This is a genomic window from Natronocella acetinitrilica, from assembly GCF_024170285.1.
Classification (GTDB): Bacteria; Pseudomonadota; Gammaproteobacteria; order Nitrococcales; family Aquisalimonadaceae; genus Natronocella; species Natronocella acetinitrilica.
This window is the reverse complement of the sequence record NZ_JALJXV010000003.1, coordinates 166780-274972: the sequence shown is the minus strand read 5'-3', so window position 1 is coordinate 274972 and position 108193 is coordinate 166780. Positions and strand designations below refer to the sequence as shown.

The following is a 108193-nucleotide window of genomic DNA, read 5'->3' as shown; positions in this document are numbered from 1 at the left end:
GCGCCGGTGATAAAGAGCGTCTGGCCGATGGTGAGAAGCTGGAGATTTGCCACCATCACGTTCTCGCCGAGTGTTGGATCGCCAAGCAGCACGCCACCGGCAATCATCTGAATGATGCCCAGGACACCCAGGAGCACGCCGCCGCGCTCACGCGGGGCGGGGGCGAGCCGTCGCCGCGGCCCGCCACCTGCGATCGGCGCAATGGGTTCGTCGCCAAACTCCATCTCCGGCTCCATGCGTGCGCGCAGGTCGGCCTCGCTCGCCGGCTCAACCCCAAGCACCTGGTCGTCATCGACCCCGGCCACCTTCAGATGAAAGGCCTTCAGCGCCTTCTCGCGGTTGTTGGCAACCACGAAGGCCGTGTCAATCCCGTCCCCATTGCTGTACTCGACCTTGTACTGCCTCATGCGCGCGCTCCTCGTTGCTGGTAGGGTCGAGCACAGCATAGCGCAGGACAGCAGCAGGCGTCATGGCACGCCCCGCGAAGCAGTGTCGCCATCGCGCCACCCCCATACAACTCATCACTTCTGATAAGTTATCTGCGAAGGCCTCGTCGCAACACTGTCACCTAACAAAAAACGATAACCAGACCCTCAAGGGCTATGATATATTTTATAAAAATAAAAATAATATGGAGTCGTACATGGCAAGCCTCCTTGAGCCGAATTTGAAGGTCATTAGCAACTCGCTTGATAAGGCGCGCATGGGGATTGACAGCTTTCAGCGCGAATATACATGGCAGCGCAAGCACATGGTCGACCTCATCAATGATCTGACCTCCTATTTTCTTGACGCATTCAGCCCATCCCATGCCCCGCGGGATGTCGAGAATTACCCGTTCTATCCCCTGGGTGATATCTACACCTACAAAAAGGGGTCTGTCAGCATGATCGTTGACGGACAGCAGCGACTGACGAGCCTCACGCTGCTCCTGACGTACCTGCACCACCGCCAGCAGGCGCTTGCGCGTCCGGACTACGAGGTCGTCGACCTCCTGCCCTATGTCTACTCACCGAAATTCGGCGAGAAGATGCTCAACATTGACTGCCCGGATCGCAACGACACCGTCCTCGATCTCCTTGAGAATGGCCGCGGCACGCGTGCGCCGCGCAATCCCTGCTCGAAGAACCTGCTGGATCGCTACGCAGACATCGAGGACGTTTTCCCGGACGAGATCACGGGCGACGCCCTGTTCTACTTCTGCACCTGGCTGGTCGAGCGGGTGGGATACATCGAGGTCAGCGTCGACTCCCCCCAGGCTGCCTACATGGTCTTCGAGATGAAGAACGACCGTGGACAAAGCCTCGACATGAGCGATCTGCTGAAAGCCGCGATCATCCCCCAGATCAGCTCGGAGGAAGAGCAGCGGCGCGTGGATGCGACCTGGAAGGGCATTTCCCGCAGCCTGCGAGAGAGCGCGCGCGACGGGTTTACCGCCTTCTGCAAGGACTGGTTCCGCGGCTGCTATGCACAGACCATCAAGAACGGCGGCGGGACGCGTACGGCCGACTACGAGCGGGTCGCCATGGAGTGTCATCGCTGGCTCAAGGACAACCACGCGCTCCTGGGCCTTCGCTCCTCGCATGACTACGCCCGCTTCGTCACCCGCGACATGCGCTTTTATGCCAGCGCCATGATCAGGATCCAGAACGCCGCAGAACTGCCGCGCAAGGGACTCGAGTCAATCTACTACCTCCACGACCGCAAATTCTCGCTCTACCCCCAGGCGCTGCTCGCCCCCCTTGTCCCTGGCGACAGCGATGAGACCGTCACCCAGAAGCTCGCACTGGTGGCCGACTACCTGGACATCTGGCATGCGCGGCGCACCTGGTGCGGGCAGAAGATGACCGAGAACGCCAACCGGGCAGCGATCTTTACGCTCGTGCGCGATATTCGCGGCCTTGCCGTCGAGCCCCTCTCGCTTGCGCTCAGAAAGCGCCTCGACAGCATGACCGAGTCCTTCGCGAGAAACCCCCGCCTGCGCCTGCGCGCGCCGACCAACTACCGCTGCATCAAGCACATTCTCGCGCGCCTCGCGCACTGGGTTGACCAGGAGAGCGGACAGCCCTCGTCCTTCCCGGACCTGGTGCTCAGCCGTCGCGGCACCGGCAAGACCCGGGCCTTCGAGATCGAGCATGTGTGGCACAATGACCACGGCGCGTTTGCGAACCACTTCGAGCATGAGCATGATTTCGATGACATGCGCAACCGCATCGGCGGACTCGTCCTGCTCCAGCGTGGCGTCAACCAGAGCCTTGGCGACAAGACCTATGAAGAGAAGCGTGCCGGCTACCTGGTGCACAGCCAGAACCTCTTGACCCAGAGCCTTCACCCGCACGCCTACGACAGCAACCCCGGCTTCATGCGCCTGATCCGCGAGACCGGCCTCCCCTTCCGGGCGATGCCATCCATCGGGCCCGAGGAGATCGCCGAGCGTACCGCGCTCTACGTGCGCATTGCCGAATGGGTCTGGAACCCCTCGCGCCTTGACCTCGATGGTCTCAAGGCGCCTGCGCCGATGCCGCTCGCAGAGCTCTCCGGGCAAGTCGATGACGTGCCGCGCGATGACGAACGCGGGGCGCTTCGCCTGCAGTTCTGGGGCGCGCTGCTTGAGTCCGCCGCGCGCATCTCGCCGCTCCACGCAGCGGCGAGCCCCGGCCGCCTGGGCTCCGTGCAGGTTAATCGCGATGGGCTTTGCTGGCGCTACTCCGTCAGCAATGACGAGACCAAGGCGGCGCTTAGCCTTGAGGCGCTCGAGGCATCCATTGGCGCGGAGATTTTCGATGCGCTGCTCGCAGAGCGCGCGGTGATCGAAGCCGAGTTCGGCGGGGCGCTGGCGTGGTTGCGCCCTGGCGACAAGGGCGGCCCGCGCATCGAGCACTCAACCCCCGGTGGGCTCGCTGATGGCACGACATGGACGGGCGCCATCAGTGGCTCCGTCGCGGCCATGACCCGGCTGCACGCAATCTTGCTCCAGCGGATCGAGGCTCTCCCCATCGCACGGCGAGCGTCGCAGAGTCGTCTGGCCGCGGGCGACCCCGGGCCCTGGTGCCTGTCAACACGCTCAGGTATTCGCGCAACCGGACACCTCAGCGAAGACGGGTTCGTTGTTAAGTCAGGCTCCCGCGCCCGGGCCGTGGCAAGCCCATCGCTGGCCGAGGCCTACCAGACTCTGCGCTCGAGGCTCCTCGAGAGTGGTGTTCTCGAGGCGTCACCAGGGGGGCTGGTCTTTCGAAGCGACCATGAGTTCTCGTCCCCGAGCGCGGCCGCCTCTGTGCTCTCCGGCAACAACGTCAATGGGCTCAATGTCTGGCGGCGCAACGACGGCAGCGCTCTGCGCGACCACCTGATCGAGGCGTGAGCCGATTACCACGCCTATTCGGCTCACGCCATGAGCCGAATAGGGGCGCCTTCGAGACCACCCGGGCAATGATCAGCAAAGCTTCCAGCGCGCGCTTGCACCTGCACTAGATCGCACGTACGGTGCGATTGATCTGCCCGTCGCCGCCAAGGGATCTGTCGCCACGTGGTGCAACTTGTCCTCTACGATCGCGATGTCGCCCGCGCCGAGCGCACCGCTGCGGTGCTGCGCTTTACCGGCCACGAGGTGGCCTGTGCCCATGCCCCTGACACCGCGCTGCCCCTGATCACCGGCACCACCCCCGCGCTCGCCCTGGTGACCCTGGAGGCGGCCAACGACCCGGCCACCTCCGTGATCCACGCCTGCGATACGGCAAGCCCCGCGATCCCGGCACTGGCACTCGCCCCACCGGGCGGGACGCCGCCGCCCAGGGCCTCCATGCCAGCCTGCTACCTCGGCACCCTCGAGCTGCCCTTGCGCCAGGCGGAGCTCGAAGCCGCCCTCACCCAGGCGCTCGCCCGCAACGCCCGCTCGCGGGCGCGCAAGCAGGCGAGGGACTCAGGCGCCGTGCGCCTCGCCGGCCAGAGCACATCGATGCGCGCGGTGCGCCAGCTGATCGGCCAGGTCGCGGCCTCCGGGGCGAGCGTGCTGATCCTCGGCGAGTCGGGCACCGGCAAGGAGGTCGTCGCCCGCGCCATCCACGCGGCAAGCCCCCGGTCCGAGGGGGCGTTCGTGCCGATCAACTGTGGCGCGATCCCCGCCGAACTCCTCGAAAGCGAGCTCTTCGGCCACGAGAAGGGGGCGTTTACCGGCGCGCTCAATGCCCGCCAGGGGCGCTTTGAGCTCGCCCAGGGCGGCACGATCTTCCTCGATGAGATCGGCGACATGAGCCTCAACATGCAGGTCAAGCTCCTGCGCGTGCTCCAGGAGCGGGTGTTCGAGCGCGTTGGCAGCAACCGCTCCATCCGCGCCGATGTGCGCATCCTCGCCGCCACCCATCGCGATCTCGAGGCGCGCATCCGTGAGGGGCTCTTCCGCGAGGACCTCTTCTACCGCCTGAATGTCTTCCCGATCCACATGCCGGCGCTGCGCGAGCGCACGGGCGACATTCCCGAGCTCGTCGATGAGCTTGGCGCGCGCCTTGAGGCGGCCGGCCGCGCCTCCGTGCACTTCACCCCCCAGGCGCTCTCCGCCCTCGCCGCCCACGCCTGGCCAGGCAACGTGCGCGAGCTTGCCAACCTGATCGAGCGCATGGCGATCATCAAGCCATTCGGGCGCATCACCCTGGAAGACCTTCCCGCCCGCTACCAGGGCGCAAAACCTGGCAATCCCGAGGAGGTCCAGCGCGAGCTGCCAGCGCACACACCCGTTGCGCCACTTGAGCGCGCACCGGTCCCCGGACAGATCGCCGTCAACTGGTCGGATGGCGGCGTCGATCTCAGGGAGTTGATCGCCGGGCTCGAGGAGTCGCTGATCCGCCAGGCGCTTGAGAGCGCCGATGGGGTCGTTGCCCGCGCCGCCGAGCGCCTCGGCCTTCGCCGCACCACCCTGGTGGAGAAGCTCAGGAAGTACGGTATCGAGCGCGACTAGAGCGCGTCAGGGTGCCTCGTGGCCACGCCGATGTGCAATAGGCGACTCCCGCTCGCCCGGGTCCACCACGGAGTCCTGAAGCCAGCCGCCGAGCCCGCTGCGGGATCGGCGCGGCTGGCTCAGTCCGACTGGTCGCCTAGCGAGCCGGGATCGGCGCCGATCTCGCCTGGGCGCAAAAGCTCACTGTCCCGCCGCACAGATCGAGCGCTGCCCGCCACCGATCAAACCGGGCAGCGCGGCCCCGGTCGGGTATGCCATGATTGACTTTTACATTATTTTAATGTATATTAATTAAACAGTCGCCACACCCGCCCCCCTCGGCTATACTGCCGCGACGCATGACAGGAGATCACCCCATGAGCACGATGAAACCCCTCTTCTTCCGCGTCGGTGTCGTCCGCGCACTGGTCGAGCACGCCCAGTCCGCATCGCTCCACTCGCCGACCTTCGCGCAGTCCTATGAGGGCGAGTACCTGAAGCCAGGCGTTGATCTCATGCAGGCCGATGGCACGCGGCGCTTCCCCAAGGCCGATGACATTGACCTCGGCCGCGTCCCCGCCGGGCTCCACCTGGTGGGTGACTCCGGCGTCTACCTCATGAGTAATGGCGAGCCGCGCCAGCTGGTCGCGCCGGGCTCCAAGGAGTCGCTCTGCGCCTACGCGGTGGGGATCGACCCGGAGGCCTTCGACTTCGACGGCTGGTGGGAGCGCAAGCGCGAAGTCTTCGGCGGCGATGATGGTGTTGAGTTTCTGCCGCTCGATAACCTGGAGGCGCTCCTCAAAGGGGCCTCCGATGACGACTACATCACCATCATGATGAACCCGGAGTCGTTCCGGCTGCACAGCGAGACGCTGCCCCGCGGCGCCGTGGTCGCCGCGCTTGCCGAGTTCTACCCGGATCTCCACGCGCAGCTAAAGCCCCAGCGTTTCCGCGTGCTTGAGCGCTCGGATCGCGAGGCGGGCGCTTCACCCGACCCGGGGCTCCACTAGCCGGTGTAGCGCCGCGCCTCCGCGCGCAGCCGCTCCTCCAGCGACACCGGGTCGAAATCATCGCGCGCACCCGCGTCCAGGCGCCGCTCCAGTTCCGCGCCGACCCGGACACTCAGCCACTCCAGCCAGTCAGTCGGGTAGGCGCGGCGATTGGCAAAGGGTGGCCCCTTTGGGAGCGCCTTTCTGGGAATGGCCTCGCCAGCCGCCACGCGCTCCTCGCGCGCCACCTCGAAGACCTCGGGCCCGGGCATGCGCTCTGCGATCTCCTCGGCGCACGGCGCGCGACCAAGCGCCACCAGGTGCTCGGCCGCCGCGCGCCAGGCCGCCTCGTAGTCCTGCCGTTCACCGATGTAGTGGTGGCGCCCCGGCGTCTGGAAGGCCGGGTAGTGGTAGACGCGGCCATTGCGCTTGCGGGTCACCGCAAAGCCTGCCGAAATCCCCCGCACGCCCGTCACGGAGCGCTCAGAGGCGACCTGATCGGCGCCTGTGCGCTCGGCCATCGACGCATTGAGCCGCTTCACCCGCGCATCAAGGCGCTCCACGTAGGCCTCCAGACGCGCCTGCGCCTCCCGGGTGGGCGCGTATCTGGCAAACGCGTAGTAGCGCTGCCGCTGGCCTCTTTCAAGTGAGCGGTAGGACAGGCGAATGCCCTTGAAGCCCCCGGGATGGGGGTTGTTGTCATCGTAGACGGTAACCGACATGCGACCTCTCCCGCGCCTCCCCGCGCCTGACAAGCCTTTGTGCGGCAGTTTAGCCAAAAACCGGTGCCTGCGGCCAATGCGGTCGTTGACCCGGGGAGAGGCGGGCGCGAGGGATCAGGGGGCGGCGCGGTCCTCGCCGTGCGTGTCTCGACCGAGGTGGCGGTCGTGCACTTACCCCCCAAATGGGGGTGTCGGGTCAGCGCCAGCGCCCCTACGATCGAGTGCACGGACAGACAAAAGGGTGGGGTCTTGTGAGCGGACTGGAAAGAGGGCTGAAGGGTGTTGCCGGGGTGACCCTGTCGCTTGCACTTGCCGGGTGTATTGGCGGTGGCGGTGGCGGTAGCAGCGGCGGTGGCAGCGGCGGTGGCAGCGGCGGCAATACGGGCGGGCCTGGCAGCGAAACCGTGATGCTCCAGCTCACCGAGCGGCAGCGCTTCGATGATGGTGGGCTACTCGACCAGGAGCCGGATTTGTCCGGCGACAATGCGCTCCTTGCGGGCGAGCTCCTGCTCCATGGTCGGTTTGGCAACCCCTACAGTTTCCTGGCGTATTACCCCATCGTCGGCATCGAGCATTGCGCACGACTGTGTGTCCGTGCTCGGCGTCGGCGAGCCCGCGCTCACGGGCCGCACCGACGCAACACGCATCGAGGACTTCCACGTCCGTCTTGAGGACTGCGGACCCGGCATCCTACCCTGGATCGATCAGCCGGGGGCGTCGCTCAACGGTGAAGCCTCCACCCGCATCGTCGAATACACGGGTTTGCACAGCGGAGTACCTCGAACCGGGATGCGGTTTATTTATGACGCCTCCCTCATTGCACGTGTCAATGACGAGGTGGTCTTTTATTTCGATGCGCGCTTCACCGATGATACAGGCGAGGGGGGCGTGAATTTCGGTCCCTTTGCCAACTCCGAGCACCGCGACATCACGGACCTGACCTACTTTTTCAACGGCGAGCTGCGCCGCTACTCGTTCATTGCTCAGGAAGTCATCTACCGTGACGATGGGCGCATCGACCTGGTGAGCTTCGGGCGTGCCGCATCAAGCAGAATCGGCGGCTCGCTGTATCTCATCGACAGCAGGATCATTGTCGATCTCGTGCCGGATTCGGAGCGCGACTTCCCCTGCGGGGGAGACGGCTTTCTTGAGGCAACGACGCCTGGCGGCAACCTGTACGGGCTCTACTTCGGTCCGCAGACACTGATCGGCGGTGTTGCGGTTTCAACCGAGGTCGCAAGCAGCGTCCAGCAGACCTATGCCAGCTGCGAGGACTTCCGCGACGCGATGCGTGCCGCCGCCAACACGCAGTAGCCGCAAGCCCCCGCTCACCCCAGGGCGGACGAAGGCGTGCGGCGTACCGATCCGGGGCTAGCCCGGCCCCGGCACCCCGCGCTCGGCGCCTGCCCGGCAGGCAGCGTCGTTGCCAAGCGGACCCGCCCGCCCGGCCATGGGCTTGAGCTCCTCCGGCGGCAGGTCGATCATCTGCGGCGCGATCTCCTCGATGCGACCCCGGGCGAGCAGCGCCTCGAAGATGGCGGTATCGAGCTGCCGGTGGGATGCCCCCAGCGCCGCATTCAGTTCCGCCAGACGCCCCTTCTGCGCCTGCTCCGACTGATCATCATCGAAGCCCCAGGTGGGCTCCGGCGCGGCCCCTGAGAAGGGAACGATCCGCTCGGCTGCGAGCAGCAGGGGCGCCTCGCCAAGGTCCCCCGAGTAGCCAACACTGATCGCCCCGCCCGGCATGCGCCTGATCAGCGCGGCGGACAGCAGCGAGAGTCCCTCGCGGCCACTGAAATCGCAGATATGGGCCCACTCCTCATCGTCCAGGATCAGTCTGGCGAGCTCGGGCGGGAGTGTCACCTGCCGATCGGCGACTGCAAAGCCCGCCTCGGCGATCCGCTGCGCCGCAGCGCCGCTGCCACCCATCAGCTGCTCCCGCTCGGCGTCGGCGAAGACCGCGAGCAGGCTGCGATCGAAACGATACGGGCGCGCCAGGTAATCGCGCGCGAACTCCTCCATCGGGTCATAGTCCGGGTGGCAGCTCCAGTGCCCACAGGCCTCGGCCACCAGGCCCGTGATGCGGCGCAGATACCGGTGCGCCTCGCCGAGGCCTTCACGCGGCCCCTGCGGCTGTCTTGGCAGTGAGCGCGGCTGATCGACCCGGACCCCGTCCAGGCCACCAAGCACGGCGCGCACCCGGCTCTCCAAGGCGCCCCGCGCGCAGAGGACGATCGGCGCGTTGCCCGCATCGACGCTGACATCCCCAGCCTGGATTTCGGCAGCAAGACGCTCGGCGATGTGCTCGCTGATCGACTGCCGGTGTTGCTCGATCAGAGCCGAGTGCTCAAGGCGCTTGAGGAGCCCCAGGTGCACCGTGTCCACATGGAACACCGCGCACTCCCCCTCAGGGGCGTGGCTTGCCGGGCCGTCCTTTGCAAGCGCACGGCCGAGCGCGGCGGTGCGCGTCATCAGCATCCGGTCGAGCTGCCGGCTGATGCGCCTGGCATGGCGCTCGGCGGCCGGATCGTGCGCCTTGCCATCATCGCCGAGCCAGCCCGCTCGGGGAAGCGGCGAGGGCAGGATCACGCCCAGATACCAGGCGGTGATCGCCTGGCTGAATGCGATCCGGATGTCCTGGGTCATTTCGTCAAAACGCATCGATACCCCCTGCCTGGCACTGGCGTCCCAGGATGATTAATTTCACAATATTATATCATGCAGGCGCCGAGCCGCGGCCCGCGGCAGGCCCGCGACGCTCACGCAGATGCTCGATCGCCCGGTCCGGGTCGGCCTCTCGCCAGTCCGGCCAGTCGCGCGCCTCGTTGCGGGCAAGCTTCCAGTTCAGCGCTCCAGCCACCGCACCCGGTTTGTGCCCGGCGGCAAGCGCACCACAGAGCGCGTGCCGCGCGCCGGAGACCCAGGCCGGGCGGTCGCCTGCGGCCGCCGCCTCCAGGCGCTGGGCGATCTCCTCAAGACGACGGCGTGCACCGGGCTCTTCAAGCTCCGCCGCGTCGACGCCTGCAACCGTGAGGTAGGTGACCAGATCCCGGGAGGCGGCCATGCCGCCCGCGCCGAGGAGCAGTAGAACCTCGGCTGCGCTTAGTCCGGCGCGCCAGGCGCCATCCAGAAACAGCAGCGCGAGGTCGATCCACTCCACCAGGTCATCGGGCGCATCCGCCACCTCGATGATCTCCTTTCGGATGTGATCGACAAGCCCCCGGGTTCTCGCCCCGGGACCGAAGGTCTCCTCGGAGAACGCCCGCTGGCGCTCAAGGTGTGCTGCAAAATCGTAGGTGCGAAGTGTCGGCATCGTTGCTGACTCACTCATGCGCGCCCTGCCCTCCCGGCCCTTCCACTCTGGCCCACCACCCGGCAGGTGGTAGGCCCATCCACTGGCCTGCGACTCAGGCCACCACGCTCGCGTCGACCAGGCTCCAGCGCTCGTCATCAAAGTCACCGCTGCCATCGGCACAGACGCTCAGGCACTCCCCGAACTCGTTGCCAAGCACGCCCGCCACCTCGTCGCGCAGCGCCTCAGCAGTCCGTTCGGTCTCCGCAGAGACCTCGATCACGATACGCACGGTCCGTCTGGTCATGCTCACCTCACCGCCGCCCACCTGCGCCGCCGGGTGGCGGTGGTGGGCTGGCTCAATCTTTATTTAATTATACACTAATGAATACCTAAGTCAATCTTCTAATTTGTTGAATAATAAATAATACGGGTCGCCATTCTGACCGTAAGGCACCTTGCTATCGCAGGCGGATGAGATCCTCACGTACCCAGCCCGCGCGGGCGCCGGCGCGCACCGCATGCCAGCGATAGCCATCATTGGCGAGGCGGGTCTCCTGCACGAGCAGCTCCTCGCCGCGCTCGGCACTGCCTGCCACCGGATGATCGCTACCCGCAAGCACCCTTGCTCGCTGCGCGCTCCAGGAGCACGAACCCGACCCCGGCAATGCGCCTGCCTTTGGCATTCCCACTCTCAATCTCCTCCGGCGAGGCCATCGCCTGGCCTGCGAGTGCGAGCAGAAAACCGTTCAGCGACAGCTCGGCCAGCCAGACGAGGGCACATCACCGGCTCACAGGGTAAGCCACGCCTGCGGGTCCCGGCCGCTGCCCCGGGGTGCTTCGTAACAGCCGCTCAATCGCTTTTGCGTCTCGATGTAGTCCCGCGCCGCCCTGTGATCATCGCCAAAGCGCGGCCGGGTCAGCTGGCGGCACTCGGTGGCAAGCGCCGCGCCGAGGCGATCGCGCTTTCTGGTGTAGAGCACGTAGAGCAGCAGCCCGGCGGCGGAGAGGACCAGGCTCTCAGGGCCTGCCTCACTCGCGATCACCGCAAGCACCAGCATGCCGACGCCAAAGAGCGTCCAGGAGATGGTGTGCTGGGTGCGCAGCCTGTCGGCGTATTCGACATGGCGCCCGATCAGCGCTCGCATGGCGGGATCTGGCCGTGACTCGGTCGTCTCGGACATGTCCGTCTGCCTCCTCTCTTCAACTCACTGGCGCTCCACAGGCTAACGCGCAGCGGCGCCCAGCGCCAAGCCTGCCCGCGCCAGTCGTCGCCGTGCGCGGCGCTCAGTCGCCGATGTTCAGCCCGATGAAATACAGCACGGCAAGCGCGCAAAGGCAGGTGAAGACGACGATCTCCACTGAGCGCGGACTGAGCGGCCCGTCCTCCTCGCCGTACCAGAGCCTGAACGCGCCAGCCACCACCAGTCCGATCAGCATGAGCCGCACCATGGCGAGGAACACCAGTCCCCAGAACGCCGCCATGCTCTCAGCGGGCGTCTCTGCAGTCCAAAAGTAGGCGCCCATGAACAGGATGGGGCTCAGATACAGGCCGAACCATGGCGTCCAGAGGCTCACTCTGCCCAGACGACGTTGCTGCCAGTCCGCGATGGCAAAGAGTGGCGCCCAGATCATCGCATGGATCAGCACCGGCGGCAGGTAGCGCGAGGCGAGCGACGGACTGGTCAACTCGACCACGCGTGCGGGAGCAATGGCGAGCAAAAGCCAGGTGGTCACAAGCAGGGCGAGCAGCGCGAGCGCCTGGCCGGGCCACGACATCATGAACTGCGCGAACGAAGTGCGGGTCGAACCTGCACCGGCGGCGCCCTCACCGCCAGCCGCACCATCCCCTGCCGAGGGACGGTCGGGTACCGGGATCTCGCTCAGCAGCACGCTGAAGCGCCTCGCGGCCCCGCCGGTCAGCGCATAGGACGCGGCCCCGGCGAGTGTAGAGCGCGAGACGCCATTGGCGAGCGCCTCGCGCAGCCGGTGGCGCACCCACACCCGCGAGCGCCCCGCCGCGACCCCATCCATGAGCTCGCGCAGACACTCCTCAAGAAACGCCTGCCTGGCTGCCTCCTGATCACGCTCCTGGCCCATCCTCTCTCCCCCCTGGTTCGTTGAGGACCACGCGCGGCGCCCCCCGGCGTGCTCTCACAGTAAAGCATTTCGTGCGCGCAGGCTGATCACGCTGCCGCCCACACCGGCCTCTGCGTGTGTCACGCCAGAGCCTAGCCGATCGGCGTGATGCCGAGGCGGACGAGATAATTGACGGCCAGCGCGCCCACCCCGGTGCCAGCCACGACCAGGAGCCCCCGCGCCTCGCGAAGCTTCGGGTGCAGGCTCACCAGGAAGGCCGGCAGGCCCCCGATGAGCCCCCCCAAGGGCGGCCAGACCAAGCGCGCCGCCCACGACAGCGCCCCAGGTCTCGGCGAAGCTATTGTGCGGCACTTCCGCGAGTGTCGCATAGGCAACCGCAAGCAACACCGGGCTTAGCAGCAGGCCAAGCGCCCCTGGCCAGTCGCTCGCCTCGCCGTGCCTGTTGCGCTGCCAGGCCGCAATGCCAAGCAGCGGGGCCCAGAGCAGGACATGGTAGACGATCGGAATCACATAACGCTCGAAGAACGTCGGGTCCGTGTAGAAGGTGATTGCCGGCGGGCGGTGTGCCGGCAGCATGTGAATCAGGGCCAGGACAGCCAGCAGCATGACAGCCTGCCCGGGCAGAGAGATCAGCCAGCCGCTCAGGACCGGCTCATCAATGCTCGGCTTCGTGGTGGCGGGCTCATCGACAGCGCCCACCGGTGCGTCAGGGGCCTCGCGGGTGGCTGGCGAGGGCTCTGGCGTCGCGGTCCTGCGCATGGAAACAGACTCCTGGAGCAGCGCCCGCAGGCGCGCCACTGCCTTGTCCTCAAGGGCATAGCTCGCCGCACCGAGGACGCCGTCCGCACTCATGCCAAGTGACAGGATCTCATCGATCCTGCGCCGCGCCCAGGTCTCCGAGCGTCCCGCGCGCACCCCGTCGAGGAGCTCCCGCAGGCACTCCTGGCGGAGCGCCTCATCCGTTGCTGCCTGCCCCTGTCGATCGCCCATTCACACCCCCCTGATGTCTTGTCCGGGCACGATAGCCGCTTTTGGGCTGCCCCGTCACCCGCGCGTCTCGTCCGGATTGCCCCGCGCCCGGGGTCAGTCACCCACCCCGGGCGGTCGCACCGGCAGGATGCTTTGATGGCGGATGGGGTCTCCGTTTTTCATGTCGGCCAGCACATCGAGCACCCGCTCTGGCATGTCGTAGGCACCTGCCGCCTGGTAGAGCTCTGCGGCCATGTGGCGGAGATCCGCCTGCGCGCCGGGGCCAACCCCGCGGCCCGTGATTTCGCCATTGCCGGGCGCCTCGGCAAGCAACCCATTAAGGCTCTCGGCAGCCGCCTGGCAGGCGCGCCCACGCACCTGGCTGTCGAGTGCACGCATCGCGCAAAGCGCCACGCCCTCACCCCGCAGTGCCTCGGCACAGGCGCGGATCGAGCGCCCTGGCAACCTGCCCCCGCGATCCTGGCACGCAAGCCCCACGGCCTCGTCGATGAGCGCCTGGAGCACCGGGGAGCCCCGATGGCGTGCCACGCCCGGCGTGCCGCCCACGCGATCACGCAGGGCGAGCAGGTGCGCCATCAACTCTTGTGTCACCACGATCCCGCTCATGCCCCCTCCACTGAGAATCCCCACTGTGCCGGGCAGAAGTCGGCCACGGTGCCGTTTGAGAGGTGCAGCAGCAGGCTCTCGCCGTCGCCGCTATTGTCGACATCGAGCACGCTGAGGTACTCCGCCTGCGCGTGCGCTTTAATGACGCGCACCTCGCGGAGGATCGCCTCAAGCGTCGCCTGGCGCTGCTCGGCCTGCCGCGCCCAGTCTTCACCGCCGGTCTCCCCCACCTCGCGCTCGTTGGCGTCGAGCTGCATGCACTCAAGAAGGTGGGTGAGCTGCGCGTGGGCGTCCTCGTTCATGGTCATGGTCATGGGGTTCTCCCGAATTCCCAGGGGTGGTAGATAACGTCGACGCCGTAGTGGGCGTAAAGCCGGTGGAAGTCCGCATCCCAGCGCACGGCTGGCAGGCTGCTGTCCAGAAGCACCGCGTAGCTCCGGCGGCAGCGCGTGCAGTGAAGGCGCTGTGCCTGGTCGGTGAGCGCCTGGGCAAGGCGAAAGCGGTGGCCGACAACCGCACAAGTGATCTCCCTTAACATGCCGGGGGCTCCCTGGTCGCGACAACCGCCTGCGCTGCCCGCAGGGCAAGGGCGGCGGCCTCAGAGCCTGGTACCAGGTGATGCTCGATCATCTCCCGCAGCGCATCGGCCACCTCGACTGTCGCCGCGCGCAGCCGCACGAGCTCCTCAAGCGCCGCCTCACCGGCCTGCACCCGGCTTGCCGCCCACTGCGGCTCCCGGGCGACCATCTGGCTGATGCTGCAATCCCGGCCCGCACTATCCTGGTAGACTTTCGCGGTATTCATGGCGTGACTCCCGTATTGGGTTCAAACAGGTCGCGGCGGCGGTACTCGCGGGTGCCAATGGCACTGCCGCTCCCGGAGCTGCTCCGGAATTGCCGCACGCCGACTGCATCAAGGACAATCTCCAGGGCCGCGAGCGGCGGCACCGCGCCGGCGGCGCTCACCTGACGCCACTCCGGTCTTTTTGTCGGCAGAGCACCTTGCCGTCACAATCGAGCTCGTAGCGATAGCCATCGCCGGCCCTGGCGTCGATGAACCGCGAGCGCGCCTGCGCCTGCTGAGCCTCGGGCAAATCGGCAAAGCGCAGCCTTCGCGCCATCGGACACCCCCTGGGGTCAGCAATTCTGGGCATGACTGCTTTTCAGATATAATTATTATACAGTTTATATATTAAACGTCAAGTGGCCTGACCCGCCACGAACAGGGCCCGTCCTCCGCCGCGCGGCACGCCTCGCGCAAGTCACCCCCATTTGGGGGTGGTCGCGCGCGCCGGACCGTGCCTAGTATCTAGAGACACGGCAAACAACAACAAGACTGACGGGTGGGTGATGGACAGAGACGAGGCGGGCTATCGGCGAGCAGGGGGCGGCAGCGGTCGCCTGCGAGCCATTCAGACACTGAACACCCAGAGGACGAGCCAATGAGATCCGCCTTTCGCCTGCCAATACGCATCGCGCCCCTTCTCCTCGCGGCGACACTCATCGCCCCGGCGAGCCATTCGGCTGCAAATCAGGGCTTTGCCTATTGCAAGATGAGCTACTCCGGCGTTGCTTATTACTCTGCCATCTTCGAGCACGATCGCTCTACCTACCGCGCCCCCTCCATGATACTCCACTTCGGCGACCACGTCCGGGCGCGCTATGACAACGCCGGCCGCTCTCTGGTGTCGGGGCCAGACTGCTATCAGACCTTCCGCTCGTACGGAGAAGCCGAGTCAAACAAGAACAGCAGCATGACCCACGACCGGCGATTGCGCTGGGATTCGGTTCTCACCGGATGGCGATGGCAGGGGCGCTGACCGCGCCGCACGCCGACGCCCCAGCCACCACCTCGAGGTGACCCATGTCCGCACGACACCGATTCAAAACTCTGATCGGATCTGCCGCCGCCGCGCTTCTGCTCGCCGGCTGCCTGGACGAGGGGGGTGGTGGCGGCAGTGGGGATGGCTCATCGTCTTTCGTTGACGACATACTCGACGTTGTCGATGACGTCACCGAGTCGCTCCCCGAGTGCCGCAGGGCGGGCACAGGGACCGTCACCTTCTACGTCTCCTACCGCACGAGCGCTGTTGTCCAGATGAACCTGGACGGGGTCGGCCCCAACTTCACCAACCACGTCTTCCCATCGCCCAACCCCGGGCCGAGCTGTGGCTCGAACGCGCTTGGCGCGATGACCTATGCGGACATCCCGGCCCAGCGCCACACCTACACCGCGCGCACGCAGCAGCTGATGAACAACATCAACTGGGAGGGGAGCGTTCGGGTACGGGCCTGCGAGTGCGTGCGCGTGGAACTGGAAGGCCCCAACTAGCATGGCCATACGCTCTCGGCGCCTGCTTCCCGCGATCGCCCTGGTCGCGGCCATCGCCAGCACCGCACCCTGGCTGTGGCAGTCCGCCCCGCTCACGCAGAACACGACAGGTGCCGAGCGCCCGCACGCCGCCCCGCTCGCCATCGCCGACGACCCCCCTGCCGCGCCTGCGCCTCGGCTGCCTGTGGACGCGCGGTCGCAAGCCGGCCACCCGTCACACGCGGCTGCGACAGACCACGAGCGCTTCGCCTCACGCCTGCGCGAGACGCTCGCCGACCGGGATGTCTCGCTCGGGCGCGCGCACTTCCTGGCGCTACGATCGCCTCAGGCGTTCATCACACGCCTGGGGGAGCTGCGCGCATTCACCCCGGAGCCCGCGCTTTCGATTGCGCAAATCGAGCGCACGCAGCCCCACCGAGCGCCCTCGCCCTACACGCTTAGAGAGGCCGCACCGCAGGAGCTGCCGGGCGAGCAGGGCGCGGGCGGGCAGCGCGAGGCCGCGCACTTCGTGCTCGAACTCCCCGATCACGCCTACACCCCGGTCCTGGTGGTGCGCTGGATCGATCTCAACGAAGGCCGCGTTGCCCGCATCGAGATCATCGAGACCGATGGGCTTGGCGGCCCGCAGGCTTTCGTCAGCGCGCCAGGCGCCGGCGCTCCCGAGAGCCTCTACCACGTCGAGGTGCGCGATGGCGCGCGCGAGACACTGCCGCGCCTGGCAGGCCTTGCAGTGAGCGTTGGTGAGCACTTTCGCGTCGATGTGGTGGCCGGGCAGGCGCGCCCCTCCCACTAGCTTGCGATATCCGGCGGCAGGCGCTCGCCGCCCAGGCGTCGACGCCCCCCAACGCAGCGCCCTGTGAACGCGCGCTTCGCTGCGAATGGGCGCCCTACCAGCCCCTGTCTCTCGCAACCGGGTGCGAGGTATCCGCACCGGCGCCACGCGCCGATGGGGCACTGCCGCTCGACAACCATGGGGACGCGCTACCCGGCCAGGATCGCGCAACAAACTGATTGACTTTTATTTTGTTTTCCTTATAATAATAACGTGAACCCAGCAAGGAAATCAGCCATTATGTCGAATCAAGTCGATGTCCGCCGTTACCGCGTCTGCTGCCACTGGGCTAGCCCTAACACTGACGCAGGCACCTACGCGACGAGCGTCTATGCCGCCTCGCCCGAGGCCGCCATGCGGGAGGTCTTTGCCGAGATGACCGCCATCTGCGCCGAAGACGGCGTCGAGAGGCAGTTCGACGAGGGCGATCTCATCCACTGCCTCCCCGATGGCGACGCCGAGGGCATGGTCAGGGCCGTTCGCAAGGCCCTCGACGGGGCGCTGCCCCCCGAGACCCGTGCGCTGCTTGAGCAGGCGATTCGCACCGGCGAGGGCCATCTCACCGAGCACTCCTCATTCTGAGCCTGCGCATCACGGCGGGCTGACACGGCCCGCCCGCGCGCCCTTCCATCGCCGCAAGTCACCCCCATTTGGGGGTGGTCGCGCGCCCCTTGCCGTGTCTAGTATCAGAGACACAGCAACCAACAACAAGACTGACGGGTGGGTGATGGGCAGAGGCGAGGCGGGCCATTGGCGAGCAGAGAGCGGCAACGCCCACCCCGGTGCAGAGCAGACCTGGCGCCCGCTTCCGCGACAACTGCTCGCCTGGTGCGTGCCCCTGATTCTCCTCGCCTCTCTTGGGCTCGCGCCCTTGCCGACGACGGCGGGCTGGGAGGCCTGCAACGTCACGCCCTACCGGATGCATGTCACGGCGGGACGGGAGACGCATGCCGGCGCCCGTCGGGAGGTACTCGCGCGCGATTCCCAGATCAACCCCGGCCACTGCGTGACTCTCGATGATCAGCCGATCGACCACAATACCTACTCCTATGCCATGGCTGTCGAGTGGCGGTCCTATTCCAAGCAGCTCCATAGGGGCGAGGAGGGTGATCGCTATGCCTGGACCGGCGGGGAAATCCCGTACTGCCGCTACGGTCGTCCGACATCTCTGCCCAGCCTCGATACGTCAAGAATTCTGGAAAGGTGCCTCGCGAGCATGATTGTTTCTGGTTTTGGCGCGGAGATCGCCAGGGACCTTAATGGCATCGAATGGCTGACCCCCGCTGCATTTCAATTGGGCCCAAACCGGAGCACCTGGTACCTGCTGGACTATCCTTCCGAGGGGACCCAGCAGGATGTTGATCGTGCACCGGTCCTGGCGGTGCAGGCTGGCCTGCGCAATCTCGGCTATGACCCGGGGCCACTCGATGGCCTCATGGGCGCCCAGACGCGCGCTGCAATGCGTAACTTCGAGCGTGATCATGGAGCGCAATTTCCCCAGCAGATCACACGCTCGAGTGTTGCCGGCGCCATCGCGATGATCGAGAACGCTGCCTACCGTGTCCTCGCACAGCGCGCTGAGACTGCGAAGCGGCAGTCCGCCGCGCAAACAGAGCAGTTCCTGCGCGAAATCAGCGCCTGGTTCTCCGGGGGATTAACGAGTGGTCAATGCGCGACAGAGACCAATCGCTCCAACCAGAGGATGACCAGGTGCACGGGCCACTTTGAGCACGCTGACTCGGCCCTCGCATCCAGCTACACGCAACGCATCGACGCCAGACTCACCGGCTCATTTGGGATGACGCACACCCCCGAACGTGACCCCCGTAGAGCCGACGGCGCAGCTGGGATTTGGCACCTCGGGAGAAGCTATCGCGGTGGGGCTTCTTTTCAATGGTGCCATCTCATCCATTCCGCGAGATCCGGCGGACGCGCTCACCACAGAATAGACCTCATCTGCGAGCGCTAACACAACACGCACCAACCTGTCGGCCAACATCGCGCCACCACCCGGGTGGTGGCGAGCGGCGTGCCCGCCGTGCGTGTCCCCGGTCCCGGGACAGCGAAGATCACCGGGTGCTGCCCCTGTCAACCCCGGTATTACTGCCAGCCATCGAAGATCGACGGATTCATGATCGCCCGCTCCCAGAGCGCACGGCGATCGGCCTGGCTCAGCGCGGACTCGTCCGCGATCGCCTGCCAATGGCTCTCTATGGCCGCCAGCTGCGCCTCGATGATCTGCCGTGCCGCCTGCTCGCCCAGATGAAAAGCGGGGGCCGCAGCCAGGCAGGTGGCAAGGCGGCTTCTCCGATCCGCGCCATCGATCGCCATCGCCTGGCTCGCGGCGTTGCCGGTGCGCGCCTGCGGGCAGATGTCATAGGCGGGGGTGAGCGTCAGCGCCTGCCCGTCCCAGAACGCGGCGTGATTGCGCGCATGATCATCGGTGTTGCCACAGATGACGTTGAAGCTCATCCGCGCAAAAAGCTCGTGCAGCGTCTCCCGTGGGTGCGTGAAGCGAAGGCGGATCTGGTCAGCGAGATCCCCGTAGCTCGCATAGCGCGCCTGCATCTCATCGAGACCGAGGATGGTCAGTGCCGAGACCATGGCGCGCCGCGACCAGGTGACGCCGGCCGGCTCGCGGTCAAAGCGCTTGACCAGCAGCACGTCGCGCCCGGCCGACGCCACCAGTCGCACCGGTGCGACCGCAAGCCCGGCAGCGCTCGCGAGGCGCATGGCGACATGCTCCGCCTTCACCACGTTGGTGATGTCACTGCTCGATGCGAACTTCGCAATCCACTGTCCCTCGCCGTCGACCACCAGCGCCTTCGGTCGCGCACCGCCAATCGAGGTGCCGTGGTGCAGCGCCCGGCCAAGCTCAGGCGGCAGATCCCGCCCCTCCTCGATATGCCGCGCGGCATCAAGGAGATCTTCAAGGCTTGCCGGTGCCTCGATGCGCGGCACGTACTCGCTCGCCGACGCCTGGAAGTCGAGCGCGCCGATCCGATCCGATCCTGATTCGAGCAGATAGGTCAGCTCATCGACGTCACCGGTATCCTGCTCCGCCCCCACCGCGCCGAAGCGGCGGTGGAGAATCGCCCGGCGACCCCAGGCGTCGGGAGCAGCATCGCGCAGGCTACCGGCCATCACCATGCCCGCCGGCGGGTCGATCACCCCCGGGGCCAGTGGCAGCTCCGGCAGGTAGAGCGCGATTGCATCAGGCCGCGCCAGGTAGCTCTGGCCGTAGTTAAAGCGGTAGACGCCATCATCGACGGCAATGCGCCCCGCCACCACGGGCTCGCTTGCCCCTGGCAGGTACACCCACACATAGGCCTCCTGCGGCGCCCTAGAAATCATCCTTCGGCTCCACTGGCTTTTTCCTGCGGGCACGGCGCGGCAGCACCGGCACCGGTGCCGCCACCCACCCGGACGGGCTTGGCAGCGCCTCGCGCCTGGCCGCCACGGGGTCGGCCTCGAACAGCGGCACGCCAGCGATGGCGGCAAGCTCGAAGACCGCGCCAATCGTGCAGCCCATCTCCCCGCGCTCAGCACGCTGCACCAGGCCACGCGAGACGCCGGCACGCTCGGCAAGCTCCTCGGCAGTCATTCGCCGGGCGATCCGCCCCTGACGAATAGCCTCGCCAAGCAGGCGAACCGCCTCCTCGCTGTAATGGGTGTAGCCCCTGCTGGCGCGCTTTGCCATGATGCCCCGGTGACGTGTTGAGATGCGTTCAAGTCGCCCCCGAGTCTAGGCCGGACGCCCGTCGCAAGCAAGTACAATGATCCTTTTATAGACCATTGTTCCAGTTATGACCTATTGATGAATCATGATCTGTTCATCATGCCGAGAAGCCGGGTTCCAGTCCGGGTCCAGGATCTCGATTGCGGTCGGCTCGAACACGACGACGGCATCGCCCGCCAGTCGCCCTTCGTAGGCGTTTTCGTAGACGAGCGCATCGATGCCCGCCGCCCGGGCCTCCCTAATTGCCGCCTGCCAGGCCGCCGCCGTGCCTGCATCAGCCACGCGCTCCATGCACCGGATCGACAGCCGCACCTGAAGAATTCGCCCGGGCCAGCCAACCCGGCCCGCAGTCAGGCGCTCGAACTGCGCAATGGGAAGCTTGCCAAGTCGGATGGTGCAGGCGTGGACAGCCTGCTCGACACTGCCAAAGTGGATGCCCGAGGCAGCAGCGCGGAAGCGGGAGAACCGGTACGGTGTGCCGTGATACGCCGTGATAAGCATACGCGCCCTGTTTATTTATAAACATTTAATTATATCGTGTTCCGCCACGATGTCAACCGCCTCCCGGTAACGCGCCCATTGACTTTATTTTATTTTCTTGTATAATATTTAAAGTTGGCCAATGGGAGCGCCCATGAATACCGTCACCCCCTTGTCTGCCCGCGTGCCTGGCGAGACGCAGTACGCCCCCGAGGACCTCTCCCCGGCCGACCGGGCCTTTCTCGCGCTTCGCGAGTGGATCGCTGATGATGCCTGGCTGTTTGACACCATCGCGCCGGTTGCGATCTACCACTACGCTGATTGCAGTGCGCACTTCACTCGGGCCGCGGATCGCGCCCGCGGTCGGCTTCGCGCGCGCCTCTCGCGCCTGGATCGCTCGCCCGACTCAAGCGCCGCGACACGCTGGCGCCTTGCGCGGCGTCGCCACGGCGTCGATCAGGACTTCCCGGTCATCGACCTGCTCTCGCGGGACAGCGACTACGTTGAGCTAAGCCGCGCGCACTACAATTGGGCCTTCCACTGGGTCGCCACAGCGCACCTGGCGCGCCGCGCCATCCCCCACACCCCGGTGGTGGACTTCTACGGGGCGAAGGGGCTTCGCATCGGCATGCTCGGCAAGGACGAGCGGACCGATCAGGACGCCGGAACGCTCCTTGGCGACGACAGCGGGATGCACGCCTGGTTTGAGACCAGCGCGCTTCTCACCGCCCGGCTCGATCAGCTCGTCCTGGAGGCTCCGTGCCGGTTCGCCCGCGCGCCCGGACCTGCCCCGGAGGTGCAGCCATGAGGGGTCTCGGCGCCTTCCTGCTGCACCTGGTGAGAGCCTCCCTGCCCCGGTCACGGCGCTCGCTCACCGCGCGCATCACGGCTCTTGAGTCGGAGTGCGAGCGCCTGCGCGCGGCCTTTGTCGACCAGGAGGTTCGCGAACTCCTGCTCCACGAGATGACCCTGGATGCCCGGGGGATCAACATGCGGCTCGAGGGCGGCGCCTGCCGGCTTCTCGCCGAAGCGTTCGCCCAGCAGTTCGTTGACGCGGCGACGCCGAACTACATCGAGATGTCGCTTGAGTTCCGCTCCAAATCGGTCATGCCAGGCGAGCGCCTGGTGGTCACGCTCCAGCGGCTTGCCGGGAAGACACCGCACCAGCTCCGGGCCGAGGCCGAAGCGCGCCTGGCGGATCTGGAGACGGCGCAGCGATCCCCACAAGGCTAGGCAGGCCCCGGCGGGGCACCATGGGCATGGCTGGAGGTGAAACACGCCCTCTCCACTGCGATCACCCCGCGCATCGCACCGCGGCTCAAAGGACGGCAGGACGCCCAGGAGGTCAACATGGCTAAGTCTCCCCCGCCCCGGCGGTTCAAGAGCGAGCGCGCTCGCCAGGCCTATCTCATCGCGCGCGACATGCACGAGATCCTCATTCGCGAGGCGAGCGGGCGCGGCATGGCCTACCGGCGCGGCTGGCTGGGACAGCCCTACGACCGCAGCTGGGTGAGCTACCCGGTCTATCTTGCCGGCAAGGACAACCGCCGCCTCCACGACGAGGCGGCGGGCGAGCAGGACGCTTGAGCCGGCAGGCGCTATGGGCGCCTGAAGACGACCTTCCCGTTGGTTCCCTCAAGACTGGATTCCGGCTTCTCGAACACAAGCTCGTCGGCCGAGATGACGGTGACGGGCGTCCCCTTATCCGAGAAGAGGACACGATCCCCACGAATGTCGCTGTAGCGCATCACCGAGCCCTCGAAATGCACTGTCGCCGAGGCGCTAAGCAGGTGGCGGCCGAGGAGCATCGCCTCCTTGTGGAGGGTGCTGCCATCGTCAGAGAAAAGCAACCGGATGGAAACGGACCTTCCGTGCCACTTCCCCTTATAGGCATAGAGGCCCTGGGGCTGTATCGACGGGGTGGCCTTTTCTGCGTACTCCTGCGCAAGGAGAACTTCATCAATCGTGACTGTCGCCGGGTTGCCACGCATACTTTCGATGACCTTGCTGTTGTAGTGCGGGACGAAAACGCTGTTGTAGCCATAGAAGGCGATGAAGGCCAGTGTCGCGACAAGGAGCAGATTGACACTGCCACGCTGGAGGCGGGGAGTCGGGGCGCTGATTGCCATGCTTGTGATTCCGTGTGGCCAATAGGGTCCTGCCGCCCTGGGCGCAGACGTCATGATTATATATCAAGCGAATTAAAAATCAACACTCTCAGCTGCCCGAGCCCCATGTCCGCTGCGTTCGGCCATGAATTGTCCGCAGCACGCGTCTCGCGGCGCACTGGCGCATGCCCGCGCCCGGCTCTCGCACCTGCCAGTCGTCGGAAGGAATCCCCTGGCATGCCGACCGCCTTGCCCGAGTCCTGCACACAGCCACTTCTTGCTCGTCTTTTTCATTAAACCAGGCCGAATTATTGACATTATTTAAACGCTAATTATAATGAAGGAACGACAAAAGGGGTGTGTCATCATGCGCGATCAGTACATGAGTCTTCGCTATGAAACGCCGGGTGGCGCTTGGCGAAGCGCGTTCGGAGAAGGGCCTTCTGCCGGTGTCCTGATCGGCCTTGGCGCCGAGTGGCAGGTGGTGATCGAGGCGCTGGACGAGGCTGCGATGCCCTGTCGCTGCGCGCTCTTTCTGCCCACTGACGCCGCACTGCTGGGCGCGCTTGGCCGCGTGCTCTGCACCGTCCACAACCGCATTGCAGCCGGTGCGGGCATCGCGAGAATGACGCTCGCAATCGCGCCCCCCGGCGCCCACTACGCCGCGGGCGATCAGGATCACCCCTTTGCCGCGCTCCAGGTGGAGGCCGACGCGCAGACCCTTCGCCTCGGCGCGCTCGACCGCGACAGCGGTGAGGTAGCTGCTGTCATCGCCTTTCCCCGCGCGCCCATGGACCGCCTCCAGGTAATGCGCGCAATCAGCTGTCTCATCCGCCCGTTACAGGGGCTTGCCAATGTCGGCATGCTCCCGGGCGAGCTTGTCGGCGACGGCGTCGATGCGAGACGCGGGTCGGCGAGCGTTGACAGGAGCGCCCTGGCATGAAGATGGACATGACCCAGCTCTTCTACGCAAGCATCGCGGTCGTCGCGATGCTCAGCTTTGTGGCGAGTGGCGTCAACGCCCTGATCGGTGCCAGTGCAGTGGCTGGTGCTGAGAGCACGGAGAGTGCCCCCGTGACCGGGCCAAGCGATCTCAGTCTGTGCTTCCTGGTCAGCGCCCGCGCGGCACCGGGGATTGAGGCCGCGCTGATCGCCAAGGCGCGCGAGCAGGTGCACGCCAGGGCGGCGGCGGTGGCCGACGGGCGCACGGCCCACCTCGTGCGACTCGAGATCCATGACCTCGGGGGTGCGCGCCCGATGTCAGCCCAGGGGCTGATGGAAAGCGCCCAGAGTGCCCCAGGCCTCGCGCCAGGCGTGCAGACGCAAACGATCGGTGTCACTGCCACGCTGCGCCTGCAATGATCGGGCGGCCTGCGCGAAGCGAGCGCAGGCCTGGTTCGGCGCCACCGCCTCGGCAATCAGCCCTGCTCCCTGCTGCATCGCTCGATCGGTGTTGCCCTCGCCTGCCCCATGCCCTTGCCCCCACCGCCCGGCGCCTGCGCCCGGACAGCGTGGACGCCCGCTGGCGCACGCCGCTGCCTCAGCTTTGGCGCCGCACCTCCCGCAGGACATCCCGCAGTTCGCCGACCCCCACCTGCGGGTCAGGCGGCGGCCGGCAGGCAGCGCTCCCGATAGAGGGCCATGACCCCCTCGGCATCGAGTGCGACGGCGCCCTCGATGCCGAAATGCGCACAGAGCGTTTGGCGGGTCGAGGCGACAAGCGCCGCCTCCTCGCGACTTGGCAGCCGCTCGGCGACGCCCTTGCGGAAGCGAAGGTCTGCGGGGATCATCGCCTCCAGGCGCTGTCGCTCGGCGGCAATCGCCTTGCCCCGGGCAACCGCCTGTGTGAGCGCGTCGTCGAGGAGCTGCGGGGCGAGATCGGCAAGCCAGCGCGTGCCCTGGAAGCCAAAGCTGCTCGCCGCCTCGAGCGCCACCATGCGCCGGTAGATGGCATGGTTATCCGGTGCACTCACCGCGATCTCCATGTCGCGGCCGTTACTCATGATGCAAAAGCAGCAGGAGACCCGGGACATGCCAAGACCGTAGGCCATGTGTCCAGTGACCCCCGAGCGCTCGATGGCGTCAAAGACCGACGCCTCGCCCCACGTGACCACCGGGTTCCAGGAGAGGATCGGCGTGTGCGAGCCCCGGAACTTCGGCAGCTCGGCTGCGACCGGCGCCTTGGCGCGTGCGCTACTCTCCTCGCGGCGCACCCCCGTGACGTTGACCACCACCTCGCCCCGGTAGCGGCGGCGCAGTGCGGGCAGGATCACGTTGGTCTTCAGCTCGCTGGTGCAAAAGCGCATTGCCGGCGTGCTCCAGGGCAGCACCAGGGTGAGTGTCTCAAGCGCGGCGTAGCGCCGCAGGCTCGACGCCCAGCGACTCTCCCAGCGCTCCATCATGTCACCGGCGGCGCGGCGCACCACCACAAGCTCCCAGCCAAGATGCGCCGCCAGGCGCTCGCAGGCGGGCAGCGAGTCCGCCCACTCCACCGTGCCGAGATCGGCGTGGATGAGAAGCCGGGGGCCGGTGTGACCGATCGCCTCAAGGTGAGCGTGGGTTGCGATGGCTGCCGCAAACGAGTCCTTGCCACCGGAGACCGACACGGCACAGGGGGCGTTCGCGCCCAGGGCGCGGTCGACAGCCGCATCCCGTGCAACCGCGAGCCCGCCCGTCTCGACGACCTGCGCCGCTGTCTTTTCGCAGAAGAGTTCAAGCTGATTCAGCATGGCGATCGCCCCCACTGTCCCAGGTTGCCCTGATCAGTCACCGAGACTGATCAGCTCACCCGTGTCGGTCAGCGCCTCGATGAACTCAGAGGTGCCATCAACGTAGTCCGGGGCACTCGACCCCCACAGCCTCTGAATGAGCACCCGTCGCTCCTCATCGTCCGCCGCCTTGATCTTGCGCGCGTCCGCCTCGGAGACCTCAAGGGCGTAGTGCGCGGTATGGGTTTCACGGACACTGACAATCATGCGCATGGCGTCGACTCCGGTTGGGCGGGCGCACCTGATGGTGCGCCCAGTCATCGGTTGGCTTGGCAGAAAGACGGGCGCGCGCAACGGCGCCTGGGCAGGGCGCTAGGACGCGAGCCACTCCTCATAGGTCTTCAGCGGCCAGCCGAGTGATTCCGCGGCTTCCCTGTAGATCTCATACTCCTGGTCATTACTGCCCCGGCCCTGGGTCTGCCAGTCGTCCCGGGGGGTGAGGCGCGGATCGTCCTGCTGGCTCATGGCGTGTCCTCGGTAGCTGGCTTTAATTATACTCTTTATATTAAAGTTGTCAAGCGCCCTGGCCCCGCCAGAACTGCAGGATGATATAATTGTCTGTAAATAATCTGTGCGGACTCCAGTCCGGCACGGCATCGACACCAGGGCATTGCGATGGCACGCTTCCAGTACTTCGACGGATCAACCCGACTCGACACGGCCGAAGCGGCTGCGCTCCAGGCGCTTCGCGCTGATGCGTCCGCCCTGTCGCTCACGGACTTCGACGCCGCCGTGGACACAAGCGGGCTGCTCGAGGAGGGTGAGTGCCTGGCGGATTACCTCCGTGCCGATGACACAACCACCTTCTACGTGGTCGAGGGGCCGCGCGGGCGCCTCTATGGCGTGCGCACCATGGGCTTTGACTTTCTTTTCACGCGGGGCGGACGTGCACCGGTACTCTGCGATGGGCTAGAGGAAGCGGCACTGGTCGGGGAGCTCGCACGCGATCCCATGGCGTGGCTGCTCCTGCCGGTGAACGCACCCGACGCCACCAGCCGCGTGGGCCTTGAGCGGCTGGTCGCCTCATCAGGGGAGTACCGTCGCATCACGGGAGCGCACGGTGGCGAGCGCTACCAGCTGCTCATCAATGGCGAGCCGGTCTGCGGGGCGCAGATCGTCGATAGCGTCATCAGCACGCTCTACACGCGCTCGGACTACCGCCGCCAGGGCCTGGCCCGGCGGCTGATCGGCCGCGTCCTGCTCGACCACCCCGGGCTTCGCCACTCGGACGATCGCACAAAGGATGGCGAGCGTTTCGTTGCCAACACCCCGCTCCGCCGGGCGGGCGAGGCCCGGGAGGGTCTTGCGCCAGCACCCTGACGGCGCGGCGCGGCCCTGGTAGGCCCTTGTGGTTCCTGGCGGCGCCCTCGCGAGGCGGCTACAGGCAAGGGGCGTGGTCGCCCCCGATTTCAGCAGACGGTGCTGTCTTTATGGCATCCAGCACCTCTCTCACCGCCGCTTGGCGGCGCATCAGGTCATTCTTCGTCTGCGGGACCGAGTAATCCATGACGCCGTGGCGGCGCAGCATGGTGCGCTGATAGTGCCGGAACTCCCCATCTCGCTGCATCCGCTCGTCCTCAAGAAAGGCCGTAATGGCCGCGATTTCAAGCGCGACCTCCCGGCCCACCGACGCACCTCGCTCCATCGCCTCGAGCATCAGCTGCGATCGACGAACGCTGGCGTCATGGACATCAAGGCGGCGTGTCGAGAGTAGCGCATACTGCTCGTCTTCTCCGCCAACATGCCAGATTGGCCGATCAAAGAGCTGCCCGATCTCATCGCCGAGCGCCGATACCGCACGCCTTTCGACAAGCCGCCCCGCGTCATCGAAGCTGTAGAGCAGCCCATCCTCGAGATGCCCCACGGGGAAAACCGCCGCCGCGCAGAACGCATAGACGCGGCCCCCCTCGCCCTTCGGACTGATCCGTGTCTCGCGCAGGAAGAGGTCGATTCGCCCGTTCGCCGCCAGGGCGCCTGACCAGATCTTGCGGCGCAGGGCCCCGGCGACATCCGCAAGCCTGGTCTCATCGTCCTCGATGACAGCGTGGCGTGACCCTCCAGGGACAATCCGGAAGCCCTGTCCGCCGGGCACCACCTCCGCCCTTCCGAGCGACTCCGGCTGCACGGCATCCGGTGAGGACTCGATCAGCCCCACCAGGGCGAACGTATCAAACGCCCATGCAGTATCCCGGATGACCCGACGGGCGTAGAACTGTGCGGCGTACATGGCCACCTCCGGTGGATTATTTTAATCCTTATTCTAGCACCCCTGGGGCGACTTGAGGGCGCAGGAGAGACCGGCGCCCAGCGTGTGCGTCGCAAAAGCCGCCCGGGCAGGCTACGGTTCGGGCGTTGACGGATCCGCGCTCACAGCCCGGCGGGCCTTGATCTGCTCGGCAAAGGCCGCGGAGCGCCGCTCACGGGTCTCCCTGGCGTTGGCAATGAGCTGCTCGCGCGTCAGGTGGCCGAGTGTCGCCTCGGCAGCCTCTACGCTTTCCTGCCTGATGTAGCGCGGCAGCGCCTGCGCGAGACGCGGGTTTCGCTGCGCGCGTCGCCGCAACGCCTCGACAACATGCTCGCCGTCATTCATCTCGAAGCAGTTGCTGAAGTTGCGCGTCGTCTCGCGCCCGGAGGCGATGACGCGCGCAGCAAAATCCACCCGGCTCTCGAAACTGCCTGTCGTCGATGTGCTCATGTGTCCGCTCCCGCCGTTATTGATCGTCATCGCCCACGCTTCGGCGCCTTCCGGCCCAGCCTGGCCATGGTTCGATGCTAATTATTATACAGTTTTTAAATTCCATGTCAATCGCTTCCTGCCCCATGACACGCTCCGCAAGCAGCCCATCCTGCCCCTGCCCGGTCGTCCGAATCATATTGACTTTTTTAATTTCTCTAATATAATTTCCATGACAGACTTCACCGCAATGAGGACGGCGCCGTGCGCAAGACCCGCCTGCTCCGCTGCTGCACCCTGACGGGCATCGACCCGGCCACTGGCCCCGGCGCGCTTCGCGATCTCGCCGCCGAGTTCCCCTTTGTTGAGTTTGGCGTGCTCTACAGCGTAAGCCAGGCAGGCAGCGGGCGCTATCCCGCGATGGACTGGATCGAGCGCCTGGTATCCGATCTCGGGGGGCCGGGCGGCCCCGCACTGGCCCTGCATGTCTGCGGCAAGGCGGTTTTCCAGTTCCTTGATGTGGAGAGGCGCAGTCACGTGCGTGAGGTGGCGGCGCACTTCGGCCGTGTCCAGCTTAACCTGCGGGCGACCGTGCGCACGCCAGGGCAGATCCGCGAGGCGCTCGCTCTCGCGCCAGCGCACCAGCGGATCATCACCCAGCACAACACCTGCAATGCCGGGCTCACCACGGCACTCCTTGATGCTGATCGCCACGAGGTGCTCTTCGACGCCTCCGGCGGCCTCGGCCGCCTGCCTGACGCCTGGCCCGATCCCATCACCGGCAAGCCCTGCGGGTACGCCGGAGGCCTTGGCCCGGACACGCTGCCGCTCGAGTTGCCGCGGATCGCGGCCGCCGCCGGTGGGCAGCCCTACTGGATCGACATGGAGGGCCGGATCCGCGATGCGCACGACCGCTTTGATCTCGTCGCCGCGCGACGCGCCCTGGCCGTCGTCAGCGCCCGTCTCACGCCCCAGCCATGAGCCCGCCCGGGCGCCTTCCAAGCGGCAGGATTGTCGGCCTCCCGCCGCCTGGTGGCCGGCCCGTTTCGGGGGTGCTGGCCCACCAGGACCCGCTAGACGGCGTCATCGTGGCCCTGAATGAACAACGCGATCCCCCTGCCCTCATTCTCCCGCAGCCAATCCAGAACCTGCTCGGATGTCAAAATTCCTAACCGTGCCGGTACAGTCAATGTATTCATGCCGCCTTGGAAAGCTGCCCTCCATCTCTTTCCTGTTCGCACCGTCGTCCGTCATGACCCCTCGCTCCCATGCTGTGTCTAGGTGGACTACGGCCCCTCCTGCCGCCTCTGGTATCCTAGTCTGACCGACTGGAGCCTGTCGAGGTGTACCCGTGGATCCTGAGAGCATCAGACAACAACTGGAGTGGCTGCGGGCCAGACGCGAGGTGACCGAGGAACTCGGCGTGCCCGCCCTGCAGCGCCTCGTTGGCGTCGCCCAAAAGGGTAGCGGGCAGTCGCGCACCGTGCGGCAGTTCCTGCTTGGCCTCTACAACGGCCCGCAATGGCCCATGGACCTGACCGCGCTGCGCGGTCTTGACCCCGACCTCCAGCAGGACGTCGTGCGCGTGCTGCTAATGGACATGGCCGGGCCGCGCCTCGAGGTGCACGAGCACATAGCGCAGGGCGAGCAGGTGTTCCGTGCGCTCTGGGAGCGCGAGGTCCGGGCGCGCGGCGAGTGACTGCGGTGCCAGTGCGACGCACTAGTGCTCCAACGTGTGGAGGATGACCCCAGGCTCCATGAACACCCGGCCGATCTCCCCGCGCACCGTTACCACACAGCCATTCGCGCAGCGCTCAATCAGAAAGTGCCGGTCCTCTCGCGCAAGGCGTCCGGGGGTGGCGAAAATTGGGGAAGAGTCCCCGAATCGCTGAGATGGATCGCCGAGCGTGATGACTTCCCCAAACGACACCACCTCGGTGCGGAACTCGACCTGCGCGCCATACATCTCGCGGATGTCGAGTTTTAGATCCCCAATCCCCATGCGCTGGTAGTCACCGGACTCCGGCTGCGCTTGCCCAACCTCTTCATAGGTTCCATCGCCGTGCAGAATCAGCACACGGCCATCGGTGGTCTCGACGCGCTCCTGCGTCTGTGCCCATCCGATGGACGCCAGTGCCAGCGCCAGCGTCAGCGCACGTCCCATCCAGCGCCCTCGTCCCATCGCTCCCCCTTCACGGTCTGATTGCCTTCAACCAACACGGAGGCTAGCGCGATACGCACAGGCTCACCAGTGCAACGGCATGCCCAATCTCCCCGGATCTCCGCCGCCCCCCGCCTGCGCGGCCCCGCTAGACTTCTGCACAGACACGGACTGAATGGAGTGGCGCGAATGATAAACCAGGCGGACGGCTTTGATCGGGAGGCAGTGCTTGCGCGCGTCGAGGCGCTCATTGCCAGGCACGGCCAGGCGGTCATTAGTGTGTTGGGAGTCGAGGCTGTCGGTGGCGGGAGCGCGGATCTCAGCTACACCGTGGGGCTCAGCCGGGCGGGACTGCCGGAGCTTTGCATCAGCGGCGTCGGTGAGCCCTCGCTGCACCGCTCGCTGCTGAATCTCGCCGCCGATGAGGCGCGCGGCGGCCGGGTGCCGCAGGACGGCGGCACGTCCCGTCGGGTCGTCAGGGGCCTGCCCGTTGGCTTTGTCGCCCTCGATGCCGCACTCGCCACCCGCGAGCTCCGCGTTGCCGCGGCGATGACCGGGCGCACGGTGCAGGCACTCCAGATGCTGCTGCCAGACCCCGCCGGACTCCTGCCCTGGGAGCCTGGCTGCGATCCGGACTACGCCGCCGAGCAGTCACGGCTTTTCGGCCATGACCTCTCGCGCCTCCGGCCGCGCTACCAGTAGACCATCGGTGCCAGTTGCCCTTGCCGAGGCGCTGGCAGCCTCGCGCCGGGGCAAGGCCGTCTCGAGCAACCGTCGGAAGTCTTCAGAGACCCTGCGCAGCCGCTACCCCCTCTCACCAGCGCTGCGGATCCCAGGCGGTGCAGCGCGAGACCAGGTAGTCCACGCGCAGCGCCTCACGCTGGACCCACTCGCAGTGCGCCTCGCTCATGAAAAGCCCCACCCTGCTGAATGTCTCCTCGGTCGCCTCGGCCGCGCGCAGATGGAAAAACCACAGCCCCTCTGGCACCTCGCCGAGTGCGATGATCCAGTCGAACGCCTCGGCCGTCTCCTCGATCAGGTCACGTGAGAAGTCGCAGCGCGCGGTCCTGAGCCGGGCGCGTGCGGCGATCGCCGGATTCGGATCACTGGTCGAGAACACGCCGGACAAAAAGCACGGCGAGGGCACACCAGTGTAGCCACCAAGCAGCCCCGAGCTTGCCAGCGAGCCTGTCCGTGTATCGATCTCGCGCACCGCACGGGCGCGCGCGATCACCGCCAGGTCCGCATCCGGGTGCACCCGCGGCTCTCCGGGCGGCGTGCGCTCAGGCGCCGCGCCCCTGGGGAGAAACATGGGCCCGAAGAGTATCGCCATCACCAGGGCGAAAACGGCATAGCCTGACGCCTTCTCGCGGAACACCTGCAGCACCCGTCCCATCGCCCCACCTCGCTCGCCGAGCCCGTGGCGCCAGCCCCTGCCGGCACACTGAATCGTATCGACGATATTATATTTAAACCATTCTAATGTCAAGCGTCCTTCGAGCCCATCCTGTCCCGCGGCCTTCGACAGTCATGCCCTGGTGGCGGGATGGCTCAACGCTCGCGTTGCGTGCCATCCGAGCAGGCGGTCGCGCATTGACTTTAGTTTATTTTCGTGTATAATAAAAACACACTCGGCGGAGGCATCACCATGGCGAACAGCGAGCGCACTGCAACGGGCTTTCTTTACGTTGTCCCTGCTTCCAGCGAGCGCGGGTCGGTCTATGCGGGCAACCAGTGCCCCGTACTCCATTTTTCGACGGTGCGCGCGCTATCGCGCTACCGTGATGGCCTCGATCTGACCCCCCGGCGGGATGTCGGACTGCTCAATGCGCGGCTCGAGCTGGTCCACCTCGAGCCCTGCTTCTCCCACGTCGCCGCTGATCTCGACGGCGCCATGGGCGGCACTGTCATTGCCCTCGCACGCTCCTGAGGCGCCGTGGGTGGAGCCCCTCGCCTTCGCGAATTGATCAGGGGCCTTGTCGCCTGACTGCGCCGCTCCCTCGAGCGCGGACTCTCCGAGGCGACCCAACGCGCCACGCCGGTGTCGTCCCTGCCTCGGCGGAGATGTGTGCTCGGTCCCGTGACGTGGCGCAGGGGTGTCCGCCTTCTTGTCGCCTTGGCTCGCCCGCCCTCCCTTGTGCTGGTGCCTGCGCCGCCTTCGCCCTATACTGTACCGTCACTGCTGGAGGTGAATGATGAAACCCTCAATCGCACTCGCCGCGAACCGCAGCACGATCAGGCAGGTGGTTGCCTCCCACCGAGCATCGAACGCGCGCGTCTTCGGCTCGGTGCTTCGCGGCGAGGACAAGGATGGTAGCGACCTCGACCTTCTGATCGATACGACCCCGGAAACCACCCTGTTCGACCTCGGCGCCATTCGCCACGAGCTGATCGAATTGCTGGGCGTGCCTGTGGATGTTCTCACGCCGAATGCGCTGCCGGATGACGTGCGCGCTCGCGTGATCTCTGAGGCTCGACCGGTATGACTCGGGATGGCCAGCGCCTGGCTGACTATCTGGCGCACATTCTCGAGGCAATCGATCGCATCGATCGCTACACCGACGACATGGACGAGGAGGCGTTTCTGGATAGCCAGTTGGTCCAGGACGCCGTCATCCGCAATATTGAGATCATTGGCGAGGCCAGCAATAACATCCAGAAGCGCTACCCCCAGTTTGCCGCAAGACACCCACGGCTCCCTCTCTCCTCAGCGTACCAGATGCGCAACATCGTCGCTCACGGCTACTTCAAGGTCGATTTCGCAATCGTGTGGCGAACGATTCAGCACGAGCTGCCGGACCTCTACCGCCAGATCCAGGATCTTCCGGGGCAGGTTCCGGGGGGAGATCACGACGCCGAACACAAGCCCTGATCGTTGCCCCTTCGACCTCCCGTAGGGCAGGAACTCAGGGCCGGGGGCCTGGCCCTGGGGAGTCTGCGCCGCCAGCTGACAGTGGCCCGGCAGGCGTGGTATCTTTTGGGGACAATAAAAACAAGGAGGTGCTTATGTCGAGAACCTACCGCAGTCCCGCTGCCGCCCAGGAGTCGCACCGGCGCATGCGCCATCTGCCGGTCCACCGCAGTGCGGAGGACCTCGCCAGGGGCGTGGAGGAGGCCATGGCCGAGCCCGCGCTGCCGGTCGGGCGAACCCGCCCGCACCGGGTGGTGGGCGTCAATCGCGAGCGTGCCCGCGCCAACCCCGACAACCAGCCAAACACCTGGTCCGACCTGCCAATCGCGGCCGCCCGGGAGGCGCTGCGAAACCCCCGGGTGCCTGGCGCTGTCCGGCGGCGCGAGCGCATCAGGGTCGACGACGAGCCCGCACCCGGGCTCTAGCAACAAGCCTCTCCCGCACCCGCACGGCCGGACAGCCACCGGCCGTCGCGGGCGGCTGCCTGCTTGACGTTTTTATTTATTTTTGATATATTATGTAAGCAAATCTGCTTCAGAGGCACCCTGATGGCCAACGAGATCGGCCTGTCCCGTCCGGGCGATGAGCGCGTCTCGCGCCAGGCGCGCACACAGATGCTCGAGCCGGGCAGCTACTGGCGCAGCAAGGTGGCACTCGCCCCGATAGATCCCGGCCACCGGGAGATCGCCGCTGGCACGGTGCTGCTGCTTGCGCGCATCGACTACTTCGAGGGGCTGCCCCATACCATCACCCTGGCAGCGCACCCGCTCTGGGGCAAGGCGCCGGACCTGCCCTTCCTCACCGACGCCTTTCTCGATTGCTTCGAGCCAGCGCCGGACGGCGAGGCCGTGCGCGCCCGCGAGATGGCAAGCCTCCAGGAGGAGATCACCGCACTCCAGCAGGAGATGCTGCGCGGTCAGCACGACCCCGCGGTGATGGCGCCCGCCATCGCCGCGGCGCTCAGGACCGAGGCCGCTGCCAAGGGTGCCTCGCCCGAGGATGGGAAGGGTGCCTCGCCCGAGGATGGGAAGGGTGCCTCGCCCGAGGATGGGAAGGGTGCCTCGCCCGAGGATGGCAAGGCTCCCGCGCAGGCGACCCTCCCGGCGCAGGCCCACGACCACGCAGTGCGCCAGGTCCGCGGTGCCGCCCACCGCGACCTCGGCGGGCTGCTCGCCAGTCGCCCCGACGATGGCGATCTCGCGGCCCTGCGGGAGGCCGTCAACCACCAGGCGGTGATCGCACGTGCGAAGGCCGACTGGATCAAGGCGCGCACCGAGGCCATCGCCGAGAAGCTTGCCACCATGTCGGGCTTTTTCTCCGAGCAGGCCGCCGCCGCACTCGCCCGCACCAGCGATGCCCGCGCGAGCGCCGAGTCGCTCCTTGAGGGGCTCGCCTCGCTCGATCTCTACACCGGCAAGTGCGTGCACACCACGCGCCTTGCAAGCGGCGCGGCCGCGGGTGCCGATGAGCCGCTCACCCTCATGCAGCGCAAGCTCTTCATCGACGAGGAGCTCGCCGCCTGGATGGATGTCGCCGAGGACTTCGACGCGGGCTCAATCGCGGCCTTCGATCAGCGCCTTGCCGAGGAGCCCGGGCTTCGCGATCAGCTGCTGCCGGCGCCACGCTGCGTTGTCTCCTGCGCTATTCGCCGCCGCGATCTCGACTACGGCGACCCGTTCGCCAGTGTCGCGCGCAACGCCGCCAACGCCCGCGTCTTCCTGCTGGTGCGTAACGGCGAGAACCTCTACCGGGTGACAAGCGAGTCGCCAAGCCATGAGGCGGCCGCGCGGCTTTTCCCCACCCATGACGAGCATGCGCGGATCTTCCGCGGCATCGACGGCTCACGCATTGGCCTCAATGACGTGCGCTTCACCCGCGCCAACCGCCGCTCGGCAAGCCTCTCGCTCCACTACCAGCGCTTTCTGATCCTGCTCTGCGGGCTCGATCACCGCGAGCACCTCTTCGGGCGCTTCTACCCCGAGGCCGAGGCCGGGCAGTTCCTGCGCCTTGACTTCCAGGCGCGCTACTTCCGCTTTGTCGCCGATGACGAGTCCGATCGGCTGCTGGGCGACGCCCACCCGAGCGTCGAGGAGTACATCGCGGGCTGCAACGCGGGCGTGCAAAGCGGCTCGCGCGTCTTCTGCTACTACCCCGATCTGCTGACGCCGGAGAACGCGCCCGCCTGCGCGCGCTACGTGAGCGGCGAGCGCTCGGTTGCACTCGATGTCCTGGCCTCACCCGCGCGCACGGTGGGACTCCACGTGGTTTCGCGCCACCAGGGGCGCTTCTGCATCAAGGTGCCCGTTGTCCGCACGCGCTGGCGCGAGGAGGGCGCGCAGACGACGTTCAACGCCCGGGTGAGCCTGCCAGAGCCCCCCGGTGCGGGGCTTGGCGCGGGCTATCTCGGCCTCGATCAGGCGAGTGCGCCGATGCTCCGCCACTACATCGAAAACCGCAGCGCGCGCACGGCGCACACGGCCTACATCCGCCTTTTCAAGCACGCCCTCGCCGCCCTCGAGGCCGATGCGCGCGCCGAGGCCGACAGCCGCGCCTGCCTTGCCCGGGCTGCGCGTGAGGCAGGCCTTGGCACGGAGGCAGCACTTGTCGAGCACGTCGATGCAGCGATCCGCGCCTGGCGCGTTGCCAACCGCGGCGCTCCGCTGCCCGATGCCTGCGCGCTGCGCGCACTCGCCCCGATTCTCGACCAGGTGTATACGCTCTCCCATGCCGCCTCGCTCGCCGAGCGCATCGAGACGGCGGCAGACGGCGCCGGGCTGACGGTGCTTCGCCTGGCGGTCACCGGCAAGGGGCAGATTGCGCTCTACCACACGCTTGAGCCGGATCCCCGGGTCGCCGCCCTCTACCCCTGGCGCTGGGTCGGGCGCAGCCTGGTGCGCCCTGGCAAGCGCACGATCGCCTTCGCGCCGCCGACCACGGCGTGGCTCAACGAAACGGGAGATCCCGCCGAGACCACGCTCAAGGACTACCCGGCGATCGACGCCTGGGCACAGGCCGGGCGCGCACCGGCCGACCCCCGCGTGATTGCAAGACTCGCAGCCGACGCCGACGACCAGGTGGCGCGCTTCGATGAGCGCTTCGCCGCAGAAGGCATCGAGTCGACCTGCTTCGAGTCACTCTACCGTGCCTTCCACAGCTGCCTCTACAACGGCAAGGGCCGCTACGTGCCGAGCACCCACATTCGCCTTGCGCTCGGCCTTGTCGCCGAGCGCGGCCGGGGGATGCGAAGCCTGGTCCTCCGTGCCCGCGCCGAGCAGTGGCTGATGCACTTTGGCAGTGCGGCGCAGCGCGCTCGCACCCGCAACGCCTTCCTCGGGATCTACCGCGATGAGGCGCATGCCGAGGAGCTCCTCGACGCCCCGCTCCAGGTCGGCCTGTGGCTCCATCCGCTTGCCACCGATGCCCCGATCACGATCACCGATCAGCACCTTGGCCTGGCCATCGCACAGCGCCACAACGCCCTGCCCGCCGATACCCTCGAGGCGCTTCGGGCACGCGTCGGCGAGGCCGAAGGGCTCCTCATCCCCGAGGCGCTGCCCGCCCTGCTGACCCGGCTCGGTGAGGCGATGCAGGCCGCGCGCGCTCAGCACCTCGCTCCGGGCAACCGGTAAGGATCGCTTACCAGTTGCCGCCCAGGCGCGGTGACGAGCGCCGAGCGCATTGACTTTCTATTTATTTTCGTTATAATAAATCAACTGCTGAAATCGCCCGGAGCGCTGGCCATGACCGAGACACCGCTCGACCCGCGCATCGGCCTGCTCGCAAGCGGCCGCCATTACGCCTACCCCCAGGGGCATGCGGCGGAGCCCGTCATTGGCACCCGCGAGGAGGTCGAGGCGGCGCTTGGGCTTCGCATCGCGGCTCCTGCCAGCAAGCCCGCTCGCTCGCCAGGCGGTCGCGCGAAAGACGCGCCCGCGCCGCTTCGCCGCTTTCGCGTGGTGGTGCGCTTTGAGTATCCCGCCTGGGATCTGCACGAGGGCATTGCCTATGAGGGCATCGAGGCGGTGAGCCGCGCCGAGGCCAATGCCATCGTCCGGCGCCGTGCCCGGGATGACGGCCACCTTGGCGTCGGACAGGGCCGGGCGTGGCTGACGGCGACGGAGGAGGAGTGATTCGCGCCGCGCGAGCGCACGGCCGCACCGTGCGCCGTCGCCCGAGCGTCTCGACACGCGCGCCCGGAGATGCTACATCCTCCCCTTGAGCGCGTTGCACCGCAGGCGCAACACCCGATGGCCCGCGAGACAAACAGGCAGATCGATGCATGAGCACGCAGCGCCGATGGTTCCAGCAAGACCGCCTCGCGGTGGCCACCATGGCTGATCCCGACAAGACCGCCCCAGTCACGCCCTGGCGCGCGCTCCCGGCAGCCGCGGCATTCACCGCGGCCCTCCTGCTGACCCCCGCCAGTGCCATGGCCGAGTGGAGCAGTGGCGTCGCGCGCGACCGCATGGACGACACCGAGACCCCCTATGCCCGGGTGCGCTCAGCCCCTGGCGAGCCGCCTGCGCGTCTCACCGTCGTCTGCGCCTCCGGCATCCTCGGCGTGACGGTGGAGAGCGCCACGTTCGCCTTCGAGCAGACGCTCGACGTGCGCTACCGCTTCGATGATCTGCCAGCGCAGCAGGCCGCCTGGTTTACCGGGCGTTCGCCGCACATCGCTCACTCGGGCGGCGACCGCGCGCTCGTGGCCGGGCTCGCCCGCCACAACCGCTTTCTCCTTGAGCTTCGCCCCCGCCACGGCGCGCGCCAGGTGATTGAATTCTCGCTCGCAGGCTCCGCACGTGCCATCGCCCCGGTGGCAGACGCCTGCCCGGCGGCTGAGAGGCCACCGGCAGCCGACTACGCCGACTCCGCCGAGGCGAGCGCCTACTTGGAGTGGCTCGGGGGCTATTTTCAGCGCCACCGGGAGTACCCCCGGCAGGCCGAGCGCAGACGTGAGGAGGGCACCGTGGTGGTTCGCTTCACGGTCACCGAGCGCGGCGACATTACCGATATCGAGCTCCTCGAGTCCTCGGGCCACCCGAGGCTCGACAACGGCGCCCTCAAACTCCTGGAGCGCCTCTCCCCCCTGCCGGAGGCGCCGGCGCACACGCTGCATAATCTACGCATGCCGGTCGAATACCGGCTGCGCTAGTAGTTTACCGAATGCAGATGGATCGAGAACGAATCGCCACGCTCCTCGTAGTTGAGTATCACATAGAGCTGCTCAGAGCGCATGTAAGACTCCATCTCCCGAAACTCGACGGCATCATAAAATTCCTCCCTCGCAATCGAATACCTGCTTCGCTCGCGAAAGAACCACCAGGCCGCCTCCATTCTCTGATCCAGTATCTCCTCGCGAGAGCGGTACGGCGGGGAACGGGGAGGGGGCTCCCCGACAAGCACCGCCGCCGGGTGGATGCTCGTGCAGGCGTAGAGCCCGCGGATCAACGCCTCATAGTCCTGCATCGGCCGATCGCCGGGCACGCCTCGATAGGACCACGTACAGCTATAGCTGCCGCCGTCTGCGTCATGCAGCACGGAGCAGCGCGTCGCGTTGCCAAGGACGAAGTCTGCCCTGTCATCCCGATCGGCGCGGATCGTGCGAAAGTTCTGTCGCTTGGCCTCGAGCAGCGCGTCCACATCGCTGCAAAGGCCGCTCGCAGAAACTGGCGTGCCCGCCAGCAGCGTGGCCGCGGTCACTGCCGCCGCCGCAAGCCCACCTGTCCAACCCGCTCGACCCCTCATGCGATCCGCCTCCGCACCTCACCCACCCCAGGGGCCACGATAGCGGGCATTCAACCAGCACGACCACCCCCATTTGGGGGGTAGGTGCGCGGCCTGGCGCAGGCGCCTAGTGGCGGGTGGGGGGCTTGATCAAGCCGTTGATCAACGCGCGGCCCAGTGCCTGGGGCGTGTAGCGCGCGGGGTCGACACCGAGCAGCGAGGCGTGGAAGTCGTGGGCAAGGGCAAGCGCCTCACGGTCGGCAAAGAGCGCCTGGGGCGGTCCGGCCAGCACCGCGAGCTCGGCAAGGGAGTGCTCAGCGTAGGCGGCCGCGCGCTGATCCAGTGACTGCAAGTCCTCCTGGCGGCTCTGGGCATAGAGCGCCTCGAGCAGCCTGCCGAGGAGTTCTGTCGCGCGCAGCACCCGAGCCTCATCGCCACCCACCGCCCGCACCACCACCTCCTCGGCCGGCACGCCCTGGAGGGCTGCTTCCGTGAGCGGCAGCGCGACGACCAGTGCGGCCACCGCCTCACCACCCTCGCGCAGCACCAGCACGCCGCGGCGCGCGGCGATGCACGCCTCAATCTCCTCAAGGAGCCCCTCATCGAGCGCCGCTGCGACCTCGAGCAGCGCCTCGAGGCTCTGCACCGGCTCAAGTGTTGCGCCACGGACCGAGAGGCTCCCGGCCTGGTCGGTCCACGTCCAGCGCGGCTCGTAGTCGAGCAGCCCACTCTCCGAGAGTTTTGAGAGGAAGCGCCCACGCGCCCGCCGCCAGGCCTCGGCAAGCCCCAGCATCCCGGCAAAGCCGCGCGAGGCGGCGAGCGCCGGGCCAATGACCGCGGCGACATCGTCCGGCTCGTAGTAACCCCAATCCGTCTCGAGCGCCGGTGCGACAAGCTCCCGCGACAGCGCCCCGACATAGGCCGAGACCGCATCGGGGTCGACGCGCTGGGGGCGGAAGTCGAGGAAGTCGCCCAGTCCGGCGCCGGCGCCAAGGAGCATTCGCAGGATGAGATCCTCCTCGCCTGCGCCGGCGGCCGCCTCGTCGCGAGCGGCGAAGGCAGCAGCGATGCGCCGGCAGCGTGCGAGAATGGAGAGGAAGAGCTCGGCGCCCTCGGCGTCCCCTGGCTCCGGTAGCCAGGCGGGCGGCAGGCGCACGCCCAGGCGATAGGCAAGTGGTGAGAGGCCGAGCGAGCTCGCCCGCCAGCCAAGGCCGAGCAGGCGTCGCAGGCATTCGGGGTCAGCACCCTCGGCCGCCTCGCCGGCGAAGTGGCGGACGATCACCTCGGCGGGCACACCGGCTGCGAGCAGATCGAAGGCCTCGCTGTCGACGAGCGCATCACCCACCACCCCCGGGTGCTCGGCGAGGCGCCGCCAGATGGCGTCCTGGGCCTGCTGGGGCATGATCAGCGCGAGGTTCGCATCGGCCACCTCAAGCCCATGGTCATCGAGCATGGCCGCAAGCCCCGGCGGCTCGGCGGCATGACGCGCCTCGGCAATCACCGCGCGCACAAGCCCCCGGGCGTGGTCGGCGACAATGAGCGCGGCAAGCCCGCGGACAGCCACCGGATCGGGAAACCTGCCCTCGAGCCGGTCGAGGAGATCGTGCACGCCGTCCGGCTCCAGGCTTGCCGGTGTCAGCGTCGAGGCCGCGGCGCTCGCAAGCGCATGGAGCCTGCCATGGATCGCCTCGAGCGTTGCCGACTCGTCAATACTGATCTCAAGGCGCAGGCACGCCCCGGACGTCAGGACAACCAGTGCCTCGCGCAGGTCGCTCCCGGCCCCGCTCTCTGGCTCGCCCTCCCCTGGCAAGGCTGCCCGCACCGCGATCACGCGGTAGTTGCTGTCAGCCGGCGCGCTGAGCGCGAAGCTCTCGCGAAGCGCAATGGCGCGCGCGGCATCGGACGCGATACCGTGATCGCCTGCGAGAACCTCTATCGTCTTGACGAGTGTACTTTCCACGACTCCCTCCGCCTTGCCGTCCTGCCCGCCGCCTAGTCTCGCCGAGCTGGCCGCCGCGGTAAAGGCGCAATCACGATCACCCCGGGGAGCGCTCTTGCTCGCCACGGGGTGGGAGGAGTTTCGTGCAGCACGCTGTTTTTGTGTCATGCTGCCATATTATATACTTCTTATATTAATTGTCAAGCGCCGATGAGGCCCCGGCGCGCACGCCACGCCGGGGCACGGGTCGGTTACTGGCAGGCGAACTGCTCGACATGCACCAGGTGGCCGCCGCCATGTCCGAAATAGACCCCGCCCTGGGGGCCGATACGGATGCCATTGACGTTGCCGCCACTGGTGAGGTCCGCCTGCCAGACGAGCGCGCCGGCGGGATCGAACTTCGCTGCCCAGGCACCGGCGGCGGCGTAGACATTGCCGTGCGCGTCGATGCTCGCGTCCTCGGCCCGTGCGGGCGTACCTTCGGCGAGGTGCGCGGAGAGGAGCGCCCCGTCGGCCGCGGCATGGCGGCGCACCCAGAGCGCGGTGTCGCTCTCGCGGCCAACGGTGAGGAGATCGCCATTGGGCATCACGCGAAGATAGTGGGCGTTAGCGACAGCCGCCGTTCGCCAGAGCTCATCGATGCCGGTTCCATTCTGGCGGAGCTTCACCAGCCCGCCGCTCGCACCACTGCCGAGCACGTAGAGATCCCCCGCGTCATCAAAGGCCATGGCCGCCTGGTTTGCGATTGTGCCGCTATACGCCGCAATCACCGTGCCGCCTGGGTCACGCAGCTGCACCCGCGTGGCGTTGGTGAACGAGGAATGGGCAATGCGCCCATCGGCGCTCGCCGCGAGCGCGTAGGAGTCGCCGCTGATGCTGAGGCGATAGTGCTGGACGCCGGTCTGCGGGTCGAGCTTGCGAAGCCGCGCATCCCACTCGATCGCATAGAGCATGCCGTCCGGCCCAAGCGCGGTATCGACGACGCGCGAGTTCCCCTGGGAGTTGTGCCAGAGCCTTGAGCCGTCCGGGCCGACCGCATAGATATCGCCCGTGGCGGTGCCATAATAGGCGACACCGCCTGCGTCGATCACCGGTCGATAGCCGCGCGTCCCGTTGCCGACATGACGCCAGATCTCCTCGGCCTCAAGCCCATCGCAGACCTCGGCGAGCGAGTCGTCGACCGCCGCCTCCTCCTCGCCAGTGGTCGGCGCGCCGGAGGAAAGCCCCTTGACGGTGGAGACAAGCCGATACTCTCCCGCCTGTGCACTCGCCGAGAGTGCAATGAGGGAGGCAAGCAGTAGAGCTGAGAGTTGTTTGTGCTGCATACGTCACCTTTCTTGTTGTTGTTTCGTTAAGCCTGCAACCAGGCGAAACGCCCGCTCTTCTCTTTCCTGGGCGGAGCCAGGCCGGCCTCGCTAGTCCTCGAGGCGCTCGATCACGACATAGCCATGGCCGGCGTTCATCTCCGGGGCAACCACGCCGACCTCACCGGTATAGGCCGGGTGCACAGCACCCGTGGCATCAAAGAAGCCGCCGTGGGTGGCCGCGCTGATGAAGAGATCCGAGATGAAGCTCCCGCCGCCGCCAGAGGAATAGCCCCGACGATTGGCCCCGCTAACACCGCCTCCGCCACCACCCGAGTAGCCCCCGCCGCCACCACCATGGTTGGTTGCGCTCCCCGAGCCGCCGCCACCGAACCCACCACGATGCACGCCGTTGATCGCGCCCCCTCTTGCGCCATCCATAAAGGATTCGCCGCCGCCGATGAATTCAGAAACGCCGCCACCAAGCAGCCCGCCCCCACCCCGGGCGCTGCTGGACGCGCCGCCCCCGAGAGCGTTCTCGCCGCCGGCGCCGCGCCGCATCAGGGACCCGGAAGCCTCGCCTCGCGCGCCCGACGTGGTCAGCCGACCGTTGAAGTTCTGATTGAATTCCGCTCGCTGGCTATTGCCTCCACCTGCACCGCCGGCAACAAGCAGCGGCTCGGCGCCATCAATGACCACAAACGTGCCGCCACCACCGTTCATATTGCTGGAGCCGATCTGGCCAACCGCCATGTGCAGCTCGGTGCCTGCGGCAAGGAAGACCTCCCCGGCCAGCACAGCACCCCTGCGATTGGTGGTGGCTGCGGCAGCAGCGCCTGCTGCCTCCAGCCGGTAGAGCCCGGACTCGGGAACCACCCAGCGCTGGATGCCGCCATCAACGCTGTAGAGCGCGGCGTCCTGCGCCCAGTCGGCCTGATAGGCTGCCTGGCAGAACTCAAGACTCGGCCCAAGCCCGCCGGTCTGGCCGCAGTTCGTGAAGGTGTGCGAAGTGAAGCTGTAAAGTGCAGGGCCTGTCGGGGGCGAGGGGTCATCGCCTGGCGGCGCCTGTGGCGCACCCTCCTCGACGGACGTCGGGGCCTTGAGTCCCGGCTGGCTCACCACCAGGCGGAAGTCTGCCGCCGTTGCGATTGACACCCCCAGCGCGAGGGCAAGGCCAAGCAATGCCACTGTTGCGATGCGGCGCGCGCGCGAGTCTTCCATGCCAACCCCTCCATGGGTGCACTATTATTTTTCTATAAATTAAGTGTGCCACCAGGCTTGCGCAATCGCAAGCCCCCATCCCGGGTCAGGGCGCGAAGCCCGCCTCCACTTCTCCGGGGCGGCGAGCAAGCGCCTCGGCATGGGCCAGGTGCGCACGGGTGATCGCCATCAGCGCCGGGTCGGCGCGATCCATCACCGCGAGCAGCGCCGCCTTCTCCTTCAGGTAGACGCGGGCAAAGTCTGGATCGTGGGTCGCGATCGAGCTGGTGTTCGAGATGAGATCGGCGAGCTTCACCGTCTGCGCATCCGCCGGCGCCCTCGCGATGTGCGCCCGGTCAAGCGCCTTTCGCGCCGCGCGGTTGCCATCCGCCGGCCGGGAGACGTCGGTGAGCCAGCCAACCAGTTCGGCCACCTCGCCGCCGAAGTGCGCCTCGATCTGGTCGATGCCGACCTCGGTATCCTCCACCACATCGTGGAGCCAGGCGGCCGCCACCATGGCCTCGCTGCCACCGGCGGCTGCCACGATCCCAGCCACCTCGGCGAGATGCTTCCAGTAGGGCTCGCCGGTGTACTTGCGCACCTGCGCGCCATGCGCGGCCACAGCGAACTGCATGGCCGAGAGTGTCGGGGGTGTGCGTGTGGTCATGATGGCCTCCAGATTATTTAATAATTGTACAATTAAATAATCCGTTTGTCAAGGCGCGCCGCCCGCCGGGGCCGGCGGCCCCGTGCTGTGCGCCGACAGCTGGGCGGGTGCCGGTCTCCTAGACCCGCATCTCCCGGGCAATGCAGTCGGCATCAATGCCACCGCGCGATGTCAGGCGCAGCGAGCGCGAGCGCCCGAAGCAATTGATATCAAGCCCGCAGGTGACCGGTGGTGAGAAGCTCACGTAGCCCGCGCCAAGCAAGCTTCCCGGCTCAAGCTCGAGCGCCTGGCAGAGGCGCTTGTGGGAGAGCGCCGCAGGGAAGATGACAGCCTCGCCGCTTGGCGTGATGAGGTATTTCTGGTGTTCGCGAAGCGCCATGATGCGCCCTCCTGGTCGTGTGGCGAGTGAGCGCATCCGGCTCGCCCGTCGTCTGTTGTCTGTTGTCTGTTGTCTGTTGTCTGCTACAGCCTGTCGGACTGCCCTGCAGCGGACAGCACCTCTTCGATCAACACCTGCGCAAGCGCCGCCACATCAAAGGCCGCGGCAAAGCGCCCCTCGTCCGCGGCCGGCTCAAGACAGGCAAAGCGCTCGGCGTAGACGCTGCCAGGCAAATGTAGCAGCGCGCCGTGGCGCGGGACCTCCGGGCGCGCCACGATGTGTACAACCGCCTCGCCGCGCTCCGCCTCCACCACGCGGCGTCTGATCACCCGCCCGAGGAGATCCGCCTCGGCGCTCGCAACACGGCAGCGCTCGGTGAGGATCAGCCCCCAGGCATCGGGCCGCACCTGGCCGTTGGCAACCTGCCGTGGCCGCGCAAAGGTGAATATCCCCTGGAGGCCATCGCCCTCGCCCGCGACACGCCGCACCTCGCCTGCACCGATGCGCTCAGCAACCGCCGCGCGCCCGATTTCGTAGCGCGGCGCGGCGAGATCGGCATAGAGCACGGCCGCACGCGCCTGCCCTGGTGCATTCGGCAGTGGCTCGCGCAGCAGCGGCAGGCCGATCAGCGCCTCGCGATCGCGGGGGTGCGCGAGGAGATAGACTGCCGGGTCCGGCAGGTAGAGTGCGACACTGCGTGTTGAGCGCAGCACCTCGCCTTCAGTCATGAGCTTTGTTGCGGTGGTCATGGGAGACCCTCCGGTGGCGCGGTCGATGCCGCGCGCGTCACATGGCGTGACTCTACGGCTTTTTTTATTAGTTGTCTATTATTTAAATCAGCAGGCCCGATACCCCGATCAGGCTTGACTTTTTATTTATTCTCGCTATACTATATCGACACGTTGCAGCCGCGTGCCACGCTGGTGCCGGCGGCTTTTGATCAGGCAACTCCGGAGCGCTCACCCCATGGCCACATCCGCTGACGTCCTGCAGTTCTACCCGACGCCCGCAGCACTCGCCCGCCACGCCTGGTCGCTCTTCGAGTCCCGGGAGTTCATCCGGGTGCTCGAGCCGTCGGCCGGCACGGGCGATCTGGCCGATCCGGGGCGCGCTGAGCTTGCCGGCATGCGGCAGGCGGCGATCGACTGCGTCGAGTACGACATCGAGCGCCACGCGGTGCTGCGCGAGAAGGGCTATCGGGTGGTGGGCCATGACTTTCTCGCGCTTCGCGATGGGGCCATCTACTCGCACATCATCATGAACCCGCCCTTTGCCTCCGGGGCCGCCCACGTGCTCCACGCCTGGAAGATCCTCTACCACGGCGAGATCGTTGCGGTCATCAACGCCGAGACGCTCGATAACCCCTGCACCCGTGAGCGCCAGCAGCTCGCCCGCCTGGTGGCCGATCATGGCCGGGTCGAGTACCACGATGCAGCCTTTCTCTCCCCGGAGACGCAGCGCAAGAGTGCCGTTCGCATCGCGCTGGTCTGGCTGAACAAGCAGGCTGCGAGCGCCACCGACGTGCTCGGCGATCTCCTCGCCGATCTTCGCCGCGACAGGGCAAGCGCCGAGGACTGGGCGCAGGCGGGCGACACCGGCGAGGCGCAGGCGCTCATGCTCCCGGAGCGCTTCATCGAGAACGTGGTGCTCGCCTTTGATGCCTCCGTCGAGGCGGCGAAGACCATGATCCTCGCCGAGGCGCGATTCAAGAACTACCGCGCGCTGGTCGGCAAGACCATGGCCGAGGCCAATGGCGAGGCCGGCAGAGGGGTCGATCAGCGGGACAGCGCCTATGTGATCAACCGCCTGAACGAGGCCTACGGCGAGCTGAAGGACCGCGCCTGGACCGCGATCCTGCGCTCGACCGATGTCACAAGCCGCCTCTCCTCGGCCGCCCAGAAGCGCCTTGAGGCGCAGTTCGAGGACATCAAGCAGATGGCCTTCACCGAGTCGAATATCCGCGGCTTTATCTGCGGCCTGGTGGCGAAGCAGGGCGAGATCCAGGTCGACATGGCCTGCGATGTCTTCGATGAGATCATGCGCTATCACTCCGATAACCGCGCCTACTACATGGGCTGGCGCTCGAACGACCGCCACCGCACGCTTGCCATGCGCATCAAGACCACGCGCTTTGTGCTGCCAGGCTTTCAGTACTGGCCCTTCGGCAGCGGGCTTGCCTGGGAGAGCCGCCGACGCCTGGCCGACATCGACAAGGTCTTCGCCATGCTCGACGGCAAGCTCACCCCGGAGGTGGGGCTTGCTGATCTCTTCGAGCACCATCAGCGCGCCCTTGCCAATGGCGAGCGGCTCCAGGCGAGCTACTTCGACGTCCGCTACTACAAGGGCCGGGGTACGATTCACTTCTTCCCGCGCTCAAAGACGCTGGTCGATCGCCTAAACCGCCTGGTTGGCCGCGAGCGCGCCTGGCTGCCCGAGGATGCCGAGCAGGCCCACCCCGATTTCTGGGCGCAGTACGAGGCGGCCGAGAAGATGACCAAGACCGTGAATGCGGCCATCGTCGAGCGCCAGCGCGGGCACTACCACAACCTGCTCTGGATGGCAGAGCATGGCCAGGACGACGACCGGGCGCGCGCCATGGAGCTGCTCGGCGAGGCCATCACCGAGGCCGTCGGTGCCCACGGCTTTGAGCCAGAGACGCTGCTCGAGGCCAATCCGGCTCGCCCGCGGCTCACCGCCAGCCGCTAGACAAGCCCCGACGCCACCCCGGGTGGGAGACTGCCCGGGGTATTGACTTTTATTTTAAAACCCTTATAATAATTAGAATCAGTCACGACGAGGTGTCCATGTCACAGGGTCTCCCGCAGGAAACACGTCAGTACATCCAGGAGCTTGAGCGCCTCTGGGATTTCGTCTCCGACATGGTCGAGGGCGGCCGACTGAGCGAAGAGCTGGTCCCTGATGATTACCAGGCGCTCGTCTCACAGATGAGCGAGCGCTGCGAGCCGGCCCGCCTTGCCCACCAGGGGGTGCCCCATGGCGAATGAGGGCACCGCGCTTGAGGGTGTCACGTCCAGCGCCGGCGCGCTGGTGGTGATGCGCGTGCCCTGGTTTACGGCGGATGAACACAAGGCGTTCCAGGAGTGGGTGTCCGGCCGCGTCGGGCACGGCCTTGCCTCGTGGATCCCGGCCGGCTATCGCTGCACGCAGACCGAGTTCCCGGACATCTTCGTCGGCGTCGACCCCGGCCTCTCGGGCGAGGGCACCGACGCGGAGATGCCAGAACACTACTGGTCAGCCGTGGTCGAAGCCGCCCGGGCGCACGGCCAGGGCCACAACGGCCACCACATCATCGTCTGGATCGGCCCGGCGGAGTGAGTGCCAGGCCGAGCGAGCCACCCCGACACTGACGACCCCCGGGCCGCACGCCCGGGATGCAACAGGAGCAGGCAACCATGAATACCACGTTCACCCCGACCCATATCCACCGCAAGGGCGGCAAGTACCGCGTCCTGCATCGCGGGCTGCTCGAGGCAACGCTTGACCCGGTTGTTGTCTACCAGGCGGCCGATGGCCTTGTCTGGGTGCGCCCGGCCGCCGAGTTCGACGACGGGCGCTTCACGCCGATCGACAGCCTCGAGGATGACGCCGACGACTGAAGCGCCGCAAGGCCTTCTCGCGGCTGCCGATTGACTTCTATTATATTTTATGTATAATAAAGTTATCGGTGACGGGAGAAGGCCATGCTGGTGAGCATTGATGGTGTGCAGTGGAGAGTCCTCGGCGTGGGTGCCGAGGTCGATGATCAGGTGTATCTCCACCTGGCGAGCACCACCGAGTTCCGCGAGCAACGAAACGGCCGCGTCCCGCTCCAGCACGCCGACTTCTACCCGATCAGCGCTGTCGGCGACCGCGCGACACTCCTCGCCGCCCTGGCCGCCGACCCAGGGTGCTGAGGCTCGATCCGGGATGGTGCTGGCAGGGCGATGTCAGGAGAGGCCAGGCTCGCTGCTCTCACCACCACCTGGCGCTCGCCGCCCTCTCCCATGGTCACGTGCCACCAGCGCGAGGAGCTGCTCGGGTGCGTAGACGGTATAGCCGCCTGGCACCGCCGTGCTGCTGATGATGCGATGGCACCCCTCGCCGCGCGGGATCATGCCGATGTAGGGGCCGGCCAGATAGCTCAAGGGTGCTTTGGCAGCCGCACGCTGATCGGCGATCACCGCCATCAGGAGGCCCTTGTCCCGGAAGTAGGCCCCGCCGAGCGCACCTGCCATGACCTCGAGCAGCGCGCTCACCTCGCGGTTGCTGCGCTCTCGCACATTGATGAGAAACGGGATCCTGATCGGACCCTCGTGCGGGACCGATGCTGGCTGCTCTGCTGACATGGCGTGCCCTTCCCTTGCCCTGGCGGTGTTCGGCCATTGTTTGTGGGTTTATTTTATCACGAACGCCGGGGCGCAAGTCACGCTGGAGTGATTGACTTCTTTATTTATTTATGTATAATTAAATGAATCCAACCGAGGAGCCCTACCCGTGATCCAGACTCTCGCCACTGCCCAGCGCCTGATCGATGTCTTCCGCTCGGTCGACCCCGAGTTCTCTCCTGGGATGATCGCCTGCTTTCTCACCATCGCCCGGTTTGATGGAATCTCCCAGCACCAGATTGCCGAGCGCATCGGCCATCGGCCGGCGTCTGTATCGCGCTTCTGCGCGATGCTCGCAGAGTACGGCCGCGGCGGCAAGGCAGGGCTTCGCCTGATCACGATCCACGAGTGCCCTTCTGACCGCCGCCTGCGGGAGATGCGGCTGACCCCGAAAGGGCAGGCCGTCATCGAGAACATCAACCATGCACTTGCGCCGCAGACACTGAGTGCCGCCTGATCTGACAACCACGGAGGAGTGTCCAACGCATGAGCGCACAAGCAACCCTGCACGAGCAAGTCATCGATGCCCTGGTGAATGACCTGGTCGACACGCTCACCAATGACCGCGGCATGCGCTATGCGATCGCCAGGCAGGGCCATGGCGGCTTCAATGAGATGGGGCCGGAGGGCCTTGCCCGAGCGTTTCTTGACGCAGGCCTTAATGAGCGGGCGCAGGACGCGCCGCTTGGCCGGGTGCTTGAGCACCTGCCCTCAGAGGCCCCCGTCGAGGCGCTTGGCGTCGCACTGAAGACATCCCTGCTGACGGAGGCGCGTCGCGAGACTCTGCTCCGGGAGATCGCCGATCGGCTGATCAGCGCCTGGGATCTGCCCGATGGCGTCAGCATCAAGGAGCGCGGCCCGGCCCTGCTCGAAGGCGGCACGGATGAGCCGACGCTTGTCGCAACAGCCTACCTGGAGGATGCCACGCGCGTGGAGGGTGAGAGCCGCCGCGCCACCTTCCGCGTTCGCTTCGCTGGCCCGACGGGCCTGGTCGTGGATGCGGTCCTCCTTGCCACGGACACCGGGGAGGAGGTCGGCAGCGCGCCCTGAGCCACCTGACCCTGGCCCGACACCCCGCCGGGCCAGGGAGGGCCACAAGGCTTTTGGCAGACGCCGGCCGCGCGATGATGCACCTGCGCGCCCCTTCCCATGTAATTCACCCCCATTTGGGGGGTGCCCCCGGCACCGCGCCTCGGTACGCTGTTCCATGGAGTCTCGGGCGGGAGGGGTCATGGCAGGGATCAGGTGGAGACAGCATGCACTGGCAGTAGCCCTCCTGGCCGCGCCGCTTGGCGCATCGGCCATCACCTGGGATATCAACCGCACGGAGGCCGACACCATCGTGCGCAATACCACCGACCACCCCTTTGGCAGCATCGTGCGGGTGCTCACGGAAGCCATCACCCTGCCCAACGGGGATCGCGTAGTATACGCATGCACCGGCACACCGATCGGTGACCGGCTGATCCTCTACGCCGCCCACTGCCCGAAGCCGGGGATGAGGCGCAGCACCATGGAGCTCCCGCTTGAGGGCAAAGAGCGGCTGGTCATCCATGGCAACGTCTATCCCGCACCCGGGTACGATCTCTCCGTCAACCCCTGGGAGCAGCGCCATGTTCCCGACATTGCGTTGCTTCACCTCGATCAGCCCCTGCCACCGGAGATCAAGCGCTTTACCATCGGCGACATCTCGTTCAACCCCCACGGGCTCATGATCGATCAGGTCGGGTATGGGCGCTCTGGCACCGGGCAAACCGGTGCAGCGCGCGATGCCAGCAGTACCGTCAAGCGGCATGCGCGAAACGAGATCGATCGTGTTGAGGCCGAGGGCAACTACCTGGCCAGCGATTTCGACGGGGGGCGCCTCCTCCCCTATCAGTACTGCCTGCGCACCTGCGGTGACCCGGGCGACCCCGGGCCGGGCAGTACGCTTGGAACCAATGTGCTTGGCTCCCCAGGACTTGGCCCCTGGGAGGGGACCGTCGGACGGGGAGACTCCGGAGGGCCCGCACTCTTTAACCCCAGTACCGCCCTCGCCTACGGGCTTCAGCACTGGGAGGAAGACGTCCCGATTTATGTGAAGCTCGTGCCGAACGAATACGTGATCGTTGGCGTCACCTCGTATGCGTACCGGCCGGTGAGCGGCCCCTGGTCCTCCTATGGGTCACTGACCTATCATGCCAACCCCTACGTGCTCCTGGACTGGATCCGCACATTCGATGGGGGAGTCCAGGCTTCCGCCGTCATCAACACCGTTGAGCGTGCACAGGCGCCGCCCCCGGAGGGCGACTTCATGCCGGTAAACCTCCCGGAGCCGGTTGCGCCAACGGAGGACGCGGCGCCCGACCCCGTTCTTGCCAGCAGCGTGCAGGAGCTCGCCGCCCCGCGCCTCTCCCATCCGCTGCAGGACCAGGCCGTTGCGGTCGGCGAGACGCTGGAATGGCACCTCCCGAAGGACCGCTTCGAGAGTCCATCCGCGCTCACGTTCCGGGCAAGTCTCTACCCCGATGAACCGCTGCCTCACTGGATGGCCTTCGATCCGCAGAGCGCAACCCTCCATGGCGTCCCCGGCCACGACAGCGACGAGCGCTACTGGGTGCGGATCACTGCCACCGACAGCAATGAAGCCGAGGGCATCGCGGTCTTTGCTCTCAATGTCTCCGGCCAGGATCCCTCGCTGATCGGTCCACCGGACAACGGCGCTCCAGCCGGCCCGTCTCCCCCTGACAGCGAGGCAGACGACAGCGTGGCCGGTGGTGATGGGGATGGCGGTGCCTCGGGGAGCGCTGGCAGTGGCTCCAGCAGCTCCGGGGGCAGCTCCGGTGGCGGCTGCTCGGGAAGTATCGCATCCCGGCATGACCCCCTCGCCCCGGTGGTGGCACTCCTCCTCGGGCTTGCCCTGGTGCGCCAGCGCGCCGCACGAAAGTCCGACTAGGCTAAGCAGCACCAACGCAAACGGCCCGGGCGTTGCCGCCCGGTCCGATCAATGATGATCAGGCGCTCGCGCCTTCACCGCGCCTGACCAACTCGAACATGGCGTAGTTCGGCGCATGGAAACCCGCCAGCGGAATGAACTGGAACCCGTAGCCCATGGAGCCCAGTTCGCGCTGGTACTTGGCGACGATGGTGTCGCCCAGGTTTTTCTTCCAGTTGAACGACGGCGAGCAGTTGCAAGCGAGCATCTTGTCCGGGTAGTCCCGCTTGATGGCCTCCGCGGACTTGCGGGCTAATTCCAGGTCAGGTTTGCCGGGCAGCCACAGCCGGACTCTTGCTGCTCCCGGAACTGCACCCCATGGCCCGGTGATCAGCGGGGCGAACGCCCCCCCATACCCTGGTCGCAAGGCGCTGCGTGCCGATGGGGAACGGATCAACTGCTTGCCGCTATGCCCGTAGGGATGCGCGAATCATGCCTCGCGCCTTCATTCGTCTGCGCCTTGCGCACGAACGCGATAATTTGTATTCTTGAAATTAAACAAAGTGGATCGATGCGCAGGGCGCAGGAGGCGGTATGGGTGGGGCTCGGGTTTTCCGTGTGGCGGGGCGGCTTTCCGTGCGCACCGGTGTTGGTGTTCTTCTCTGCGCGCTGCCGCTCCTGGCCGCTGCCTCCTACACGTTTCTGATTCCGATGAAGGGGCTCACCGCGCCCGGCGGCGCTGAAGGCGAGGGGCAGGAGCCAGGCGACGAGGGTCCTGGGGACGACGGCAGCCTTGCCTGCGCGGAGATCGACATTGGTGAGACCTGCGTGCTTGATGGCGCCGAGGTCTTCTATGCCGGCGACAGTCAGGGGCGTCGCCTCTTCTTCGCTACCGCTGGAGAGGGCACCCTTGCCTGGCGCACCACCAACAACAACACCCCTGGGACCGACGGCACGGCCGATGGCCTACTCAACACCGAGGCAATGCTGTTCCATTCCCTGACCGCGGGCACCATACACCCCGCGGCGCAAGCCTGCCGGGCCCGCGGCGAGGAGTGGTTCCTGCCGGCAAGAGAGCAAATCCAATTGCTCGCAGCGCCTGTTTTTGGCGAGGATTCCCTGGCACGCGCAGACGCCCTGTCTGCCTTCGGCCTTGGCAGCACGCTAATCTGGTCATCGGTTCAGGCGAATAGCGGCAATAGCCTGCGCATCAGCCCTACGAGTGGCGGCCAAAGCACGACCAGCAAGAATACGCAAGCGCCGGTCCACTGCGCCCGCCATATTGAGGCGCCTCGCCACCTAGTGAGCACGATCTCCGGCCCTGGCGGCAGCATCACACCGATGAGCATCAGCGCCTACACAGGTGCCCGTTACGCTGTTGCCGTGACGCCAGAGCCAGGCTTTATCGTCGACACGGCTGAAGGCTGCGGCGGGTCGCTGAACCAGGGTCTTTTCTCCACCGCGCCGATCACGGCTGCCTGCACGGTGAGCGCCACCTTCCGCCCGGCGCATGTCGCCGCCTGCACTGACGCCGACCCCGGCCAGACCTGCACGCTTGACGGCGAGACCGTCATTGCCGCAGGCGAGCTCGACGGCCGAGGCATCTTCTTCGCCTCAAGCGATGAGGGAGTGCATCAATGGAAGACACACAACAGCAATACTCCCGACACCGATGATGCGCGTGACGGGATGCTGAACACCGAGGCGATGCTCTTCGACATCCTCCAATCAAGCGGCCGCCCGCACCCCGCAGCCGAAGTCTGCCGGGCACGAGGCGAAGAGTGGTTCCTGCCAGCACAAGATCAACTTGCCCTGCTCTCAAGCGACGCCTTCGGCGCAACCGCCGCTGATCGGGCAGACCGCCTCTCGGACATCGGATTGAGCGGGCCAGCCGACATGCACTGGTCCTCCTTGCAAGTCACAAATCAGGTCGCCAGGGTGGTTCGTCCGCACTCCGGTAGCACTCTGAACCGGGATAAGAACGGAGACGAGCGCGTGCTCTGCGCCCGCCACCTCGAGACTCCCCGGCACCCGATCAGCACCGAGGCGGGCCCTGGCGGGAGCATCGCGCCGGAGAGCATCAGCGCCTACACAGGTGCCCGTTACGCTGTTGCCGTGACGCCAGAGCCAGGCTTTATCGTCGACACGGCTGAAGGCTGCGGCGGGTCGCTGAACCAGGGTCTTTTCTCCACCGCGCCGATCACGGCTGCCTGCACGGTGAGCGCCACCTTCCGCCCGGCGCATGTCGCCGCCTGCACTGACGCCGACCCCGGCCAGACCTGCACGCTTGACGGCGAGACCGTCATTGCCGCAGGCGCGCTCGACGGCCGCGGCGTCTTCTTCGCCGCGAACGATGAGGGCGCCCACCGCTGGAAGTCACAGAACACCAATACTCCCGACACCGATGATGCGCGTGACGGGATGCTGAACACCGAGGCGATGCTCTTCGACATCCTCCAATCAAGCGGCCGCCCGCACCCCGCAGCCGAAGTCTGCCGGGCACGAGGCGAAGAGTGGTTCCTGCCAGCACAAGATCAACTTGCCCTGCTCTCAAGCGACGCCTTCGGCGCAACCGCCGCTGATCGAGTAGGCCGCCTCTCGGACATCGGATTGAGCGGGCCAGCCGACATGCACTGGTCCTCCTTGCAAGTCACAAATCAGGTCGCCAGGGTGGTTCGTCCGCACTCCGGTAGCACTCTGAACCGGGATAAGAACGGAGACGAGCGCGTGCTCTGCGCACGCCACCTCGAGACCCCCCGGCACCCGATCAGCACCGATGCCGGCCCCGGTGGCAGCATCGCGCCGGAGAGCATCAGCGCCTACACAGGTGCCCGTTACGCTGTTGCCGTGACGCCAGAGCCAGGCTTTATCGTCGACACGGCTGAAGGCTGCGGCGGATCGCTCTCCCAAGGGGTCTTCTCCACCGCGCCGATCGCTGGTGCCTGCACGGTGAGCGCCACCTTCCGCCCGGCCCACGTCGCCGCCTGCACTGACGCCGAACCCGGCCAGACCTGCACACTCGAGGGGGAGACCGTCATTGCCGCAGGCGCCCTCATCGGCCGCGGTGTGTTCTTCGCCGCGACCGATGAGGGCGTGCACCGATGGAGAACGGTGAACAGCGGCACGGCAGGGGATTATGATACCCGTGATGGCGAGGCGAACACCGCCACCATTCTCGCCGCGACAGGCACCCACCCAGCGGCGCTCGCCTGCGAGGCCCGTGGCTCCGCCTGGTTCCTGCCGGCCAGAGAGCAGCTTCAACTGCTCGCGACGGACTCCTTCGGGACAACCACCGCCGATCGCGCCGATCGCCTCCAGACCATTGGGATCAGCAATCCGAGCACCGTGCACTGGTCGTCGGAACAGGCAACGAACACCGGCCGTGGGATTCGCGTAAACCCGGTGACGGGCAGCGTCACCACGGCCCCAAAGGCGGACTTCCACTCGGTCCTCTGCGCGCGCCACCCGTAGGCGTTATGAGCGAAAACCAGAGGGGCGGCACCAGCCGCCCCTCGCTCCTTCTGCCAGTCGCCCGTGCTCCCGCCTAGCCAGGCAGCACCACCACGGTGACCGCATTGCGCTGTCCATCGACACCCGCAAGCTGCTCTTCGACCACGGGCTCGATCCGTGACCAGTCACCCCTGGCAAGCCCTGCCCCGATCATCGGCAGGCCGATGCGAACACCCTGGTACGCCTGGCCAATCTCACGCATCACCGACGCGATCGCCCCATAGTCGACATAGACCCGATTCGGGTCACGACCATAGTCGAACTGCGTGTAGGCGTTGACCACCAGAAGCTCGCCGCCGCAGGCGGTTCTGACCGTCGCAAGACTGTAGCTGCCGAGTTTCTCACGTGCCCCGCGCGCCGTGCGGCAATCGGCCGCATAGACCGCAGGCCAGCGCGCTCTTAGCGCCCCGGCAACCCCCGAACCCATGGTGTGAAAGCAGTTGCAGCCATGGATGATCAGATCAAAGGCACCGCCATCGGCGAGTGCCACCAGATCCCCTTCGCGATACGAAAGCCCCTTGACGACCTCGGATTCTCCCATTCACCCCTCCCGGTTTGCAGAATCGGCCCGCGCCAGCACGCGGGCCGCGTGCCCCGCCTAGTCCTCCAGGCGCCCCAGCACGTAATCCCAATAGCCTACCCGCGTGTCCTCGTTTCTGACCTCATAGGCCCAGTCGCTGACCGGCACCTCGGGGTGCTCGCCCCAGACGCCACCGAACTGCTCCGCCAACGTGCGTGCTTCTTCAGACATCGTACGCTCTCCCGTGACCTTCTACTTATTATAGTGTTTATTATTTACATGTCAAGCACTCATGCTGCCAGGCGGCCGATCGCGAGCCGCCTCATGCCGGCTCGACCGGCAGCACCAGCGCCTCGCCCTCCGACACCTCGAGCCCCTCCAGGGTGACCGTGGCGGGTCCATCATAGAGCTCGCTGAATGCCGCGGCGAGAAGGCCCGTGACCCTGGCCATCTCACCGCGCACCTCGTCCTCATCAGCGGGCTCATCGCCAAAGCCGAACACCCCGAGATCAAGCAGGCTCGGCGCGTCGATTGCGAAGCGCACCGTGCTGATCCCCACCGACTCGTCGCCCGCGATCGAGACCAGGGCGCGATCGCAGCAAAATTCCGTATCCAGCCACAGCGCAACCTCGGGTCGGCAGGAGGCTGCGTCAAGGCGCGCATCCCAGCGGGCGTCGATCACGGCCGCGCGCGCCCTGGTGGCGTCCGCTGCAATCACGACCAGCCGCTCGGCGGCGGGCGTGCGCTCGCCAGTCCCGGTGTCGACGGCGAATAACTCGGCAAAGTATCGCATGCGTGTCATCCTCGTTACCTGGGGCGCGGCAGGGGCCGCGCCTCTTCGGTGCTCAAGATCGGGGGCTCGGCGCCGCCAGTCAAGATCGACCAGCCTGCCGGGTCCTGCGAGCCCCCTGCCCGGACTCAGCCGCTGACGCCTGGCCCCTCGGCGGCGTCATCGATCCGGCGGTGGCGCGCCGGGTCGATCACGAAGCCATGGCGGCTTCTCGTCTCGTACTCCTCGCGTGCCACCAGGAAGGTGCGCTCCTCGACATCACCGCGCACACCACCGCGGGTCGCGATGCAGTGCACGCCATCGGCCTCCCCCAGTGCGGCGATCACCACCCAGTCCTCGCGGTGGCGCTCATGAAACTGCTCGCCATCCCGCTCGACCGACTCGCCAGGCGCCAGCGTGCGACCGGTTGCCACCTCATAGCCCGCCGGGAAGTAGTTTCTCACCACCCCCCAGGCTTGCTCGCGCAGCGCATCAATGGCCTCGGCACTTGCCTCGCCCCGCTCGCTTTGCGCGGCGGCAAACTCCGGCGCAAAGTGCGCAACGACAATCGCCGCCTCGCAGTCCTCCTCATACCAGCCAGACGCCCTGCGAAGCGCCTCCGGTATCAGGCGGTTTCTTGCCGCATCGAGCTTCATGCCGCCATGGCTTGCGGTCGACACGACCCGTATGCCATCGGCGATGGCCCGCACCGTCTGTGCCTTGCCCCAGGGTGTCCGCATGATGATTCTCTCCCGCCTGATTGATTTATTTATTATACTGTTTATCAATTAAAAGTCAATCCCCAGCGCTCGCGCCATGCGGTTGACATGCCTTTATTATTTTGTATACTAATACAATCTGTTACAGGAGGCCGCATGGCATACACCACCCTGCATTACGCGAGCGCCCGCGGGCACTGGCAGCGCGCTGGCGCGATGGGCGAGTCGGCAGGACTGCTGCTTGGTCGCACGCAGACCGGCGGCGTTGCGCTCGAGGCCCTTAATGAGCACGCCATGCCGGCGCGCTGCCGCGTCCATCTGCCCGATGACAGGCCAGGGCTGAGTACGCTCCTGCACGCGCTGTGCCTGGTCAGCAACCGCATGACGGCAGGTGCCGCGCAGGCCGAGGTCGAGCTCTGCCACCCCTCGCCGGCGGGCGGCAGCGCCCACCATCGGCTTCGCATCGAGGCGAGCCCGTCACTGCTCGCACTCTGCCCGATCGCGCCGCAGTCGGGCGCCGTCAGTCAGCGCATCGTGATCCCCCGCGGCGAGGCCGAGATGGGCTGGCTCCTGCGCGCGATCGAGGGCCTCCTGCGCCCCAAGGGCGTGCGCCGCAGTGATATGATTAAAGCTAAACTAACAGGAGAATTCCATGAGTCAGACACCGGACGTCAAGAAGATACTCGACGTGGCAGAGCTTCTTCGCGCCTCCCTCACCCTCCCCGCCGGCTTCCAGGAGCCCGTCTCCGCCGAGCCCAATGGGCCACTGGCAGCGCTGAACGGGACCTCGCCTGATGTCACGCTTCGCATCGAGGGCATCAACTACCTCAGCTCCCTGCGCAAGGGCTATGCGAGCTATGACTCGGGTGAGGATGATGGGATTGAGCCCTACGCCGAGCAGGCCGTCGACGAGAGCGATGCCAGGGTCACCGCGCTCATCCATGCAGAGGGCGCTGGCGCGCCGATCGAGTACACGGTCGACCCGGACGTCCTGTTCCGTGACGAGGCGATCGAGTTCACGCTCTCGGACAGCGATGTCGGCACCCTTGAGATCAGTGGCCGGGACCTGGTCGCCCAGGTGCACGACCTCCTCGCCGCGCGCTCTCTGACGCGCGCTGCGACGGTGCGCGCGGTCGGCCCAACGGTGCTGCTTCGCGGTCACGCCATCGATGATGCCCGCTCCGTCCATGCGGCCGTCGACACGCAGCCGGCAAGCCCCGCCGGGGATGACAGCAGCCCCCTTGAACTGCGCCAGGACTTCATCCGCTTCCTGGTCGATCGCCTGAACGGCCCGCGCGCACCAGGCTCGCACCTGCCGATCCTCCTCGATGAGGCCGAGACGTTCCTGATCGAAACCGGACGGGTCCCCGCATCGAAGGTCGAGGAGACGGCCCGCTCGCTTGGGCGTGATCTTGCCGACGGCCAGGATCCGGCTGCCGTCGCTGTACACTTCGGCACAGCCAACGGCTATGGCGTTCGGGTCGAGGCTGACGTCCTGAAGCGAGAGCGCCTCGCGATCGACCGCGCCGACGTACTCTCGATCCTCGCCACCCAGGCGGCCATTGAGCAGCATGAGGCAGAGCGATCGTCTGACGCGACCCCTGGCATCTAAGCCATCGCGCGCCCCTCATCTTCGAGGGGTGCGCCCATTACCGCACTTCCGCCGCCTTCTCGGCACGCATCCGCCTAAACCAGACGGGGCCCGCATCGCCCTGGTCATCCCCGCGCAGGAGAATCTCCCGCAGAAGCCCGATGCCAAGCGCGGCGCAGTCCTGCGGGCGTGCGCCTGACTGCTCCCGGCCAAGCAGCCAGCCGACCACCAGATGGCGCTCCTGGACGCTGAGCGGCGCAAGCAGCGCCTCATCCTCGGAAAGCGCGCCATGGGCAGCAAAGAAGTCGCGCTCCGCGAGCCACACGAGCATTGCGCGGGCGACGCGATCCGCCTGCCTGCAGAGCACCCTGGCAAGGATAACCGCACCCCCGGCCAGGAGCAGCGCGAATCCGGGCGAGTACAGCGCGGCAAGCATCACGGCCGGTGATGCGAGCACGAACTGATTGCGCCACAGACGCTCGCGCGCCTTCGGCAACCCCACGGTGAGGACAAGCTCTGCGATTGGCGTAGCGGCGAGCTTGTCGATCGCCTCAAGCCCTGGTGGGCAGCGCGTCGTCATCAGACACCCTCCCGATGACTCTCTGGCGGGCAGCGTCCCCCCGCGCGGGACAACCCGCCCGCAGGCGCTGCCCCCTGTCTCTGTCTGCTCATCATCCAACCGCCCCCAGAACGCCGCCAGACAGCGCTTGCGCTGCCGGCCACTGTGTGTTTTTTAGTATATCAATAATTAAATGAATCACAACGGCAATGCCCGGCGTCGCAGCCGGGCATTTTCCCTTGCCTATTCGACCTCAAACATGCGGTTCAGGATATCGGCGCGCTCCATCGAACTCTCGATGCGCTGGTTCTCAAGCTCACCGAGGGTGTTGAACCACGCCTCGGCGAGGTCGATCAGCGCGAGCAGGCTCTCGGTTCTGCGACCCTCGGTGAGAAACGCCTCGACACCCCGCAGCGTCTCAAGCTCGATTGCAATGCCACGCTCTGCCGCCACCAGCATCTCATCAACAAGGCGGCGTGTGGCCGCCGGATTGCGTGCCTGATCCGCCATCGCTCGAAGCTCCGGGCCGAAGTCGCCAAGCGCCTGGCGCCCGCGGGCGACATCGCGGTAGCCGCCGCGAAGCGCCTCCTCCATCGCGTCTGTCACGGCAAGGGCACTTTCGCCATCCTCCAGGCGATCAGCGATGCCATCAATGATGTGCGCGAGCGCCTCGCCCGAGTGCGACCCCGCACTGAGCAGGTAGCGGGAGACGCTCCCAGGCTCATGGATGCGCGCCTGGCGCCCAAAGCCCCGCGCCTGCTCCTCGATCATCACCCCGATGCGCCGAAAGCGCATCTCGGCAAACACCTCGCGCTCGATCTCCCGCCCGCTGAGATAGAGTGTCGTCTCGTGTGCCGTGTCCTCGATCATCTCCTCGACCATGGCAATGTGGCGCTCCATGTCCACAAGGAGCTCTTCGGCGAGCCCCGCCCAGCGGCCCTGCATGCGGCTGCGGTCCAAAAACTGCCGCAGGTGGTCGTCGAGTATCCTGTCGCGCGCGAAGCTGACGTATTGGCGGGCATCAACAAGACGACGCTCCACCAGGCGGCGCAGCTCCTCGTCACTCAGCTCGCCATCAGCGTGACGTTCAATGGCGAGCTCCACCTCATCGAGCGCCTCAAGCGCCGCGGTCGTCACCGGGGCGACGCGCGCCGACTCCATGGCAAGACTGGTGTACTGCTGCCCGCCCGGTGAGCCGTAGGCGCCCGCCACTTGCGAGACAAGCAGGCAGAGCCCTGCCAGACACACACCCAGGGCCTGCCGCATCCGCCCATGCCATTGCACTCCCATCCTGCCCACCCCGCCTTGTCTTGTGCTTTGACATCTATTTCTACCCGTTCGCCGCACGCACGTCCAGACCGGGCGGCCTGGCGCACCCGGCACAACGGTCAGGCGGTGCAGGGCTCTCTCGCCTCACCAGGGGTGTATTCGCATCAGCGGAATCGAACGGTCCCTTCAGGGGGATCCATGGACTGGCCCCGCTCCGCGGCGCCGTCAATCCGGTACCTGGCAAGCGCGAGGTGGCTACCCCCGAAGGGGCGGCTGGCTGCCTGCGGATGCGCGATTGCAACCGCAGGCAATCGACTACTGACCGGGGAGCACTGCCGCGCGTGCCGCGATCTCCGGCAGCAGGCAGTCGGCGACACCATCGCCCACCAGGCGGCCTCCCATGCAGCGGGTCTGGATACGGCGGCAGAGCGCGCGCAGCGACTCCTCGCGCAGCCGTCCGGCGAGCACCGCATCGGCAAAGCCCTTGACCAGGCCCTCGTCCGACCAGCTCTCCGGGTCCCGGCCCAGGGTCTGCTCGAACGCGTCACCCGTGTAGTGCAGGAGTGCGGCGTGGCGCGGCAGCGCCGCTTGCCCCGACACGGCAACCAGCACGTCACCGGTGGCGGCAGCCACCACCTTGCGCGTGCAGAGCCGGCCATCCAGATCGCGCCGGTAGGTCTCAACACGGCAGGGTGCGGTCAGGCGTAGCGCCCAGGCGTCAGGCAGCACCTGTCCATCAACCTTCTCGCAGCGCCCATGGAACACCACCGTCCCCGTCATGCCAAGGGTGCTCTCCTGCAGGCGGTGCGCCGAGCCCTGACGGATGCGGTTTGCCACCGCACCCATATCGAGCTGGTAGCGCGGAGCCTCGAGATCGGCGTAAAGACCGACCTGGCGCGCAGCACGCCCCCCATCGGCGACAAGGCGCAGCGGCTCACGGCTAAGCGGCAATCCGATCAGCTTGCCCTCAAGCACCGGGCAGGGTGTGACAAAGACAGCCGGATCCGGCAGGTATAGGGCAATGCGGCGCGGTGTGGCCAGCACATCCTCAATGGTTACAACGGCATCATGGGCAGTCACTGTGGCTCTCCGGGGTGGCAGCCGGCAGCAGCCGGTTGCGTTCACATGAGGCAAATCCTAACAGTGATTTAATTTGTTGTCTATTATTTATATGCCGAATGGGTGGACGCTGGCACAACGTGTTAGACTGGAGTTTCAGGATGCGGGAGGAAGGATGAGTCGCGAACCACTGCTGGTTGTCCTCGACATCGATGAGACGCTAATCCACACAACCTCGGCACTGGCGCAGCCCGGCATCAAGGCGCTCTCGCTTGCCAGACTCGGCATGGGAGAGCACTCACTGTTGCGGCCTGGCCTTGACGACTTTCTGCACCACGTCCACCGCCACTACCCGGTTGGCTATTACACCGCGGCCTCGCGCGACTATGCCGAGCATATCCTTGACGCCATCCTGCCGCGCCATGCCCGCCCCGCCTTTCTCCTCACGCGACGCAACTGCACGCTGCGCCATCGCCTTGAGGGTGGCTTTTTTGCCGCCGGCGGGCAGAGCGCCTTCCATGAGAAGAACCTTGCCAAGGTCAAGCGCTACGGCTTTCGGCTTGAGCGCACGGTGATGGTCGATGATCTGCCGATCGGGCTTCGCGGCAACTATGGCAACCTGGTGCCGATTCGCCCGTTTACCGGCGAGTCGGACGACGATCGCCTGCCGCGGCTTGCGCGCTTTCTCGATGCGCTCGCAGCGAAGCGCAACATGCGCTTTATCGAGAAGCGTGGCTGGGAGTCGGTCGATCCAGATGACTACCCGGAATGGATCATCGAGCGTCCCGCCTCGCTGCGCGCCCTGCGGGTGCGTGCAGCGCAGTCCGCCGCTGATTCGGCGCCGGAGCGCTAGCGCCCCTACCAGTAGCCGCGCAGCGGTCGCACGCCCCAGGCGAGCTCGCGCAGCGCCTCGATTGCCTGCTCCGGCGTCGCCCGCCGCGTCACCGCCATGTGGAAATCGAGACGCTCGCCACTGATCTCGATCACCGCCATAGCGGTCGCATAGCGCATACCGTTCACCGTGAAACCACTGGCAAGCGCGCCCTCGACCGCGGGCGGCCAGCGGAATCCTCCGCGTTCGTCGGCGTAGCGCCCGTCCGACACCTGCCCGGCCTCAAGGCTCAGCGGAAGGACGCAATCGTCCCGGTCCTCGGCAAGCGCCCCGCGCTCGATCAGGGCAAGCATCACCTCGACGCCATCGCGCATCCGCCTTGCCACGACGCCACAACCGAGGCGCTCGACTAGGAAGTCCTCCCAGTCAATGATTCGCACCCCAAGGGCCTCGAAGCGCTCCTCGGGCGGCACCCACTGCGGCGCATCCTCCGCCGCCGCGGCAGACCATAGCGGCAGCACAAGCACCGCTGTCACAAGCATTCCAATCACCGGTCGCATCACACCCCCATATCCCCTCGGCCAGCGCCTGCGCGCACTCCACGCCCAGACTACCCGATCGCCCCGCACAGCACGACATCGGCCGGGCTCGCCCACCCTGCCCGCAGCACGTCGTATACGCGGGGAGTGACTATCACATCGTCCCCCTGCGTCGCATGGCACGCGAAAACCCCGGCGTGCGACCGGCCCTGCTTGGCCCTGCCAGCTTCGAGCGATGGGACGCGCTGCGCGGTTTCCGCCACCGTGCGCGCCACCAGTACACCAACACACTCGACATGGAGCGCCTGCTCGAGTTGAGCGATCTTGCTTCACAGGCAGTCCGATCCCTTCACCGCGAGACGACGGCGCTTGCATCAGCGCTCGACTGGCTGGGGGAGGCTGACCCTGATGATCCGGACAATGTGCCTGGCGGATGATCAGGCGCCTTCCCGCTGACATCAAGCTGGGTTCGCCATCTGACATCGGCAGGCTGCGCGGCAGACACCGGACCGATGCCGGGTGCCGTCCGCGCAGCCCCAGGGCCTACGACTCGCGTCGGGCGAGGACCTCAAGCCAGGCGTCGACCTGCGCCTCGTTGGCCACGCAGTAGTAGCCCGCCTCATCGGGCGCGGAGACGGCGAGCAACATACAGCGCGCCAGCAGATCGGCAAAGCGCTGCGGCTCGGCACTGGTGAGCTGCGGGTGACCGGCGAGGAACTCGACCAGCGGCTCCATCGCCTCGCCACGGAACCCGCCAGCGCGCATGCGCTCGATCGCCTGTTCGAGCTCGCCTGTCAGGTGCAGGTGCTCGAAGTAGATGGTGGCATCGGCGAGGAACTCATCATGACCCGCGTCATCGCTGACGCGAACCATGATGGCCGGGGGCTCGTAGCCCGCCATGCTCAGCGCCCGGTGGATGATCTCGCGGAGCATAAGGCGCGGTGCCCACTCGCCGCCGATCGCCTTGATGATCTCCTCGAACACCCCCGGGCCGCTCGCCTCAAGCAGCGCCCGAATCTGCGCGACCGGACCCTGGTTGTTGATCTCGCGCGACACCGCTTCGGATGTGCCGATGTGGTCAAACACCAGGTCATCAAAGGCGAGGCAGAAGACATCCAGCCTGTCCTGATTGGTGGCATCGCGCAGATCGCCCACAAAGGCTTCAGCGGCAATGGCCGCGCGCCGGTCAGCCACCGGCTCATGCTCCCGCTTGCTGACGACGCCAACGGCGGTATTCCAGTCCCGCGCACCAAGGAGTGCCGCGGTCACCTCGTTCAGCCTCCCCTGGCGGAGATTGAGCGAGAGGCGATCACGCAACACCATGGCGATGCGATCCTTTGCGGCCAACAGTTCGGATTTGGATTCGATACGATCGATGAGCTTCATGGGTGTGGAGATCCTCTGGTCAGGGCGCGAAGGGGGAGTCCGTCCATTGCTCATGCGCCATACAGGGAGTCCGTGGGCATGGGCCGATCAGTGTCCTGCGCGTTTCACCAGACCCTCTCGGGCGGACGGGGCGGCCTCGCCAGGCCAGCAGGCGTCCTTCTGTCCACCTGTTATCTTTAATTATACAGTTATTAAACATGAAGTCAATGGGCGGCATGCGCATGCCTGACAGCATGCCGGGACGACGCGACAGCCAGCCCTCTGGCGCCATGCCAATGCCAGTCCGCTGCCTGCAGGGCGCTGGCGGCGACACCTGGCAAGTCAAAAGACAGCATGGCACTGACGCAACCAACCTGAGATCGTGCGGAGAGACCCCCGGCCATTTATAGATTGACATCATTATTTAATAATGCTAGTATTAAATCTCTCCCAACGACACGAGGCTCGACCCCATGGCGAAGACCATCCTGCGTACCGCCGCCTTCATTCGCCGCGAGGCGATGACGATCCTTGTCCTCATCGTTCTCGCTGGTATCGTGCACACCAGCTACGCGCGGGTCATCCCCGTGGAGGAGATCACCCGCTTTTGCATCGGGGCCTGCTAGCCGCGCGGGGCGGCCTTCGGGCCGCCCTTGCTGTTGCGCCCGCCCCCGCCAGAGCGGCCCCGCATCGCCACCGCCACACATGGCAGGCGCGCGCCTTGGGTGCCCCTGCAACCATCGGATGGGGACAGCGACACGCTGGCGCGCTAGGCCCTCCAGATCGTGGCAGCGTCCCCACAGTTCCCGCAGGTAGCGATGAATGCGGCACCGCTCTTGCTGACCCGTCCGTTGTGCGATCCACAGGCCCGACAGGCGCTTCGCATTGGCGTGTTGGTCGGGCACATCTGGCAGCGAAGGAAATACCCGTAGCGGCCCGACTGGGCGCTCAGACGGCGCCCTTCGCCACACTTCCTGCAGCGCAGAGCAGGCTCGGCACCCACCGAGAGGCGCTCGGCCGCGCCCGCCCCGGACGCCCCAGGGGCTTGCTCGCCGGCAGGCGCGCGGCCAGCCCCCGCCTTGCCCGCCGTGTAGCGAAGGAAGGCGATCAGTGTCGGCCACTCGTCCTCGGTAAACCGTGGCCAGGTAGTCAGCACGGCGCGCCGATCGATCACTCCGCGCAGTCGCTCACCCACAAACTCGGATTTCACGATTCGCTCCGAGATCTCCGCTGGCATCGTCTCACGGTGGATGATGGCACTACTTGAGACCGCGCAGAACGCATCCCACATCCGCCCGCCGAAGTAGCTCTGGAAGAGTCCGAATGCGATCTTGTCGAGCACGTGCGCCGCATGCGCATTCAGGTACTGCTCGAGCAGGCGCCTCTGCAGCTCGACCTGTCGCACCGGGGAGGGCATGCCGGACCAGCTGCCCCGATAACTCCTCGACCACTCGCCCTCCTTGTTGACCCGCACCTCGCCGTGAATGCTCTTCGACTCGACCAGGACAAAGCCCCTCGCATGCACGACCAGATGATCAATCTGCGCATGCTCTCCCTCGTGCGCGATGCGAAGATCATTAAAGACCGCAACATCGTCCCGCGCCGCAAACTCCCGCCTCAGATAAAAGGCAACATCGCGCTCCTGGCGCGCGCCGAATTCCTCGCGCACGTCGCGCGCAGGCCGCTCCTCCCGATCTTTCTCGATCATCCCCTGCCACCACCCTGATTTTTTATTTCCCCCATAATAGCCTGCTCCTGGCAGGCAGACAATCCACCAGGGATGCGGGTCGTCCGGTCCGCTGAAGCAGCCATCCCAGTTGAGCCGTGGATCGCCCTTCCGCGCGCGCCCCACGAAAAAGGGCGCGCCGCAGCGCACCCTTTCTGTGCCGGGAGACCCGGATGGACTACCAGCCGACGGTTCTGACCCACGCGACCTTCTCCTCCTTGCGCCCCGGGCCGAACGCCTTGGTGACATAGCCACCACCGCCGCCCTCGATCCCTGCGCCAGCGTCGATGTTGTACTCATCGTTGCCGATGATCTTCCCGCCGCTGCCGCGCGTCCACTTCACCGCTGCCAGCGCCTTGAATACGGCAGCCCCCAGGGTGCTCTCCCGCGCCCGCCGGCAGGCGTGGTTATTCCGGTCAACCCGCCAGGTCAGCGTGCGCTGCTCGTCATCGAGGCTGACGTAAAGGTCACCACTTGAGAACGCGAGGGTCTTGTTGGTCGCCGCAGGGATCAGCCGATCCAGCGTCTTTCTCTGCGGCTTGGGCGGGCGGCGAAACGCAATCATCTCGCACTCCTCGCGACTCAGGCCCGATTCATGGATGCCTGCCTGGTAGCTCACCAGGTAGCCTGCCATGAACACCCGCTCGATTTGCGCCTCGGTGCGCGCGGCCTGAAACTTTGGCTTCACCTCGGCTTCGAGTGCTGAGCCGTAATCGCCCAGATAACGGACGTTCCGCCTGCCCTTGTAGCGCGGGCCATGGAGTGCGCCATGGAGCTCAAGCGCGAGACTGTAGACGTCCTCGCGATAGCGGTTGTGCGCATCGCGGATCGCCTTTTTCACCCCGGCCCACTCGGCACTCGGGATGATGATCGTGCCAAACTCCGACTCATTTCTGCTCATGGGGCCTCCCGTTAGTCTTTTTTATTTTAATGTTTATTTATAATAATGTCAATCGCTGGCGGCACTTCGCCAGCGTACGCGAGCGCCGGTGCGCGCGGCAAGGCGTGAACTGGCGCGTTGTCCTCTCCCATCATAGCATGCGGCGACAGGCCAATAATCCGCCGCGCGTGCGTGCGCGGCGGCCGGTCAGTCGAAGCGTGTGCGCGTCAGCAGTGCGGTGAGCTTTGCCTGGGCGTCAGCAACGCCACCCTCGTCTATGACGAAGGCCATGACCACCGCGCGGCTCTCGACCAGCCAGATCGCCTGGAAGGCGATGCCAAAGGACTGCCCCGCCTCGCTAAAGCTCGTCGAGGCCCGGACGCCTTCATGGCCACGCATCGGCATGGGAATGGTCTCGCAGCCCGCACCGACCATCGAGAACATCCCCCTGCAGCCCTCGCGCATACCCGCGCGCCCATCAAAGGCGACCCCAGCCTCGTAGCGAATGATTGAGAAGCCCTCCTCCACACCCCAGCCGCGCCGATCGGCGGTGAAACCCTCGGTCCGCTCGTGGCCGGGCGTGTCCTCCATCCGCTCAACCACGAAGCGCGTGGGCGTCAGCACCCGCACCAGCCCCGGCAGGATGATCTGCTCGGAGAGCGCACCGTCCCAATCCCGGTCAAGGAGCTTCGCCAGCCGATCGCCCGTGGCATCAAGACCGCTCACCACCCGCGCGATCGAATCGGTATCGATGTAACCAACGCTCCCGGACCCCCCGCGCACGACCTCGCCGAACGCCGCCCCGCGCAGCAATGACTCGGTGGAGGCGAGCGCATCACCGACCACAGCCTCTCCGAACTGCGCGATCAGCGCCTCGGTTGCCCGCTCGAGCCCGGGTGTGCGCACCACCGCGCCCGCCTCGTTCGAGCGCTGCACACTCTCCCAGACTGCCCGCTGAAAGGCCACGTTCGCCTCCTGCCCCTCGCCGAGGTATCTGGCGAGTGCATCAAGACTGTCCGGGTCACCGCCAACCACCTTGCGCAATTGGCTCCAGAAATATGCGTGGATCTCCTGGTCAAGCCCGCCATCCACCGAGGCTACCCAGAGCAGCGTCTCCAGCGCCTCGCGCTCGGCCCGCTCATCGGCGCTCGCCGTCAGTGTCGCAACCAGTAGCACGCTGGCCGCTGCCAGCGTCAATGCCAAAAGCCTGATCCGTTGCCCCATCATGCCCACCCCCTTTCTTCTCTCAAGCGCCCAGTATAGCCGCGGGTCACGCAGCGATACGGGACTGGGTCACACTGACAGTGCCTCGCCGCGGTTGCGGCTACATCGGCACCGTGATCTGGACGTGGAGCATGCCGTTGAAGCTATCCCCGACATCCGGCAGGCCGGTGATGTTGAGCCCAATGCCCCGGTGGGCCTCGATGGTCAGTGTCGGTAGCGCCATCGGCAGGAAGATGTTGCCGCCGTCGACCGACATGGCGCGGTAGGCGGCACCGACGAACGCCCCGCCGCTGATATGCCCGAAGCCGTTCTTCGCGAAGATATACTGCCGCGTGTAGCCCGCGTACCCGCCCCAGCTGTAGAAACTGTCCTCAAGCACCCCGATGACGATGCTCTCGCGCCAGTTGCCGCCATTGAGCGTGAGCTGCACCCCCGCCCCCTCATTCATCTCGTTCCACTGGAAGTCCCGGTTGTGGTGGCGCGACCAGTGGTTGGTAAAGGCGGGGAGTTGCATGCGGTACTCGCCACGCTCCAGGTAGCTGCCAATGGCCAGGCCGTGCATATTGGCGACCGCCACACCCGGCAGGCCAACCAGCATGAGCATGAGCGTGACAATTGTCTTTTTCAGCATGGCAGTCTCTCCTGTTCAACTGCCATTTATTATACGCTTTATTATTATAATGTCAATTAAATAGCTGCTAATTAATTAACACACAATGATCTGCCTCCAGTCGGGGATTCGTCTCTCAGGTGACAGCTTGCCTCGGCCTGTCGCGGGTGGCGACGAGCGACTCGGCTCAAGCGGGTTTGCTGGCGTTGCGACAGCGTGTTGCCATGCGGATACCGACAGTGGTCAGTAGCATGGCGGTCCTGCTGCACCGCCAGGAATGGGACGGCCCTGAGCCAGCCCGGTGGCTGCTCTCAGGGCCGCTGGCGGCGTTTTGCCTGGGGCACCAGGGCCTCAGGCGGGCTTTGCTCACCGGCTCTCCAGCATCTGCATGGCGTCGGTGTGCCCCTGGGCCGCCGCGCGCTCATACCAGTGCCGGGCCTGCCCGCTGAGCCACTCACTGTGGCCCCTGCCATAGAACCGGACGAGCCCCCCTCGCCTGTCACCGAGCAACTGCTCCCAGGCTTGCTGATACCAGTACTCAGCCTGCAGGTAATCCCCTCCAAGCGAGTAGAGTCTTGCGAGAGTGTCCTGCGCCTGCGGCAGCCCCCTCTCGGCGGCCTGGCGCAGGCGGACCTTTGCCGCGCGGAGTGCGTCGGCATCCCCCCCATGCTCCCGAAGTTTCCGTCCGTCGTCGGTGTACTGCGTTATGACATCGACCTGCTCCAAATGAATCAGCGCACGGGTGTACTGTGCCAGGGCATCGTCGAGCTCAGCGGCTCGATCCACCCAGAAAAGGAGCCGCTCTCGCTCTTGCTGCATGAGCGAGAGATATCTCATCGCCGGCGTATAGGATCGCTCCGCTGCGGCGAGGAGCCACCGCCTTGCCTCATTCTCGTCATGCTCAAGGCCCAGGCCATAGAGATACATCCATCCGACGTGCTCCTGCGCCCATACCTCTCCAGCCTCCGCCGCGGCAAGCGGTTCGCTCACCAGGCGCTCGTAGTCATCTCCCCCGCCCCTGACCGCGTTAGCGTACCGCCATTCAACCGCATCGCCACCAAGCAACTGGTACCAAGCGGCCCGCTCAAAGAGCGCGGCGACAAGCGGATCCCCCCCGTCGCTGATCATTCCCGACGTCCGCCAGATCGCTGCGGCAAAACCTGCGCCGGGGCGCTCAAGGAGCCAGAGCGCCACCTCCTTGTCGCTCACCTCCATATTGATCGCGCGCTGATACCACGCCTCGTCAGTCTCGCGCTGCCAGGTCGGCGTGAGACTCAGCAAGGCCCGGCGCAGCCAGTAGCGCGCGCGCTCCTCATCCTCATCAACCCCCCGACCACTGGCGTAGGCTTGGCCGAGGGCTGTCTGCGCCCCGGCATGACCCTGTTCAGCGGCCGCCCGGAAGAGCTCCGCCGCCAGCACATCATCCTGCTCCACACCGTCCCCCCGCTGGTGGAGGTCGCCAAGCTCCCACTGCGCCCCAGCGTGGCCCTGATCGGCTGCCCGGCGCATCCAGTTGAGCCCCCGGGCAGCGTCCACGCGTGATCGTCCCACCAGCAGGTAGACCAGGCCGAGTGCGTACTGGGCATCCGCATCCCCGCGTGACGCCGCCACGCCATGGCGCTCAAGCGCTGGCAGATCGGCCGGCAGCGCAACACCCCAGCCATCATCGTAAAGGCGCCCAAGACGATACTGCGCCTCGGCATGCCCTTGCTCGGCCGCGCGGCTGTACCAGCGCAATGCGCGCTCAACGTCCTCCTCGACACCTCCGCCCGTCTCGTAGCCAAAGGCGAGGTTCAGCTGTGCGGCGGCGAGTCCCTGGTTCGCTGCGCGCCGCCACCAGCGCATGGCCTCCTCGTCGTTGCGGGTGACGCCGATGGCGTTATGAAAGGCGTTCCCGAGCCCAAACTCCCCGGCTGCACTGCCTGCCGCGGCCGAGCGCTCACACCAGGCAAGCGCCTCGTCGACGCGCTCCGCACGCACGAGCGCACGGCAGAGGTGCGCCTGCAGATCGGCGTCCTCCGGATCAGCGGCGACCGCGCGCTCGCAAAGCGGAACCGCACGCGCCGGGTCAATGTCCGCAAACGCGACACTCCCGACCGCCGCCTGCGCCGCACAGTCTTCGGCCACCGCCTGTGTCGTCGCCTGTACTGCGCCTGCAAACAAGGCGGCGCCCAAAAGCCCCACAACTCCCGCGACCCGTCCTTGCATGCAGCCCCCAGCGTCTCGGGGCCACTCGCCCCACGGGGCACCACCATTGACGCCCACCCCGACACTAGTGCGACTCAGGCCATCCTGACCACCCCCATTTGGGGGGTAGATGCGAGCACGCGCCCGGATCGCTTGCGCTTCGCGGCGCCTGTCGAGCGTGAGCTTGCCTGCGAAGCCCTCAGCGGGCGAGCGACGGGTGCTGCTCGATGAGCGCCTCGACCACATCCTCGGTCATGATCGGATTCGCCGCGAGTTCCTCGGCCGACCGTCCCCTGGCGCTCGCGAGGATCACGTCTGCGACCTGCCGTGGCGTTGGCTTTCGAATCCCGAGATCCTCGCGGACGTCACGGTCCTCAAGATCCCCCCAGGCGCCTTCGAACGCTTCCAGCAGCAGCCTCTCCAGGCCCTCGTCATCGGCATCGAGCAGGAACGCATCCAGTTGCTTGCGCCCCTCGCGCTCGGTGAGGCCCTTCGCTGCCTTGTGGCCAATCAGCCGCAGGGACTCGCGCAGGACCTTGCTCGCTGGCCGCGCCTCCCACTGCTCCCGGCGATTAGCGTCGGCGAGGAGCTCGACAGCAGCAATGCGCGCCGTGGTCTGTGTTGCTCCCGCCGTCGACTGACGGAAAAAGCGCAGCACCTCGAGATTCTCCTCCTCCGCAGGATAGTCCATGCCGATCACCTCGGAGGCCATGCCCTTGGTGAGCCCCCTTGGGTCAAGTGGCCAGCCCGCCTCCCTGATCACCGCGAGTTGCTTGTCCGTGGGTGCGTCAAAATACCAGGAGGCAAGCTCGCCGCTGCGCACCCCCGCCTCGCGCTCCTCCCGAAGCTGACGCCAGCGATGACGAAGCGGCGCGAGCTTCTCAGAAAGCGCAGCCTGGCGACGCGTCTCGCGCGCCCCGTCACCTGCTGCCGTCGTGCCCGCACGCCGTCCGCCTTGGCCCCCACCGCGGGTGGCCTCGCCAGCCGATCGCTTCCTGGTCGACCAGCCCACGAGCCCCACCGCAGCGATGACCATCAGCAGAATCCAGAATCCTTCCATCCACCTGCCCTCTTTCTCACCCGCCTGTCTCATGCACAAGCCTAGCGCCTTTTGACTGCCTGCACGAGTGGACACGCCCTCTCATGCCGAGACCGACAATGCGCACCCGACTGCCAATCGGGCCGTTGCCGGAAAACTAGCCCATACGGCTTGACTTTATTATTTAATTGTATTAATATTAAATCTCCCCAACGACAAAAGGCTTGCCTCCATGAGCAATCTCATCCAGCGTATCGCCGGCAGCATCCGTAACGAAGCCAACATCATCGTGCTGGTCCTCGCCGTGGCCGCCTACTACCATTTCGCCGGTGCGGGCACCCGCGTGGTGGAGGTGGTGAGTGCACCGCAGATCACCCCGGCCGCGGGTGTTGCACTCGTCACCGCGGGCGTCGCCGCGATGGTGCTCGCGCGCATCGTTCACCTGATCAGGCGCTAAAAGACGCGGGGCGGCCCCTGGCCGCCCCTGCTCACTCTCTCATTACAGCGCTTCATGTCTCCTGCTCGCGCCCGTCTTTTACAGCAGTCATCGACCACGCATCGGCAGGCAGCGTGCTGCGCGCGCACTCAACGATCGCGCCGAGCTCCCCGGCAACAAGCTCTCGGCCGACAAGTGCTTTGGCGTAGCGCGATGCCGCCGAGCACTCATCGATCACCAGTGCCGCTTGATAGGCGAGAAGCGCGCTGCGAGCCGGCCTGAGCGCTGCCCGCAAACACTCGACCCTGCGGCGTGCCCTGTACTCGCAGCCAAGCCGATAGCAGATCCCGGCCGCCATGCCCAGTGCGGCATGGCGTGAGATAAGCACGCCGACCAACAAGGTTAGCGCGCTCATGCTCGCAATGGTGTAGAGGATGACGCGACGCTCCCGCGCGCCTCGACGCTCGATCCTCGCCTGCAGGCGCGCCAGGGCTGCCGCCGTCGGCGGCGCCTCCTCGCGCAGGACGCGCCGCTCGAAGTCAACACCCTGGCAGCGCTTAGCCACCCTGCCCCTCGCAGCCATCGTCTGCCACCTCCTCTGCCGCGGGCACCGCGATCACGCCGCGGACCTCGCCGTTTCGGATCATCTGCGCACCGGTGGTGCTGCGCCCGGCAAGCGGGATGTCGCTGCCCTTGATGCGGTTCGCCCCGCCCTTGGTGTTGAACACCAGTGCGTCCTCGCCCTCGGCGAGAATCGTAGCCGCAGAAAGCGGCCCCGAGCGCTTAATCGCAGCGAAGCAGCGCGTGCCCTGCCCGCCCCGGCCCTGCAGCGGATAGGCGTCAACGGCGGTGCGCTTGCCCACACCGTTTAGTCCCACGCAGACAAGCTCCGCAGAGGACTTTGCCGCAATCACTTCGGCGGCGATGACCTTCGCTGGCTGGCCACTCACCGGCAACTTGATGCCGCGCACGCCGCGTGCAGAGCGGCCCATCGGGCGCACGTCGCAGACCGGGAAGTAGATGGCCTTGCCGTGGTCGCCGACAATGACGATGCGGTCCTCCTCGCTCGATGAGATCCGCGCGGCGATGATGCTGTCCCCTTCATCCAGGGTCACGCCCCGCACCCCGCCCTGGCGACCGGCGTTGCGGAACTCGGTAAGCGGCACCCGCTTGATGTAGCCACTCTCCATCACCACCACAAGGTGCAGGCTCTCGTCTTCGATATCAGGGGCTGAGAGCATCGCAACCACATGCCCCTGCTCCAGTCCGTTGAACACGTTCCGGTAGTGCCTGCCCTTCGCACCCGGTGGGCTCTCGGGGATCGCGTGCGCCTTCACGGTGTAGACCTGCCCCACCTCGGTGATGGCAAGCAGATAATCGTGCGTGCTCGCGCTGTGGATTGCCGTCACCACGTCGTCCTCGCCAACATCCATCACCGAGCGGCCCTTGGTGCCGCGGTTCTGGCGGTTGAATGAGGTGACGGGGAGGCGCTTCACGTAACCCTCGAGTGTTGCGAAGAGGATGACCTCCTCCTTCTTCACCAGGTCCTCACTTGTCACCCGGCTCAGTTCATGGCTGATTTCGGTCCGCCGGGCAATGCTATGCGCGGAGACGGCCTCATTGAGCTCCTCGACCAGGATCTCTGCCTGGCGGACGTCGCTTGCGAGGATCTCCCGCAGGTCCGCGACATCGAGTGTCACCCGCTCGTGCTCGTTGCGGATATCAACAATCTGAAGCCCCGTGAGGCGCTGCAGGCGCATCTCCAGAATGGCTGCCGCCTGCACCTCGGTGATCCCAAGCAGTGTGCGAAGCCCGGTGCTCGCCTCCTCGGCATCAGCGGACTCGCGAATCGTTGTGATCGTCTCATCCAGGCGATCCAGTGCGCGGATCAGTCCCTCGAGCACATGGAGGCGTGCGAGCAGGCGGTCCAGATCGTGCTGGGTGCGGCGGCGGATGACCTCGATGCGGTGATCACGAAACACCTCGAACACCCGGCGGATGCCAAGCTGCTCCGGCTGCCCCTGCACCAGGGCCATGACGTTATAGCTAACACTCACCTCGAGATTGGTGAGGGCCAGCAAGTGCATCATGATGAGCTCCGGCTCGTAGCCGCGCTTGATGTCGAGCACCACGCGCATGCCGTCCTTGTTGGACTCATCGCGAAGATCCACAATGCCCTCGACCTTGCGCTCGCGCACCAGGTCGGCGATCCGCTCAACGAGCACGGCCTTCTTCACCTGGTAGGGAATCTCGGTGATGGCCACACGCTGGCCGCTCTTGCGCTCCTCCACGGACCAGCACGCGCGCAGCTTCACCACACCCCGTCCGGTCTCGAGCGCCCGCACGTAGCCATCAAGACCGTGCACCGTGCCGCCGGTCGGGAAGTCGGGCGCGGGCATCTGCCCGATCAGCTCGGCCGTGCTGATCTCCCTGTTGTCCATCCACGCGAGAAACGCGCTTGCCGTCTCGGCGAGGTTGTGCGGCGGGATGCTGCAGGCCATGCCAACCGCGATCCCCTCCACACCGTTGGTCCAGAGCAGCGGGAAGCTCACCGGCAGCACGCTTGGCTCGCGCTCCGAGCCATCGAAGTTGTCGCGGAAGTCCACGGTCGACTTCTGGATGTCAGCAAAAAGGCGCGCGCCAGCGCGCGAGAGGCGCATTTCGGTGTATCGCATCGCGGCTGGAGAGTCGCCGTCAACGCTGCCAAAGTTCCCCTGGCCGTCGATCAGCGGAATGCCGAGCGCCCAGGGCTGCGCCATGCGCACCGCGGTCTCGTAGGCTGCCGAATCACCATGCGGATGGTACTTGCCGAGCACCTCACCGACCACGCGGGCGGACTTCTTGTGGGCGCCCCCTGGCGTGATGCCCATGTCGTGCATCGCGTAGAGGATGCGACGGTGCACGGGCTTTAGGCCATCACGGGCGTCGGGCAGGGCCCGGTGGGTGATGACGGACATCGCGTAGTCGAGATAGCTCGACTCCATCAGGGACTTGACGGGCAGATGGATGATCTCGGCCAACGTATTCTCAGACATTTTCCTACCTCGCTAGAATGGGTTGTGGGCAGGGCCGATCACAGATCGACCGTTGCCTCCTGTGCATTGGCTTCGATGAAGGCTCGCCGCGGCGGCACGTCCTTGCCCATGAGCACCTGAAACACGGGGTCGTCGGCATCGCGGCCACCCTCGCTGTAGCTCACCTGGCCGATCCGGCGGGTCGCGGGGTCGAGCACCGACTCCCAGAGCTCATCGGCATTCATCTCCCCAAGACCCTTGAAGCGCGAGACCTTCCAGCTCTCCGGCTTTGCTTGCTCGGCAAGGAAGGCGTCAAGCTCAGCCTGGTCCTTCAGGTAGCGGTTCTGCTTCCCCTTCTGGACGCGGAAGAGCGGTGGCATCGCCACATAGATGTAGCCGCTTGCGATCAGATCGGGCAGGTAGACGTGGAACAGGGTCAGCAGCAGCGTTGTGATGTGCGCCCCGTCGACATCGGCATCAGAGGTGATAATGATCTTGTGGTAGCGGAGCTTGCTGATGTCGAAGTTGCTCTTGCTGCCAACACCCAGGGCGGTAACGACGTTCTTCACCTCATCACTCTTCAGGATGTCGGCGACGTCGGACTGGTAGGTGTTCAGGATCTTGCCCTTCAGCGGCAGGATTGCCTGGTGGCGACGGTCACGGCCGGTCTTTGCAGAGCCGCCGGCGGAGTCGCCCTCGACGATGAAGAGCTCACACGCCGTCGGGTCCTTGGACTGACAGTCTGCGAGCTTGCCGGGCAGCGAGGTGCTCGAGAGAACCGACTTGCGGTTGACCTCGATCTCGCTTGCCCGCTCCGAGGCCTCGCGCGCACGCTGCGCGAGCTTGCAGCGCTCGACAACCACCTTCGCCTCGGACGGGTTTTCCTCGAAGTGCCGTGAGATGGCGGCGGCGACCGCGCGACTGACCACGCCCTGGACGCCGGCGTTCATTAAGCGGTCCTTGGTCTGACCGAAGAACTTCGGCTCGCCCAGGCGCACGGCAACGGCCGCCACCAGGGCGCCGAGGGTGTCGTCGGGGGTCAGCTTCTGGCCGCCCTTCAGCAGATTGTTATCCTGGGCGTACTGGTTGATGATGCGGGTTACCGCAGCGCGCAGCCCGGTCATGTGCTGCCCATCGGAGGTCGGGATAACGTTCGCGAAGCCGCGCACGCCGCCCTTGTCCCGGTGCCAACGCAGTACGGCGCTCACCTCGATCTCGCCCTCATCCTCGACGCTCTCGACCCCCTCGGCGATGATCGCGCCGTGCAGCGCCTCGCCAGACTGCTCTGCGATGCCATCAATGATCTCGGCGAAGCTCGCGGCGGAGAAGCTGCTCTCCACCACCTCGCCAGCCGTCTCGTCGCGCAGCACAAGCTCAAGCCCGGGCACGAGGTAGGCGGTCTGCTGGAGGCGCCGTGCGACGGCGGCCGGGTCGATCCCTGAGCCAGGCTCGAAGATCGTCATGTCCGGCCAGAACCGCACCTGCGTGCCGGTCGCTTTTGATGCGCCAGTGCGCTTCAGTGCCTCAACGGGGCGACCGCCCTCGGTGAACGCCTGCTCCCAGACACCCCCCTCACGCTCGATCCGCACCTCAAGCCGGGAGGAGAGCGCATTCGCGACAGAGGCGCCCACGCCGTGCAGCCCGCCAGAGACCTTGTAGGAGTCGGCCTTGAACTTCCCGCCCGCGTGCAGCACCGTGAACACCACGGTGGCCGCAGAGACCCCGGCCTTCTCATGCATGCCAACCGGGATGCCCCGGCCATTGTCCTTCACCGTTGCCGAGCCATCGGCGTGCAGGGTGACGATGATGCGCTGGCAGTGCCCGGCAATCCCCTCATCCACTGCATTGTCGAACACCTCCCAGAGGCAGTGCATCAGCCCCTGGCTGTCGGTGCTGCCGACATACATCCCGGGACGAAGGCGCACCGGCTCGAGTCCCTCCAGGATATCAATGTCGCTACTGTCATAGACGTGCTCGGAAGATGTCATGCGGGATCTCTCTCCACTGGTATGCGTAACCCGGGCAGTCGCCCGGGTTCTTCCTTTAATTATGCTTATATTAATTGATACCGTCAATTTTTTACTGCGCCCTCCCTGCGTAGGCATCCCGCACCAGTGACTCCACCTCCGCCGCGCCGGCCCCCCGGGCGAGTATGGACTCAATGGCCGCAAAGCACGCCACTCCCGGCACGGGCATCGCCTCAAGCTCGTAGGCGGAAACTGCAACGGATCCACTGATGCAGCGAAATACCAGGTCGACCACACGGGTATTGAGAAAAGCCGCGAGTGCCCGCGGTGTCGCCGGCATCTCGCCACCGGTCGGTCGGATCACATTGACGTGGTTCTCGACGACTACGGCCCCGCCAAGCGACGCCAGGCGCTCCGCGGACAGCGGCTCGGCGACGATGCGCCGCGCCTGCTCCCTCGCGGTGGTGCGTTTGACGAGCACACAGGGCGCGCGATCAAGCAACCACGCCTGTGCCGCCTCGTTGATCACAATGTGTGTGGCCGCATGCCTCGACGGAGCGCCTTGCGAGCCGATCGTATCGGCCCAGATGATCGGCCGCGCACCGCTCTCCGTGCCGGCGCGAAGCGCTACCCGATGCCGGTTCCAGACCAGCGGACCGGTGCTGACCCGGTAGCCGATATCGGCGAGCCTGCCCGGGAGGCACGTAGCGCCTGCCAGGATCTCCGCCTGCTCAAGTGTCCGCGGGAGAAGCCAGGGGGATGCCCCATCTGCGGGCAGCGCTGCGCTCGCAATTGGTCGCGGTGTCGTCTCTCCTGCATCCAGCACGCCAATCGCAATGCCCTCAGTGGTCTTTCTTCTCGAGAACACCGAGAGTGTGACCTCCTGCAGAACGTCGTCAAACACGCCGCGGCGGGCATCGACGAGCTCGAATGCCGCGGGTCGCGCCACCTCGGCCATGTGGCGTCTCAGCGCCGAGAAGTAGCGCCCACCCATGAACCCGGTCGGGGTGATGAAGCCAATGATCCCCTTCTCGGCAAGCACCTCGGTTGCCTGGTGGAGGAAGAGCCCATAGAGATTCGCGTGGCCGTGTATGGACGCTCGATAGCGATCTCTCATCTCGCCATCGAGCGCCACCCGGCCGTAGGGTGGGTTGCCAATCACGACATCATGGCGGCCCCGATCAGCACAGCGCAGTGTATCCAGGCAGTGGACGATCCGCGGCGCCCTGACTCCGGATGAACAGACCTCCCCGGAGAGCTCGAGATCAACGAATGCCTGCGACAGCCAGGCCGAGAATGGGTCGATCTCCTGGCCACGCACGTGTCCGGCGATATGCTCGAGCAGGTCCTCTGCAGCGAGGCTCGGCAGGGCCCTTCGCACCGCGCGGATAGCCGGAATCAGAAAAGCCCCTCCGCCGCACGCAGGATCAAGCACCCTGTCGCCTGCCCAGTCGACCCCCTCGCGCTCAAGGAGTGAGACCAGGCGGTCGATCAGGACAGGGGGCGTGAAATAGACGCCAAAGCGCGCCCGGTGCTCCCGCGGCAGGCAGGCGGTATACAGCCGTCCGATCTCAAGCGATGCCTGCAGCGCATCCAACCCTTCCAGTGACGCAACGAATGCGCCGAGATCGTCCCCGGCCCTTGCGTCTGGCACGAATGGCAGAAACTCATCGACTGGCGTCAGGCGCTTCCCCGACGCATATCGCGTAAGCGCCACGTGACAGATCTGCCGAGCTGACTCGACAGAGCCGCCGCCCACGCCTCGCGGCAGAACAGGCTGCCCCCGCCCCCTCTGGGCATCCCCCATGGTCGCACCCCTTTCTTTTTCTTGTTCGTGTTGTGCTTGCTATATCTTAAAAGGTTTATTATTAATTCACCACTGGCCCGACCCTTCGACCCTAGCTAATGAAGATCCTCGTCCCCACCGAGACCAGCTTCCCGATTCGGTCAATGCTCGGATCATCAACGGCCAGGCATCCTCGCGTCCAGTTCCGCTGCCCATGGATCTGGCGGCTGCGCCCGCCGAGTCCGTGAAGTCCGATGTAGCCGCCAAGCCGGGTCGTCTGCGGCGGCGTTTTCCCGCCCTCGTGTGCGGCCATGATGGACCGGTACTCATCGGACGAGATGATCCCCTCCCGGCGCCCGCGCTCGGCATGGGCCGGCAGCGGGTAGTTGAAGCCGAAGAAGAGGCGGAAGCGGCTCTGCGGATTCACCCAGGAGAGGGTGAATGACCCCATCGGCGTCACATTGCCACCGCGGACACGATGCTCCGCGAAGCCGCCGGATCCGACAGCCATGGGCTCGATGATCCACTCTGCGCGGCCATCCTTGATGTAGGCGAGCGCGCGCTGTGCTGAGAATGCCGCCAGATAGGGCCTGCCCTGCGCGAGCGCATCAAGGGGTAGGAGCCAGGACGGGATCGCCGCTGCTGCTGCGGCAATGAACTCTCGGCGCTTCATCGGACCTCCGTACGCGTGCTGCTGCATCTGCTGTGATGCATATTTTATATACTTTAAACTAATAATCAATCTCGCTGCTGTCCTGCCACCAGCGGCAGCAGCGCAGCCCGCAAGGAAGTATCTATTTTATTTTTTGCTTTTTATTGTTGACGATCATGGGCAGGCCTGTATAATGGCACTGTTGACGCGGAAAGCATAAAAAGAAGACATGCGTCGGCGGCGCCAAAAGCGCATCGCGCGCCCTCCGTGGCAGCGCCTCGGCCCGGTCAGCCCTCCCTGACCGGGTCTTTTTCTACCTGGCAGTCACGGATTGACGCAACAGACAACAACAACGCGAACAAGGAGATGTTCCATGGAAATCAATATCGATCACGCCTCAGAACTAGAGGAATTCCACCGCAACGAGGCATTGAAGTTTCGCATGCCAGAAGGCCCTGCAGCCACGGGGCTTTGCCTCTACTGCGAGGATGATCTCGAGGAGGGTCGCCGCTGGTGCGACGCCATCTGCAGGGATCGCTGGGAGCGGAGCACCGGCCATGGGCAGTTGCCAGCCGCACGCTAGCACTTGCCTTTTCTTAATTTCCCTGTTATATTTGTGAGCATTGGATCTGGATTGCAGCCAGGCCAATGTTGGGAGCGAGGCGGACAGTGGAGAGACTGTCCGCCTTTTTCATTCTCCCTGTCCGATCAGCACCAGGCTCTCAACGACCCATCCATCGGCGCAGCGGATCTCCTCCGCCAGATCATCCAGGCGTGCCACACCCGAGACGTCGATCCAGGCATAGCACCGAATCGGCCCGTCCGCGCTCATGCGGCGCACGCGTACGCGCGCGTCCTGGATCAGCATCTCCGGGTGCTCCGCATACGCCTGGGAATGGAGGTAGGGCGAGAGCACGATCCAGCAGGGGATCCAGATACCTTGCGCCCCGACTGACTGTGGTTGTTCTGCTGGGTGTCCGAGGTCTGGCCCCGGCCCCGCGGTTAGCTTCAACTCAGCTGCCTCGCTTAGTAGGCCGCGGTCAGCATCATCAGCGCCGTAGATGTCCGTGTAGCTTCGAAGCCGCGCAGCAAGCCGACTGGCAAGCGACACGAGCCTGTCACCTCCCTCTGCGTGCGCACCACCACAACCAGGCGCCAACCCCTTGCCGTCAGCCTCGCTCACTGTGACGCCTCCATGCATCCGGATAATCCACGCCCCAGCGCCCCTTCATTCCGCATCAGTCCCGCTACGAGCGGGACGTCGGCATTCCCGATCCTCTCCAGCCAATGCCCCGTCGGGAGGCCCTCTGGCGCGGCGGCCTCCAGCACTTCACGCACCGATGCCGTCAGGCTACCCGCATCCATGCCGGCGACCACCCCTGCATCGATCCCCTGGCTTCTCAGTGCCGCCGCCGCCGCGCACCGCCTGGCGGCAGCCGCGGTCCTGGCCCGCGCCTGGTCGCGCAGCGCCTGGCAGGACGCAAAGGCATCCTCACGCACCGTGTCCGCGCTCAGGTCCGGGCTGAGGCGCATGCGCTCCTCCCCGTAGGTGACTCCCGCCTCTGCTAGCAGGCGCAGGGCGGCCCCATGCGCGTCCTCCAACTCCCTCACCTGCGGGAGCCCCTCAAGCGCCAGCATGCTCGCAATCCCAACGCTCTCTCGCTGCTCTTCGCTCGCCATGGCGACAGCCTCGGCATACGCGGCATAGACCTCACAGGCATCCTTGCCGCTCGCCCCTGCAGGCGCACTCGCCAGCACAAGGCCAAGCAGCAGCCATTGCCAGAGCAATCCTCTCACACTCCCCACCTCTCGCGGTCACACGACCTGATGATTTTATATACTCGAAATTTTATTGCAAGCTCCAGACGCTCTGGCGTTGCCAGGAAAAAAGTTTGCGCCAGCCCTTGTGAAACCGGAAAACATGTCCACTCCCTACAGGGTAAGGAAAGACCTAGCAGAACCGGATTTAATGCCGAAGGCATTGGCAAGACAACCTCTTTCCTTGTACTGCCTATCTAGTATTTTTTGTAAACAATAACTTAGCCGCCATGCCGTTTTTTGGGCTGCGCGCCATTGCGCCCTGTCTGTGCGCGCAGGCAGGTCAGCATCCGCCCTCTGCCCTGCGCCCTGGTCGTGCTCCTCCCGCCTCTGCAGTCCTGCCGACCATCTTCCACCACTTGCCTCCCCCACTGTCAGCAGCGCTTGCCGGGCTTCCCTCGCTTTATTTTCTGTGGTATAATCTTTATAACTATTATAACTTTTATAAAGTTATATGACTCATACAAGGTTGACCTCGAGCGCGGCCCCCGCCCGGCTGGATAAGGCGTCAACATCGCACTCCCGCTGCTGCCATCGAGGGCAGTGCCGGTGACGGAGCGGGCAATCCAGCTGCCCTCCCCGGCAATCGTGCTGCCTGCCCCTGCTTGCGGCCCTCCATCTGCCGTAACGGCCCCGCTGACAGGCCAAGCGTGCCGTCGGCGCGCGTTGTCCGTCCGCAATCCATGGCTGTGGCCGGCCGAAAGTCCGGCGCCGGTCACTCTTGCGCATGCGCGCGCCGCCTTTGAGCTTCCATGTTTTTAATATCTGGTTTATTATTCGCCCATGAATCATGGAGGCCCTATGGGAACACGGCAGGAGTTCGAGCGGCGCTACGAGGAGCTGACCAGGCTCGGAGAGGCCAACATGCGCAAGGCGCAGAGCGATGAGGGCGATTTTCTGGGCGCGCTCCGCGCCCTGCACTCGCGCATGACGCTCTGCCAGGCCGCCGCGATCGTGCTGCTGCTCTCGCTGCTCATCATCGGCGGCGCCGAGATCCTGCGCTCCCCAGCGGAAATCTATGCAACGACACAGGACGGACGCGTGGTGCCAGTGGAGCCCGTGGGCGTCGACTACCGAGGTGGCAGATGAGCGAATCAGGTAAGAGCACGACCCGGGGCGAGCGCAAGCCGGCTTCCCGAGCGGCCACGAGCACTCGGGCCCGGCCCGCGACGGGCGCCCAGGCCCATCAGGGCCAACAGAATCAGCGCGGCGGTGATGTTGTTACCCTGCGTCGGGACTTCACCCAGGACGTCGCCCGGGCGGCGAAGCGCACGCTACTGATCAGCGTCGGCTGCCTCCTGGCGGCGTCCGCTCTCGCGACCTTCGCGGTGATGAAAAAGGAACGCACTGTCTACATCGCCGCTGATGAGGGCGGGCGGATCATCAACCTGATTCCGCTCTCAAGCCCCAACCACAGCGACCCGGTCGTCGCCAACTGGGTCACCCGGGCACTGGTCGGCACCTTCCAGTTCAACTTCGACAACTATCAGTACAGCCTGAACGAGTCCGTCCAGGAGTTCTTCACCTCGGAAGGTGGCTCGCGGCTCATCCAGGAGCTTGATCGCAACGGGACGATCTCAACGATCCGCGACCGCGAGCTGCTCCTGAGCCTCGTTGTCGACCAGGTGCCCATCATCACCGACAAGGGGCCAATCGAGGGCGGTCGGTTTTTCGCCTGGCAATTCCAGGTGCCCGCGACGCTGACGTTCCGCAATACCCGGAACCAGAGCTTCACCAACCGCGTTGTCTTTACCGTCACCGTCGCGCGGCGTAGCGTGCTCGAGGACCCGAACGGGCTTGGCATCACCCGCATCGTGATGACCCAGCGCGACTAACGCCGCCTTGTCATGCGGGCGTCAGGATGATATTTTATTTTAACTATATAAATTCAAGATGGATGGCCCCTAGATGAAGATGAGCGGACACATGGCCCGGGGTGGCTCACTGCTCTGCGCAGCCGTCGTGCTTGGCGCGTTCAGCGTGCCGGCGTTTGCGCAGTCAGAGGCAGAGCGTATCGCGCAGCGGCTGAACCAGTCCTCGCCTAGTGCGGTGGCTGTTCGTGACACCACGCCCGGTCGCGATCAGGTGCTTGGCGAGTACCGGCCGGGCAGCGACGCGGATACGATCGAGGTCGAGCGCTTCGGGCTCGAGGCCGAGCTGACCCCGCAGGAGCGGCGGCTGATCGAGCAGCGTCGGGATGCTCTCATCAAGTACCTCTACGAGCAGCAGGAGCTTGAGCGGGCGCGCCGGGCGCTTGAATCAACCACCCGCGATGAGCGTCTGGAGGATCTGATCCGATCCGAACTGCCGCTCACGCCCGAGGAGATCACCGACATCCGGCGCCGGCGCCAGGATGCCATCCAGGCAGAGAATGCCCCCCTGATCCGGCCAGATATCAAGATCCAGTCGGTGCGCTACAGCGTCGATGATCCTGAGCCTCTGGTGGTTCGCGTCGCAAAGGGCTATGCGAGCTCGCTCGTGTTCTTTGACGAGACCGGCAGTCCCTGGCCGATCGCAAATGACGGAATCCTGGGTGACCGGAGCTCCTTCTCCTCGCACGTTGTCTCCGAGAAGCGCAACGTCGCGGTGTTCGAGATTACTGCCGAGTTCCGGGAGAGCAATGCGCTGATCGACCTCGACGGACTGTCCTCGCCGGTTGTGGTCAAGCTGGTCGGCGACCAGGCCAACGTCGATGCGCGCACCTCGGTGCGGATCCCGCAGTTCGGGCCAATGGCGCGCGCCGCCGGCGGCACCTCGACCCAGTTCGAGGAAGTGCCAACCGCGGTGATCGACATTCTCAATGGCACCATTCCCGATGGCGCGGTCGAGTACACCCTCAGTGGCGCACCCGGGCGGGTCATTTTCTACAACGACTGGCTCTACGTGCGCACGCGGGCGACCCTGATGTCCCCGCCGCCGAAGGCCGCCGTCTCCTCCCCGACAGGCTTCACGGTCTACCAGATCTCTCCGGTGACACACCTGCTCTTCAGCCATGAGGGCGATGTGCGCGAGGCCCAGATCGAGGAGCGGTTCCAGGTCAATATCGACAACCAGCGATCGATCTTCGGTCGATAACAAGAACAAGGGTGCGCCAATGAGCTTCTTCGGAAAAATGAATAACGCTGTCTCCCCGCGAGCGCGCGTCATGATGATCATGTCGATCGCCATCTCGATGGGTGCCGCCCTGCTTGGCATCTATCTCTTCTCCGGCAGCTCGTCGGCGCCCGAGCCCGCGGGGGGCGCATCCGTACGCCTCGCGCCCGATGAGCGCCAGATCGCTCGCGCCCAACCCGGGGACGAGGACCTCTTCCCGGAGGGCTCCCCTGCGCGGCAGGAGATTGATGAGATTCGTGAGCGGCGGATCGAGGAGGCGCAGCGTGACTCCTCGGCGACCTTCATCGACACCATCCGTATCCGCAACGAGGCCCTTGCCGATGAGCGGCGCATTGCCCAACAGATCAACGAGCAGCGCCGCCCGTCCACCGGGATTGACGATGTCCGTGCCAACGAGCAGGCCCGCGCCGCCCAGGCGAATCCACGGGCGCCAGCGGCCGTTCCTGTCCAGCAGCCCCACCCTGCAGATCGCGCGGCGCCGGGCGCTGCCGGCGCCGCGCAGTCCTATGGTGTTGTCAGCATGGTGGACCCCATGTTCATCCGCTCGGAGCTCGAGCGGGCCAACAGTCGCAACAACGCGCTTGGCAGCGCCGTCTCGCGTGCCGCCGGCATCGAGGATCGTGCCCGCCCGCTCGACGCCTCCGGTGCCTCCAGCGGCGGCGGCTCCCGCCCGGGTGGCAGTGCCCGGCAGTCCGGCAGCAGCCAGCCGGGTGGCAGCGGCTACTACGATCAGTACTCCTTCAGCGCCCAGCACGGGGTCCAGGTTCCCCAGGACAGTGACATGGATCGCTTCCGGGTCAACCTGGTTGACTCCGAGGGCAATCCGATCGAGCAGTTCGGTCCGGGTGGCAGCCGCCCGCCAGCGACCGCGCGGTCAGGCTCGGCGCAGCAGGGTGGTAGCGCACGCTCCACAGGCGAGTACCCCAGTGATCGCGCCGCCGCCGCACACCGTGCCGGGCAGCAGAGCAAGCTCATCAATGTGGGCACCCAGGTCTATGCCTACCTCCATAATGAGGCCAACTCCGATGAGCCCTCGCCGCTCTTCGCGACCGTGCTTCAGGAAGGCCCGCTCAAGGGCGCTATTCTGACATCCACGGGGCCCCAGCGTGTGGGAGAGAAGCTGATCCTCCAGTTCAATACGCTTGCCATTGGTGATCAGACTTACAGTGTCGATGCCCTCGCCACAGAGGTGGATGACTGGCAGACCCGGCTTGCCGATGGCGTCAATCGCCACACCTTCGAGCGCTACTTCAAGCTCGGCGCGGCCGCCTTTGCGAGCGGCTATGTGCGGGCATTGAGCGGGACGACCACGACGTCGGGCACCACCGGCACCACGACTGTGCAGGAGCGTCTGCCCGATAGTCGCGACCAGGCCGCGGTTGCGGTTGGGACGATTGGCGAGCGCCTGCTCCCGAAGTACGAGGCCTATTTCGATCGCCCGCCCACCATCACGGTGCGCGGCCGTCGCCCGATCGGCATCGTCTTCATGTCGCCGCTCGAGCTGGAATAATTAATATAGTCTAAATAATTGACCAAACGCCCCTGAGGCAGTAATGTTTCAGGGTAACCGGGCCGGCGAGAAAGCGCCTGTCGACATCACATGGGGTAAAGTAATGGCTTCCAAAGACGATGATCTGGATCTTGATGGACTCGATGAGCTTGATTCGAGCGGGCTCGGCGAGCTTGATGAGCTCGATGGCCTCGATGAACTCGGCCTTGGCGACGACTCGGATCTGGACTCCGCCGAGGGTGACGATCCACTGGATGCCTCCGACAACGACTTCGCCGACGATGAACTGGACGCTGGCGACGATGCGTCGGATGACACCGATGATGATTTCGATGCCGAAGACGACACCGACCTCGACGAGGTGGACTTCGATTCGCCGGGCGAGGGTGGTGACGACATCGAGGACCTGGAGCTCGAGGAGTCGGTCGCCGACAGTGACGGCGCCGCCAAGTCCGGTTCGCATACCGGCAAGATTCTCGCAGCCGGTGGCGCCTTCATGCTTGCCATGCTCGGTGGCGCGGGCTACGTGCTCTTTGGTGGCGGCCAAGTGCCGGCACCCGCTGCCCCTTACGCCCCGACGCCGCCGCCGATCGGCGCCGCGCCGTCCATGCCAAGCTTTGACGATGAGGGCATGCGGACACCCGATGAGGGCGAGCGCTCTGCCACGACCCAGTCTTCCGAGGTGGCCCGGGCTGAGCCGCCCATGGCGATTGATGCCCCGGTCAGCCAGAGCCAGTCCATCGCCGATCAGCTGAACGCCGGTATCGCGCCAACGGCGCGCTCTAACGATCCGGGCGCGCCCGCAGCGCCTGCTGCCGATTCGTGGTCCGCGGAGGCGGACCTCACCCCGGTGAGCGCCCCCGCGCCTGCTGGCGTGACGCTGGAGCAGGTCAAGTCCGTGGTCTCCGAGGCCGTGTCCTCCGAGATTGACCGGATCATCGAGGCAGGTAACCGCAACGCGGCGGCCCGCCCCGAGGACTCGGCTGTGCTCGATGAGATCCGCACGGTCCTGCGCCGCGTGGATGGCTCGGTATCCGGGATTGAGCGCGAGATGGAGCGCATGGACACCCGCCTGACCGGTCAGTTCGACGCCCTGGCCGACCGGATCACCGCACTTGAGGAAGCGGAGCAGCATCGCCAGAACCAGGTGGCCGAAGCGGCCGAGCCGACAGCGGACGAGATGAACGGCAGCTCCCGTGAGGAGTCCTCCGCCAATGAGCTCGTCTCCTCTGTGCCCGCGGCCTACTACGAGCACCTGGTCGGCCGCCGGCGACTGGAAGGATTCAAGGTCATCAACAAGACCGGAGATGGCACCATGACCGTGGTGCGCACCCCCTCGGCACGGGTCAATGTCTACTTCGTGGGCGAGGTCTTCCGGATCGCCGGCGACACGGTGACGGTGACCGACATTCTCGCCGATGGCAAGCTTGTCCTCGGCCGGGACACCCGGGGCAATCGCTGGTTCATCGACGGCATCCTGGAAGAGCCGCGCCGCCAGGCCCAGCGCCAGGCGACATCAGCACCGGCCCAGAACCAGGCGCGTAGCGAAAGCGAGTCCTCCCGGTCGAGCGATTCGAGCGCCCGCACCGAGGGCTGGAGCCTGAATGCGGTCATGAGCAGCGGCTACCTGGTCAAGGACCCGAGCGGCCAGTTCATCGCCGTCTCCCGGGGGGATCGCATTGCCGACCTCGGCGAGGTCATCGGCCTCACCGACAGTGGCGGTCTTCGTGTCGGGCGCCACGTGATTGGCAAGGCGCGGTAACGCCCCGCCTATCAATAGGGTGTCCAGAGGGGCTTCGGCCCCTCTTTTAATTGTTGCTTTATTATATATAGTAATGGTATCTTATCCCGAGCATAACAATAACAAACTGGGAGACCTCACCATGCTTCGTTCCATCAAGGGCAGCTGCCTGTCGTACCTGGCTCTGGCCGCCGTGGCCGGCGTTGCATTTCTGTTTTCGGGTGATGCGCTTGCGCAGCAGGACATCGCCCAGATGACCGGGACCGTCCGTACCCAGGTCGATGCACTGAAGAACCTGGCCGTGGCCGTGTTCTTCCTGATTGGCTTTGTGCTCTTCGGCGTCGGCCTGTGGCTCTTCTGGAAGGACAGCAAGGAGTCCGGCCGAGGCCATGCCAAGAACGGCCTGATCGCAGTCTGCGTAGGCGCGGCACTTCTGCTTATCACCACGCTGGTTGGGGTTGCTGCCAACAGCATGCTCGGCGGCGGTGGTGCTGACCAGATCCAGCAGGGCTTCGGCAACGGGAACTTCTGATTGCCCGCATCCCGATGCTTGCCGCAGGGCCCGCTTTGCGGGCCCTTTTTTTGCCAAGCCCGACAACTTCCGCCAAGGAGGCGGCCATGACGACCGTACTGCGACCGATTGAGCTTTCCGTGAAGCGCGGGCAGTTCCGCGCCGATGACGCCATGTCACCGGTGGCCGATGCCGCCTTCAAGCAGGCCCGCTCCGAGCGCCTGCGGATGGACAACCACACCTGCCAGTTCTGCGGCTTTGCCGCCGGCAAGTACCAGGAGGTCCACCACGTCAACGATGATCATGCAGACAACCGTGCCGAGGAGAATCTCGTCACCGCCTGTCCGCTCTGCCACCTCTGCCATCACGTCGGCTTTGCCGGCGCGCAGGACAAGGCGGTGCTGGTCTACTTCGGAAAGGCGCCCGGCATCACCCAAGCCGACTTGAACCAGATCGTGCGCGCCCTGTGGATCGGGCGATCTAGCCAGGATCGCGACGTCAGCCTGCTGTCGATCAACCTCATGTCACGGCTGCTGAAGGGCACGGTCGGGGCCCGTCGCCTGACAGGCACCAGCGACCCGACGGTGCTTGGCGACTTCCTGCTGCACATGGACCAGGCATCCTACGCCCGGCGCGGAGAGTACCTGGACGGGCTCTTCCTGCTGCCCCTCGACACCGGCTTCCAGAAGCAGATCGAGTACTGGCGCACCGAGACCTTCAAGGGCCTGCCCGTCTCCAAGTGGGTTGATGTCGCACGCCAGTACGCCGAGCGTTGGGCGAAGGCCTCGACCGGCAAGGACGGCATCGCTGGCGTTCGCGCACTTCTCGGCGCATAATATATTCTCTATATTAATTACAAGGCGGGTAGAGAGCTTGAACCAGGTCGGCGTCTGTCTTTTCGATGATCCTCGCACAGCGACTGGCGGGTGGGCGTCCGTCGCCGGGCGGGAGGCCGAGCGCGTCAGTGGCACCGGCCGGCTTTCGAGTGACGTGCTCTGGGTCACCAACCTTGGCTACAGGGACTATCAGCGCCTGAATCTCATCCGGACACCGCATATCTTTGATGAACAGTACTTCCGCACCTCCATCAAGGCCATGTGCTCGGAGCTCGGCCTCGAGGGTGACCCCGCGCGTGCCGCGTGCCACCTCTCGACGATCCTCGATCGTGTCGCACAGAGCGGAGCCGAGATCCTGGGGGTCAATATCGCGCAGCCCGGCTATCGCTACAGTTCGCTGGTCTCGACAGCGCTGCATCTTCCCTCCATGCGCCAGCAGCCGCACGGGGCCCATGCGAGCGAGATTCGCGCAGCCCTCACCCAGGCAACGCAGTCGAACCAGGCCATGGCGGGTGTTCAGCGACCTTACGGCGCGAGCTGCAAGGGATTCAATTATCCGCGTGGCGCGCTCGCAAAGTGGCTGCTCTCACAGCCCTACCCGATCAGCAATGACTGGAAGGAGCTCAAGCAGGCGTCCGGTCAAACCGTATTCGGCGTCGAGGACGGGCAGCTGATCCGCGGCACCAAGGCCGTTCGCCAGACCCTCAGCGAGCTCGGCGAGAAGGCCGCTGTCTTCCTGCGCGTGCGCGTACTCGACACGGACACCTTCTATCGCCCGTTTGCCACCTTTGGTGCCGGCGCGAATGCGCCGCGTGGCTGGGCTGCGCTGCCAGAGGTGCTCTATCTCTCGAAGTTCTGCAAGCTCTCGGTCTCCGGCGGCTTTCGTTGCAGCGCTGGCCGCCTGGAGCTGCCCCCGGGGGTCGACCTTGCCAACGCCGAGTACTCCTACTCCCGTGCGCTGATGCTCGAGAACCTCTGGGTGGGTCTGGCAACCCCGCTCCAGGGGGCGGGTCAACCGACGGCGGTCGGGGCCTACATGCGCGCCTATGACCGGGTTGTCTGCGGCAAGGCCGCGGAGCAGTTCGCTCGCAACAGTTTCGTGGTCGGCTCCTACGGGACCGGTCGGGTCATGGTCTATGTGCGCAAGGGCGAGGAGGCGGCCGCCGCGCGCATCTCCCTCGATGCGGGGCTCTCTCCGCCAATGGACATCGCGCAGCTCGCCTCGGGAGGGCAATAGGCCCATGGACTACCTCTACGGTGACGCGCTGCCGACGGACCTCCAGGAGCTCCTTCGCGCGGACTTTCTGCTCAATTTCTACAGCCTGGTGGGCGCCTCCTCGATGAGTGCGGAGTACATCATGGCTTTCGATGAGGTGATCCTGCTGCCGGAGGCCGAGCGCAAGGCGGCGGTGCGCAACATCATCATGAAGCTCAATGCCTCCGGGGGCGCCGGGCAGTCCGGTGACGCCCCCGAGGTCATCAATATCTAAGGGGATCCCGACATGTATGTACTGAACAGGCTCTTCTCAAAGTCACTCAAGATGGGGCTCTATGACTACTGCCAGCTTGAGACCTCGGATGACGACTACACGCTCGTCACCCGGGACGGCGGCCTGGTCACGATGCTCGAGCTCCATGGCGCCTTTCAGATCATCGGTCGACACAGCTTCGAGGACAAGCTGATCGAGCTGGTCGAGCACCTTGCCGGCGCAATGAAAAAGCCGGGCTACCGCTTGCAGTTCGTGTTCTCGCGGGACCCTGAGGATTCACTCCGGGTGGTGCGCCGCTCTACGGACGCTGCGCGGCGTGCGATCAAGAGCAAGCACCTCGACCTGATGGGCCTGATCGATGAACGCGAGCAGGTGCTGTCCTCGAAGACCGCCGCCGAGTGCTGCTACCTGGTCATCACCACCACGCCGGCCGTGCTGGCCACCCCGGCGGTTGCCAAGCAAGCCCTGAAGAAGCGCAACGAGAAGGCGCGTGAGGTCCGAAGCGGCCTCAAGCCCGGAGAGTTCGGGCAGTCGCCCTTTGTTGTCATCGATGAGCTGCGCCAGCGGCACGCGAGCTTCACCAAGAGCATCTACAAAAAGCTCTCAGCCACCTGCCAGACCGACGTCATGAAGGCGGCCTGCGCCCTGCGCGCAATCAAGGCGCAGATCCATGGGCCGAGTGTGAGCGACAAGTGGGTGCCGGCGCTGCCGGGAACACGGATCCCCAGCCGCCTGCTGAAGGAATCCGGCTACACCGGTGATGCGAGCAGCGTCATGTACCCGGACATCGGCTTCCAGCTCTTCAACCGAAGCCCCGAGGTCGCCGACGAGGATCGCACGCTGGTGCGCATCGGCAAGGAATACCATGCGCCGCTGCTGGTCGACATGCCACCGGCCGACCCGGGCGCTTTCAGCGGCCTTTTCGAGAATATCGACAGTGATATCCCCTGGCGCTTTTCGCTCACGATTGACACTGGCCATGACAAGATCCGAAGCCGCATCGGCAACAAGCACACGCTGGCCTCGCTGCTCGCCTTCACGAGCTCGGATAACCGGGCGATCCGTGACGCCGCAGACGAGCTCATGTCGCTTGCCACCGACGGGATCCTGGTGACGGCCTACATGGCCTTCGACACCTGGGGGCCGAGCGCCGATGAGGCCACGCGGCGGAAGAACCTGCTGACCCAGGCCATCCAGAGCTGGGGGCAGGCGGACGTGGTGGAGGAGGTGGGTGACGCCATCGATGCCTGGTGCGATACCCTGCCGGCCGTGAAAAAGACGCTGGTGGCAACGCCCTTCCCCGATGAGCTCCATCGGGTCTTCCGCATGGCCCCGTTTAGCCGCCCGGCCTCGCCGTGGGAGAGCGGCTCGCTGCTCTTTCGCACCGTCGACAACAAGCTCTGGCCCTATCTGCCAGGCAGCTCCCGGCAGACCTCCTGGGTTGACCTGGTGTTCGCGCCGCCTGGCTTTGGCAAGAGCTTCTTTCTCTCAGCCTCCAACATGGCGCTTCTCACCGCCGGTGCGCAGACGGAGCTGCCGATGATCGCGATCATCGATATCGGCTTCTCCTCGGCCGCCTTTGTGGACCTGGTGCGCGAATCGCTGCCGCGGGAGAAGCGCCACCTGGCGAAGAGCTTCAAGCTCCGGATGACCCCCGACATGGCGATCAACCCCTTCGACACGCCGCTTGGCTGTCGCAGGCCGCTTGCCGTCGACCGGGACTTCCTGGTGAACTTCCTCGAGCTTGTGCTGACCCCGGCCGGTCACAAGGGTGCGCTGCCCCGTCTCGCGGACATCTGCTCGCGACTGGTTGATGCGATGTACGAGTATTTCAGTGACAACAACCAGCCGAAGCGCTACACCCGGTATGTTGACGATGCAGTGGATCAGGCCATCGCGGACCACAACATCACGGCTGCCCGCAACGATGAGGTGACCTGGTGGGAGATTGTTGACGCGCTCTTCCAGGCCGGGCTCACCCACGAGGCAGGTCTTGCCCAGCGCCATGCCGTGCCGAACCTCCAGGATGCGACCACGGTCCTCACCCAGGATCAGACCATTCGCGATCTTTTCGGCAAGGCGACCTTCGAGGGTGGCGAGAACATGATCTCCTTCATCAACACGGGGATCAGCGTTGCCATCGAGAACTACAAGATCCTGAGCGGGCCGAGCATGTTCGATACCGGCAGCGCGCGGATTGTCTCCATGGACCTCTCCGAGGTCGCCATGTCGGGCAGTGCGGCCGCGGACAAGATGACCGGCGTGGTCTACATGCTGGCGCGCAATATCCTCTGCCGCGATTTCTACCGCAGCGAGGACTCCCTTCGGGAGATCGAGAGCCCGCGCTACAAGCGCTACCACAAGGCGATCATCGAGGCGAACTCCCAGGTCGAGCGCAAGCTCTGCATGGATGAGTTTCACCGCACCGAGTCCTGTGAGCCGGTTCGAAACCAGGCTCTGGTGGATATCCGCGAGGGGCGCAAGTTCAATGTCCAGGTCGCGCTCCTCTCCCAGCGCCTCCAGGACTTCAGCCCGGCCATGGTGGAGTTCGCGAGCAATGTCTATGTCTTCTCCAAGGGCATTACCGAGGACAGCATCAGCGAGATCCGCAGGCGCTTTAGCCCCGAACCCGATGCGATGCGCGGCCTGCGCACCTACGTGAACGGCCCGGACCCCGAGGAGGGTTCGGCCTTTCTGTATATTGGCTCCGTCAAGGGCGGCAGTGGCAAGGTCGAGCAGGTGCTTCGCCTGACCCTCGGGTCGACTGAGCGCTGGGCCTACTCCACGACCCACGAGGACGTCGCCCTTCGCCGGCGCCTTTCAGCGCAGCTTGGGCTGAACAACGCCCTTCGCATCCTGGCGACCGAGCACCCGAGTGGCAGCGCCAAGGGCTACGTGCAGTCGCGACTGATGGACGCAGGCCTCGCCGCTGACGACAGCAACATTTACGAAACCATCGTCAACGAACTGGTGGTCCGGCACAAGACGCTGGTGCGATGAGCGTTGTATTTGGCGACGATTCGATTTAATATACCTAAAACTAATAAATGGAGCGAACATGAAAGCCCATTCAAAACTGCTGGTACTGGCGATCGCATCGCTGCTTGCCACGGGCTGTGCAACGACACAGCCCGTGGAGCCCGATGGGCTGCTTGAGGAGCAGCGCCGCGCAGAGAACGAGGCGTGGGAGCAGCTGCGCATGATCAGCGTTGAGGCGCGAGATGAGCTGCGGCTGCTTGCCAAGGCCCAGCAGAGTCTGTCCGCTGACTCCATGACGCCTGAGCAGCACGCCCAGAAGTCCTTCCAGAGCACGTATGTGCCTGAGGGCTTCAAGGACGTTGTCTCTTTCCGCCATATCGGTCCGGCCACCCGTGCCGCAGAGGCGCTTGCAAAGATCGCCGGCTACGAGTTCGAGACCTACGGCGTGCGCCCGGCACACGAGCCGGTTGTCAGCATCGAGGTCACTGCCCGTCCGCTGATCGAGGCGCTCCATGAGCTTGGCATGCAGACAGGCGACGCGATTCACGTTGAGGTCTTTGAGGCCTCCAAGCTGATGCGCGTCATCTACCGCTAACCAGGCATCGAGGCGGCTCACATGAAAAAGACGATTGCAGCACTCCTTCTGGCCGGGCTTTTCTCTGGCGCCGCGATGGCGGGGTCCGAGGCCCGCTCGATCAGCGACCTGCGCTCGCTGAACTTCAATGCCAGTGTCTTTGGTAGCGCCGGGGGCGAGGAGGAGTTTGATCTTCGCCGTCGCGCCCTGCGCGATGCCGCACTCGCCACCGGTGCCCAGCACGGCTACGTGGACCAGATGGAGCGCCTCAAGCGCCAGCTGCGCGCCAACGCCGATTACATGGACCAGACCTGGGACTTCTCGACGGTCATGCGCCTTGCAACCCACGGCGAGGAGGAACTCTACCTGCTGCCGCCCGTGATCCGCGAACTCAGAAACTCGATGATCGCAACCGAGGGCCACCAGCGTCTGCGCGTCTCCGACACGACCTACCTGATCGAGAAGCGCGAGCGCCTGGTGCTCGCACCGCCGAACTGGCGTGATTACCTGCTCTTCGACCAGCCCGTGCGCGTGACAACACCGCCAAAGCCGCTCCTGCCGAATACGCCGGAGGAGATGACAGCCTGGGTCGAGGGGGTTGAGCGCGGCTGGGTGGCCGGCGCCCGCCAGGCCTCCCAGGAAATGGGCCGGCGCCTTGAGCAGCTCGGCGGTGACTACACCGGCATGCTGCGCTACATGCGCCTTTTGACCGAGGGCAAGATCGAGTCGCCCTTCGTTGCCAGCAGCCAGGAGTGGGTGACCGGCGGTGGTGCGGAGATGCGCATCAACGAGCGCGTCTACCAGATCTCGCGCCCCTCCTCGCTCAACGCCAACATGGACGACTGGAAGACGCTTGAGCTTGATACCCGGGGCGGCTATCGCTACCCGGTGGAGCTCGACCGCCTGCGCGCGTTGCCGGGATACGCGGAGGACTGATGGAGAGCAATCCCTTCGCCCATGCCATCAATATCCCCCCGAGCATTGGCATCGAGGATCTCAACGCCATGCTCCGCCACATGGTGGAGCTTGGCGGGAGCGACCTGTTCCTGATGGGCGGCTCGCAGGCCTGGATCCAGCTTAATTCACGCATGGTGCGCATCACCCGCCGGGAGCTCAGCGACCAGGAGATCTTCCAGGTGCTGATGCATAACGATATTTATGGCGCCAACGCACCCTCGCGCCTTGGCGGCAAGGATCCGATCAACACGAGCCACGAGTTCGTGGTGAAGGACGGCGCCGAGCGCACGCGCTATCGTTTTCGCGTGAATGCGGTCGGCTGCCTTCGCCGTGGCCGCCAGTCCGTGACGATGACCCTTCGCACCATCCCGACCGTGCCCCCGACCGCGGCAGCGCTCGGGATCGAGGCCGACATCCTGCGCGTCGCCCGCGGCGCCGACCAGGGGCTCATCCTCGTGACTGGTGCCACCGGCAACGGCAAGTCGACCCTGCTTGGGAGTCTCATCCGTGACCAGCTCGAGGCGGTCGATGGCAACCGCAACGTGGTCACCATCGAAGCACCGATCGAGTTCGTCTACGACGACGTCGAGAAGGCCTCCTCCTTCATCACGCAGATGGAGGTGGACAAGCACATCAATGACTTCCATGAGGGCGTCAAGAACGCGATGCGCATGGCCCCGACCACGATCCTGATCGGCGAGGCGCGGGACTACGAGACGGTCAGCTCGGCGCTCGAGGCAAGTGTCACGGGGCATGTCGTGTACTCGACCGTCCACACCAACAGTGTGCCGGAAACCTTCCAGCGCCTGGTCGGGGTCTACCCCGAGTCACTCCAGCTCCAGGCCCGGCTCGACATTCTCCAGGCGCTGAAGATGGTGATCACCCAGCGCCTCATCCCGACCGTTGACGGCAAGCGAACCGCCATCCGCGAGTACCTGGTGCTCGATCAGGCGATCAAGGACAGGCTCGCCGCTGCAAGCAACCTGACGCGGGAGTCGTTCGCCATTCTCCGCGAGTTCGGCCGCCCGATGGCGGAGGACGCGAGGGAGAAGTTCGCAGCCGGCGTGATCAGCCAGGAGACGCTCGACCGCCAGCTCCTCAACTACGATGCCGGAGGCGATCATGGCGCGTCGTGACTACGTGCGCAGGCCGAAGATCTTTATCTGGGATGCGATCCTGGTGCTGCCGCTGATGGCGCTCCTGCTCTACCCGCGGCTTGTCACACTACTGGCACTCCTCGCCGTCGGGACGCTGCTCTTCATTCTTGATCGCCGCGGCATGGCGATTCCGATGACCCTCCGCTGGCTGCGGACGTTCCTTGTTGGCAGGCGGCGCTATATCCGCCCACCGCGACGCCTTTAATTTATGCTTTTTATATTTGAAACATGCCCGGTCAGTAATATATAATCCGAATAACAATACAGGAGCAGGGCAATGGCACCTCGAAAAACAGCAATCATCCTGGGGGCGGTAATCGCCGGCGTATTCCTTGCGCCGCTCGCGGCAACGGCCTCCCTGTACATCTCCCCCGCGGTCCGGGGCACCGTGACCTATCACCCTGCTGACGCCGATCGCGCGGGTAGCGATGAGCGCTCCGTGCGCGGTGAGTCGAGTGTCCATGGCGAGTTCGTGATGGGCGCGCAGCCGCGCGAGGACGTGAAGCGTTTCGGGCGCAATGTGCCGCTTTTCGTCGCCATCGAGAGCCTGGTGCCGATGGCCGATGGCTGGAAGGCCAACATCGACGAGGGGCTTGAGAATCGCAGTGTGAGCTGGGATGGCGGTGATGACTGGCAGAGCGTGCTTGCTGTGATTGCGCGCCAGAACAGTCTTGCCATTGTCGTCAACGAGGATGCCCGTGCCGTTGGTGTCTCCTCAAGCGCCTCGCTGGCGCCGCACCTCGCGAAGCCGACCCCCCAGGTCTGGCGCATGCGCCCCGGCAAGTCGCTCATCGAGAACCTCGCCGACTGGGCGTCTGACGCCGGCTGGTATCTCGACAGCAGTGCGATCGACTACGACTACGCGATCCCTCAGGGCGCGACCTTCACCGGGCCGTTCCTGCAAGTGATCGGCGAGGCGCTTGACGCCTTCGAGCGCGCCGAGCGGCCGATCCGCGCCCAGGCGCACACCGGCAACCGCGTTATCCAGCTGCTTAGCGGCGGCTACAAGCAAGAGGTGACCCGCTAATGACTATCCGATGCAAGGCCGTAACCAGCGCGCTTGCGCTCGCCGCGATTGCCGCAAGTGGCTGCAGCACAACCGGCATGGACCGCGCCGATCGCGAGATTGCGTCGCGCTCCGCCGAGGTCTCCCGTGACATGGCGCAAGGTCGCGAACTGCGACGCAGCTCCGTCGAGGTCTCCGACAGCGTCTTTTTCTCGGCGACCCCCTTCAAGATCGAGGAGCGCGATCGCCTGCCGGGGTTCTTCTCTGAGGCCGCCCCCTTCCGTCAGGTGGAGCCGGTCTCCTTCCAGGAGATCATCGGCGAGATCGGCGATGCCAAGGGCATCCGCATCGAGCTCTCCGAGGATGCCATTGCCACGCTGCGCGGCATGACGCCCGAGCAGATCGAGGCCGTCAATCCGGCCGGCACCGACGGCATCGGCAGCGCGATGAATGATCTGGAGCGGAGCATGGGCGACAACTTCCTCGCACCGCCTGTCTCCGAGATCCCGCGCTTGCCGGGCGAGCGCGGCCTTGCCGGCTCCGAGGTCAAGATGACCATCGATCACCGCGGCAACCTGGCCGGGCTGCTCGATCGCATCACCTCGCGGGCCAACCTCTACTGGCGCTGGAATCATGACCACGTCACGATCTTCCGCCACGATCATCGTGTCTACACCGTCGATATCCTGCCTGGAACCTCGTCGTTCACGTCCCAGGTGCAGGCCGCCGTCGGCCCGGGCGCAAGTGGCGGGACCTCCCAGCTTGGGAACCAGGCGTCTGTTGTTACCATCAATCCGCCGAACCAGTACGAGAGCATTCGCGAGGCCATCGAGTCACTGCTCTCCGAGACCGGCTCCTTCAGCCTGTCGGAGAAGACCGGGATGCTGACGGTCAACGATACGCCGATGGTGCAGGCAAAGGTCGAGCGCTACATCAAGCAGACCAATGCCGAGGCGACGCAGCGGATTGCCGTTCGCACCGAAATCTACGACATCGTCCTGAATGATCAGGGCTCAGCGGGACTTGACTGGGATGCCCTCTACCGGGGTTCCTCGCGCGTGAGCGGCAACATCGCCTCCTCATTCACCTCACCCGCCGAGGCGCTGCTTGGGCTTGAACTCACCCGAGCCGGTTCCGGCTGGGAGGGCTCCCAGGCGTTTATCTCGATGCTTCGTGAGTATGCCGACGTATCGCTGGTGACCACCTCCACCTCCTATACCACCAATGGAGAGGCCGTCCCCGTGCAGGTCGTCGACAGCCAGGCGTACCTCGCCTCGGTGTCCTCCTCGGTGGATGAAGGCGGCACGCGCAGCTACACCCTTGAGACCGGCGTCACGAGCTCCGGTATCACCATGAATGTTCTGCCGCGGCGGCTTTCGACCGGCAAGATCATGATGCAGATGGCCATGGACATGCGCCAGCTGAACAACCTGGCGACGTTCCAGGCCGGCGACACGCAGATCCAGCTGCCCGAGGAGTCCAACAAGAACTTCCTCCAGCGCGTGGTGCTCGACTCCGGTCAGCCGCTCATGATCTCAGGCTTCGAGCGGACCGAGAACACCTCGAACACCCGCTCGTTTGGCGCGCGCACGATCTGGCCCTTTGGTGGCAGTCGCAGCGGTGGTGAGCGTCGGATCATGACCATGATCGTGATCACCCCTTACGTGATCTCCGACTAATCAAGGATCTGTCATGTGGAATACTGCGCAAGTCACATTCGCAAGCCGCACCTACGCACTGGGCCTTGCCTGGTATCATCTCGCCGGCGAGCGCCCACTGAAGGAGGCGCTCGCGCAGGTCGATGAGGTGGGCGTGCCCGTCGGTGTCGGCCTGCTCCGCAAGGTCGAGCGCAGTAGCGCTGATGGCGTCAAGGACATCCACTACCAGCTTGGCCTGTCCTCGACATCCGATGATGCGGGCAGCCATTCCGCCGCCGCCTTGATCGCCGATGTGCTCGATGACGTGGTCGTCATCGAGCCGCTGGATGACGGCCGCTACTGGCTCTGTGCGGTGCTCGGCGGCGAGGTGCTACCGGGTTGCGACCTGGTTGTTGATGGCGGTGACGTCGATGAGCGCGTCTCTGATCTTTTCGGAGAGCTCGGCGAGCAGCTCGACACCGCCGTGGTCTGTGCACAGGCCGAGCGTGCCGCACAGTTCGGCCTGCAGGCCACCCACAGCGCTGGCGTTGAGCGGATGCTGGAGGATCTCGGCGCGGCACCGAAGCGCCGCCACCGGGTTGCCAAGCTGACCGGCATCTCGGTGCCGGTCGTGGCCGCAGCCGCACTCGTTGTTGTCCTCGGCCTTGGCTACTTCGGCTACAGCCAGTGGCAGGCCTCGCTCGCCGCGGAGACCGAGAGCTTCAACCATCTCGAGCTCTCCCTGCCCGACGATTCAGTGGTTGGCGTGGGGGAGGCGGCGCGGCGCTCGGCGTCGGCACCGAGCCAGGCAGAGCTCCTTGAGCGCGCTCGCGAGCAGGAGATCGAATGGCTTGCCAATGACTTCCAGACGCGTGATCCGGCCGCCGTACTCGGACTGGTCGAGTCCGCTGTCGCCGCGCTTCCCCGCGAGGCGGGTGGCTGGCGCATGGCGCTGGTTGAGTATGACGTGGCCTACCCCGATGAGATCATGGTGCTCTGGGAGAAGGACTCCCGGCATGCCCGCGCCTCAACGCTTCGCTGGGGCATTGGGGTCGACGTGCCGCTCAGCTTTGCCCTCGACGGCAGCAGCGCGAGCAGCTACCACGCTGTCGGCGCGCCGGCGTTCCGGGCAGTTGGCGATGTCCTCGAGCATCTCGCGGGCTCTGACTTCGACCATGTCAGCCTGATGGACGCACTCGATGGCTATGCGCTTGACTGGACGATGACAGAAGCAGCGTCCTCTGCGCGACCTGCACCGATTGAGGGTGTGCAGGGTGATCTCGCCACCCGCCGACAGCTCAATCTGGCGAGGAAGGACTTCACCGTCGTGACCGAGCGTGATCTCCACCGCCATGCGCTCTCGCGGGTGCTCGCGTCGGCGGACACCGCTTTGCTATCCCGGGTCTCGGCCCGCCTTGGATCATCCAACACCTGGACCGTTTACGGAGAACTCTATGAACACTAAGACGACCAAGACCGTCGCGCTCGCGCTTGCCCTCGCCGGCGCCCTCAGCATCCAGGCACAGGCCTCCGAGCCCGCCGGTGCGCTCTCGCAGATCCAGAGCGCCTCCAAAAGCGAGCGGCAGAGCCTTGAGCTTCGCTCGGAGCTCTCCCGCGAGGTCGAGCTCCTGGAGATGCGCCTTCAGTTGCGCGCCATGCAGGAGGAGTTCGACAAGATCGAGCGCGAGGCAGCCACGGCACGTGCCGGCGATCGCGAAAAGGCGCTTGTTGAGCACTTCGAGGGCTACATCGCCGAGCTCGACGCCCACTACCAGGGGGTCATCGCCGATCTCGAGCATCGCGTGCAGCTTGCGCGCGCCGAACAGTCGCGCTCACCGGTGGCCATCGCCGAGCGCATCGCAACGACCAGGATCTCTGGCATTGGCAGTGCGGCGATCGCGCGCTTTTACTACGAGGGCGATGTTTTCACCGCTGCGGTGGGTGACGAGATCGCCCAGGGTGTGCGCGTTGCAGATATCGGCCCGCGCGGCGCCACCCTGCGCGCCGGCGATCGCCATGTGCTCTCCACCCTGCGCCCGCTTGAGCAGGCTCGCGCCGAGCATCAGGCACGTGAGGCCGCTGACGCCTATCAGCGCCGCCTCGAGGCCGAGGAGTCGCTTGCGCGCATGCGACCACCGGAGCCAGGCCCGCTGCCAGGAGAGGCGTCGGCTGATGACTTCCCCTACCGCGCGGTCTACCCGATGGGCGGCATGCAGTAGGACGCGCTGTGGCCGCACGCTCATGTGCGGCCCATCACTGGAGTGCTGGCATGTTTGGTCTGCTGAAGAACAAGAACAAGACGGCAGTGCCGACGCCGACCCGTGCGGAGTCGACGGCTGCGGCCGTGCGGCCAAAGGCGCCACGCGCAACCTCGGGCGAGCGCGCGGCGAAGGGCGCCAGGGTCGGCAGCGCGGCGAAAAAGCGCGCGGCTCCGGAGCCCGTGGTCATTCGCCGTCGCGAGGCGATCCCGGGCCATGAGGCCGTGCTCTCGGCAGACGACGGGCCCTTCGCCCTGCCGGACAAGCTCAAGGCCGACTACGCGATCCTCCTTGGCGACAGGAAGTCGCAGCGCGTGGACCTTGTCATCTCCGAGGAGAGCCGCCAGACAAGCCGTGCCGACCCCATCGCCATGACGCTCTCGCAGCGCTGCAAGGAGAAGGGCTACCAGGTCGAGCGCCGGATTGCGACGCGCGACATGCTGAACATCATCTACGAGGCGGCGCGCAGGCGCCACAGCGATGAGGCGGCACTGCGCTCGGCCGGGCAGCTCGAGGAGAAGTTCGACCGCCTCATCCAGGAGGCGCTGCGCCTGAAGGCGAGCGATATCCATATCGAGGTCCGCCGCGAGACCGCAACGCTTCGCTTCCGGCGCAATGGCAAGCTCGCCGCAGGCAGTCACACCGCTGAGTGGCCAGTCGATGTCGCCCGCTCGATGGCAACGGTGATCTATCAGGTCATCTCGGATGAGAAGGACGTGGTCTTCAAGGAAAACGAGCCGCAGGACTCGATTATCGACCGCACGGTCGGCGGTGAGCGTATTCGCCTTCGCCTGGCAACAATGCCGGCCTACCCCTCCGGCTTTGATTTCGTCATGCGCCTGCTGCCGATGGGTCAGTCGCAGGTCGCGATCGAGCTGTCCGACCTCGGCTACACGGCAGAGCAGTGCGCGCTGATTGAGTCGGCCATGGCAAAGCCTGTCGGTGTCGTGGTGCTCGCCGGTACCACGGGCTCTGGCAAGAGCACATCCCTGGTGGCGATGCTCGAGTCACGGATCCGCGGTTTCAGTGGCGAGATCAAGGTGATCACCGTGGAGGACCCGCCGGAGTACGTGATTCGCGGCGCAACGCAGGTGCCGGTGATTCGCGGGCGCAGTGGCGAGGGCAGCGAGAAGAAGGAGTTTGCCCGCGCGATCCGCGCGGCCATGCGCTGCGATCCGGATATCCTGATGATCGGCGAGGTGCGCGATGAGATCAGCGGCTCACTGCTGCGAAGTGCCGTGCAGTCAGGCCACCAGTGCTTTACCACCATCCATGCCTCAAGCCCGTTTGGCATCGTCGGGCGTCTTCGTCATAACGGCATTGGCAACGATGTGCTTGGCAGTGCTGATTTTCTCTCCGGCCTGGTCTATCAGACCCTCGTGCCGGTCCTCTGTCCGCACTGCGCGATTCCGGCGCCTGCCTTTGAGGCGGCCGCGGGGGATGATCAGAGAACTGCCGCCCTCTTCACCCGCCTGCGCGCCGAAATCCCCGGCGAGGCGCTTGCCGGCGTTCGCTTCCGAAACCCCGAGGGGTGCGACGCCGAGGACTGTCGGCAGGGGATCGCCGGGCGCAGCGTGGTGGCCGAGGTCATGGTACCGGATCTCCATGTCCTGCGCCTGATCGGCGAGGGGCGTGACATCGACGCCGAGGCCTATCATCGCACCCGCGGCCAGCTGACGCTGCATGATCACGGCCTCGAGAAGCTTCGCGCCGGGCTCTGTGACCCGCGGGACATGGAAGCGAAGATCGGTCCGATCGACAGCGACCGAAAGAAGGCAGCGGCAATCAGTCTTGGCAGCGGTGATGCGTAGCCGTTCCCAAGCGCGCCTCGCTGGTTTACACTATTAAAAAACAATTTATTAATTTGGTGGCCCCATGACCCTGAAGACACTCAAGCGCTGGTATGCCCGACAGATGAGCTTCGGCGTCGACGTGCGTCTTGATCTCTATCGCACGCTCTCCTCTTTTCTGAAGGGCGGGCTGCCGATCAATGACGTCATCGAGAAGATGGCCTCCGAGTTCCGCCGCTACGGCGATCTTCGCCATGTCATCCTGGCCGACTGGGCGGCGGAGATGCGCGATGGGAGGTCCTTCTCGCAGACGCTCTCGTCCTGGTCGCCACCCGGTGAGGTCTCGATGATCCGCTCCGGCGAGGAGGCCGGCGAGATTGCCGAGGGGCTCGACAATGCGGTGCTTGCCACCGAGGCCGTGCTTGAAATGCGCCGGACGATTCGTCGCAACCTGGCCTACCCCTGCGTGCTGATGCTGGTCGCCTTCGTGTTGATCTATGTCTTTTCCGTCGAAGGTATTCCGGCGATGGTCGACATGATCCCCGTGAGCGACTGGCCGGCGGCCTCCCAGGCGCTCTACGGCCTGGCACTCTTCGTCCAGCAGAGCTGGTATCTCGCACTCGCCGGGCTCTTCGGTGCCGGTGCGCTCATTGGCTACTCGCTTGGCAACCTGACTGGCCCAGTGCGCGAGGCGCTCGACCGCCTGCCGCCCTGGTCGATCTACCGCTCCGTGCAGTCATCCGTCTTTTTGATCTCGCTCTCCTCGATGATGAAGACCGGCACGCCGGTCGCCGACGGGCTTGCGACCATCCACAGCCTGTCGGGCCGCTACGTGCGCTGGCAGGTGCGCAAGCTCCAGGTGCGCATCAATAGCGGCAAGAGCATCGGTGCCGCGCTCGATACGGGATTCTTCCCGCGCGAGGTCCGCATCGCGATCAACACCTACGCCGCCCTTGCCGATATCCAGCAGGAGTTCGAGCGTCTCGGTCGCGGCTCGATCAAGACGAGCCTTGAGATCATCGGCGCTGGCACCAAGGTGCTCAACACCGCCGTTCTGCTCGGCATTGCCGGCTATGTCGGCTGGGTCTACTACACCTTCTTCGTGCTGAACCAGGAGATCGCGCGCATGACGAGCGCCTTCTGAGAAAAAGGTTTGAGGTAGTGATTTTTTCGGATAGAATTAATTAACTGAAAATTATTTGTCCACGGACATCGGGAGAAGCAACAATGACCATGAGCAACGTGCGCCGCCAGGGCGGCATGACCCTGATCGAGCTGATGCTCGTGCTGGGCCTGGGGATGGCCATCGTGATTGGCGGGCTCATCTGGTACAACAGCGTGAAGGAAGCGCAGCGCCTGGGTGATGGCGTGCGAAACCTCCAGTCCATGACCTCGGCGGTGCGCGCCATGTTTGCCCCGCAGGGCAACTATGACGGCCTGACCGAGGCGGTGGCCATGCGCGCCTCCGGCTTCCCGGCACAGATGCGCACCGGCACTGACGGCCAGATGGGCCACCCCTGGGACGAGTCGACGAACGCCGTCGTGATCGCGGTCGACAGCATGAACGCTCCGAACGACGCCTTCCTGGTCACCTGGAACAACCTGCCGGAGGCTGCCTGCACCAACCTCGCCGCGCAGACGTATACCAGCTACGAGCGGCTGACCATCGGTGGCGGCAACAACCGCGTGACCGGAATCGCCCAGATCGCAACCGGCTGCTCGGGTGATAGCAACAGCCTGACCTGGCGGGTGCGCTAAGCCGCTCGCTCTCCGGGCGGCCAGTTCGGCCGCCCTTCGCTCGCGCTGGTGAGGTAACTGCATGGTCCTGCTCCCCGAGGAAGACGCCGTCGAGGCACCAACCGTCGCACCCGATGCCGCCGGCAGCGAGATGCCTGGGGTTTTGCCGTCCTTTACCGACCTTTATCTGCCAGAGGATCGGCCGCTCGACGGCTACCTGTTCCCGGGGCAGTTGCCGATCCCGCCCTCGATGCATGGCTTTGTCGAGGCGATCGGCACGGCCATAGAGCGCCAGGGGCTTGCCGAGTTCACCGACTTCGCGCTTGAGGTGGGTGGCGTGAAGCTTCGCGGCTGCCGCATGCCAACGATGGCCGGTGACTTCCTCATCTTCCGGCGGATGCCGGAGCGCATCTGGACGCTGCGCGAGTGCGGCTTCTCGAGTCGCATGCGTGATGAAATGCTCTCCGAGCGGCTGCGCCAGGGCGGGCTCGTCGTCGTCTCGGGGCTGCCCGGCAACGGCAAGTCGACCTCCTGTGCGGCCCTGCTGGTTGGCCGCCTGGAGGCCTTCGGTGGCATCTGCCTCACGATCGAGGACCCCGTTGAGATGCCGCTCCAGGGGCGGCATGGAGATGGTCTTTGTCTCCAGCGCAATGTCCGCCAGCAGGAGGACTTCGCGCTTGCCGTGCGCGACACGATGCGCGGCTATCCCGCGAAAAGCGACTCGATCATGCTGATCGGCGAGGTGCGTGATCCGCGCACCGCGGCGCTCGCGCTTCGCGCCTCGGTCGACGGCCGCCTGGTAATCCTGACCCTCCATGCCGGTGATCTCGTCCAGGCCGTGCAGCGCATGCTTGTGCTTGCCGGCAAGGAGCTTGGCGTTGGTGAGGCGCGAAACCTGATGGCAAGCAGCATCCGGATGGTGCTCCACCAGCGGATCACGACCCCCGGCGAGGGCGCCCAGGCGGAGCAGGCGGCGGAGGCCGACATTTCCCCGCCAGCACGGCCACGGCTTCGTTACGCAGCACTGCTGGACACCGACAAGGCGGCCTCGACGATCCGCTCGAAGAGTGCGCCGCTTGAACTCCTGCGCGACGAGATCCGCCTCCAGCAGTCGGCCTTCCGGCGCCAGGCGCCGCTCGCCTTGCGGAAGATCGGCTGAGCTTGCCATGGCGGCACGGTTCGTATAAATTGACACGATAATAATAAGAGAGGTGCGCGATGCGCCGGCAAACCCGATCCTTGACCTTCCGCCACCAACGGGGCTTCACACTGCTTGAGCTTATGCTCGTCATTGGCATTGCCTCGGCAGTCATGATCATGACCTTCCAGGAGAAGGAGCGGGAGATGACCTACGCCCGCGCCCAGCAACTGGGGGTCGAGCTCTATCAGTACAACAACGCGGTGCGCTCCTGGCTTGCCGTCAACGCCAATGACGCTTCTGCCCACGGCACCTACACCGGCACGGCCTGGCTCAAGTCGACGGCCTGTGGTGGGCTCATTGATGACAGCGCACCCGGCGACTCGGCGTTCCTTGCCTGCCAGTTCCCCGACCAGACGCGCTTTGGCGCGCTGACCTACACCACGGTTGTTGGCAGCGATGCTGATGATTTCGAGACCGATGCCGGCCGGGAGTGTGCGGCCATGGGTGGTGTCGTCTGTGCCGAGACGCACATGCCGCCGGTACTCTCCCGCGGCGAGCCAGCACCCGACCTGGCAGGCCTTGCCGCCATTACGGCGGCCGGCGGCACCGCAAGCAACCTCATTCCGACCTTCGCTGCGACCGATGGGCTGTTCAACTCCGACCCGGCGACGGCGCGGGTGACCATGCTCTCGAGCACCAACGGCGGCAATGATGCCTGGCTCCGAATTGACGGCTCGAACCGGATGGCAGGCGGTATCAGCTGGATCAATGATGACCGCAGCGAGGCCGGCCGTGCCGATGGCAGCGTCAGCGCACCGGACTGGCAGCGCGAGATCCGCGGTGCCAGTCGCATCTACAACGTCAGTGGTGCCGCCCTTCGCCTCGGCCGCTTCTCCCTCGACGCGGGTGGCTCACCGGCCGACGGGCTCTGGAATCCCGGCGTCATCGTCGATACTGACCTGGAAGTGCTGGGGGATCTTGAGGTTCGGGGCTATGCGCGCATTGATGAGGATCTCGATGTTGGCGGCATTGCAGATGTCCTCGATTCGGTCACCTCGCCGCGTTACTACGGCCGTAACAGCGCCGGGCGCGTCAACAGTCGCTATCTCGAGCCAACCGGCGAGAGCGTGATCGATGCGATCACCGCTCATGGCGTGATCCGCGGCAACGACATCGCCGCGCGCACAGCGGCCGGGCTCACCATTGATGGCCGCAACAACCTGAACCTTGGCAGTCGCGACATGCGCTTTGAGGCGGCCCGCGACCTCCTGGTCGATGCAGGCCGTAACGCCACGGTCTCGGCCGACAACGATCTCACGATCGAGGGCGATCGCGTCCTCGCCGATGGCAACCAGGGCTGGATGCGCTTCAACGAGCTCGCCTTCAGCCGCACCGGTGACCTGCGCACTTCAACGGCGCTTCGCGGCACCGTCGATGTCTCGCGCCTGCACGTCACAACGCGTAATGGTCGCACGGTGCCGATGTCCATGCTCTTCCCCTCGTATGTCCATATTGCCACCTTCCGCGTCTCGAACGGGA

Annotated in this window: 122 protein-coding genes (2 of these 122 running past the window's edge); 64 read left to right on the top strand and 58 right to left on the bottom strand. The window is 65.7% G+C overall.

Translation table 11 applies throughout. From position 1 onward, the window contains the following. Positions 1–407, bottom strand: partial view of a hypothetical protein gene (locus J2T57_RS07335; protein WP_253476339.1) — the 5' portion only. It extends 34 nt beyond the left edge of the window; the window shows 407 of its 441 coding nt (coding positions 1–407); its start codon is at positions 405–407; the stop codon falls past the left edge of the window. 236 nt (positions 408–643) lie between these two features. Here J2T57_RS07335 and J2T57_RS07330 point away from each other — a divergent pair, with 236 nt between their 5' ends. From J2T57_RS07330 to J2T57_RS07320, 3 genes are all read left to right on the top strand, one after another. Continuing rightward, positions 644–3361, top strand: a complete 2718-nt coding sequence (locus J2T57_RS07330; protein ID WP_253476338.1) for a DUF4357 domain-containing protein — start codon at positions 644–646, stop codon at positions 3359–3361. Between the two features lie 165 nt (positions 3362–3526). Beyond that, a complete protein-coding gene (locus tag J2T57_RS07325) occupies positions 3527–4951 on the top strand; it encodes a sigma-54 dependent transcriptional regulator (RefSeq protein ID WP_253476337.1) in 1425 nt (474 codons plus the stop codon). Positions 4952–5307: 356 nt separating this feature from the next. Continuing rightward, complete coding sequence (locus tag J2T57_RS07320; RefSeq protein WP_253476336.1) at positions 5308–5940, top strand: DUF3085 domain-containing protein; 633 nt, start codon at positions 5308–5310, stop codon at positions 5938–5940. On the opposite strand, the gene J2T57_RS07315 is transcribed toward J2T57_RS07320, so the two are convergent. Then, entirely contained in the window at positions 5937–6641 is a 705-nt protein-coding gene (locus J2T57_RS07315; protein ID WP_253476335.1) for a hypothetical protein, read from the bottom strand. The two genes, J2T57_RS07320 and J2T57_RS07315, sit on opposite strands and share 4 nt — an antisense overlap. A 251-nt stretch (positions 6642–6892) precedes the next feature. Here J2T57_RS07315 and J2T57_RS07310 point away from each other — a divergent pair, with 251 nt between their 5' ends. Further along, positions 6893–7312, top strand: a complete 420-nt coding sequence (locus J2T57_RS07310; protein ID WP_253476334.1) for a hypothetical protein — start codon at positions 6893–6895, stop codon at positions 7310–7312. Continuing rightward, positions 7236–7955: a hypothetical protein gene (locus J2T57_RS07305; protein ID WP_253476333.1), complete on the top strand. Its 720-nt coding sequence runs from the start codon at positions 7236–7238 to the stop codon at positions 7953–7955. The genes J2T57_RS07310 and J2T57_RS07305 overlap by 77 nt, the downstream gene beginning before the upstream one ends. Before the next feature lie 57 nt (positions 7956–8012). On the opposite strand, the gene J2T57_RS07300 is transcribed toward J2T57_RS07305, so the two are convergent. The 13 genes from J2T57_RS07300 to J2T57_RS07240 all read right to left on the bottom strand — a co-directional run bounded on the left by J2T57_RS07300 (position 8013) and on the right by J2T57_RS07240 (position 14749). Continuing rightward, a complete protein-coding gene (locus J2T57_RS07300) occupies positions 8013–9302 on the bottom strand; it encodes a hypothetical protein (protein ID WP_253476332.1) in 1290 nt (429 codons plus the stop codon). A gap of 55 nt (positions 9303–9357) precedes the next feature. Next, positions 9358–9972 (bottom strand): dATP/dGTP pyrophosphohydrolase domain-containing protein, encoded by a 615-nt coding sequence (locus tag J2T57_RS07295; protein WP_253476330.1) that lies wholly within the window; start codon positions 9970–9972, stop codon positions 9358–9360. 76 nt (positions 9973–10048) lie between these two features. Continuing rightward, entirely contained in the window at positions 10049–10240 is a 192-nt protein-coding gene (locus tag J2T57_RS07290) for a hypothetical protein (RefSeq protein ID WP_253476328.1), read from the bottom strand. 154 nt (positions 10241–10394) lie between these two features. Next, entirely contained in the window at positions 10395–10625 is a 231-nt protein-coding gene (locus J2T57_RS07285) for a hypothetical protein (RefSeq protein ID WP_253476326.1), read from the bottom strand. Positions 10626–10724: 99 nt separating this feature from the next. After that, positions 10725–11117, bottom strand: a complete 393-nt coding sequence (locus J2T57_RS07280) for a UbiA family prenyltransferase (RefSeq protein ID WP_253476324.1) — start codon at positions 11115–11117, stop codon at positions 10725–10727. 103 nt (positions 11118–11220) lie between these two features. Continuing rightward, positions 11221–12033 (bottom strand): hypothetical protein, encoded by an 813-nt coding sequence (locus J2T57_RS07275; RefSeq protein WP_253476322.1) that lies wholly within the window; start codon positions 12031–12033, stop codon positions 11221–11223. 54 nt (positions 12034–12087) lie between these two features. Next, positions 12088–13023 (bottom strand): hypothetical protein, encoded by a 936-nt coding sequence (locus J2T57_RS07270; protein WP_253476320.1) that lies wholly within the window; start codon positions 13021–13023, stop codon positions 12088–12090. Between the two features lie 93 nt (positions 13024–13116). Then, positions 13117–13629 (bottom strand): hypothetical protein, encoded by a 513-nt coding sequence (locus tag J2T57_RS07265; protein WP_253476318.1) that lies wholly within the window; start codon positions 13627–13629, stop codon positions 13117–13119. Then, the gene (locus tag J2T57_RS07260; RefSeq protein WP_253476316.1) at positions 13626–13943 is read right to left on the bottom strand and encodes a hypothetical protein; all 318 of its coding nucleotides are present in this window, start codon (positions 13941–13943) and stop codon (positions 13626–13628) included. Before J2T57_RS07260 ends, J2T57_RS07265 begins: the two co-directional genes overlap by 4 nt. After that, a complete protein-coding gene (locus tag J2T57_RS07255) occupies positions 13940–14167 on the bottom strand; it encodes a hypothetical protein (protein WP_253476315.1) in 228 nt (75 codons plus the stop codon). Before J2T57_RS07255 ends, J2T57_RS07260 begins: the two co-directional genes overlap by 4 nt. Continuing rightward, positions 14161–14433, bottom strand: a complete 273-nt coding sequence (locus J2T57_RS07250; RefSeq protein WP_253476313.1) for a hypothetical protein — start codon at positions 14431–14433, stop codon at positions 14161–14163. The genes J2T57_RS07255 and J2T57_RS07250 overlap by 7 nt, the downstream gene beginning before the upstream one ends. Then, on the bottom strand, positions 14430–14594 hold the full coding sequence (locus J2T57_RS07245; protein ID WP_253476311.1) for a hypothetical protein: 165 nt from the start codon (positions 14592–14594) through the stop codon (positions 14430–14432). Before J2T57_RS07245 ends, J2T57_RS07250 begins: the two co-directional genes overlap by 4 nt. Then, a complete protein-coding gene (locus tag J2T57_RS07240; protein ID WP_253476309.1) occupies positions 14591–14749 on the bottom strand; it encodes a hypothetical protein in 159 nt (52 codons plus the stop codon). Before J2T57_RS07240 ends, J2T57_RS07245 begins: the two co-directional genes overlap by 4 nt. Positions 14750–15070: 321 nt before the next feature. Between J2T57_RS07240 and J2T57_RS07235 the strand changes: the two genes are divergently transcribed. The 5 genes from J2T57_RS07235 (at position 15071) to J2T57_RS07215 (ending at position 18761) form a co-directional block, all read left to right on the top strand. Then, positions 15071–15448, top strand: coding sequence for a hypothetical protein (locus J2T57_RS07235; RefSeq protein WP_253476307.1), 378 nt, complete (start codon positions 15071–15073; stop codon positions 15446–15448). A gap of 44 nt (positions 15449–15492) precedes the next feature. Further along, positions 15493–15960, top strand: a complete 468-nt coding sequence (locus J2T57_RS07230) for a hypothetical protein (RefSeq protein ID WP_253476305.1) — start codon at positions 15493–15495, stop codon at positions 15958–15960. 1 nt (position 15961) lies between these two features. Beyond that, complete coding sequence (locus tag J2T57_RS07225; protein WP_253476304.1) at positions 15962–16753, top strand: hypothetical protein; 792 nt, start codon at positions 15962–15964, stop codon at positions 16751–16753. Between the two features lie 279 nt (positions 16754–17032). Continuing rightward, positions 17033–17374, top strand: coding sequence for a hypothetical protein (locus J2T57_RS07220; RefSeq protein ID WP_253476303.1), 342 nt, complete (start codon positions 17033–17035; stop codon positions 17372–17374). 145 nt (positions 17375–17519) lie between these two features. Then, complete coding sequence (locus J2T57_RS07215; RefSeq protein ID WP_253476302.1) at positions 17520–18761, top strand: peptidoglycan-binding domain-containing protein; 1242 nt, start codon at positions 17520–17522, stop codon at positions 18759–18761. Between the two features lie 131 nt (positions 18762–18892). Here J2T57_RS07215 and J2T57_RS07210 read toward each other — a convergent pair whose 3' ends face one another. From J2T57_RS07210 to J2T57_RS07200, 3 genes are all read right to left on the bottom strand, one after another. Continuing rightward, a complete protein-coding gene (locus tag J2T57_RS07210) occupies positions 18893–20146 on the bottom strand; it encodes a type II toxin-antitoxin system HipA family toxin (protein WP_253476301.1) in 1254 nt (417 codons plus the stop codon). Continuing rightward, complete coding sequence (locus J2T57_RS07205) at positions 20136–20492, bottom strand: helix-turn-helix transcriptional regulator (RefSeq protein WP_253476300.1); 357 nt, start codon at positions 20490–20492, stop codon at positions 20136–20138. The genes J2T57_RS07210 and J2T57_RS07205 overlap by 11 nt, the downstream gene beginning before the upstream one ends. Positions 20493–20603: 111 nt before the next feature. Then, the gene (locus J2T57_RS07200; RefSeq protein ID WP_253476299.1) at positions 20604–21032 is read right to left on the bottom strand and encodes a hypothetical protein; all 429 of its coding nucleotides are present in this window, start codon (positions 21030–21032) and stop codon (positions 20604–20606) included. A 133-nt stretch (positions 21033–21165) separates the two neighbouring features. On the opposite strand from J2T57_RS07200, the gene J2T57_RS07195 reads away from it, so the two are divergent. The 3 genes from J2T57_RS07195 (at position 21166) to J2T57_RS07185 (ending at position 22598) form a co-directional block, all read left to right on the top strand. Continuing rightward, a complete protein-coding gene (locus tag J2T57_RS07195) occupies positions 21166–21819 on the top strand; it encodes a hypothetical protein (protein ID WP_253476298.1) in 654 nt (217 codons plus the stop codon). Next, positions 21816–22244 carry a hypothetical protein gene (locus tag J2T57_RS07190; protein WP_253476296.1) on the top strand — a complete coding sequence of 143 codons (429 nt, stop codon included), beginning with the start codon at positions 21816–21818 and terminating at the stop codon, positions 22242–22244. Before J2T57_RS07195 ends, J2T57_RS07190 begins: the two co-directional genes overlap by 4 nt. A gap of 117 nt (positions 22245–22361) precedes the next feature. Then, complete coding sequence (locus J2T57_RS07185) at positions 22362–22598, top strand: hypothetical protein (RefSeq protein ID WP_253476295.1); 237 nt, start codon at positions 22362–22364, stop codon at positions 22596–22598. 11 nt (positions 22599–22609) lie between these two features. Here the strand turns inward: J2T57_RS07185 and J2T57_RS07180 are convergent, their stop codons facing one another. Then, positions 22610–23140: a hypothetical protein gene (locus tag J2T57_RS07180; protein ID WP_253476294.1), complete on the bottom strand. Its 531-nt coding sequence runs from the start codon at positions 23138–23140 to the stop codon at positions 22610–22612. A 346-nt stretch (positions 23141–23486) separates the two neighbouring features. On the opposite strand from J2T57_RS07180, the gene J2T57_RS07175 reads away from it, so the two are divergent. Both J2T57_RS07175 and J2T57_RS07170 read left to right on the top strand, forming a co-directional pair. Beyond that, positions 23487–24062 (top strand): hypothetical protein, encoded by a 576-nt coding sequence (locus J2T57_RS07175; RefSeq protein WP_253476293.1) that lies wholly within the window; start codon positions 23487–23489, stop codon positions 24060–24062. Further along, the gene (locus J2T57_RS07170; RefSeq protein WP_253476292.1) at positions 24059–24481 is read left to right on the top strand and encodes a hypothetical protein; all 423 of its coding nucleotides are present in this window, start codon (positions 24059–24061) and stop codon (positions 24479–24481) included. The genes J2T57_RS07175 and J2T57_RS07170 overlap by 4 nt, the downstream gene beginning before the upstream one ends. A gap of 239 nt (positions 24482–24720) precedes the next feature. Here J2T57_RS07170 and J2T57_RS07165 read toward each other — a convergent pair whose 3' ends face one another. The 3 genes from J2T57_RS07165 to J2T57_RS07155 all read right to left on the bottom strand — a co-directional run bounded on the left by J2T57_RS07165 (position 24721) and on the right by J2T57_RS07155 (position 26352). Next, positions 24721–25848, bottom strand: a complete 1128-nt coding sequence (locus J2T57_RS07165; RefSeq protein WP_253476291.1) for a phosphoadenosine phosphosulfate reductase domain-containing protein — start codon at positions 25846–25848, stop codon at positions 24721–24723. Between the two features lie 33 nt (positions 25849–25881). Beyond that, a complete protein-coding gene (locus tag J2T57_RS07160) occupies positions 25882–26100 on the bottom strand; it encodes a hypothetical protein (protein WP_253476290.1) in 219 nt (72 codons plus the stop codon). 99 nt (positions 26101–26199) lie between these two features. Further along, complete coding sequence (locus J2T57_RS07155) at positions 26200–26352, bottom strand: hypothetical protein (protein WP_253476288.1); 153 nt, start codon at positions 26350–26352, stop codon at positions 26200–26202. Positions 26353–26502: 150 nt separating this feature from the next. Between J2T57_RS07155 and J2T57_RS07150 the strand changes: the two genes are divergently transcribed. Continuing rightward, entirely contained in the window at positions 26503–27207 is a 705-nt protein-coding gene (locus J2T57_RS07150) for a GNAT family N-acetyltransferase (protein ID WP_253476286.1), read from the top strand. A gap of 58 nt (positions 27208–27265) precedes the next feature. On the opposite strand, the gene J2T57_RS07145 is transcribed toward J2T57_RS07150, so the two are convergent. Further along, positions 27266–28114: a hypothetical protein gene (locus tag J2T57_RS07145; RefSeq protein ID WP_253476285.1), complete on the bottom strand. Its 849-nt coding sequence runs from the start codon at positions 28112–28114 to the stop codon at positions 27266–27268. Positions 28115–28225: 111 nt separating this feature from the next. Continuing rightward, the gene (locus J2T57_RS07140; RefSeq protein WP_253476283.1) at positions 28226–28582 is read right to left on the bottom strand and encodes a hypothetical protein; all 357 of its coding nucleotides are present in this window, start codon (positions 28580–28582) and stop codon (positions 28226–28228) included. A 243-nt stretch (positions 28583–28825) separates the two neighbouring features. On the opposite strand from J2T57_RS07140, the gene J2T57_RS07135 reads away from it, so the two are divergent. Further along, complete coding sequence (locus J2T57_RS07135) at positions 28826–29542, top strand: hypothetical protein (protein WP_253476281.1); 717 nt, start codon at positions 28826–28828, stop codon at positions 29540–29542. 370 nt (positions 29543–29912) lie between these two features. Next, entirely contained in the window at positions 29913–30260 is a 348-nt protein-coding gene (locus J2T57_RS07130) for a DUF7673 family protein (protein WP_253476279.1), read from the top strand. Between the two features lie 21 nt (positions 30261–30281). Here the strand turns inward: J2T57_RS07130 and J2T57_RS07125 are convergent, their stop codons facing one another. Continuing rightward, positions 30282–30725, bottom strand: a complete 444-nt coding sequence (locus tag J2T57_RS07125; RefSeq protein WP_253476277.1) for a hypothetical protein — start codon at positions 30723–30725, stop codon at positions 30282–30284. A gap of 186 nt (positions 30726–30911) precedes the next feature. Between J2T57_RS07125 and J2T57_RS07120 the strand changes: the two genes are divergently transcribed. Next, complete coding sequence (locus tag J2T57_RS07120) at positions 30912–31424, top strand: DUF4262 domain-containing protein (RefSeq protein ID WP_253476801.1); 513 nt, start codon at positions 30912–30914, stop codon at positions 31422–31424. A gap of 112 nt (positions 31425–31536) precedes the next feature. Here the strand turns inward: J2T57_RS07120 and J2T57_RS07115 are convergent, their stop codons facing one another. Continuing rightward, complete coding sequence (locus J2T57_RS07115; RefSeq protein ID WP_253476275.1) at positions 31537–32118, bottom strand: hypothetical protein; 582 nt, start codon at positions 32116–32118, stop codon at positions 31537–31539. A 252-nt stretch (positions 32119–32370) separates the two neighbouring features. On the opposite strand from J2T57_RS07115, the gene J2T57_RS07110 reads away from it, so the two are divergent. The 7 genes from J2T57_RS07110 to J2T57_RS07080 all read left to right on the top strand — a co-directional run bounded on the left by J2T57_RS07110 (position 32371) and on the right by J2T57_RS07080 (position 38785). Beyond that, positions 32371–32652 carry a hypothetical protein gene (locus J2T57_RS07110; RefSeq protein ID WP_253476273.1) on the top strand — a complete coding sequence of 94 codons (282 nt, stop codon included), beginning with the start codon at positions 32371–32373 and terminating at the stop codon, positions 32650–32652. 265 nt (positions 32653–32917) lie between these two features. Then, a complete protein-coding gene (locus J2T57_RS07105; RefSeq protein WP_253476799.1) occupies positions 32918–33208 on the top strand; it encodes a nucleotidyltransferase family protein in 291 nt (96 codons plus the stop codon). After that, positions 33205–33594: a HepT-like ribonuclease domain-containing protein gene (locus J2T57_RS07100; protein WP_253476271.1), complete on the top strand. Its 390-nt coding sequence runs from the start codon at positions 33205–33207 to the stop codon at positions 33592–33594. The genes J2T57_RS07105 and J2T57_RS07100 overlap by 4 nt, the downstream gene beginning before the upstream one ends. A 134-nt stretch (positions 33595–33728) precedes the next feature. Further along, the gene (locus J2T57_RS07095) at positions 33729–34058 is read left to right on the top strand and encodes a hypothetical protein (protein WP_253476270.1); all 330 of its coding nucleotides are present in this window, start codon (positions 33729–33731) and stop codon (positions 34056–34058) included. Positions 34059–34181: 123 nt separating this feature from the next. Beyond that, on the top strand, positions 34182–37262 hold the full coding sequence (locus J2T57_RS07090; protein WP_253476269.1) for a hypothetical protein: 3081 nt from the start codon (positions 34182–34184) through the stop codon (positions 37260–37262). A 111-nt stretch (positions 37263–37373) separates the two neighbouring features. Continuing rightward, positions 37374–37763 carry a hypothetical protein gene (locus tag J2T57_RS07085; protein ID WP_253476268.1) on the top strand — a complete coding sequence of 130 codons (390 nt, stop codon included), beginning with the start codon at positions 37374–37376 and terminating at the stop codon, positions 37761–37763. 149 nt (positions 37764–37912) lie between these two features. Then, positions 37913–38785: an energy transducer TonB family protein gene (locus J2T57_RS07080; protein ID WP_253476267.1), complete on the top strand. Its 873-nt coding sequence runs from the start codon at positions 37913–37915 to the stop codon at positions 38783–38785. Here the strand turns inward: J2T57_RS07080 and J2T57_RS07075 are convergent. The 7 genes from J2T57_RS07075 to J2T57_RS07040 form a co-directional block, all read right to left on the bottom strand. After that, positions 38782–39378, bottom strand: a complete 597-nt coding sequence (locus J2T57_RS07075; RefSeq protein ID WP_253476266.1) for a hypothetical protein — start codon at positions 39376–39378, stop codon at positions 38782–38784. The two genes, J2T57_RS07080 and J2T57_RS07075, sit on opposite strands and share 4 nt — an antisense overlap. A gap of 106 nt (positions 39379–39484) precedes the next feature. After that, a complete protein-coding gene (locus J2T57_RS07070) occupies positions 39485–41464 on the bottom strand; it encodes a hypothetical protein (protein WP_253476265.1) in 1980 nt (659 codons plus the stop codon). Between the two features lie 83 nt (positions 41465–41547). Then, complete coding sequence (locus J2T57_RS07065; RefSeq protein WP_253476264.1) at positions 41548–42621, bottom strand: outer membrane protein assembly factor BamB family protein; 1074 nt, start codon at positions 42619–42621, stop codon at positions 41548–41550. Between the two features lie 90 nt (positions 42622–42711). Next, positions 42712–43821 carry a hypothetical protein gene (locus tag J2T57_RS22170; RefSeq protein WP_301289206.1) on the bottom strand — a complete coding sequence of 370 codons (1110 nt, stop codon included), beginning with the start codon at positions 43819–43821 and terminating at the stop codon, positions 42712–42714. 85 nt (positions 43822–43906) lie between these two features. Next, complete coding sequence (locus J2T57_RS07050; RefSeq protein ID WP_253476260.1) at positions 43907–44467, bottom strand: HD domain-containing protein; 561 nt, start codon at positions 44465–44467, stop codon at positions 43907–43909. A 118-nt stretch (positions 44468–44585) separates the two neighbouring features. Then, positions 44586–44846, bottom strand: a complete 261-nt coding sequence (locus J2T57_RS07045; protein WP_253476258.1) for a hypothetical protein — start codon at positions 44844–44846, stop codon at positions 44586–44588. A gap of 83 nt (positions 44847–44929) precedes the next feature. Next, positions 44930–45595 carry a hypothetical protein gene (locus J2T57_RS07040; RefSeq protein WP_253476256.1) on the bottom strand — a complete coding sequence of 222 codons (666 nt, stop codon included), beginning with the start codon at positions 45593–45595 and terminating at the stop codon, positions 44930–44932. Between the two features lie 217 nt (positions 45596–45812). On the opposite strand from J2T57_RS07040, the gene J2T57_RS07035 reads away from it, so the two are divergent. The 5 genes from J2T57_RS07035 (at position 45813) to J2T57_RS07015 (ending at position 48760) form a co-directional block, all read left to right on the top strand. Beyond that, positions 45813–47552 carry a DUF4942 domain-containing protein gene (locus tag J2T57_RS07035; RefSeq protein ID WP_253476254.1) on the top strand — a complete coding sequence of 580 codons (1740 nt, stop codon included), beginning with the start codon at positions 45813–45815 and terminating at the stop codon, positions 47550–47552. A gap of 98 nt (positions 47553–47650) precedes the next feature. Further along, a complete protein-coding gene (locus tag J2T57_RS07030; protein WP_253476252.1) occupies positions 47651–47851 on the top strand; it encodes a hypothetical protein in 201 nt (66 codons plus the stop codon). Continuing rightward, a complete protein-coding gene (locus tag J2T57_RS07025) occupies positions 47841–48182 on the top strand; it encodes a hypothetical protein (RefSeq protein WP_253476250.1) in 342 nt (113 codons plus the stop codon). Before J2T57_RS07030 ends, J2T57_RS07025 begins: the two co-directional genes overlap by 11 nt. A 77-nt stretch (positions 48183–48259) precedes the next feature. Then, on the top strand, positions 48260–48463 hold the full coding sequence (locus J2T57_RS07020; RefSeq protein ID WP_253476248.1) for a DUF1653 domain-containing protein: 204 nt from the start codon (positions 48260–48262) through the stop codon (positions 48461–48463). An 84-nt stretch (positions 48464–48547) separates the two neighbouring features. Continuing rightward, on the top strand, positions 48548–48760 hold the full coding sequence (locus J2T57_RS07015) for a hypothetical protein (protein WP_253476246.1): 213 nt from the start codon (positions 48548–48550) through the stop codon (positions 48758–48760). 33 nt (positions 48761–48793) lie between these two features. On the opposite strand, the gene J2T57_RS07010 is transcribed toward J2T57_RS07015, so the two are convergent. Then, positions 48794–49192 (bottom strand): hypothetical protein, encoded by a 399-nt coding sequence (locus tag J2T57_RS07010; protein WP_253476244.1) that lies wholly within the window; start codon positions 49190–49192, stop codon positions 48794–48796. Between the two features lie 148 nt (positions 49193–49340). On the opposite strand from J2T57_RS07010, the gene J2T57_RS07005 reads away from it, so the two are divergent. From J2T57_RS07005 to J2T57_RS06995, 3 genes are all read left to right on the top strand, one after another. Continuing rightward, positions 49341–49688: a MarR family winged helix-turn-helix transcriptional regulator gene (locus J2T57_RS07005; RefSeq protein ID WP_253476242.1), complete on the top strand. Its 348-nt coding sequence runs from the start codon at positions 49341–49343 to the stop codon at positions 49686–49688. A 29-nt stretch (positions 49689–49717) separates the two neighbouring features. Then, on the top strand, positions 49718–50281 hold the full coding sequence (locus tag J2T57_RS07000; RefSeq protein ID WP_253476240.1) for a hypothetical protein: 564 nt from the start codon (positions 49718–49720) through the stop codon (positions 50279–50281). 181 nt (positions 50282–50462) lie between these two features. After that, entirely contained in the window at positions 50463–52166 is a 1704-nt protein-coding gene (locus J2T57_RS06995) for a putative Ig domain-containing protein (RefSeq protein WP_253476238.1), read from the top strand. Positions 52167–52224: 58 nt separating this feature from the next. Here J2T57_RS06995 and J2T57_RS22565 read toward each other — a convergent pair whose 3' ends face one another. Next, a complete protein-coding gene (locus J2T57_RS22565) occupies positions 52225–52602 on the bottom strand; it encodes a beta/alpha barrel domain-containing protein (protein ID WP_253476236.1) in 378 nt (125 codons plus the stop codon). Positions 52603–52739: 137 nt separating this feature from the next. Here J2T57_RS22565 and J2T57_RS06985 point away from each other — a divergent pair, with 137 nt between their 5' ends. Next, positions 52740–55616, top strand: a complete 2877-nt coding sequence (locus J2T57_RS06985; protein ID WP_253476234.1) for a hypothetical protein — start codon at positions 52740–52742, stop codon at positions 55614–55616. Between the two features lie 73 nt (positions 55617–55689). Here J2T57_RS06985 and J2T57_RS06980 read toward each other — a convergent pair whose 3' ends face one another. The 5 genes from J2T57_RS06980 to J2T57_RS06960 all read right to left on the bottom strand — a co-directional run bounded on the left by J2T57_RS06980 (position 55690) and on the right by J2T57_RS06960 (position 58086). Beyond that, a complete protein-coding gene (locus tag J2T57_RS06980; protein WP_253476232.1) occupies positions 55690–56196 on the bottom strand; it encodes a macro domain-containing protein in 507 nt (168 codons plus the stop codon). A 57-nt stretch (positions 56197–56253) separates the two neighbouring features. Further along, on the bottom strand, positions 56254–56406 hold the full coding sequence (locus tag J2T57_RS06975) for a hypothetical protein (RefSeq protein ID WP_253476230.1): 153 nt from the start codon (positions 56404–56406) through the stop codon (positions 56254–56256). Positions 56407–56497: 91 nt separating this feature from the next. Further along, positions 56498–56968, bottom strand: a complete 471-nt coding sequence (locus J2T57_RS06970; RefSeq protein WP_253476228.1) for a hypothetical protein — start codon at positions 56966–56968, stop codon at positions 56498–56500. 125 nt (positions 56969–57093) lie between these two features. Further along, the gene (locus J2T57_RS06965) at positions 57094–57684 is read right to left on the bottom strand and encodes a DUF7007 domain-containing protein (protein ID WP_253476226.1); all 591 of its coding nucleotides are present in this window, start codon (positions 57682–57684) and stop codon (positions 57094–57096) included. A gap of 108 nt (positions 57685–57792) precedes the next feature. Beyond that, complete coding sequence (locus tag J2T57_RS06960; RefSeq protein WP_253476224.1) at positions 57793–58086, bottom strand: hypothetical protein; 294 nt, start codon at positions 58084–58086, stop codon at positions 57793–57795. 229 nt (positions 58087–58315) lie between these two features. Here J2T57_RS06960 and J2T57_RS06955 point away from each other — a divergent pair, with 229 nt between their 5' ends. Then, on the top strand, positions 58316–59275 hold the full coding sequence (locus tag J2T57_RS06955) for a hypothetical protein (protein ID WP_253476222.1): 960 nt from the start codon (positions 58316–58318) through the stop codon (positions 59273–59275). A 37-nt stretch (positions 59276–59312) separates the two neighbouring features. On the opposite strand, the gene J2T57_RS06950 is transcribed toward J2T57_RS06955, so the two are convergent. The 3 genes from J2T57_RS06950 to J2T57_RS06940 form a co-directional block, all read right to left on the bottom strand. Beyond that, entirely contained in the window at positions 59313–59834 is a 522-nt protein-coding gene (locus J2T57_RS06950) for a hypothetical protein (protein ID WP_253476220.1), read from the bottom strand. Positions 59835–60056: 222 nt separating this feature from the next. Continuing rightward, positions 60057–61103, bottom strand: coding sequence for a hypothetical protein (locus tag J2T57_RS06945; protein ID WP_253476218.1), 1047 nt, complete (start codon positions 61101–61103; stop codon positions 60057–60059). Between the two features lie 294 nt (positions 61104–61397). Then, positions 61398–62162 carry a hypothetical protein gene (locus tag J2T57_RS06940; RefSeq protein ID WP_253476216.1) on the bottom strand — a complete coding sequence of 255 codons (765 nt, stop codon included), beginning with the start codon at positions 62160–62162 and terminating at the stop codon, positions 61398–61400. 154 nt (positions 62163–62316) lie between these two features. On the opposite strand from J2T57_RS06940, the gene J2T57_RS06935 reads away from it, so the two are divergent. Next, on the top strand, positions 62317–62994 hold the full coding sequence (locus J2T57_RS06935; RefSeq protein ID WP_253476214.1) for an HAD family hydrolase: 678 nt from the start codon (positions 62317–62319) through the stop codon (positions 62992–62994). 5 nt (positions 62995–62999) lie between these two features. On the opposite strand, the gene J2T57_RS06930 is transcribed toward J2T57_RS06935, so the two are convergent. Continuing rightward, positions 63000–63515, bottom strand: a complete 516-nt coding sequence (locus J2T57_RS06930) for a hypothetical protein (protein ID WP_253476212.1) — start codon at positions 63513–63515, stop codon at positions 63000–63002. Between J2T57_RS06930 and J2T57_RS22390 the strand changes: the two genes are divergently transcribed. Then, a complete protein-coding gene (locus tag J2T57_RS22390) occupies positions 63482–63949 on the top strand; it encodes a ribonuclease toxin HepT-like protein (protein ID WP_366519083.1) in 468 nt (155 codons plus the stop codon). The two genes, J2T57_RS06930 and J2T57_RS22390, sit on opposite strands and share 34 nt — an antisense overlap. Before the next feature lie 106 nt (positions 63950–64055). Here J2T57_RS22390 and J2T57_RS06920 read toward each other — a convergent pair whose 3' ends face one another. Further along, positions 64056–64898: a hypothetical protein gene (locus tag J2T57_RS06920; protein ID WP_253476208.1), complete on the bottom strand. Its 843-nt coding sequence runs from the start codon at positions 64896–64898 to the stop codon at positions 64056–64058. A 452-nt stretch (positions 64899–65350) separates the two neighbouring features. On the opposite strand from J2T57_RS06920, the gene J2T57_RS06915 reads away from it, so the two are divergent. Further along, a complete protein-coding gene (locus tag J2T57_RS06915) occupies positions 65351–65503 on the top strand; it encodes a hypothetical protein (RefSeq protein ID WP_253476206.1) in 153 nt (50 codons plus the stop codon). Positions 65504–65646: 143 nt separating this feature from the next. Here the strand turns inward: J2T57_RS06915 and J2T57_RS06910 are convergent, their stop codons facing one another. The 6 genes from J2T57_RS06910 to J2T57_RS06885 form a co-directional block, all read right to left on the bottom strand. After that, complete coding sequence (locus tag J2T57_RS06910; protein ID WP_253476204.1) at positions 65647–66585, bottom strand: nuclease-related domain-containing protein; 939 nt, start codon at positions 66583–66585, stop codon at positions 65647–65649. Between the two features lie 196 nt (positions 66586–66781). Beyond that, positions 66782–67504, bottom strand: a complete 723-nt coding sequence (locus J2T57_RS06905; protein WP_253476202.1) for a hypothetical protein — start codon at positions 67502–67504, stop codon at positions 66782–66784. Between the two features lie 186 nt (positions 67505–67690). Further along, positions 67691–68710, bottom strand: coding sequence for a hypothetical protein (locus J2T57_RS06900; protein ID WP_253476200.1), 1020 nt, complete (start codon positions 68708–68710; stop codon positions 67691–67693). 97 nt (positions 68711–68807) lie between these two features. Further along, a complete protein-coding gene (locus J2T57_RS06895) occupies positions 68808–69338 on the bottom strand; it encodes a hypothetical protein (protein ID WP_253476198.1) in 531 nt (176 codons plus the stop codon). A 345-nt stretch (positions 69339–69683) separates the two neighbouring features. Further along, positions 69684–71525 (bottom strand): tetratricopeptide repeat protein, encoded by a 1842-nt coding sequence (locus J2T57_RS06890; protein WP_253476196.1) that lies wholly within the window; start codon positions 71523–71525, stop codon positions 69684–69686. Positions 71526–71703: 178 nt separating this feature from the next. Then, the gene (locus J2T57_RS06885; protein WP_253476194.1) at positions 71704–72564 is read right to left on the bottom strand and encodes a hypothetical protein; all 861 of its coding nucleotides are present in this window, start codon (positions 72562–72564) and stop codon (positions 71704–71706) included. Positions 72565–72775: 211 nt separating this feature from the next. Here J2T57_RS06885 and J2T57_RS06880 point away from each other — a divergent pair, with 211 nt between their 5' ends. After that, positions 72776–73000 carry a hypothetical protein gene (locus tag J2T57_RS06880; protein ID WP_253476192.1) on the top strand — a complete coding sequence of 75 codons (225 nt, stop codon included), beginning with the start codon at positions 72776–72778 and terminating at the stop codon, positions 72998–73000. A 52-nt stretch (positions 73001–73052) separates the two neighbouring features. Here the strand turns inward: J2T57_RS06880 and J2T57_RS06875 are convergent, their stop codons facing one another. The 5 genes from J2T57_RS06875 to J2T57_RS06855 all read right to left on the bottom strand — a co-directional run bounded on the left by J2T57_RS06875 (position 73053) and on the right by J2T57_RS06855 (position 80419). After that, a complete protein-coding gene (locus J2T57_RS06875; RefSeq protein ID WP_253476190.1) occupies positions 73053–73544 on the bottom strand; it encodes a hypothetical protein in 492 nt (163 codons plus the stop codon). Then, on the bottom strand, positions 73537–76014 hold the full coding sequence (gyrA, locus tag J2T57_RS06870; protein WP_253476188.1) for a DNA gyrase subunit A: 2478 nt from the start codon (positions 76012–76014) through the stop codon (positions 73537–73539). Before gyrA ends, J2T57_RS06875 begins: the two co-directional genes overlap by 8 nt. A 38-nt stretch (positions 76015–76052) precedes the next feature. Continuing rightward, the gene (locus J2T57_RS06865) at positions 76053–77981 is read right to left on the bottom strand and encodes a DNA gyrase/topoisomerase IV subunit B (protein ID WP_253476186.1); all 1929 of its coding nucleotides are present in this window, start codon (positions 77979–77981) and stop codon (positions 76053–76055) included. Positions 77982–78072: 91 nt separating this feature from the next. Further along, the gene (locus J2T57_RS06860; protein WP_253476184.1) at positions 78073–79767 is read right to left on the bottom strand and encodes an Eco57I restriction-modification methylase domain-containing protein; all 1695 of its coding nucleotides are present in this window, start codon (positions 79765–79767) and stop codon (positions 78073–78075) included. A gap of 91 nt (positions 79768–79858) precedes the next feature. Next, entirely contained in the window at positions 79859–80419 is a 561-nt protein-coding gene (locus tag J2T57_RS06855) for a L,D-transpeptidase family protein (RefSeq protein ID WP_253476182.1), read from the bottom strand. Between the two features lie 352 nt (positions 80420–80771). On the opposite strand from J2T57_RS06855, the gene J2T57_RS06850 reads away from it, so the two are divergent. Beyond that, positions 80772–80981, top strand: coding sequence for a hypothetical protein (locus tag J2T57_RS06850; protein WP_253476180.1), 210 nt, complete (start codon positions 80772–80774; stop codon positions 80979–80981). A gap of 108 nt (positions 80982–81089) precedes the next feature. On the opposite strand, the gene J2T57_RS06845 is transcribed toward J2T57_RS06850, so the two are convergent. Both J2T57_RS06845 and J2T57_RS06840 read right to left on the bottom strand, forming a co-directional pair. Next, a complete protein-coding gene (locus tag J2T57_RS06845; RefSeq protein ID WP_253476178.1) occupies positions 81090–81581 on the bottom strand; it encodes a hypothetical protein in 492 nt (163 codons plus the stop codon). Then, positions 81578–82195, bottom strand: a complete 618-nt coding sequence (locus J2T57_RS06840) for a hypothetical protein (RefSeq protein ID WP_253476176.1) — start codon at positions 82193–82195, stop codon at positions 81578–81580. Before J2T57_RS06840 ends, J2T57_RS06845 begins: the two co-directional genes overlap by 4 nt. A gap of 822 nt (positions 82196–83017) precedes the next feature. On the opposite strand from J2T57_RS06840, the gene J2T57_RS06835 reads away from it, so the two are divergent. The 23 genes from J2T57_RS06835 to J2T57_RS06725 form a co-directional block, all read left to right on the top strand. Continuing rightward, positions 83018–83305: a hypothetical protein gene (locus J2T57_RS06835; RefSeq protein ID WP_253476174.1), complete on the top strand. Its 288-nt coding sequence runs from the start codon at positions 83018–83020 to the stop codon at positions 83303–83305. Then, positions 83302–84051, top strand: coding sequence for a DotI/IcmL/TraM family protein (locus J2T57_RS06830; RefSeq protein ID WP_253476172.1), 750 nt, complete (start codon positions 83302–83304; stop codon positions 84049–84051). The genes J2T57_RS06835 and J2T57_RS06830 overlap by 4 nt, the downstream gene beginning before the upstream one ends. Positions 84052–84124: 73 nt before the next feature. Continuing rightward, on the top strand, positions 84125–85291 hold the full coding sequence (locus J2T57_RS06825; protein WP_253476170.1) for a DotH/IcmK family type IV secretion protein: 1167 nt from the start codon (positions 84125–84127) through the stop codon (positions 85289–85291). Between the two features lie 70 nt (positions 85292–85361). Continuing rightward, a complete protein-coding gene (locus J2T57_RS06820; protein ID WP_253476168.1) occupies positions 85362–86840 on the top strand; it encodes a DotG/IcmE/VirB10 family type IV secretion system protein in 1479 nt (492 codons plus the stop codon). A gap of 103 nt (positions 86841–86943) precedes the next feature. After that, positions 86944–88602, top strand: coding sequence for a hypothetical protein (locus J2T57_RS06815; protein WP_253476166.1), 1659 nt, complete (start codon positions 86944–86946; stop codon positions 88600–88602). A 121-nt stretch (positions 88603–88723) separates the two neighbouring features. Continuing rightward, entirely contained in the window at positions 88724–89113 is a 390-nt protein-coding gene (locus J2T57_RS06810) for a DUF6750 family protein (protein WP_253476164.1), read from the top strand. Positions 89114–89199: 86 nt separating this feature from the next. Beyond that, positions 89200–89928 (top strand): HNH endonuclease, encoded by a 729-nt coding sequence (locus J2T57_RS06805; protein ID WP_253476162.1) that lies wholly within the window; start codon positions 89200–89202, stop codon positions 89926–89928. 37 nt (positions 89929–89965) lie between these two features. Then, positions 89966–91165 (top strand): hypothetical protein, encoded by a 1200-nt coding sequence (locus J2T57_RS06800; RefSeq protein ID WP_253476160.1) that lies wholly within the window; start codon positions 89966–89968, stop codon positions 91163–91165. Positions 91166–91169: 4 nt separating this feature from the next. Then, the gene (locus J2T57_RS06795; RefSeq protein ID WP_253476158.1) at positions 91170–91418 is read left to right on the top strand and encodes a hypothetical protein; all 249 of its coding nucleotides are present in this window, start codon (positions 91170–91172) and stop codon (positions 91416–91418) included. 12 nt (positions 91419–91430) lie between these two features. Continuing rightward, on the top strand, positions 91431–94418 hold the full coding sequence (locus J2T57_RS06790; RefSeq protein ID WP_253476156.1) for a putative type IV secretion/conjugal transfer ATPase: 2988 nt from the start codon (positions 91431–91433) through the stop codon (positions 94416–94418). Positions 94419–94476: 58 nt separating this feature from the next. Continuing rightward, positions 94477–94992 carry a DotD/TraH family lipoprotein gene (locus J2T57_RS06785; RefSeq protein WP_253476154.1) on the top strand — a complete coding sequence of 172 codons (516 nt, stop codon included), beginning with the start codon at positions 94477–94479 and terminating at the stop codon, positions 94990–94992. Between the two features lie 21 nt (positions 94993–95013). After that, positions 95014–95907 carry a type IV secretory system conjugative DNA transfer family protein gene (locus tag J2T57_RS06780; protein ID WP_253476152.1) on the top strand — a complete coding sequence of 298 codons (894 nt, stop codon included), beginning with the start codon at positions 95014–95016 and terminating at the stop codon, positions 95905–95907. Next, the gene (locus tag J2T57_RS06775) at positions 95907–97064 is read left to right on the top strand and encodes a type IV pilus twitching motility protein PilT (protein WP_253476150.1); all 1158 of its coding nucleotides are present in this window, start codon (positions 95907–95909) and stop codon (positions 97062–97064) included. The genes J2T57_RS06780 and J2T57_RS06775 overlap by 1 nt, the downstream gene beginning before the upstream one ends. Continuing rightward, positions 97051–97290, top strand: coding sequence for an IcmT/TraK family protein (gene icmT / locus J2T57_RS06770; RefSeq protein ID WP_253476148.1), 240 nt, complete (start codon positions 97051–97053; stop codon positions 97288–97290). Before J2T57_RS06775 ends, icmT begins: the two co-directional genes overlap by 14 nt. 72 nt (positions 97291–97362) lie before the next feature. Next, positions 97363–98112 (top strand): TcpQ domain-containing protein, encoded by a 750-nt coding sequence (locus J2T57_RS06765; protein WP_253476146.1) that lies wholly within the window; start codon positions 97363–97365, stop codon positions 98110–98112. After that, positions 98112–99770 carry a secretin GspD/PilQ domain-containing protein gene (locus J2T57_RS06760; RefSeq protein ID WP_253476144.1) on the top strand — a complete coding sequence of 553 codons (1659 nt, stop codon included), beginning with the start codon at positions 98112–98114 and terminating at the stop codon, positions 99768–99770. The genes J2T57_RS06765 and J2T57_RS06760 overlap by 1 nt, the downstream gene beginning before the upstream one ends. Before the next feature lie 13 nt (positions 99771–99783). Next, complete coding sequence (locus tag J2T57_RS06755; protein WP_253476142.1) at positions 99784–101193, top strand: type IV pilus inner membrane component PilO; 1410 nt, start codon at positions 99784–99786, stop codon at positions 101191–101193. Next, positions 101183–101947: a hypothetical protein gene (locus J2T57_RS06750; RefSeq protein WP_253476140.1), complete on the top strand. Its 765-nt coding sequence runs from the start codon at positions 101183–101185 to the stop codon at positions 101945–101947. Before J2T57_RS06755 ends, J2T57_RS06750 begins: the two co-directional genes overlap by 11 nt. 50 nt (positions 101948–101997) lie before the next feature. Next, entirely contained in the window at positions 101998–103797 is a 1800-nt protein-coding gene (locus tag J2T57_RS06745; protein WP_253476138.1) for a GspE/PulE family protein, read from the top strand. 64 nt (positions 103798–103861) lie between these two features. After that, on the top strand, positions 103862–104920 hold the full coding sequence (locus tag J2T57_RS06740; RefSeq protein WP_253476136.1) for a type II secretion system F family protein: 1059 nt from the start codon (positions 103862–103864) through the stop codon (positions 104918–104920). A gap of 83 nt (positions 104921–105003) precedes the next feature. Continuing rightward, entirely contained in the window at positions 105004–105534 is a 531-nt protein-coding gene (locus J2T57_RS06735) for a type 4 pilus major pilin (protein WP_253476134.1), read from the top strand. A gap of 61 nt (positions 105535–105595) precedes the next feature. Continuing rightward, on the top strand, positions 105596–106672 hold the full coding sequence (locus J2T57_RS06730) for an ATPase, T2SS/T4P/T4SS family (protein ID WP_253476132.1): 1077 nt from the start codon (positions 105596–105598) through the stop codon (positions 106670–106672). A 59-nt stretch (positions 106673–106731) separates the two neighbouring features. Further along, positions 106732–108193, top strand: partial view of a type II secretion system protein gene (locus J2T57_RS06725; RefSeq protein WP_253476130.1) — the 5' portion only. Its footprint extends 251 nt past the window's final position; 1462 of the gene's 1713 nt are visible here — the first part of the coding sequence; its start codon is at positions 106732–106734; the stop codon falls past the right edge of the window.

What these genes read in the sequence shown, in the direction of transcription:
- J2T57_RS07330 (WP_253476338.1), top strand. Translation starts at nt 644, where the DNA reads ATGGCAAGCCTCCTTGAGCCGAATTTGAAGGTCATTAGCAACTCGCTT.
- J2T57_RS07320 (WP_253476336.1), top strand. Translation starts at nt 5,308, where the DNA reads ATGAGCACGATGAAACCCCTCTTCTTCCGCGTCGGTGTCGTCCGCGCA.
- J2T57_RS07315 (WP_253476335.1), bottom strand. Translation starts at nt 6,641, where the DNA reads ATGTCGGTTACCGTCTACGATGACAACAACCCCCATCCCGGGGGCTTC.
- J2T57_RS07300 (WP_253476332.1), bottom strand. Translation starts at nt 9,302, where the DNA reads ATGCGTTTTGACGAAATGACCCAGGACATCCGGATCGCATTCAGCCAG.
- J2T57_RS07295 (WP_253476330.1), bottom strand. Translation starts at nt 9,972, where the DNA reads ATGAGTGAGTCAGCAACGATGCCGACACTTCGCACCTACGATTTTGCA.
- J2T57_RS07290 (WP_253476328.1), bottom strand. Translation starts at nt 10,240, where the DNA reads ATGACCAGACGGACCGTGCGTATCGTGATCGAGGTCTCTGCGGAGACC.
- J2T57_RS07280 (WP_253476324.1), bottom strand. Translation starts at nt 11,117, where the DNA reads ATGTCCGAGACGACCGAGTCACGGCCAGATCCCGCCATGCGAGCGCTG.
- J2T57_RS07275 (WP_253476322.1), bottom strand. Translation starts at nt 12,033, where the DNA reads ATGGGCCAGGAGCGTGATCAGGAGGCAGCCAGGCAGGCGTTTCTTGAG.
- J2T57_RS07270 (WP_253476320.1), bottom strand. Translation starts at nt 13,023, where the DNA reads ATGGGCGATCGACAGGGGCAGGCAGCAACGGATGAGGCGCTCCGCCAG.
- J2T57_RS07265 (WP_253476318.1), bottom strand. Translation starts at nt 13,629, where the DNA reads ATGAGCGGGATCGTGGTGACACAAGAGTTGATGGCGCACCTGCTCGCC.
- J2T57_RS07260 (WP_253476316.1), bottom strand. Translation starts at nt 13,943, where the DNA reads ATGACCATGACCATGAACGAGGACGCCCACGCGCAGCTCACCCACCTT.
- J2T57_RS07255 (WP_253476315.1), bottom strand. Translation starts at nt 14,167, where the DNA reads ATGTTAAGGGAGATCACTTGTGCGGTTGTCGGCCACCGCTTTCGCCTT.
- J2T57_RS07250 (WP_253476313.1), bottom strand. Translation starts at nt 14,433, where the DNA reads ATGAATACCGCGAAAGTCTACCAGGATAGTGCGGGCCGGGATTGCAGC.
- J2T57_RS07240 (WP_253476309.1), bottom strand. Translation starts at nt 14,749, where the DNA reads ATGGCGCGAAGGCTGCGCTTTGCCGATTTGCCCGAGGCTCAGCAGGCG.
- J2T57_RS07235 (WP_253476307.1), top strand. Translation starts at nt 15,071, where the DNA reads ATGAGATCCGCCTTTCGCCTGCCAATACGCATCGCGCCCCTTCTCCTC.
- J2T57_RS07230 (WP_253476305.1), top strand. Translation starts at nt 15,493, where the DNA reads ATGTCCGCACGACACCGATTCAAAACTCTGATCGGATCTGCCGCCGCC.
- J2T57_RS07225 (WP_253476304.1), top strand. Translation starts at nt 15,962, where the DNA reads ATGGCCATACGCTCTCGGCGCCTGCTTCCCGCGATCGCCCTGGTCGCG.
- J2T57_RS07220 (WP_253476303.1), top strand. Translation starts at nt 17,033, where the DNA reads ATGTCGAATCAAGTCGATGTCCGCCGTTACCGCGTCTGCTGCCACTGG.
- J2T57_RS07215 (WP_253476302.1), top strand. Translation starts at nt 17,520, where the DNA reads ATGGGCAGAGGCGAGGCGGGCCATTGGCGAGCAGAGAGCGGCAACGCC.
- J2T57_RS07210 (WP_253476301.1), bottom strand. Translation starts at nt 20,146, where the DNA reads ATGATTTCTAGGGCGCCGCAGGAGGCCTATGTGTGGGTGTACCTGCCA.
- J2T57_RS07205 (WP_253476300.1), bottom strand. Translation starts at nt 20,492, where the DNA reads ATGGCAAAGCGCGCCAGCAGGGGCTACACCCATTACAGCGAGGAGGCG.
- J2T57_RS07200 (WP_253476299.1), bottom strand. Translation starts at nt 21,032, where the DNA reads ATGCTTATCACGGCGTATCACGGCACACCGTACCGGTTCTCCCGCTTC.
- J2T57_RS07195 (WP_253476298.1), top strand. Translation starts at nt 21,166, where the DNA reads ATGAATACCGTCACCCCCTTGTCTGCCCGCGTGCCTGGCGAGACGCAG.
- J2T57_RS07190 (WP_253476296.1), top strand. Translation starts at nt 21,816, where the DNA reads ATGAGGGGTCTCGGCGCCTTCCTGCTGCACCTGGTGAGAGCCTCCCTG.
- J2T57_RS07185 (WP_253476295.1), top strand. Translation starts at nt 22,362, where the DNA reads ATGGCTAAGTCTCCCCCGCCCCGGCGGTTCAAGAGCGAGCGCGCTCGC.
- J2T57_RS07180 (WP_253476294.1), bottom strand. Translation starts at nt 23,140, where the DNA reads ATGGCAATCAGCGCCCCGACTCCCCGCCTCCAGCGTGGCAGTGTCAAT.
- J2T57_RS07175 (WP_253476293.1), top strand. Translation starts at nt 23,487, where the DNA reads ATGCGCGATCAGTACATGAGTCTTCGCTATGAAACGCCGGGTGGCGCT.
- J2T57_RS07170 (WP_253476292.1), top strand. Translation starts at nt 24,059, where the DNA reads ATGAAGATGGACATGACCCAGCTCTTCTACGCAAGCATCGCGGTCGTC.
- J2T57_RS07165 (WP_253476291.1), bottom strand. Translation starts at nt 25,848, where the DNA reads ATGCTGAATCAGCTTGAACTCTTCTGCGAAAAGACAGCGGCGCAGGTC.
- J2T57_RS07160 (WP_253476290.1), bottom strand. Translation starts at nt 26,100, where the DNA reads ATGCGCATGATTGTCAGTGTCCGTGAAACCCATACCGCGCACTACGCC.
- J2T57_RS07155 (WP_253476288.1), bottom strand. Translation starts at nt 26,352, where the DNA reads ATGAGCCAGCAGGACGATCCGCGCCTCACCCCCCGGGACGACTGGCAG.
- J2T57_RS07150 (WP_253476286.1), top strand. Translation starts at nt 26,503, where the DNA reads ATGGCACGCTTCCAGTACTTCGACGGATCAACCCGACTCGACACGGCC.
- J2T57_RS07145 (WP_253476285.1), bottom strand. Translation starts at nt 28,114, where the DNA reads ATGTACGCCGCACAGTTCTACGCCCGTCGGGTCATCCGGGATACTGCA.
- J2T57_RS07140 (WP_253476283.1), bottom strand. Translation starts at nt 28,582, where the DNA reads ATGAGCACATCGACGACAGGCAGTTTCGAGAGCCGGGTGGATTTTGCT.
- J2T57_RS07125 (WP_253476277.1), bottom strand. Translation starts at nt 30,725, where the DNA reads ATGGGACGTGCGCTGACGCTGGCGCTGGCACTGGCGTCCATCGGATGG.
- J2T57_RS07120 (WP_253476801.1), top strand. Translation starts at nt 30,912, where the DNA reads ATGATAAACCAGGCGGACGGCTTTGATCGGGAGGCAGTGCTTGCGCGC.
- J2T57_RS07115 (WP_253476275.1), bottom strand. Translation starts at nt 32,118, where the DNA reads ATGGGACGGGTGCTGCAGGTGTTCCGCGAGAAGGCGTCAGGCTATGCC.
- J2T57_RS07110 (WP_253476273.1), top strand. Translation starts at nt 32,371, where the DNA reads ATGGCGAACAGCGAGCGCACTGCAACGGGCTTTCTTTACGTTGTCCCT.
- J2T57_RS07105 (WP_253476799.1), top strand. Translation starts at nt 32,918, where the DNA reads ATGAAACCCTCAATCGCACTCGCCGCGAACCGCAGCACGATCAGGCAG.
- J2T57_RS07100 (WP_253476271.1), top strand. Translation starts at nt 33,205, where the DNA reads ATGACTCGGGATGGCCAGCGCCTGGCTGACTATCTGGCGCACATTCTC.
- J2T57_RS07095 (WP_253476270.1), top strand. Translation starts at nt 33,729, where the DNA reads ATGTCGAGAACCTACCGCAGTCCCGCTGCCGCCCAGGAGTCGCACCGG.
- J2T57_RS07090 (WP_253476269.1), top strand. Translation starts at nt 34,182, where the DNA reads ATGGCCAACGAGATCGGCCTGTCCCGTCCGGGCGATGAGCGCGTCTCG.
- J2T57_RS07085 (WP_253476268.1), top strand. Translation starts at nt 37,374, where the DNA reads ATGACCGAGACACCGCTCGACCCGCGCATCGGCCTGCTCGCAAGCGGC.
- J2T57_RS07080 (WP_253476267.1), top strand. Translation starts at nt 37,913, where the DNA reads ATGAGCACGCAGCGCCGATGGTTCCAGCAAGACCGCCTCGCGGTGGCC.
- J2T57_RS07075 (WP_253476266.1), bottom strand. Translation starts at nt 39,378, where the DNA reads ATGAGGGGTCGAGCGGGTTGGACAGGTGGGCTTGCGGCGGCGGCAGTG.
- J2T57_RS07070 (WP_253476265.1), bottom strand. Translation starts at nt 41,464, where the DNA reads ATGACACAAAAACAGCGTGCTGCACGAAACTCCTCCCACCCCGTGGCG.
- J2T57_RS07065 (WP_253476264.1), bottom strand. Translation starts at nt 42,621, where the DNA reads ATGCAGCACAAACAACTCTCAGCTCTACTGCTTGCCTCCCTCATTGCA.
- J2T57_RS22170 (WP_301289206.1), bottom strand. Translation starts at nt 43,821, where the DNA reads ATGGAAGACTCGCGCGCGCGCCGCATCGCAACAGTGGCATTGCTTGGC.
- J2T57_RS07050 (WP_253476260.1), bottom strand. Translation starts at nt 44,467, where the DNA reads ATGACCACACGCACACCCCCGACACTCTCGGCCATGCAGTTCGCTGTG.
- J2T57_RS07045 (WP_253476258.1), bottom strand. Translation starts at nt 44,846, where the DNA reads ATGGCGCTTCGCGAACACCAGAAATACCTCATCACGCCAAGCGGCGAG.
- J2T57_RS07040 (WP_253476256.1), bottom strand. Translation starts at nt 45,595, where the DNA reads ATGACCACCGCAACAAAGCTCATGACTGAAGGCGAGGTGCTGCGCTCA.
- J2T57_RS07035 (WP_253476254.1), top strand. Translation starts at nt 45,813, where the DNA reads ATGGCCACATCCGCTGACGTCCTGCAGTTCTACCCGACGCCCGCAGCA.
- J2T57_RS07030 (WP_253476252.1), top strand. Translation starts at nt 47,651, where the DNA reads ATGTCACAGGGTCTCCCGCAGGAAACACGTCAGTACATCCAGGAGCTT.
- J2T57_RS07025 (WP_253476250.1), top strand. Translation starts at nt 47,841, where the DNA reads ATGGCGAATGAGGGCACCGCGCTTGAGGGTGTCACGTCCAGCGCCGGC.
- J2T57_RS07020 (WP_253476248.1), top strand. Translation starts at nt 48,260, where the DNA reads ATGAATACCACGTTCACCCCGACCCATATCCACCGCAAGGGCGGCAAG.
- J2T57_RS07015 (WP_253476246.1), top strand. Translation starts at nt 48,548, where the DNA reads ATGCTGGTGAGCATTGATGGTGTGCAGTGGAGAGTCCTCGGCGTGGGT.
- J2T57_RS07010 (WP_253476244.1), bottom strand. Translation starts at nt 49,192, where the DNA reads ATGTCAGCAGAGCAGCCAGCATCGGTCCCGCACGAGGGTCCGATCAGG.
- J2T57_RS07000 (WP_253476240.1), top strand. Translation starts at nt 49,718, where the DNA reads ATGAGCGCACAAGCAACCCTGCACGAGCAAGTCATCGATGCCCTGGTG.
- J2T57_RS06995 (WP_253476238.1), top strand. Translation starts at nt 50,463, where the DNA reads ATGGCAGGGATCAGGTGGAGACAGCATGCACTGGCAGTAGCCCTCCTG.
- J2T57_RS06985 (WP_253476234.1), top strand. Translation starts at nt 52,740, where the DNA reads ATGGGTGGGGCTCGGGTTTTCCGTGTGGCGGGGCGGCTTTCCGTGCGC.
- J2T57_RS06980 (WP_253476232.1), bottom strand. Translation starts at nt 56,196, where the DNA reads ATGGGAGAATCCGAGGTCGTCAAGGGGCTTTCGTATCGCGAAGGGGAT.
- J2T57_RS06975 (WP_253476230.1), bottom strand. Translation starts at nt 56,406, where the DNA reads ATGTCTGAAGAAGCACGCACGTTGGCGGAGCAGTTCGGTGGCGTCTGG.
- J2T57_RS06970 (WP_253476228.1), bottom strand. Translation starts at nt 56,968, where the DNA reads ATGCGATACTTTGCCGAGTTATTCGCCGTCGACACCGGGACTGGCGAG.
- J2T57_RS06965 (WP_253476226.1), bottom strand. Translation starts at nt 57,684, where the DNA reads ATGCGGACACCCTGGGGCAAGGCACAGACGGTGCGGGCCATCGCCGAT.
- J2T57_RS06955 (WP_253476222.1), top strand. Translation starts at nt 58,316, where the DNA reads ATGAGTCAGACACCGGACGTCAAGAAGATACTCGACGTGGCAGAGCTT.
- J2T57_RS06950 (WP_253476220.1), bottom strand. Translation starts at nt 59,834, where the DNA reads ATGACGACGCGCTGCCCACCAGGGCTTGAGGCGATCGACAAGCTCGCC.
- J2T57_RS06945 (WP_253476218.1), bottom strand. Translation starts at nt 61,103, where the DNA reads ATGGGAGTGCAATGGCATGGGCGGATGCGGCAGGCCCTGGGTGTGTGT.
- J2T57_RS06935 (WP_253476214.1), top strand. Translation starts at nt 62,317, where the DNA reads ATGAGTCGCGAACCACTGCTGGTTGTCCTCGACATCGATGAGACGCTA.
- J2T57_RS06930 (WP_253476212.1), bottom strand. Translation starts at nt 63,515, where the DNA reads ATGCTTGTGACAGCGGTGCTTGTGCTGCCGCTATGGTCTGCCGCGGCG.
- J2T57_RS06920 (WP_253476208.1), bottom strand. Translation starts at nt 64,898, where the DNA reads ATGAAGCTCATCGATCGTATCGAATCCAAATCCGAACTGTTGGCCGCA.
- J2T57_RS06915 (WP_253476206.1), top strand. Translation starts at nt 65,351, where the DNA reads ATGGCGAAGACCATCCTGCGTACCGCCGCCTTCATTCGCCGCGAGGCG.
- J2T57_RS06910 (WP_253476204.1), bottom strand. Translation starts at nt 66,585, where the DNA reads ATGATCGAGAAAGATCGGGAGGAGCGGCCTGCGCGCGACGTGCGCGAG.
- J2T57_RS06905 (WP_253476202.1), bottom strand. Translation starts at nt 67,504, where the DNA reads ATGAGCAGAAATGAGTCGGAGTTTGGCACGATCATCATCCCGAGTGCC.
- J2T57_RS06900 (WP_253476200.1), bottom strand. Translation starts at nt 68,710, where the DNA reads ATGATGGGGCAACGGATCAGGCTTTTGGCATTGACGCTGGCAGCGGCC.
- J2T57_RS06895 (WP_253476198.1), bottom strand. Translation starts at nt 69,338, where the DNA reads ATGCTGAAAAAGACAATTGTCACGCTCATGCTCATGCTGGTTGGCCTG.
- J2T57_RS06890 (WP_253476196.1), bottom strand. Translation starts at nt 71,525, where the DNA reads ATGCAAGGACGGGTCGCGGGAGTTGTGGGGCTTTTGGGCGCCGCCTTG.
- J2T57_RS06885 (WP_253476194.1), bottom strand. Translation starts at nt 72,564, where the DNA reads ATGGAAGGATTCTGGATTCTGCTGATGGTCATCGCTGCGGTGGGGCTC.
- J2T57_RS06880 (WP_253476192.1), top strand. Translation starts at nt 72,776, where the DNA reads ATGAGCAATCTCATCCAGCGTATCGCCGGCAGCATCCGTAACGAAGCC.
- gyrA (WP_253476188.1), bottom strand. Translation starts at nt 76,014, where the DNA reads ATGTCTGAGAATACGTTGGCCGAGATCATCCATCTGCCCGTCAAGTCC.
- J2T57_RS06865 (WP_253476186.1), bottom strand. Translation starts at nt 77,981, where the DNA reads ATGACATCTTCCGAGCACGTCTATGACAGTAGCGACATTGATATCCTG.
- J2T57_RS06860 (WP_253476184.1), bottom strand. Translation starts at nt 79,767, where the DNA reads ATGGGGGATGCCCAGAGGGGGCGGGGGCAGCCTGTTCTGCCGCGAGGC.
- J2T57_RS06855 (WP_253476182.1), bottom strand. Translation starts at nt 80,419, where the DNA reads ATGAAGCGCCGAGAGTTCATTGCCGCAGCAGCAGCGGCGATCCCGTCC.
- J2T57_RS06850 (WP_253476180.1), top strand. Translation starts at nt 80,772, where the DNA reads ATGGAAATCAATATCGATCACGCCTCAGAACTAGAGGAATTCCACCGC.
- J2T57_RS06835 (WP_253476174.1), top strand. Translation starts at nt 83,018, where the DNA reads ATGGGAACACGGCAGGAGTTCGAGCGGCGCTACGAGGAGCTGACCAGG.
- J2T57_RS06830 (WP_253476172.1), top strand. Translation starts at nt 83,302, where the DNA reads ATGAGCGAATCAGGTAAGAGCACGACCCGGGGCGAGCGCAAGCCGGCT.
- J2T57_RS06825 (WP_253476170.1), top strand. Translation starts at nt 84,125, where the DNA reads ATGAAGATGAGCGGACACATGGCCCGGGGTGGCTCACTGCTCTGCGCA.
- J2T57_RS06820 (WP_253476168.1), top strand. Translation starts at nt 85,362, where the DNA reads ATGATGATCATGTCGATCGCCATCTCGATGGGTGCCGCCCTGCTTGGC.
- J2T57_RS06815 (WP_253476166.1), top strand. Translation starts at nt 86,944, where the DNA reads ATGGCTTCCAAAGACGATGATCTGGATCTTGATGGACTCGATGAGCTT.
- J2T57_RS06810 (WP_253476164.1), top strand. Translation starts at nt 88,724, where the DNA reads ATGCTTCGTTCCATCAAGGGCAGCTGCCTGTCGTACCTGGCTCTGGCC.
- J2T57_RS06805 (WP_253476162.1), top strand. Translation starts at nt 89,200, where the DNA reads ATGACGACCGTACTGCGACCGATTGAGCTTTCCGTGAAGCGCGGGCAG.
- J2T57_RS06795 (WP_253476158.1), top strand. Translation starts at nt 91,170, where the DNA reads ATGGACTACCTCTACGGTGACGCGCTGCCGACGGACCTCCAGGAGCTC.
- J2T57_RS06790 (WP_253476156.1), top strand. Translation starts at nt 91,431, where the DNA reads ATGTATGTACTGAACAGGCTCTTCTCAAAGTCACTCAAGATGGGGCTC.
- J2T57_RS06785 (WP_253476154.1), top strand. Translation starts at nt 94,477, where the DNA reads ATGAAAGCCCATTCAAAACTGCTGGTACTGGCGATCGCATCGCTGCTT.
- J2T57_RS06780 (WP_253476152.1), top strand. Translation starts at nt 95,014, where the DNA reads ATGAAAAAGACGATTGCAGCACTCCTTCTGGCCGGGCTTTTCTCTGGC.
- J2T57_RS06775 (WP_253476150.1), top strand. Translation starts at nt 95,907, where the DNA reads ATGGAGAGCAATCCCTTCGCCCATGCCATCAATATCCCCCCGAGCATT.
- icmT (WP_253476148.1), top strand. Translation starts at nt 97,051, where the DNA reads ATGGCGCGTCGTGACTACGTGCGCAGGCCGAAGATCTTTATCTGGGAT.
- J2T57_RS06765 (WP_253476146.1), top strand. Translation starts at nt 97,363, where the DNA reads ATGGCACCTCGAAAAACAGCAATCATCCTGGGGGCGGTAATCGCCGGC.
- J2T57_RS06760 (WP_253476144.1), top strand. Translation starts at nt 98,112, where the DNA reads ATGACTATCCGATGCAAGGCCGTAACCAGCGCGCTTGCGCTCGCCGCG.
- J2T57_RS06755 (WP_253476142.1), top strand. Translation starts at nt 99,784, where the DNA reads ATGTGGAATACTGCGCAAGTCACATTCGCAAGCCGCACCTACGCACTG.
- J2T57_RS06750 (WP_253476140.1), top strand. Translation starts at nt 101,183, where the DNA reads ATGAACACTAAGACGACCAAGACCGTCGCGCTCGCGCTTGCCCTCGCC.
- J2T57_RS06745 (WP_253476138.1), top strand. Translation starts at nt 101,998, where the DNA reads ATGTTTGGTCTGCTGAAGAACAAGAACAAGACGGCAGTGCCGACGCCG.
- J2T57_RS06740 (WP_253476136.1), top strand. Translation starts at nt 103,862, where the DNA reads ATGACCCTGAAGACACTCAAGCGCTGGTATGCCCGACAGATGAGCTTC.
- J2T57_RS06735 (WP_253476134.1), top strand. Translation starts at nt 105,004, where the DNA reads ATGACCATGAGCAACGTGCGCCGCCAGGGCGGCATGACCCTGATCGAG.
- J2T57_RS06730 (WP_253476132.1), top strand. Translation starts at nt 105,596, where the DNA reads ATGGTCCTGCTCCCCGAGGAAGACGCCGTCGAGGCACCAACCGTCGCA.